Genomic DNA, 82,889 nt, shown 5'->3' with positions numbered 1-82,889 from the left:
ACCTGTAATGGGGTCAATACTTGTCCCACCGTTACTGCTACTCCTCCTACATATAAGGTTCCCATGGTTGGTAAGGTCTCAATTCTATAGTTGGCTATTGTGCCATCTGCATCTGTTGCTGTCAAAGCATTTATCGCCGTTTGACCTGCTGTTGAAGCTATCGGTGCATTGGTATCGTTGTTGGCTACTGGAGGATTGTTGGTAAAATTGATGGTAACAGTAGCAGGTGTAGGGTCAACTAGACCTGTATTATCAAAAAAAGCATAATCAAAAACCACTGTTCCAACACTTGGAAATGAAGGATCAAGCGTTAATAAAGTTGAATTATAACTTGCTATTACTTGCTCATCTATAACAGCAATACCATTGTAATACAATGTTCCATTTAAAGGCAACTCTTTAATAATGATAGAATTAGTTACCCCTAAACTTCCATCCTCAGGATCAGAGCCGCTTAAAGTTGGAATAGTAACTGTATTCGTACCAGTCGGATTCAAAAATGTTCCAGATGCTGTATTTGAACTTGGTAACTGATTTAAACCAAAATTTACTCCTGTAATATTTGAAGCTACAACCGTAATGGGCGTATCACCTGAAGGGGTTCCATCTCCACTAGCTGCTGTACCTTCACCAATAGTATAATAACCTGTTGGAAAAGCAATAACTGGGGCCGGGTTTCCGAGAACACCTGTATTTGTACTTATCCTTACTGTAAAGCTACCAGAATCTATATTGTTGAAAATGTATGTTCCATCCGAATTTACAGTAGCAATGGCAACTACATTACCTAAAGTATTCACCAAATAAGCGTATAACCCTCCAAAGTTCGAACCTGTTCCATTAATTAATGAATTATTTAAACCATTTGCATCGCTATACACATTACCTTGAATACTAATACAGTAAGGTAACCTGAAGTTTAATGTTCCAGATTGCTCTTCCAAACCCCAAAACCAAGTATTGATAGTACGTAAATTACCAAAGTCATCATTTGCATTTGAAGGCGTATCTGAGCCTTCTCCACCAGGAAGAACAGGTGGTACAAGTAAAGAGCTTCCATAAGTTCCATTCCAACCGTGGCCTGGAGAATCTTGTCCTAGAACACTGTTATCCACACCTGCTCCAGTAGTATTATTTGCATGGTTGGTTAAACTAGCATCGTCCCAATACATCCTGAGATTTGGAACTGAAACTGGAGAAACAGCCGAGAGTGTAAACCCGTTTCGGTTCATTTCAGCATCGTATAAAGGCAAATTTATTCTACCTCTTAACATGCTAATTTGAGAAGTTACTGTTGTATTTGGCGAAAGTACATTCCCAAGACCGTCTAAACCATCCCATGGCATGAGATGGCTACCTGCAGTAACACCAAATGCCTCCAATATCCTATCCGTTGTACCCTCTTGAAATCCTGCGGTACCATTAACATCTAATAAAAATTTTACATCACCATCGACGTTGGTAAAATATGGAATAAAATATGCACCAGCACAACCAGTTACGTTACCATTGAGCGTTGGAGCGGCAGCTAAACTAGCTGAAGGATATACTGAAGCGTCTGGTTCGTTCAAAAAGGTCCTGTAGCCTCCTGACAATACAGGAGCTGAAACGTTGGAATTAATTGATTTTCTACCAATTGCCCAGTCTGTTTGCAAAGGATCAACCCCATAGCTATTAAATGCAGGAATAAATGATAAAGGTTGAAAATCATTGAACTCAACTTTTACAACTGTTTCATCATTTGTATAGCTATACAAAGTCGGACTCACTGGGTCTGTAAAAGTTCCTGCAAAATTATCACCTGGCTTAGTAGCCCTAAAAGACCAATTCTCACAAAAAACTCTACCATTTACTATGGCAGAAGTAGAAGTTCCAACTGAAAAATCAAACCAAGGAGCTACAAATGTTGAAGTACTACTGGTTGCACCACCATCACTACTTCTATATATTTCAAAATAATAATCTCCATCCGCTGATGGATCAAAAGTAATAGGTGAATAAGCAGTTGGTCCAGCGACTGCATCTGCATAACTATTGATATTCACTGTAAATAAAGTTGCTGGGACGATTTCAGTACCAGCGGAATTCTTTATTTTATAATAGACGTCAGTTAAAACTGAAGCACTTCCAGCAGTTCTAAGATTTGCTCCAAAATAAAGGTTTTCTGTAGCATTATTTTCAATATGAAAATAAATTCTATTCCTTTGAAGAGCACCAAAACCTGATCCAAATCCACTGGATGGCTGAAAATACAAGGAAGCAATTTTTTGATCAGTAGGTGAAACCTGCTTAGTTCCCTCCCCGAAGCTATTAAAAGCAATACTGGTCAATAACAGGAAAACGAATGTTGAAAAATTTCCTTTTAATTTCTTAGAATTAAGGACATTTACAGTCATAATTAGGAATTTTGGCGGACTTTTCTGGGTCTCTATTTAACACTTATTAGGAATGAAACGAGAAAAAATCCAATCTTTTGATTGAAAAAAATTATCTATCGTATCCACTTTCAAAAAATGTGCCAAAAGAATTCATGTTTCCTATTTAAAAACAAACCTATCAGTAAGAAAGAATACAACTAATTAAAAATCATATTATTGCAAATTTTATTAACCTCAAAAAAACTTAAAAAAAATATTTCAAAAAACTACAATCCCCTTGAATAAAGGGACATTTTAAACCAAAAAAAAGCTTTCCTTCTTTAGAAGAAAAGCTCATATTATGTATAAAAAAACCATTGTTTTAGACCATAGACCTGAGTATTGAGATTATATTTTGGGCAACTCAATATTTACTTTAGCCTTCAAATCATTCAGTAAAGTATAAAGGCCAAAAAAGGTTCTATTGACATACAAGCCGTGTTGAGAGCCTCTTGCTGCATTGGCATTTTTTAGTTCTTTAACTGAGGCCACATATTCAAAATATCCATACACTTCTTGTACATAAGAATCGTCACCAAAGTCAAATGTGGAATGAGTAAATGGTCGCCCCAGAATCTCAATCATTTTGTAAAAAAGATCAAAGAAAAACTGCTGAAACTTCTCCGAATCCTCCTCCAAAATAAACTCTAATTCCTTAAATATTGCCATCATCTTTTCAGGCTTGTCCAAAATATTCGGATTTATCAAAGCAAAATAACTGCGATAAAAATCTTCTGGAATAACTTTGATGCAGCCAAAATCCAAGATTCCCAACTTGCCGTCTTGGGTAAACAAAAAATTACCCGGATGTGGATCAGCATGAACAGCCTTCAAGGTATGCATCTGAAAATGATAAAAATCCCACAAGGCTTGTCCAATCTGATTTCTTGTTTCTTGAGAAGGATTCGTTGCCAAAAACTCTTTCAAATGCAAACCATCCAACCAATCCATTGTGATGATTTTCTCAGAAGAATAATCGGGATAGTAGCTAGGAAAAAAAACATTTTCTAAATTCTCACAAAGCTTGGTAACCTCCATAGACCTCCGCAACTCTAGCTGATAATCAGCTTCTTCCAAAAGCTTAGTTTCAACTTCTACAAAATATCGGTCAATTTCTGCATCATTCAGATTGAGCAGTTGCACGGCCAATGGACGGGCCATCTTCAAATCTGAACTGACACTTGAAGCCACTCCAGGATATTGTACTTTTACAGCTAAGTTTTTTCCATTTTTTGTAGCCTTGTGTACCTGGCCAATACTCGCTGCGTTGGAGGCTTCCAAGTTAAAACTATCGAATATTTCAAACGGAGATTTGCCAATACTTCCCTTAAAAGTCTTGATTACCAGCGGCCCGGACAAGGGAGGAGCTGAATATTGTGACATGGCGAATTTATCGGAATATGCCTTAGGCAATATGCTTTTGTCCATACTCATCATTTGAGCCATTTTGAGGGCACTACCTTTCAAATTACTTAAAGCCTCATACACATCCTCAGCGTTTTCTAGATGCAATTGGTCTTTTGTAAGCGTAGGATCCATCAGTTTTTTGCCATAATGTTTGATATAGTTTCCACCAACTTTGGCAGTGGCTTTCACAAATTGAGTGGCTCTGGCTACTTTCGAAGTAGGAATACTTTCTTGGTTTTTCATGAATTTATTAAATAGACTGAAATTCAGTACTTTAATTACTGAAAATCAAATTTCATTTCTTGTTCTGATATAAAAATTTACCCAAATCCAACAGACTATCAAAAGGTGTGCGACCTAACCAATCCATCGTTGTATTCACAGATTTCTCAATCAGTGTGTCGGTTTTTTCAAACAATCTGCTGTCGTCATTTATCCAAAAATCTATGATGGCCAATATCAGCATCCAAACCAAGTCTGGATATTTTGAAGTCAAAAATGGAATGGTTCTTGGCTCTATTTCTCGAGTTTCTTGCCCAAAAACTACCAATTCGTTCATATAATCCAGAAAAACCTCTTTGGCCTGATGAAAATCAGCATTGGGTTTCATAGCAAAAGGCTTCTCCAATTTCTCACTGATTTTGAGCATATAACTTCTATTGTGCTTGGCATTTTCTATTAAAGTGAACAGAAAAGAAAGCAACTTCTCCCTCACAGAATATGATTCATACACCTCCTCTTTTCTGATATCTATGATGGTTTCTTCCACCAAATGCTTCCAAAATTCGGCATTAATTTGCTTGAAAGAGTTGTAGTTGTCGTAAAATTCCGACTCCTCTATTTTGAGTTTTTTCGTAAATTTAAAAATCGATTCTGGCTCATGTCCATGCTCAAGCACATAGGCCATATATTGTTCTTTTATCTTGTTTCTCATAGAATTATCCATAAATATTTGAAAGAAATGACGTTGTATTATTAATCGTTTTAAGTAAGTTTTTGGGATATTTCGAAATCGGTAAGCCCAATAAATCGGCATAATTCTCTCCCAACAAGTATCTGCTTTGAGCAACAAAATATCCATTAGCCAATTCACTGTTAGCCATTTTTTGGTAAGAAATGCCGAGCGATGCCGTAAGCTGTTTCCCAATTTCTGATGACCTAAATTGCCTTTTTGCTATGGCTTTATCGAATTTTATGGCCTTGTGTACATCAAACACCAACAATTCTTTTTCTATGCCCAAAAAACTACCTACCACAGCCCAATGGTGATAATAGGCTTTTTCGAAAACTGAATCTACTTCTACACCCAATTTTCTTAATCCTCTCAAAACTATCAATGAAAATGATAGATTGGTTCCGAGCATATCTTCTTGGTTGATGGGTATCCCCCATTTCATGTCCCATTTTCCAGATTTGAGTATCATAAATCGCCAAAAAGCATGCATTAAACGGACTTTTAGAAGCAAAATACTGATGGTTTTTTCTTCCCAAAAGCGTTGCGTCATTACGTTCTTTACGAACTTGCCCGTTTCTAACAGTCGGTTGTAGGTGTCGTGTTGAATCCTGCCCGAAAAACCCAATACTCTCGCTCCATCTTCACCCAAATAACAGTAAGGAAGCGAGTAACAGCCCAAAATAATTCCAATATTAGCTTGGTATTTCTTAAAAAAATCAGTTGCTCTTACAATTTCTTTGAAGTCATAAAAAGGTGGTAAACTTTTATTATTTTCAAAAAATGCTATGGTTTCGTCGTCTTGTTCAGAAAAATCATGCCTGTCGAAATCACTTAAAAAAGGCATTAGAATCGCACCTAATTTATGTGCATGTTTTTCAAAAAGCTTTTGCATGAGTTCATCCGCAAGTAAATCGCCTTTTTGTCTGTAAGCATCTAACCCCTCTTCCATTTTGAAGCACCTATGTTGTTTCCTTAAAAACACAAAAAACACTGGTTTTGTTTGCCCCCTCTCATAATATATTCCTGCAAAATGCTTGAACAGCTATCTCTTTTAGCAAAAAGCAATAGCAGTAGGTAAAAACCAACATGAATTATTATTTTTGTAAAAAAACCTCATTTTCTATGTCAGCCCAAACACGAATTGACGAACTTACTGACCTCCTCAACTATTACAATCACCGCTATTATCAAGACGCAATCTCTGAGGTTTCCGACCAAGAATTTGATTTTTTACTGAAAGAATTAGAATCTCTAGAGAATCAAAATCCTTCTTTAAAAAGGCCTGATTCTCCGAGCCACAGAGTTGGGGGAACCATTACAAAGTCATTCGACACAGTTGCACATAAATATCCGATGCTTTCATTGTCCAATACGTATAGTGAGGACGAACTAAGAGACTGGGACGACAGAATAAAAAAAGGCCTCAATGGTGCTGCATATGAATACATATGCGAAATAAAGTTTGACGGGATCTCGCTCTCTTTGACCTACGAAAACGGGATTTTGGTCAGAGGAGTTACGCGTGGCGACGGAACGCAAGGAGACGACATCACGACCAATATCAAGACCCTGCGAAGCCTTCCTTTGAAAATAAATCAAAAGAAATCCAATGCTTCTCAGATAGATTTATTTGGCAGAAACAACATTGGGCTTGATTTCGAGATTCGTGGAGAAGGTTTTATGCCTAACGAAGTATTTCAACGGATTAACTTAGAGCGTGAAGATATTGGCGAGGCACCGCTGGCCAACCCTAGAAATGCGGCTGCAGGTACTTTCAAAATGCAGGATTCTGCCGTGGTGGCCAGTAGAAACCTTGATTGCTACATTTATCAGTATTTATCTGAGAATGATGAATTCAAAACCCATGAAGAAAGTCTTGTAGCCCTTAAAACAGCCGGATTTAACGTTTCGGATAGCTATAAAAAAGTAAATGACATTGAAGGAGTGATTGCCTACATCAATGAATGGAGTGAAAAGAGACATAGTTTGAAATGTGCCACAGACGGCATAGTGATAAAAATAAATGATTACGCTCAGCGAGAAGACTTGGGCTTTACAGCGAAAAGTCCACGATGGGCGATTGCTTACAAGTACAAAGCTGAGTCAAAATCAACAGAATTATTGGATGTAACCTTCCAAGTTGGGCGTACCGGGGCCATTACGCCAGTGGCCGAACTCAAGCCGGTGGAACTTTCTATGACCACCGTCAGAAGAGCCACGCTGCACAATGCAGATGAAATAAAAAGATTGGGATTGTCTATCGGCGACCAAGTTTTTGTAGAAAAAGCGGGAGAAATCATTCCAAAAGTGACAGGTGTGGACACCACAAAACTTCGTGACGAAGCCACAAGAGAAAGTTCAAAAGTTGGTTTTCCGACCAATTGCCCGGCTTGTAACTCCGAGTTATATAGAAATGAAGGTGAAGCCGCCTATTATTGTCCAAACGAAATGGGATGTCCGCCACAAATAAAGGGAAGGATTGAGCATTTCATTCAGAGAAAAGCCATGAATATTGATTCGCTGGGCGAAGGCAAAATTGAGATTTTAATGGAACAAGGCCTAATTTCAGATGTTTCGGATCTCTATACATTGAGTTTTGATAGATTATTGGGAATAGAAAAAGTACATACCGACGAAACCACTGGAAAAGAGCGTAAAGTGAGTTTCAAAGAAAAAACCGTTCAGAACATCTTGGATGGTATAGAAAATTCTAAAAATCAGCCTTTTAGCAAAGTGCTTTTTGCATTGGGCATTCGGTTTGTGGGCGAAACCACCGCTCAAAAACTAGCGGCCTATTTCAAAACTCAAGAAGCCTTACAAGCCGCTAGTTTTGAAGAACTACGAAACGTGCCTGATGTGGGTGAAAAAGTGGCCCAAAGCCTCCAATTGTATTTTCAGGAAGAAAAAAACCTCAAAATCATAGAAAACCTCAAAAATGCGGGACTAAAATTTGAGGCCGAAAATATAGTATTGGAAAAAGAAAGTGAAGCACTGATGGGCAAAACATTCTTATATACGGGTACTTTTGAGTCGTTTTCAAGAGAGGAATTGGAGCAAAAAATTGACAGCAACGGCGGAAAACTGGTCAGTGGCGTATCAAAAAAACTTGATTTCTTAATAGTAGGTGAAGGAGCAGGACCATCAAAACTCAAAAAAGCAGAAGACCTCGGCGTAAAAATGATCAACGAAGAAGAATTCAAAGCAATGCTGTAATTGCGATTACAAAAAAATAAACACAAATGGTTCATTATATCAGCCAGCACTGTTTGAACACAATCAAAATTCTGTATTGAGACTTTTTATTCTAATTTGTAATTCTTAAAGAATTTTGAGTATGTGAGTTTGCTGGGTGTTGTTTTTTTTGCTTCGTTTTTTTTCAAAAAAAAATGAAGGCCCCGCTGGCAAGCGACACATAGTATATCAAAAAACATTTTCTAAAGTCCGAAATTATAAACCATTAATTGATTAGAACCAAAATATTTAAATGAAATACCTAAAACTCATCCTCAAAGCCCTCAAAGGCGATGAGAACATGGACTACACCAGTATATCCATCAACAAAGCCCTCTTACTTTTAGCCGTTCCGATGGTGGTGGAGATGTCCTTCGAATCCTTATTTGCACTGGTTGATGCATTTTTTGTGGCCAAATATGTAGGCACCAACGGCATGGCCACAGTAGGACTCACCGAATCGGTACTGACCATTATATATTCCTTGGCTTGGGGCATAAGTACAGCCGCCACGGCCATTATTGCCCGTAAAATAGGCGAAAAGAACCCGCAAGACGCCTCCAAATCATTGATGCAAATCATCAACATTTCGGCTGGAATTGGGGTAATTTTGGGTGCATTCGGTTATTTCTATTCGGGAGAAATATTAAAACTTATGGGTGGTTCTGACGAACTCATCAAAGAAGGAATAGGCTACACGCAGATTCAGTTTTTGAGTGCTCCTATCATAATGTTGTTGTTTTCCTTGGGTGGTGCATTACGGGGAGCTGGAAACGCCGCTTTGGCCATGAATGCCATGATTATCGCCAATTTGATCAACATGTTTCTGGATTTCATCTTTATCCCCATCATGGGCATGGGTGTTGAAGGAGCCGCGTTGGCGACCATCATCGGCCGTAGTGTGGGCGTGGCTATTCAGCTCTCAGCGTTTTTTGCCAACAATATCAACCTCAAACTTACATTCAAAAAATGGTTTGCCGATTGGCGTTTGATTTTCGAAATTCTGAAAATATCTGCTGGCAGTGCGGGACAATTCATTATACAATCGGCCAGTTGGGTGTTTCTGATAAGGATATTGTCAGATTTCGGCTCTGAAGTAGTGGCGGGTTATACCATTGCTATCCGAATTATTGTATTTACCATTCTTCCTTCATGGGGACTGGCCAATGCAGCAGCTACGCTGGTGGGGCAAAACTTGGGAGCCAAACAACCCGAAAGGGCAGCCAAGTCGGCATGGCGAGCGGCGTTTTTCAATATGGCTTTCTTAGGCATAGTGGCCATTCTGTTCTTTATTTTTGCCCGACCATTGGTGATGCTGTTTGACGAAAATCCTGTGGTAATGGAAACTGGCGTAGAATGTCTGCAAATACTGTGTGCGGGCTACATATTTTTTGGCTTTGGCATGGTGATGTCGCAAGCCATCAACGGATCGGGCGACACCAAAACCCCAACGGTGCTGAATATCATTGGTTTTTGGGTTTTGCAGATACCGATAGCCTACATTTTGGCCGTAAAATTGGAATGGAAACAAACGGGCGTATTCTGGGCAGTAGTAATCAGCGAATCCATCTTGGCCATTTTAGCCATTCTATATTTCAAAACGGGTAGGTGGAAGAAGAATACTATTGATTTTTGATAAGTAGGTTTATAAATTTTTTATTTGACCTATTCTGCTAAAGTTAAAAAAACGACATTGAATCTTGACTGATGCGGAAGACCATTAGACAAACATTGTAAATAATCACTTTTTTTTGGAAAATCAAAAAAACAAGCACGCACGCCAAAGTGCAACAGTTTCAAGATATAATACAAAACAATACAAAAAGTACTATTATTTTTGCGTCTATTTATGAGTTACCAGCAATGCTGTGCAGACCCTCTTCTTTAAGTAAATCTCTTTTGATGGGGAATAGTAATATTTCAAGTGAAATAATATGTAAGAAGGTTTTATAAAATTGACTATATAAAAACGATACTTATCCGAATCAAAAGGACTCTAAGAAAATGACATCAATTATTTTTTTAAGGGAAAATAAAACAAGCAGGTTAAACTTTGTAAAATATTTATAGTCTATTGAGAAATAAAACTAGACCAATGAATAATAAACTAATACTATCAGTAACTTCAACCACATTTTATTTAATAATTCTTTGGATTACATTCGTAAGTTGTAAAAAATCTTCTACAGAAACCCCAGCTGTCTCTACAGCAAAGGCTGACTTGACCAAATTGCCATTTGGAGGAACTGGTTCAACAAAAATCATTATAAGAAATCAAGGGGGTTCTGCTCCAGATTTTACCTCGTTGTGGCTTTGCGGTCTTCCTGCAAATGGAGCTGGTGCTAACAATGCAAGAGATTGGACAAATGCTGACGGCACTTGGGATTATACCAAAAAACCCCAAGTGGGTGGTAACGTAATTTGGAATGGTCAATTCAATTCAATAGTAGATGCCAATGGTAATAGAATTTTAACGGGTAATGGTTTACCTAATCACCCTACTGGTATTTTCCCAATAACTCCAGGTACAATTGCTTATAATTACGACCGTAACCCTAATATTATAACAGCACAACCTTTAAATGTAACTTATCCTTCGTTACCGAAAGAAGCAGCTTCGCCAACTTGTGTTGGTTTTGGGCCAGCCGGTTACTCACTTACTGGAAGTGCCATTTATCATGGAGCATCAACATTAGGTAATGATGCGGCTGCACATGAAATGTTAGACAAATATGGCGGACACACAGATGGGACACAAAGATATCATTATCACTTTCCTTCAAAAGATTTACAAGACCATATACACGTTAGAACTTCTGGCCATTCAGCCCTTATGGGTTATATGCTAGACGGATTTGGTATTTATGGCCCTTATGGCGAAAATGGCGAATTACTTTCTTCAAAAGATTTGGATGTATGCCATGGCCATAAACATCCAGTTATGTGGGACGGACAAATGATTAACCTATATCACTACCATTGGACGTATGATTTTCCTTACAATATTAGTGCTTACAAAGGAACACCAAGATAATCATGACTAAAACTAAAAAAACATGTTCAAACAAAAAATAAGTCTTTTACTTGCTTCATTAATTGTAGTTTGTTTTTCTTGTAATAAAGATAATGCAACTGAAACGCCTACTGCGGTAACCACATCGCCGAATATTCTTTTAATCATAGCAGATGATTTGGGCAAAGATGGTATAAAAGGATATAGCGAAGGAAGTATAAAGCCCAATACACCAAATATTGATGCTATACGAACCAAAGGGTTAATGTTTACTAATTTTTGGTCAAACCCAGTTTGCTCCCCAACAAGGTCTTGCATCATAACTGGAAAGTATGGCTATAGAACTGGGGTAAAAGGTGCTTCAGATGTATTATCACAATCCGAAACTACCTTACAGAAGTATATCAATAATAACTCAAGTAACAAATATGCCACAGCAATTGTTGGTAAATGGCATTTGGCAGGCTCAAATAATACATATAACCCAGAGTCTATGGGTATTGATTATTATACTGGAATTATAAGAGGAGCAGTTACAGATTATTATTCATGGCAGCAAACTGAAGATGGAGCCTCAACAACACAAAGCACATATGTTACAGAAGCTTTTACCACCAAAGCCATTGATTGGGTGGCACAACAAACTAAACCTTGGTTTTTATGGTTAGCATACAATGCACCGCATACTCCCTTTCATGTGCCACCCAGTAATATGCACAGCCAGGGAGCATTACCGGCATACAAAACAGGTATGAATGCAATACCCTATTATATGGCTGCAATAGAAGCAGTGGATTTTCAATTTGGAAGGTTACTAAGTAGTATGCCTTCTGATAAAAGAGATAATACAATTATTGTTTTCATTGGTGATAATGGCCCTGTTAATTCAGTTGCACAAAGCCCTTACTTAAGCTCAAAAGTAAAAAGTACTTTGTACCAAGGCGGTATTAATGTACCCATGTTTATTTCTGGCAAAGGCGTTACAAGAACTGGAACTGAAACAAGCTTAATTGATGCTACTGATTTGTATAGCACTATTGCGGAAGTTGCAGGAGTAAATGCAACACAAATAAATGATAGCAAAAGTTTTAAAGCATTATTTACTGGTAGTGCTACTATACGGGATTTCCAATATTCAGAATATAAAGATGGAACAGATGATTTATGGGCTATTAGTAACGGAAAGTATAAATTGATTGTAAGTTCAACAGGGGCAAAACAAATGTTTAACTTGTCAACTGATGCTTATGAAACAGTTAATTTACTAAATGGCACACTAACAACAGAACAAACTACAACTAAAACAGCATTAGAAACAGAGTTGAATAACATTAGAAGATAATTGGTTGATATTAACGCTTTATTAGAAATCGTATTTTTAATAAAGACCTGCCTTGCTAAATTTTAATAACAAAAAAGCACAGCAGGCAACATTTGGTATTATGCAAATTGGGCATGACCAGCAAACATCAACAAATTGCAAATCCAAGCTGTAGTTCGGGCTGGACGAATAAATCTCAACTTTAGTTCTTAAGTTCAACTTTATATTTTAAATCAGCAGCGGTTATCGGCAAACGGAATTCTAATTCTTAACCTGCATAAAGCCCTGCTCGTTGGCTGCCAATTTTATGAACGAAACACTTTACAACTTTAAAGTAACGGGCAGAAAAACTTTTATTAAGTTTCTTGTCTTGCTTCGCAAGGACTTTTTGGATAATCCAGAAAATTGGAAAAACAAAAATTGCCCGACTTTTTGGAAGGATTAATTGCATATTCAGAAGACTTACAAGGCTAATAAGATTATATGAAATTAAATGTAAATGCTAAATAAACAGCTTGGTCAATATTTGTCACTGAATATTCAGAATAGAAAAATTAAATCTGAGAAATCATCTTTGTTAATAATAAAGAAATGATTTGAATGAAAACACACAAAGCAGACTGAACCTAAATTACTAGTCAGCCTAGTATTAAATGGTCTGGAATCGATCTTGTGGAGAATCTAAAATATTCACTTACACAAAAGGTCACTTATTTTTATTTCAAAAAGAAATTTTAAATTAAAAGGAAAAGCCTCGCTAATTGATAATTATATTGGGTAATATTAACTTTGAACTGGAAGAATTCTCCACTTCCGTAAAACAAAAATCGATATCCAAAAGAAAACAAAACCTCATGAAATACTTCAAACTTTTTTCTGTACTAATAATTGGTTTTAGCATTCATGCCTGCACTTCATCCCATAAATCTACCTTGGCTTCAAAAAAATATTTAGTTAAACCAGCATTCAAAAAGTACTTTGACTCTTGTGGAGTAGACGGTTCTGTTGTGATTTATGACCAATCAAAGAAGGAATGGATAGTTTCTGATACAACGGAAATTCTTGTAGAATCTTTACCCGCCTCAACTTTTAAAATCATCAATCTCTTGATTGCATTAGAAACTAAAACAATTAAAGACGAGCATGAAATCGTGAAATGGGTGGGAAGCACAGACACCTCAAAATATGGTTACAGACCCGAAATTTATCACGATATGTCCGTCAAAGAGGCTTTTGAAGTATCCGCAGGATGGGTATTCGTAGAATTGGCCAAAAAAATCGGGAAAGAAAACTATAAAAAATACTTAACACTTTGCCAGTATGGTAACATTAATCTCTCGCAAGTAGATGCTGACTTTTGGAATTTTGGCGAATTTGCTATTTCACCAGTAAATCAAGTAGAATTCTTAGTAAAATTATATGGAGAACGTTTGCCATTTTCAAATCGCAATGTGGGAATTGTAAAAAATGTGATGATCAATGAGCAAACCGACCAATATAAACTAAGTGCTAAGACTGGTTGGACGAGGGATAAAAATATCAATACCGGTTGGTGGATTGGATATGTGGAAAACAAAAATGACGTTTACTTTTTTGCGACCAGACTACTTCAAAACAGAAAATTTAGTAGATCAGATTTTGGAACTTGCAGGAAAGAAATAACAAAGAAAATATTTAAAGAATTAAAAATAATCAATTGAAAGACCCTTAAATCATGAAACAAGGTCATTTTGTTTGAACTTTTGACTTCCTCAAAATAAGAAAGGTAATTCCATGAAACTTTTGTGGTAAATTTGAGGATTGATGCTATCAATTCCCCTCAATTCAGCATGCTTCAAAACATATTTTAAGTAAGCAGTATGTACAATTATCGTATCAATTTCATCAGCAGGAAAAAAATCAATGGAAAATAAAAAAGACCAGCCTAAAATACTTAAAAATAAATACATTCCAACTGCTGAATTTTATAGCCAAATAATTGACAGCCTGCAAGATTATTCGATTTTTACGATAGATAAAGATTTCATTATAAATAGTTGGAGTTCGGGATCAACAAAAATATTTGGTTACGAAACAGACGAAGTCATAGGTGAGCCATTTGACATTATTTTTACGGATGAAGATTTGAAAAGCGGAGTTCCAAAAAGAGAGATTGATACGGCATTGATAGAAGGCCGTGCAACAGACAACAGGTGGCACATTGCGAAAGACAAGGGTATTTTTTATGCTTACGGCTTGGTATTTCCTCTAATTGGTATAGACGGAGAATTGCTCGGGTTTGTAAAAATTTTGCGTGACCTTACAGACAGAAAACAATCTGAAGACGCTATAAAGAAGTACGTGAGGGAATTAGAAGACCTTAATACACACAAAGAAAGTGTTATGGCCATTCTTTCGCACGATTTGAGGAGCCCACTCTCTGCCATTATTGGTACAGCCAAATATTTGAAAGAAAATTTTCAGAAAATGAAGCCTGAGGCCGTTCAACACATGCTTGATTTGCTCTATAAATCTTCTGTAGACGAACTGGACATGCTCGATTATTTGGTGGAATGGGCGAGAATAAAATACGCTTCTGATGTATTTTCTCCAACAAAAATAAAACTCACCGAATACATAGAAAAAGTTTTTGAATCTTTAAGGGAAACCGCCAGTATAAACGCCATAAATCTTCACCACGAAATTGAGACAGATACCAAAGTATTTGCAGACGGTAAAATGTTGGTTTCTATTATTCAAAATATAGTTTCCAATGCCATAAAACACACTGAAAAAGGAGGAAAAATAACGATTTCTTCTAAAACCCAAGACGACAGAATTATTGTACAAATAAAAGATACTGGCATAGGAATGTCGGAGGAAATAATGGGCAAATTGTTTACACCGCAAATGAAAAGCCTTTCAGAAACCAGAAAAAAGAACAAGGGAGCTGGAATTGGTTTATTGTTGGTTAAGGGATTTTTAGAAAAAAATGGCGGCGAAATTTGGGTGGAAAGTATAGTAGGCGAAGGTTCCTCTTTTTATTTTACCCTTCCTCTTGAAGAACCCTTGTATAAAATAGGTAGTGCTGACGATATCATGTTTGATGAAAGTGCGTAATTCAGAAACGAGCACCTAGCATTTCAAACGCATTTTGAATCACCCTGATTTCTTTCAAAACTAATAAAAAAAGTGTTTTTAATAAAAAAAACCGCGTTTAACTGATTAATAATCAGTGACCTTATTGCTAGAATTATTAGAAATTTATCCTTTCTAAACTTTACTTAGATCTAGTAAATCTTTTATTTCCAAATTCAGCCAAATTTTTTACTTACCGAATAATAAAAATATTTAACGTTCACTTTTATTAGTTAAGACAATAGCATACTAGTTTCAAAACAAAATAAAAACGCACAAACTACTTACCAATAAGCACTTAAAAGATAAAATATCTCGAATAAACACGTTTCCAGTTACTTTATTAATCCAGAATCGTCTCATATCCGTAGTTTACCGTTAAATAAATTAGGTAGTTCTACGCTAAAAATATCAATTCTATGACGCTTATTTTGTAACACTAAAGAAACATAAAATGAATCTATTGTATCTAACAAACATTCTCGGTGAATTTAGCTTTTCGCTTTACCGAATTGATTTAATTTTCGTGTTACCCTTACTTCTGGTATTGGGCATCTACGAGTTATTTTCTTTGATAAGAACCAAGAAATACAATAAGTTCTAAAGGATATCAGAAATTTTACTTCATAATGGTTAGGGTTAAATGCAAATGTGCCGACTTCTTTGTCGGCATTTTTGTTTAAAAAAATTTTTGCTTTTCAAAATATTTTTTTTAGTTTTATTTTTTAATCCACAACTATGAAATCCATCAAAAAACTTTTAATAAGTGTTTATACACTAATCTGTTACAACAGTTTTGCACAAGGCCCTAGCTTCAGTTCAAATTTAAATATCAGCAATAGTTTTGTTTGTTTTGGTGGTCAGTTGACCGTAAGTGCAAGGGCATCCAATGCTGATTTTTATCAGTTTCAAAAGCGGAATGAAACCACCAATCTCTGGGAGAATATAATTGGAGCAAGTGGAACTCCTAATCTGGCCAATGGTAGCTTAAGCCATACTTTCTTTGGCATAAATGAAACAATTACTACGAGAGTTTTCATCTCAAAAAACAATGAAATTGTCTATAGCAATGACCTAACCATCACACCTCAAAGACCCACATTTAATTTTCAACCTATAGACATCACAGAATGTAACGGACTAAATGCAGTTTTTAGAGTTTCTGCCTTTGGAGTCAATACTATTACATATCAATGGCAAGAATATATTGGAGGTATTTATCAAAATACCACCAACACCACAGATTTTTCTGGTATGACGACTGCCAATCTGACGGTTAAAAATTTAGCCAACAACGAAAATGGACGAGTTTTTAGGTGTTTGGTCAAAGACCAAAACAACTGCGAGAATTATAGTTCTTCTGCCACATTGTATGTCAATCAACTGAGTTCTGTCATAAGTCCTACGCTTTCAACCACATTTTGCGAAGGAGACACTGCCCAATTTTTTGTTGCACTAAGGGTTGGAGCGGTAAGTAGTTATGAGTGGCAGTTAAAAAAGACCTTAGACCCCGGGTATTCCAATCTCATCGAATCCAATCATTTTAAAGGCGTAAACACAGAAAAACTTTATGTTAATGGCATAATTCCCACTGAATCCTCGTATAGACTGAATGTGAACTTTGTCAGCTTAGGCCAAAATGCTGATGGATCAAGAGGCACTAATACCTGTCTCAAAACTGCCACTAGAGCAAATTATATTATTAAGCCAAGACCAAACTCACCAGCTCAAATTGATGATATTTACCGTTGTGGAGAGGGGAAATTAACAACCACTGCAACAGGAACTGGCTCATTTTACTGGTACAGTGACACCACCAAAGCTCCTTTGATAAGTAATAGTCCAAATTTTGTAAGTCCAATTATTTCAGAATCGAAACCGTATTTTTATAGTCTAAAAAATATCAACCAATGTGAAAGCTATAGGAGAGCTTTTATAGCAGTTGTAAGGCCTTTACCCACACAAGAATACACAAAAACGTATAGTTTTTGCCCGAGTGAGCGTTTTTTTCCAATAAACTTCAACGCCAAAAACAACAATCCATTACAGTTAAATGTAATAAATCATTCGCCCGCACTTCCCAATTTCACTCCAATTCTAAATGGTTCATTTAGTGAAAGCTTTAATGTCTCACTTCCTATTAATCCACCTAGTGGAAATTACAAGTTTAAAGTATTCTCCAAAAATGAACATTGTTACTCAGACACAAATATTATTGATCTCGAGATAAAACAAGCAACTTCGATAAATGTATCACCCTCCAATTCAACAATTTGCGAAGGCTTAAATAATACTTTCAATTTTCAATACGCTGCAGAAGCTCCTGTCTACTTTCGATGGTTTAAAGAGGATATTATGATCCCAAATGAAACAAGATCAACGTTAACGCTCAATAATATAACGCTACAAAATCAAGGAAACTACTCAGTGGAAGTTTCTGGACAATGTGGAATAAAAACATCAGAAAAAGCCTTATTGACAGTTTTACCAAAAATTAGCATAACAGAACAGCCAAAAGAAACGATTGTTTGTGAAAATGGAAATACCAAAATAAAACTGGTGGCAACTGGAACTGGAGTCTTGAGCTATGAATGGACATTAAATGGAGCACTTATTGGTACAAATTCTTCAGAATTAATTTTAGCAAACGTCCCAATTTCCTATAATAACGCAAAAATAAAATGTAAAATTAACTCCGATTGTGGAATAGCCGCTTATAGCAATGAAATTCTTTTGTTGGTAGACGATTTGCCTTCTGCACCTACAATCCCAATTACGATAGGATTTTGTAAAAGTAATAAGCCCGGTGTTTTAAGTGCTGTCCCAACTCCAAAGCATAGCCTCCTTTGGTTTGATGAATCACAAAATCCATTCGTCTCCAATCTAATTGATATAGGGTCGATTTACACGAAAACATATTACGTAAGCCAGAAAGATAGCAACCTTTGTGAAGGTCCCAAAAGCAGCTTCCAAGTCGAAGTGAGTGAGCCATTCTCAATAAACTTAATTGCGGACAAGGCCGGGGTTTGTTCCAGTGGGCTTTTCAATCGCACAGGATTTATAAACACAGTTGTGTATGCTACAAATTCAGATTTGAGCTCATTTTTTTTCGATTTACAAAAAAACAGTTTACCCATCTCAAGCAACACTACCGGCGAATTCGAAATTAGTGCGGGAGGCCTTTATAAAGTGATTGGTAGAAGCAATTATTGTTCTGATACGTCAGAGATTGAAATCTTATCCATCCTTCCCGAACTTAATGTTCCACCCTCCGTCTTACCCACATTTGAAGTCTGCAAAAATTCTAATTTGACTATTGAAGCAACAGGAAGCTATTCTGGAGGAAACTTCCATTGGTATTCAAATGCCACAACACAATTTATTGATTTTTCTGGAGGTAGCCGATCTTTAACCAATTTAATTTCAGCCCAATCTCAATATGTAGCCTATGGAATTACCTTAAACGATATTTATTGCGAAAGCCCGAGAGTACTTTCCACAATTACTTTGAAACCAGACTTAATTATCGAAGCTGTAACGCAAAACACGAGTTGTTTGGGCATAAATGATGGAAAAATTAAATCCAGTATCAATAATGGGCAATCACCCTATACATTCACACTTAATAATATAAATAACACAACCGGTATTTTTGATAATCTAAGTATTGGAAGCTATCAAATAACGGCATCTGATGCAATGGGCTGCAAAGGGGAAAAAACAATAAGCATAGGCGTTTCAATTGGGCCTAGCATTGTCCAGCAGCCAATTAGCATTAGTAGATGCAAATCAAATATTGCGAATTTCACTATAATAGCCAACAACTATGATCAAATAATATGGGAGAAAAAATTGCCCAATGCGTCTACTTTTGAAGTAATTATAGGTGAAAATCAATCTAATCTTAGAATTGAAAACATAGGAAATAGCACCCATCCGCATTTATCCGTTTTTAGAGCAAAAATCATTAAAGGAGCATGTTTTATTTACTCCGCCGAAGCTACTTTGTATGTAAACGCTATTGGAGGCACTGGTCTACCCAAATCCGTTTGTGAAGCTGGCACTGCTAATATTGATTTAAATGATTACAACATTGTAGGCCCAAATAAGATCTACCAATGGCAATTCAGGCCTGGTACTACAGGTACATTTGTTGACCTAAATGGCAAAACGAACGAAAATTTAGAAATCCTAAATGCTTCTATATCAAACCTTGGTTACTACAGGTGCAAAATAACTTTTGACAATGGTGGAGGCAATACCTGTATTATAAACACCTCAACTTCTGGCATAAAATTAACCGTTGATGTTCCTCAAATACCGATTCTTACAGGTGAAAAAACGATTTGTAAAGGTCAAACTACTTCATTAACCGCTTCCAACTGCACAGGAATTTTAACATGGTCAGACGGGTCTACTGGCTTAAATGTCCATATATCACCTAGCACAACTACAACATATACAGCAATTTGCAAAATTGGGACATGCAATTCTTCATCAGAAAATTCGGTAAAAATAATTGTAGAAGAGGGTCCTTTAAATACCCCAAATATAGTATTAAGTAGAACCAAATATTGTGTGGGTGAAAAAATCAACATCACTGCTGAAAATTGTATTGGAATAGTCGTTTGGTCCAATGGATTACAAGGAAATAGTATTGAAATAAATGCGGTTTCAAGTTTCAATATCTCAGCATTTTGTAAAACTGAGATTTGCCAATCGCCAGAAAGTCCATCAATGGCCATAACTGTATACCCAGTTCTGACTGCTGGTTCAATAGTAAGCAATTCAACAAAAAACTGTTCTGGGCTCAACCCATTGACTATCAATAGCATATCAAATCCAAATGGAGGGAATATTCAATGGCAAAAATCTGAGAATTGCTCCTCCCAAAATCCTATTTGGGGAAATATTGATGGGGAAACTGGCTTAACTTATAATCCTCCAGCACTTCTAACAAGCACTTGTTTTCGGAGAATGGTGAGTGATTCTTGCCAAACTTTGTTCTCAAATATTACCACTTTTGAGATTGTTCCTGACCCAGTTTTGGAGATTCTTGCTGACAAAAACCAAGTGTGTTTCGGGCAAAAAGTGCTCTTTTCAAAAAACCTTGTTGGTGGAGAAGGAATTTGCGGAATTCAATGGCAAATCAACAAAGTTTCTTCCGCAGTTTCATCTGCATTTTGGACCAATATTACAGTCGCTGATATTTTGGAATTTGACAACAATAATACCGGCAACGACAGTACTTTTCATTTTCGAGCCAAGGTGGATTGTTCCAATAATTCCTGCAATTTGGCTACATCAAATGTGGTTTCAGTTACTTTTTATCCTGAACTGGTCTTAAATACAACATTTTCTGATTCCACAATTTGCTATGGAGGTCCTATAACGCTTTCAAGTTCTGGTTGCAAAGCCAATATTCTTTGGTCAACTGGGGAGACTTCCGCCCAGATTTCAGTTTCGCCAATTGTAAATACTACATTTTCTGTTTCTTGCGAAAATACATGTGATGAAATATCTAAAAGCATTAATATTGGTGTTGTTGAAGGAATTGAAAAACCAATAAACACAACTCCAGAAAGCTTTTTAAGTCCGCAAATTTTAAAATTTACGGCAGATGGTCAACATCTGAAATGGTATAATTCTGTAAATTCGCTTGTACCGCTAACCGAAGGACCTGAAATAACAATACCAGGAAATTATACCTATTGGGTTACACAAACTATTGGTTTTTGTGAGAGCCCAAGACTAGAAATTCAATCAAAATTATTTCCAGCTTTACAAATAACTTTACAACCAAGCAATATTATAAACTGCTTTGGAAATACTTCAAATATAGCCATTTACGCCTCAGGAAGCGGAAGATTAAGATACAAATGGCAAAGAAAAAGACCCAATGAAAACAGTTTTTCTGATATAACTTCTAATCAAAGTAGCTTAGAAAATTATGATTCTAAAGAACTTAAAATAAAAAGCATAGGTAATGTAGAAAGTCCATATTTAAGTAAATTTAGATGTATAATAAAGGATGACTTTTCGGAGAAACAAAGTGAGGAAATAGAAATTATTGTAAATAGGTTGGAAGGGAATTTACCTAATCAAAAACTGTGTCTGGGAAATAATTTGGATTTAAATCTCAACAATTCACATAAAATTTCTGGTTCTCCAATGCTTATTCAGTGGCAACAACGACAAGACACAGGTAATGAATGGGTGAACCTGAAAGATTCAGCAAATTATTCTGGAACAAACACATTGAATTTTTCGATAAATAATCTGACGCAAGAAAACCAAAAACAATATAGATGCTCGGTACTATTTAACTCAACATCAGGCTCTTGCTCTGAAACGACCGACTTAATGTCGTTAAGTGTGGGTTCTTTTCCACAAACTCCTGAAAACAAAGGATTTGAATTCTGCCAAAATGTTATCTCACCTAAACTCGAACTTTATGAACCCAACAATCTAGATATAACATGGTACTTGCCTGGTTCACAAATTGGGATGACCAAACAGCCCATTGTTAATACCAAAATTGCAGGCAATCAAATATATTATTATTCATTCACAAACTCTGAAGATTGTGAAAGCTCGAAAGCTATTGTGCAGATAATTATAAATCCAGAACCTCCAAAACCCATAAATATTACGCCAAATCAAGTAATTGAAGGGCAATTTCTGATATTTAACGCAGTTGGAGAAAACCTAAAATGGTACACTTCTAGAACAGGAAAATCTTTTACGAGCAACCAACCCACTTATCAAAAAATTGGTAGTTATGACCATTATGTGTCGCAAACAAGCCCTAATGGCTGCGAAAGTGATAGAACTTTTATCGAATCAAAGATTATTGCCGCCTTCGGAATCACCACACAACCTGTCAGCCAATCTAACTGTGAAGACAATAGCACAACTTTCTCTATTAAAATAAAAGGCTCTACGTCAGTTACTTATAGATGGCAATTACTAAAAAATGGTGTTTTTGAAGATATTTTAGGAGAAAACACTAGTAGTCTAAAAATTGAAGATGTTGGAAAAGCACCCTATTTAGACGGAACTATCTACAGGTGTTTGGTAAATAATTCGACTCAGGAAATTGTCTCCAATGAAGTGACATTAAAAGTAAACAAAATTGAAGGCAAATTGGCGGACATGGAAATTTGCGAAAATAACCTAATCAGTACTTCAGTCTACAAAGAAAATATCGTTGGTAATATTAGTCAAATTGAATGGCAAAAAAAGGAGGGGGACAGTTATAATACTATATTCATAAGTAAAAAGGTAGACGATAATTTTAGGGCCACCTCGGATATTTCAGGAACTTACAGACTTAGGGTTACTTTCCAAAATCAGGGCTCCAACACTTGTGTTCGCACGTCCAATGCTCTAAAAATGGTTGTCAATAATAAACCTGAGTCTCTTCAAAAGCTCAATTTTTCAGTTTGTCAATATACTTCAATGAAATCCATTTTAAAAGAATTTCCATCGAATTATGTCTTGAAAAATTTGGATTCGAGCCTTGTTGATAACAATTATTTTTATGAACCTACACCCTTAGTTTTTATTGGAAATTATACAAACGAAAAAGGCTGTGCAAGTGATTATCAAAAGATTAATTTTGATATTTTACCAGCACCAAAGTTAGTAATGGAAGATTCAACGATTAACTATTGTCAATTTTCTAATGAACTCAAATCACTCAAAATAAACGACTTGAATACCTTCTGGTATTTATCCGAAACTGAGGATGAAGCCACCGAGAATGCATTTCCAATAAATACTTCTGGTAATCAAACACATTTTAGGTGGTATGCATTAGAAGGCAATAATGGGTGTTTAAGTCGAAGGAATAAACTCAAAATTGATCTAAATCCTTGTTTTTATACCGAGAAAAAAGACACTTGCCACAATCAATCTGGTAAAACCTTGATACCCAACGAGTGGAATTATTTCTATGATATCAATGGAAAGATTTATGCTGCCATCCATCCAAATGGTCAAAATTTGGGAACTGCAAGAATAGATTTCAGAAATACGAAAGACACTTTATTGATAGACATAAACGAAACCCAGTTATATCCAAGATATTTCAACGTTCAAACCTCTAGAAAAAGCACTTCCGAATTCAAGCTTAGATTTTATATGACTTTGGAAGAAATTACAGCAATTACTGGAAAAGACCCAGAAGATGTTTCGGTTATAAATTATGCTGGACAGAACTTAGATTGCAACCTACTTAACAACTATATAGAAAACAATTATTGGCTAGAGACTAATGAAATGTGGCTAAAGGAAAACCAACAAAACATCTTTTTTGTAGAATTTTCAACTCAAAAAACGGGTGAATTTGGACTCTGGGAAACCTCCATTCCAAAGGGCTTTTTAAGTGGAGAAGTCAATTCAACCAATTTACCAGAGCTAAAGTTATCAGACAAAAGCACCGAAGGAAACTATATTATTTTGAAAAGTAAAGATGCTAAATCGTGGTTCGAATGGCTTCCGAATGTAACCCAATCAGAATTCGTTGATCTAAAACCATTTGTATTGGACAACTACTACCAATTATTATTTGACTATGGAAATGGAATAAAGACAGTTAGAAACACTGTAAAACTTACTTTAGCTGATGAGGATGTACCCTGTGCCATTCTAGAAAACCCTTCTGAAAATCGTGATTTTATTAAGTTCTATTTCCCGAATATCGACAAAACAACTATCCGATTAAGCACAGTCTTGGGTCAATCTTTAGATCTGGAAAAAACTTCAGAAGTGAGCGATTATTTAGAAATTTACCCCAAAACACAACTCTCCGCAGGTTTGTATAATTTGAGTGCCCAAAATAGTTCTGGTAAAAATTGCGTCTTAAAAGTCTGGTTAAAGTGATTGTCGGTTTCATTTTTTACTTTTTCGTTCTCTTTGCATCTAGATTCATCCAAATTCAGAGGTGTGAATTTTACAAATCATTTGAAAGATTTTGTAAAAGTTGCTATGTAAAAATACCTCACCTTTGACCCCACGCAAAGGCATCGAAATTTATTTTTCACCTAAACTTAGATGGTTTTACGAAGAAAAATGACCAAACATTAAAAAGGGGTGAATTCCGAAACACCTAATTTAGGAGAAAATTAATAAAAATACACAATGAAACTTTACATGTACGCTGCCATCGTAGGATTTACTTTATTTTCAAACTCATGTGCTTCTGTTGCGAAATTTCCAGTATCCAGCATTGTTCCGGCTGCAGAAATCACAGCCAAAAAAATGGTAGATAAAAACAAAAACTATGTTATTGAATTGGTAGCCAAAAATTTAGCAAATTCAGAAAGGCTTGACCCACCAAAAAGCAACTACAGTGTGTGGATTATAACCGATGACAATATCACCAAAAACATTGGACAGCTGAATAATTCTAACGGAAAAAAAACGACATTAAAAACCCTTACGGCATTTAATGTGAAAGAGATTTTCATAACTGCCGAAAATCAAGGGGATTTATCATATCCTATGGGTACCGAAATAAGCAGAACTACCTTTGGAGATTCTAAAATGAAAAAATTGACTAGCAATTAAGTTGAAAAAATAAATGGGCTTATGTCCTAGCCCATTTATTTTATTTCTTAGTATCACAAGTGTTGATGCCCAAAATAGGGTAAAGTGGACAAAAAGAAATCAGGCTAGTGAGTGCAAAAACTGCCGCTACAACTACCAAAACAATTCCTAAAGTGCCTGAAATAACCCCTGAAAAATACAAAGCCGCCAAGACTACTGCCAATACAATTCTGATGATACGATCCATTGAACCCATGTTTGCTTTCATGATATTAATTGTTTTAATTGAATTATGACATAAAGGTAAACTTTACAAATCCACAAAACAGTGACATTGGTCACCACTTACAATAATTCTATGGTGGTACTCAGCTGTTTAACTTTGGCTTCTTGCTCAAGTTTTTTCATTACTCTACTGATGACCTCCCTGGCTGTACCAAGTTCACTGGCTATTTGTCTGTGAGATATTTTAAGCGGATTCTTTTTAGTAAGTGCCACTTTCTCTTTGAGATAATCTAATAATCGTTTGTCCATTTTATCAAAAAGAAGTTGATTGATGGTCTCCAACAAATCAGAATATCTAAGATTGTATTGTTGAAAAAACAAATTGTTCAAGTCTGGAAATTCTCCGATCCATTGTGCAACTTTATCTACCGGAAGCAAAAGCAACTTACAGTTTTCATCGGTGATAGCATACACTTTACTGGGTTCATTTTTGAGACTTGCAGTAAATGACATTATACAACTTTCGTTTGGCTGAATATAATAAAGCAACAATTCTTTGTCCTCGTATTTCGTAAATACCTTTACCAAGCCTTCCAATACCAAGGGGATGACCTTTACGTATTGGCCTTCTCGCAAAATTTCGGTATCAGCCGGTATTTCTACCAAGGCAGAGTTATTTGTTATTTGCTCTTGTAAGGCTATACTTAAGTTTGGTAGTTTAATCATTGTTTATGACAAGGTTCCTTAGAAACATTAGAAAAAAATTAACTTGCTTGCTTATCAAAATACCTTTGGCAGAGAATTCAAAAAAGTTAGTTTTGATAAAACCATCTAAAATATTTTAAAATCAATGAATCTAAGTATAAAACTTGTCTTTATTTCATCAAAAACTTAACCAGCGATTACTTAAATAAACGCCAATTTAGGCAAATATTGAGGTTTCTCTTTTAAATAATTCTTTTCAACACCGAAATGAAAAGCACAAAATAACATAAAAAGTATCTATTTCTACCTTTTTTTCAATGGTGACCAGACAGAAGCTCTCGAATTTCATTAAACTGTGTTTAGTGGTACTGCCACCTATTTCATATTTGGAGATTCTCTTGATGGCGGGCTAAGTGCCGTAGATAGTTAGCTAATTATAAATACGTCCATGCCATCAGTGATAATAAATAGCAATGAGATTCCATAACCCAAGGTGTGTGCTTCAATCTCAAAAGGCAACTATTTCTATGTAATTGCCAATACCTCGTCAAGTGAAAAAGCTACTGAGATTTTCGGCAAATTATCTGTTGAAAGCATTGTAATCTTGGCAAGAAAGATACTTTTGAGGATTTTATATTTGGAAAGTTAACAGATAATTTCGGCATTAGTTGGATGGTAAGTTTTCGTCAATACTTGATTCAGTTAGAATTTGGTAATATTTAGCAAATTCAAATCCATTAAACATCAATTTTCTCTCAGTTCTTTTTAGGCGTTGAATTAAAGGGCAGAACATTTTTAAATTTTCTTAGCTTAAATTTATTTTTCAAATTCTAAATTGTAAACTAGTCATTATTCTGGCCTTTTAATTATTAGGTAAATGCATAAAAAAAGGAGCCTTAGCTCCTTTTCATTACCAAGTTCTCACGCGTAACAATTGCCCTGTTAAACTAAAGTCCAACCTGACTCTATTACTCAACTTGACTTCGTATTTATCGGCTGACTTTTCAGCCTTTACGATTGTCACGCCAGGATAGTTTTTTGAAATATAATCTAAAATAATTTGCGGAAGTGCTGCTATCGGGTCGTCAGAAACTTTGTTACCTCCTTTGCCACTTCCCGAAACCTCAATAAAAACCCCTGAAAGACTAAACTCCAACTTTGTCAAATCAGCAAGGGTAATCTCAAATTTTGTCAGATATTTTTCTGCCTTAGTAATTGATTTTCCTGGAAAATTTGTATTGATGTAGACGGTGATAGCAGTAGGCAAAGAACTCGCAGATATCTTGGTTCCATCGCCAGTAGCATTCGCTAAATCCGTAAACAGAGCATTACTATCATCAGGTGTTAAAAGAGAATCCTCACAAGAAGTAAGAGATAAAACAAATAAAGACAAAAAACACAGGGCAAAACTTCTGAATGTTTTCATAATTTTAAATTAATTTACGGTGATAATTGATTTTCATTCTTAAGTATGTTCTAAACTAAAAAATGTAACTACATATAATATTATTTTTTTGCAACCTTCGTTTATCTTCAGCCGTAAAAGAATTTAATACCTCATATTGAATGAAAAAAGCGTATCTATTTTTAATCATTACCTTGGTGGCTTGGATGTTTGCCTGTAATCCAAACCTAAATGACGATGACGTATCTCCCGACGATAGCAGCACTTCAAGCAATCCACAAAATACAAATAATCAAACCAGTACACAAAAAAATTCAACCACAACAACCAAAGACAATTGCAATCTAATAGCTTACAAAGACACTTTGTTTTTTTTAGAAAATCTAAAAGATGACCTCAAAATAAATCCGCTGGTGAAAAGAGACGGAGAATATGGAGCATTCCCTGAAGGACTAGAAATAAATGAATCCCATGGAGAAATTAACATCTCAAAAAGTGAATCTGGCCTTCGATATATTGTCTTTTTTATTCCCAAAAACTCTAAAGATACTTGCTTTACTCATTTAGCAATTTCTGGTGTAGACTATTTGAGTAAAATTTATCTCCTAGATAAAGGCGAGAAAATTGCAGCTCCGATTTATAACAATAATCCTTCTTTTGGAATACCAGGGGTGAACACTAGGACCTCTGAATTTGATGATGATGAAGATGATGACAATGGCAATGGCTCATTGGACGAGCCTCTTCCAGGCCAACAAGTCATAGCCCAAGGATTGGATATTTCGAAAATTGATGGGAAAATAATTCTTGACAACTCACTTAGAAAGGGCTTATTAGGCACTTCTCCAAAAAATGGCTCTACAAAAAAACTAAAACTCTTCTATAGACTAGATGATAAAAGTGGGAAAGCACTCAACAAAATCGAGCTGGAGTTCCATTATTTTGAAAAAGAGAGTGATGTACCTAAAAGCCTAAAAGACAAGATATTTGAAAACCAAAACTCCAATTTCAATCCGAATTTTGGACTAAAATATACCCGAATTTTTAGAATCTTTCGAAAGCCAAGACCACCTCAAATAGTAATTGTTGGACGGAATTATTGAGCTTTTTATGAAATTAAAATATCTGGTAATTTTAAGTATTTTCATTTTTGGAATCACAAGCTCTCAACCCTTTGACTTTAACATTGATAAGGAACTACAAAAAGGCCTTTACTTTTTTAATCTTGAAAATCCCACAAAATCAACAGATGACGAAGCCATAAAGCACTTTCTTAGAATTGCTAATCTGAAACCGAGAAATAAAGCTGAAGCCATCAAAATAGCAAAGGCCAATGAAAAACTTGGCGTCATAAATCAAACTTATTCTCAAAATCAGAAGGCATCGGCCTATTATAAGAAGAGTATCCAACTTAGTCAACAAAACAACTTGGCCGACACCTCGAGTTTTCCTTCGATGTTGTATCTCAGCGGCTTACATTATTACAACTCATCTTATGATTCATGTCTTTATTATCTTTCAGCAGCAGAAACCTTGTTGGATAAAAATCCTAAACTGCCTGAAGCAGAAAGACTCTTTAATACCAAAGGTGTTTTACTTTTTGAATCTGGAAATTTTCGGCAAAGTTTGGTTTACTTTAAAAAAGCGGAATCTTTATTGGGAACCGATTTATTATCCAACTTCAACAATCAAGCTTTGGCACTTCAATATTTAAACCAACCAGACAGTACATTCAAAATTCTACATAAACTAAAAGAAAAATTCCCTTATGAAAATGCGGTAAATATTAACCTGGCATCGGTATTAATAGAACTAAATCAACCTTTGAAAGCAATTGCTATAATAGGCAAGCCCACAAATGACTCGGAGTCTTACCTGAATACCTTAGGCAAAGCGTATTTTAAACTCAACATGCTTCAAAAATCAAAAGAGTATTTTATAAAATCTATTGAAATAAATAATACAAAAAAAGCTGATAAAGCTTATTCACATTACTATTTGGGCAAAATTGCGGCGAATGATAATTCACATTATGAAGCTTTGTTCCATTATCAAATGGCCATACAAAACATTGATTTATTTTTCAATCAAAAAAATATTTTCAAAAATCCAGTAAAAACCAGCAGTGGGTTTTATTCATTTTTTGTTTTGGAAATTCTAGCCCAAAAAGCTTTGAGTTTTGGTCAACTATACAAAAAAACTTCAAAAATATACTATTTAAGAGGTGCTATTAACGCTTTTGAATCCTTCAGAATATCTGCAAACAATATTTCCAAAACCTACAATCAAGAAGAAGCGAGATTAGACATCATTGATGAATTACATCCTAAATATCAGGCATATATCACATTACTATGGGACGCTTATACAAAAACAAACGAACTAAAATATGCTGAAAGGGCATTTGAAATAAGTGAAGAAAGTAAGGCCACTGTCTTATCGTTGGGAATTAACGAAAATGCTATAAAAAACAACAGCGACATTCCTGTAGATTTACTTAAAACTGAAAAGATTTTGCAAATTTCTTTGTCTGCTTTGAAAAAAAATCTAGAAAACATAACTGAAAAAAGTCAAGTGGAGAAAATCCGTAAAGCGATAAATGAAACCGAGATAAAATTGGGCAAACTCAATGAAAATCTCGAGCAATTTCCAGACTATAAATTGAAGAAGTTCCAACAAAATCAGCAAATAAAAATAGATGTATTGCGGAAACATTTAAAAAAAGATGATGTTATACTCAGTTATGCAGATTTAGAAAATAAAGCCATTGTTTTTTGCCTGACTAAAACAAAATTCAAGGCCATTGCTATAGAAAATAATGCTCATTTTGCACAGAAAATCAAAGATTTAAAAGCTCAAAATAGAGAAGAAAAAGATTTAAAAGCTGACAAAATTGTACATCAATATCTAATAAAACCTTTCGAAAATATATTAAAGTCGGATGAACATCTAATTTTTATAGGTGATGGTATTACCAATGGGATGCCTCTGGAATGCCTTAAAGACCAAAATGGGGAATATTTAATAGAAAGTCATCCTATATCTTATCTCTTTTCAGCAAAATTTATCCAACCTTCCAAAAAAGTTAGAACTTCAAATAACATACTGGCATTTGCTCCGTTTTCAAGCGATAAAAATAGTCGAGATTTTCTTCCTAATTCAAAAAATGAAATTGAAAACTTGCCTAATTCTAAGCTTCTTTTTGCAAAAGATGCCACTAAACAAGCTTTCATAGATAATGCCAAAGATTTCTCCATAATCCATTTGGCCACACATTCGGTGGCCGATCTCCAATTTCCTGAAAAATCGTATATTAAATTTCAGAATTCTAAAAATCATAAAGAAGATAACTGGCTCTATTTATTCGAATTTACTGCTGGAATGCTAAAAAACACAAAGTTAGTTTTCCTATCTGCTTGCGATTCCTATGGCAACACCAACCTCGATGGCGAGGGTATCAGAGGCCTTTCACGAGGACTCTATTTAGCAGGAAGTCAAAGCATTGTCTCCTCACTTTGGAAAGCGGAAGACTATTCAACAGCTTATCTCACCAAAAAATTCTATGAACATCTTGCAGACGGTGCGACTTTCCACACAGCATTACAAATGGCGAAATTGGATTTGATTGAAGACCCTACAATGGTGCAATTTAGGCATCCAAAATATTGGGCTCATTTGGTATATGTTGGATTTCAAAAAGATCATGAATACTGGATTTACGCTTATTTAAAGTATCCCCTTGGTGCCTTGGCAGTTCTATTAGTTATATTTTTGTTCAAAAAAAACTTTCTTTCCATGCCAAAATCTTGATTTTTGCAATGTAAATCCAATCAAAAGTCGATTTATATGGATTCGTTTCTTCCATTTTCTGAATCATTCCTTCAGCCTCTGCGTATTTGTTTAAGCCAATCAAACTTTGACATTTATAAAATTCAATTTCATTTTTATAAACATTGGTTTTGCTTCTAAGTTCCAATTTTTCAATTAATTCAAGCACTTTGTTATAATCTTTTTCATTAAAATAGGCCATGGCCGTCAAAAATTCGAGCTTTTCAGTAGGTTCATTGCTCGAATCATACAATTTTATCAAACCCTCATAATCTTTTGTTAAATATAGAAACTCTGCATGTTGTTTTTCTTCAGCATTTCCTCTCTGATTTGGTTCTATATATGCTATCGGCACGTTTTCAAGCAAATCTACCCCTTCTGTTAGGTTAATCCAAAAGGTACTAAAAGTCAACAACCCAAAAATGATTAAGGCTGCTATTTTTATAGTTGGAAAACTAAATTTCGATTCTTTACGGTTCTGATATTCCTTATTTGATTTCTCTACCTCGTTTTTTAAACCTTGAAATCTTAACAATTCCAAGGCAACTTTGTAATCATTAAAAGATAGTTTTAATGCTGGATTCTCCAGCAATTGTTGTTCAAACCCTAACCTTTTCTCAAAAGTCATTTTATCGTTCAAATAGTCATCAAAAATTTCAAATTCTTCCATTTTCTACTAAAATATTCTTAGTGCCTTATACAACGATTCCTTTAAATGAGGCTGTTGGTTCAGTTTTTCTGTCAATGATTTCATGCATTTTGCCTTTTTGTTTCTTAAAACTTGTTCGTTCTCAAAATCGGTAAAAGCGAGTATTTCTTTTAAGGATAATTCTTCATAATAAAACTTCTGAAGTATAACCTTGCAAACCGACCCTAATGTTGACAATACATTTGAAATTAAGCTTAAAGCTTCATTTTTACTCAATTGTTCCTGAATATCCGCCTCAAACTTTGGATTTGACTCCACCCAAATATTGGCTCTCATATATTCAGCCTTGTGTTTTTTCAATTTCCCCAACCAAATGTTCTTAGCGACAGCATACAAAAACGATTTCAGACTTGATTCACCTTTAAATTTATTATTTTGAATAATCTGTATTAGTGCGACAAATGTCTCTTGAATAACATCTTCTGCATCCTCTTTACTACCACTATTATTCAAAATCATACCTTCTAAAAAGCCAAAATATTCTTTATACAAATACTTCAAGCAAGTATTTAGCTCAGAATTTGACTTTAGTTTTGATAAAATTTCTTTCTCTTTTGAGGCTAAGTATAGCGTCATTTTACAACAATAATTGTTTGAAACCGAATTTAAACAAGATGCTTCTTACACAAATGAGTATGAGCTGATAAAAAAAATGTAACCCCTGAAAAATCTTTTTCTAAAATTAAGACTATTTTTTTGTTCATGAAAATTTGATAGTGAAAGTCCTCCAATCAAGAAAAGCGTCTTTAAAACAAAAAAATAGCAAGTAATGCCCGCCTTGAATTTTGAATAGCCCCAAAAATTCCTTAGAATTGAGGAATTTTACAGACATTAATCAATGAAAAAAATATTATTTGTATTTATCCTTACTGTAGGCTTTTCGAAAACAACTTTTGCACAAACCGAGGAAGCCCAAATAAAGAAAACAATTGAAACCTTCTTTGAAGGAATGTATAAAAGAGATACGATACTGTTAAAAAGCGTTTTACACAAAGATTGCTCCCTAAATTCTGTCAACATAAAACCCAATCAAGCTGCTTCTCAAAAATCAGAAAGTATGGTTGGATTTCTGAAATCAATTAGCTCAATCCCAGCAAATGTAGCTTTGGAAGAAAGGTTGTTGGGCCATAAAATCCAGATTGACGAAGCCCTGGCAATTGATTGGACGCCTTACGAATTTTACGTTAATCAAAAACTCTCTCACCAAGGCACTAATGTATTTACACTTACCAAAACTGAAAATACTTGGAAAATATTCGCCATTATTGATACCCGAAAAAGGTAAACTCCTATTAATACATTCGCAGATCAATTCTGCTGGTAATAAACAAACCCAAAAAACATGAATAAATTTTTTATTGTTGCTCTATTTAGTCTCTCTATCTTTGGATGTAAAAACGAGCCCAAAGAAAATTCTCAGCTAAAAACCTTATTTGAACAATATTATGAGGAACGACTTCAGTTTTTCCCGCTGGAAGCCACTTCTCAAGGTGACGATCGTTTCAATGACAAACTTCCTATAGATATTTCAGAGAGTTTTAGAAAAAATCTATTGGGTTTCTATACCCGTTACGTAAACGAACTGGACAAAATCGAAATCAAAAATCTATCAGAGGATGAACTTATTCAGTACAATACCTTGAGATTTAGTGTCAATGCCGAAATAGAAGGTTTGAGTTTCCCTACGCATTTAATCCCATTTAATCAATTCACTGGTTTGCCTCTTACTTTTGCTCAGTTGGGTAGTGGTGAAGCCTCTCAACCATTCAAAACCATCCAAGATTATGACAATTGGCTTAAACGTATTGATCAATTTGTAGTCTGGGCGGATACAGCTGTTGCGAATTTCGATAAAGGAATAGCAAGTGATTTTGTATTGCCAAATTCTTTAGTGATAAAAATGATTCCGCAAATGCATGATTTAGCAGCCCCAATGGCTCCTGAAAATTTGTTTTTTGGCCCAATAAAAAAACTACCTGCCAGCTTTTCAGCCGAACAAAAAGCATTATATACCCAAAAGTATACGGACGCAATTGAAAACAAAATCAGACCTACTTTCAAAAAACTTGAGGGCTATTTAAGCACTACTTATCTCAAAGCCTCTAGACCTTCGAGTGGAGTTGGAGCATACAAAATTGGTAAAAAATATTACGATTATCAGACATACTATTGGACTACCAGCTTAAAAACCCCAGACGAAATATTTCAAACTGGCCTATCTGAAGTCAGCCGAATACAAAAAGAAATGATCAAGGTCAAAGATCAAGTAGGGTTCAAAGGTGATTTACCTGAATTTTTTGAAAGCGTAAAATCTGACCCCAAGCTCATGCCCTATAAAAATGCTGATGAAGTTTTGGCAGCTTTTAAAGCTATTCAAACAAAAATAGAACCCAATCTAAAAAAAATGTTTAACAATACTCCGAAAACTGGGTTTGAAATCAGAAGAACGGAGGCATTTAGAGAAGCTTCTGCAAGTGCAGAATACATGCAAGGTTCGGCGGATGGCTCTAGGCCGGGTGTTTTTTATGTACCAATTCCTGACGCCACCAAATTCAATTTAACTTCAGGTATGGAATCTTTGTTCTTACATGAAGCTATCCCTGGACACCATTATCAGATTTCGCTACAACAAGAAAACCTTAATATTCCCAAATTTATGCGATTTGGCTGGTACGGAGCATACGGCGAAGGCTGGGCTTTGTATACCGAATCTCTTGGAAAAGAACTTGGCCTTTACACAGACCCTTACCAATACTTGGGCTCATTGGGCGATGAAATGCACCGAGCAATACGTTTAGTAGTAGATGTGGGTATACATATAAAAGGATGGAGCCGTGAGGAAGCTTTAAATTATATGCTTCAAAACGAAGCCATTTCAAAAGAAGGAGCTATTGCTGAAATAGAACGCTACATGGCCATTCCAGGGCAGGCTCTGTCTTATAAAATTGGAGCCCTGAAAATTAGGGAGTTGAGGACAAAATACAGTGCTGCTTTGGGAGAAAAATTCGTACTTTCTGATTTTCATGACCAAGTCCTTAAAAATGGTTGCTTGCCTTTGAGTGTGTTGGAAGAGACCTTAGATGCTTGGGCTAACAAGTTGAGCAAATGATCAGAAAAGCCAAAGAAACGGACTTAGAATTCGTTAAATTACTAGTAGAAGAACTCGAGGAACAGAAGTTTGAACTGGAAATTTTCAAAGAGATATATTTCAAAAACCTAGTTAATACTGAAGTCCATTATTTTGTGGCAGAAGTAAACAATGAAATAGTGGGCTTCATGAGTATTTTCGAATCTACGCCGCTTCATCATTGTCATAAACTGGCTGAAATTCAAGAATTAATCATCAGCGTAAAACACCGAGGGTTAAGCATTGGCAAAGAATTCATTGAATTAGCAACAAAATTAGGGCAAGAAAAAGACTGGTTACAAATAGAGCTTTCTAGCCACATGAAAAGGCTAAAAGCCCACAGTTTCTATATGAGAAATGGCTTCAATAGGAGACACTTTAAATTTGTAAAAATGTTAAAATAAGAAAGGTTTATGGCCTTTCTTATTTTTTAAGAATTTTTAAAGAATATACTTCTTGGTTGGTCTTTACCTTAAGCAAATATTGACCAGAAGGCCAGGCTTTTATATTCTCCGTAGACTTTGTTGTTTTTTTCAACAACTTGCCTGTATTATCCAAAATCTCCATCCAAATCAACTTTTCTCCCTCAGGTAGTATCAAATTAATATGGTCTTCTACAGGGTTAGGAGCCACTTTTACCAATTGATCTATTACGGGTTCGTTTGACAAAACTGTGGCAGAAATGGAATTAGAAGCCGCACTAAAACAACCATCAGCAGTAACGTTTTTCACCGTGTACACCCCGCCAAAATCTTTAATCAGAGTAGTATTGGTAGTTTGCCCTCCAACCGGATTATTATTTACAAAAAATTGATATAAAGAGCCTCCAGCGGCTACTACAGCAGTAGTATTCTCTGTCAAACGCGGAGTAGCAGGACTTATACAAAATATAACATCTGATGTAGCACCCGTAAATTTCGCATCGCCTAACTGAATGGCTCTTATAGTAACTTTACCTGGCGTTGAACCCAAAGTGATTGTTTTACCTACGATGGTGGCATCGCCAGAAACCACAGAATAAATAAGCGGCAATTTTGAAGTGGAAGCTGCCACAATTTCAAATGAAGCTTTTGGCAATTTGTCTGAAATAGAATTTATTGTAATGAATTGAGCTTCTTTTGTTGGCAATGTCCTTACGCCAGCTGCATAAGTAATTCCCCATTTCGCATCCGTAAATAATACTTTCGACAGCCCATCTGGAGATATTTTGTCAGCTTTTAGCTTTGCTCCCTTTATTATCGCAGTTTTTCCATCTAAGGCGTTAAAAAGCAATGTATTGTCGGCTTTGGTAAAGTTTGGATAACCAATGTCATTATTTTCTTCCACAATCTGAACATTGTTGGTTGACTTTCCAAAGTCAATGGCAACCACATAATACCCTTCACTATCAGATACATAATAATCGAAGGCATAGATTCCAGTATTAGTTTTGGCCAACGCTGGATTACCGATATTATCTCCTTCTTCTAGATTTGTAAACATCTTCTCAATAACCCCATCAGAAAAATCCTTTTTCACTGGATCCCAAACTCTAATTAAACCTACATCCCAGTACCTAAAACTATTAAAAGTGGTTTTAGCTTCATTGAAGGCGTCATAAATAATGAATTCTCCTGAATAATCCCACTCAAAAGAGTCTGCATAAAGCACCTCTCCAGTACTAACTCCTTGAGTATAAGTAGGATTATAAAGTTCAAATTTCCTGCTTTTGTTGTTTATCAAATCAAAAATATAAATAAAAACATCATTTTTGCTGGCCAAAGCTGCCAGTTGTTTCCCGTCTTTTGAAACAGCTACATTTCGCCAAGCAGGCTCACTCGAAAGCTTTTGTGGAGCTGAGTTTTTCGCTAAATCAACTCTATAAATATTAAAATCTTTCCCTACGAAATAAACAAAACTACCATCATCAGTTACACTCGGTTTACCCAAACATCCTAATCCATTTGATATTTTGGTAAAACTATTACCCGTTAAAGGACCTGAGTAAAGACTGTTATCCGTTGGATCGAAAGCAATCAATGACTCAGTCCCTGGATTTGTTGGAATAGTATTCTCTGTGGTTGTATTTCCTGTTCCTGTAGTATTAGTCGTACCAGAGCCATCGGTTATGCCTACAAAATCAAATGCAGTTCTTGCTGCTGCTGTTTCTGGCCCTTCTGTATAAATATCTTTGGCCGACTGAATTACGGCAACTCTCAAATCTGCAAACTTCGAAGTTCTGGTCAAGTAAGTGGTCATGGCCCGCCAATATACCTTTTCGGCCTTATCTTTATTCATGCCGGGAGCGGTGGCAAATTTATAAAAAGCATGATTAGGTATTCCGCTATTGACATGAACACCACCGTTATCCTCACTCGGTGTATCTTTTAAAAATTGATACTGTGACATAGTTTTAGGCTGATAGCCATTGTCATTTTTTCCTCCCTGATTCGGATTCTCCAACGACCTTAATGACCCAGACGGGAAAACATTTAATTTTACAACATCTTCGCCCAAAGTCCAGTCATCTCTGTCAATTAATGCTCCAAAAATATCAGCGAAAGATTCGTTTAATGCACCAGATTGATTTCTATATTCTAGCTTAGCAGTGTTCTCAATTACACCATGGGTCATTTCATGACCAGCCACATCCAATGCCCCAGCCAATGGTTTAAAACCATCTTTTCCATTACCATAACCCATAAATTGGCCATTCCAATAGGCATTATCCATACCCTTTCCATCTTCGTCTGTAATGTTTATAACAGAAATTATGTTTCCTTTAGACCCATTCAACGAATTCCTATTAAACTTTGACAAATAATAATCGTAACAAAGGGATGCATTGATATGGGCTGATACTGCTGTGGGGTTCCAACTGTTTTTGTTCGTAGATGTTATTTGCTTTAAATCCATTTCCTCCTGATCAATGGTTGAATTTTGAGCATCTATTGTCCAAATTACTCCCTTTGGTTGGTTAGGTAAAGAAGATTGTGGATTGTACATATTTTTGGAGGCATCTATCATAAAATAGTTCTGTCCAACCTGTACGGCACCAAAACTCTTTGTAAATCCATTCAGATCTTTGGCAGTGGCGGTCACCACTCCATCTAAAGTACAAGTGTGATTGTATTTGTTTATTACCACACCCGAGTGAGCATCTATAAAATAAACCCATCTCTCCAAAATATTTGGCCTTACAATGATGTGGTAAACCAAGTTACTCTTTTTGTTTTCGTTCAAAATCATTAACTCGGCTGTATCTTTATCGAGTTCTAGAAACTGATTAATTTTGCCACTTTTTTGAACAATTGTACTCTTCCCTAGATCTTTTAAACTCAACTCAATAGCAGAAGTTGCATTTATATTCGGAATAGTATTTAGCGTTGGGCTAGCAAAAATTTTACCCATCATAAATTCCGCCACACCTCCTCTATTGGTATGTACAACAGCCTCGCCCCCATATATCGGCACACCTTTGTAGGATTGGGTCAACTTTAAATGTCTAAGTCCTAATTCGTCGGTTTCGTCTGAAACTAAACTGAACTCATCTTCAGGACTACTGATTTTCAGGTCTTTCTTAACAGAATTCAAGAAACTGCGGCTCACATCAGCACTGCTCTTTTTGGCATTTCGTTGGTCTTTTGTATATACAGGATTATTGATATAAACTATTGCACCAGATTCTTCATCTTTCAAAATTCGCTTGGCTATTTGTTTAGGCGAAAAAGCAAATTTAGGACTCGTTGCAGTTTGCTTGTTCTTAGATGAGATAATTTCAAAATCGCCCTTTACATATTCTCCTGCTGGAGTTTTTCTCTTACTTTCAAAGCCTTTTTGAGCAAAGCCAAAAGCACAAAACAATAAAAGTAAAAAAGAAAGTAGATTTTTTTTCATTATTTTCAATATTTACTGAAACTATAATTTGCATTTTCAAACAAATTGATTTTCTTGTTGGATTAATAAACTTGACCCAATATAATATATTTATATAAAATATTTAAAAAATATAGTTTAAATACAACAAAAAGCACAATAAACCGATATTCTACTCCATAAAGTACAAATTTTATTATATTTGCATTATTGCATATTTATACAAAACATCATCAAATTACAATGTCCCTAGTGCATGATTTAGGTCTTGGAATCAATCAAAAAGCCTTAAAAATAAATCTTGATTCGAAAATTTATGGCACATTTGCCGAGATTGGAGCAGGACAAGATGTAGCCGCTGCTTTTTTCAAAGCAGGAGGTGCTTCGGGCACGGTGGCTAAATCCATGTCAGCTTACGACATGAAATTCTCAGATGCTATATACGGACCAGTGGCCGATGGCCGATATGTATGCGAAGAACGTGTAATTAGCATGCTGGATCATGAGTATAACCTTTTAATAGAAAGACTTGACGAGCAAAGAGGTGAAAGTACGCAGTTTTTTTCGTTTGCAAATACAGTGGTTACGCTCAATTATCACAAAAATAATCAACCGCATGGTTGGATGGGTTGTAGATTCCAGCTCACGCCCAATGGCGAGTTTCATGATGTCGTTTTGCACATTAGAATGCTGGACAACGACACCTTACTTCAGCAACAAGCATTGGGAATAATAGGTGTTAATCTGATTTATGGCTGCTTTTATTATCATCAGAAGCCAGAAATCTTACTAGAATCACTAAGAGACAACCTTACTAAGGGAAGGATACAGATAGATGCTATAAAGTTTGAAGGTCCAGCTTTTGAAAAAGTTGATGGTAGACTTATGAGTTTGCGATTAGTAAAAAATGGTTTTTGTGACTTGGCCCTATTTGGCCCAGATGGCAAAATCTTGCAACCTTCTGATGTTTTATACAAAAAGCACATATTGGTACTTAGAGGTCGTTTTAGGCCTGTGATTAATGTGCATTTGGACATGCTCGAAAACGGCGTGAAGCAATTTGTACAAGAACCGGACGTGGATGAAAGTAAGATGATTGTGGTATCAGAACTTACCCTTCATGCTTTGCAAGAAGGCCTTGACGATAGCATAGACGAGAAAGATTTCTTAGATAGAGTAGACATCTTGTGTTCTTTGGGACAGACAGTTATGATAACCAACTATGTGGAATACTATAAATTGGTGTCTTATTTATCTAAAATTACTAAGCTCAAAATCGGTTTAATTATTGGTTTCCCTAATTTAGAGTATATCTTCGATGAGGAAAATTATAAAGAATTACCTGGTGAAATATTAGAGTCTTTTGCAACGTTGTTTAGTAGAAAACTAAAATTATTCGTCTATCCTACTTTGAGAAATAATATCATCATGAACTGTATGAAGTTCAATCCACCGGCTCACTTAAATGACTTGTACAGGTTTCTAATAGCTAACAACAAAATCGAGGACATTTATCATTACAACAAATCTAATTTGAACATTCAAACAGATAACATGCTAGAATTGATTCAAAGAGGTGAAGAAGGATGGGAAGAACACGTACCTGCAGAGGTAGTTACTTTTATTAAAGATAGGTGCCTATTCGGTTTTCCTTGTGTAGTGATTCCAAAAAAGTAAACAACAATGCCAAAATATTTCTTTATACTTATTTTAATAAGCAAATTCGTTGTGGCTCAGCCAGCCAAAATTATATTGCCCAATCAAAAAAACTGGAATGTAACCAGAGAAGGCTCCGAACTGAATTTTAAACTAAGTATCAGTCCTGATTCTGTAGAAAAGACCTATCAGTTCAGTATTCAACAGGGAAAAATAGCGGGCATGAATTTAGATTCCTTGGGTAATTTTTCATGGAATCCTGCTTACCACTTGGTAGATAGAATTGAGTCTGAGCGAATATTTCAAATCGTGGTAGTTGCAATTAACAAAGAGGGTCTTCAAATGACCACCATCCTCGATTTAAAAGTACTCCACACCAATAGACCACCTGTGTTAAGTGATTTGGCTACTTTCTATGTACAATTCAATAGCCCAAATACCTATAAAATAAATACAGAAAAGGCTTATGATGAAGACAATGACCCAGTAGCGTTTGTGCCAATTCTGGAAACACTTCCTGAAGGTATGGCTATGTCAACGCAAGGAGAAATCACATGGAGGCCTTCCAATAACCAATTTAATTCACTCAAGGATAAGCCATTATACGTTGATTTTTACATCCAAGATCAGCCATCGAAAACACAAACAAAAGGTAAAATAAAAATTGAAGCCACTCAAATGGACTTACCTCCTCAGATAACGGTAATTCCTAAAAACGAGAATTTACTCATCAAAGAGAATGAAAATGTGAATCTTAGATTTTATCTATCCGACCCAAACGGCGATGATGATATCCAAGTTTTTGATTTCTTAACTAATCAAACGGGAATTCCGAAAACAAGCCTAATAAAAAACACGAACAATCAATATGAATTTGTTTGGATTCCAGGCTATGAGTTTGTTCAAGATCCAAAAGATACTTTAGGTTTTTATATAGATTTTTTCGTTTTGGACAAAACTAAAAAACGAGAGGTAAAGAGAATATTCTTCACCATAAAAAATACAATAAACGAAGCCGAATTGGACAAGAAAAACTATGGCTTATATTACGGGACTCTGTCTAGAGCTTGGGAATTGATAGAACAGTTAAAGGAAAAAGAAGAAGAATTAAAAAAGGCTTATAACCGTTCTAAGAAAGGCAAAAAGCAAAGATCTGTTTTAAATGCTTCCTTGGGAGCTACCACAGGGCTTTCTTCTATTTTATCTAAGAAAAACCCAGATACGCAAAGACTAATTTCGACTTTTGGTGGGACAACCGTGCTTACGATTGGCACTTTAGAGGCTACTGAAGTAATCGGCAAATCGATGAAAGACTTGATAGACCGACTTAATTATGTGATTGAAAAGAAAAACGAACTTCAAACCAAAGGGGATATTTTCTCGCGTGATTTTTCACTCAAATCTTCAAGAAGAAATCCAGATTTTATCAAAAAAGTGGATGATTTCATGGGAACTATGAATCTAAAAGGTCTGGTAGCATTGGAACTAAATGCCACTTGGGAAGCCAAGAACAAACCTACAGAAAAGAACGTTGAAAAAACTTTTAAAGATTTTGTAAGTTGGTAAGTTTCAAATAAAAAAATCTTCTTGCAGAGAAAAATAGACCATAAAATTCTGATTAAAAGCAATATCTGTGAGGTTTTTTTTCCCTGAAAAAAAATACCTATATAAGAAAACAACCACTTAAAAATATCTTCAAAATTTTAGCTAAAACTTCTTGGTTGGTACTTTATAAATACATATCTTCATTTCAAAGATTGAGAGTTCAATCAAAAACAAAACTATTTGTTTCACCTAAATAGAAATGTGAGTATGAAAATCGAAGTAAATGCAGTGCACTTTAGTGCCGACAATGGCCTTAAGGAGTTTATCCAAAAAAAACTTAACAAACTCGAAACATTTTATGACAAAATAATAAGTGGTGAGGTCTTCCTCAGATTGGATAAGGGAGAAAAACTAAACACCCACAAAAAACTTATAGAAATAAAATTGAATGTACCTGGAAGTTCGATATTCGTAAAAGAGTCGGGAGATACTTTTGAGGCCGCCACAGACTTAGCAATGGACACGCTAACTAGAAAAGTAAAACAATTTAAAGAGAAAACTAAAACGATAGGAAGGGATATGCCAGAGACGCTTGTCCCTGAGGAAATAGAAGAAGACTAACAAAACAAAAGCCCTGAAATTCAGGGCTTTTTTGTTTTAAACATATACTCCTTTAAATAATTTGGCTCAAATAATGTCAAGTCTTCAAAATCGCCAGATACGTATTTTTCATAACATATCTTCCCAGAAAAAATGGCTGATGGCAAAATGATTTCTCTCAAGAATTGAGCATTTTGATGCTTTATTACTTCTTCGCATTTGGTACTTCCTTCACCAAAAAACAGAACCTTCTTGTTATCTAAAATATCCTGAAAACTATTTGCATCAACAATAATAGCCTCTACCTCTGAGGTTCTTTTTCTCGAATCAGCATCAAATAACGCACAGTAGACTTCCATCCTTCTTGCATCAATTAATGGACACAATAAATCCCCACCAAACCCAAAAACTTGATGAGCCAATAAATCTAAAGTACCAAAAGACAAAAGAGGCTTATCTAAGGCAAAAGCCAAACCCTTGGCCGTAGAAACAGCAATTCTAAGTCCAGTATATGAACCCGGCCCTTTTGCTACAGCTATCGCATTTAATTCCTTTTTATCAACTTTAGCCGTCTTTAAAACATTATCAATGAGCGTAGTTAGCATTTCTGCCGAAGACCTCTCAATTCTAGACTCAGCAGAGGAAACAAGATTAAATCCATCAAACAAAGCCACCGAACATCCGGTTGTAGAAGCGTCTATTGAAAGTATCATTTACCGGCTAATAAAGATTTGTATTTTTGGGGATTACCGAAAAGCTTTAGAGCCTCCTGAATATCTTTGTCTTTTTCAAACGCCACGAACTTCATGGCTTTTTGGTAATAATACCTGCTCAAAATTTCTAATTCCAAAGCTTCTTTTATCTGCTCCCAGTTTTTCTTTACCATACCTTGTGTATTCAAATCCGCCACCTTCTTCAAGTCGTCCAAATTCGCTTTCATTTTTGAATAATCTCCACTTTCCTTTGAAGATTTAATCAGGGCATCTATACCTTTTTGATCTGCAGTCTCATAAACAAACTTTTGGTTTTTAAGCCAAGACTCAAATTCACCCATTGTTTTATTCTCTAAACTGAAGTTTTCTTTGGGTTTTTCGTTTTGGTTGTCAAAATAAAATTTGTTTGCAAAGTAGAAAATCATCTTATTTTTAACCAAAGTCTTGACATAATCTGACTGGTCTGCCGACTTGGTAGTAATATCAGGATCTATTCCTGCTCCATCTAATACCATACGTCCATTTTTAGTTTTAAAAGGTACTCGCAAAGAATCTGGCAACTTCCCAAATGAACCATCGGCTTGTCTATGACCGTAATCGATTGCCTGAATACACCTACCAGAAGGAATGTAATATTTAGATGTAGTAACTTTCATTTTGGTGTTGTAGCTCAAATCTTTGGTGATTTGGACCAAACCTTTTCCAAACGAACGCTGGCCAATGAGTACGGCTCTGTCATAATCTTGCAAGGTTCCCCCTACAATTTCGGAGGCCGAAGCACTACGCCCATTGATCAAAACCACTATCGGCATATCAGTATCTAATGGTTGTTCTTTAGTTTGATACTTGTAGTTCCATTCCTTTACTTTTCCTTTGGTCTCGACCACCAAAAGGTTCTTTGGAAGGTAAAAATTACAAATCTCCACTGCCATATTCAATAATCCGCCTGGATTTCCCCTAAGGTCAAGTACCAAGTTTTTCATGCCTTTGTCTTTGAGCTCCAAAGTGGCAGTTTTAATTTCTTTGGCTGCTGTTCTACTAAAATCGGTGAGTTGGATATACCCTACTTCGTCATTGATCATGCCATAATGTGGCACATTAGGTGTTTTTATTACATCTCTGCCCACGCTTATTTGCAAAGGCTTGCTCTGCCCTACTCTTTCCAAAGACAATTTTACAGAAGTACCTGTTTGGCCTTTCAGCAATCTTCCAAATTCAGCATCAGTTTTGTCAGTAACGTCAACATTGTTTATTTTAAGTACTTGATCCCCAATCTTTATTCCTGCCTTGTCTGCAGGTGAATCTTCATACAACATGGATACTACGTGTTTTCCCTCAAAGTATTCTATGGTAGCTCCTATGCCATTATAAGCCCCAACATTCATCGTGAAATAATCCTCTATTTCGTCTTCAGGATAAAACACCGTATAAGGGTCGAGCTCTTTCAACATGGCTTGAATACCCACCCTCATCGCCTTGGTTGGATTTATTTCGTCTACATAGAGAGCATTCAGCTCTTTGTACATAGTAGCAAAAACATCCAAATTTTTGGCTATCTCAAAAAGCCTGTCGTCAACTTTATAAGCTGAAAACCCGATGGTGACCATCAGTAAAAATCCCAAGAGGAAAAGTCTAAGTTTTTTATTAGTTTTCAGAAAAAAATTCTTCATTATTTTTTATTCAGTAATGTTATAAAACGCAAAAAATAAGGATATCGTTTATAGTTTAATAAAAAGCCAAAATCTTTACATTTGCACCAAAGTAAACATCAGCAATGACAATACCAAAATTATCATTTGTCCAAAACATTTTATTGTGCCTCAGTTTATCGGTCTGTGCAGTGACCATCATTCACTTTTCGAAAAGCATCTATATTTCACTCTTATTCATAGTCCTTTTTTCTTTGGTGTATGGCTTGTTGGAGCCTAAGAAAGGCTGGATTCTTGCATTTATTCAAATCGCCATAATTATTACAGGCTATTGGGTATTGCAATTAGCAGGTTATCAGGCTTTGAAGCCCGATGAAGCCGTTTTTGTGTCTCACGTAAGCTTTTTCCCCTCCTTGGCTGCAAGTTTTCTAACGAGTTTCCTTTTCAAGCCGAGCTAAGACATTCTTCATAGCTTTTTCTAGCACAAAAAACTCCAAAATATCATTGGCAACATAAATGAATGCGAGTGAAATTGACCCAGAAAAGTCTAATTTATTTAACCTATAGGCTTCTTTGGTTCGTCTTTTAATGGTATTTCTGTCGGTAGCGTTTTTAAATTTCCGCTTTGAAACCGATATCAGCACTTGAGGGAGTTGTTCTAGGGTTTCACCTTCTGCTTTGGCATATACCACCTTGTATGGATAAATCAAAAAAGAATGATTGACAGGAGATGTACGGTCAAACAGTGCCGAAATCACCTTTTTACTTTTTATTCGCTCCTTTTTACCAAAACTATGCTTTTTGTTCACTGAGGTATATATGAAAAAAGCCGCAATAAGCGGCTAATATCTTAATAAAATGTAAAACCTCAAATCTTATTTGTGAGATTTTTCATCCGAAACCGATAGTTTAGCTCTACCTCTAGCACGACGAGCTGTAATTACTCTTCTTCCGCCTGGAGTAGACATACGCTCACGAAATCCGTGTTTGTTGGTACGCTTTCTATTTGATGGTTGGAATGTACGTTTCATATCCTTTTTCTATTAATTTTGTTCCTCGATTCTGAATTGGACTGCAAAGGTATCAAATATTTTGTAATAAAAAAACTCAAGTTCTAATGATTCAATACTTTTTTTCATTTCTTCCCGAAAACAACCTTGTAAAAATCAGGATTTTGATACCGAAAGTAATTGAAAAAAGCTTGGAGTTTCATTTGCCCATGTGGAGACCGGGAAGATATCAATTGCAAAATTTCGCAAAAAACGTCTTAAATTTCAGTGCAAACACACAAAATGGCGAAAAACTCCATTGGCAAAAAACAAAAAAAAACGTTTGGAATGTTCACGAAACTCAAAACAAGGACATCGAAATTAGCTACCAATATTATGCAAAAGACCTCAATGCCGGCTCAAGCTTCGTAAACAAGCACATTGTTTATGTTAATCCAGTAAATTTGTGCATGTACTTACCCAAACGAATCAATGAGCGTTTTGAGGTGACCATAGAAAGGCAACATACTGATGATCAGTTTTCTTGTGGAATTCAGCCGTTGATAGAAAAAGGACATAATTTAAGACTATTTCCAAAGGATTTTCATCACTTCTTTGATTCTCCATTCATTCTTTCAAAAGATATTTTTCATGAGACCTTTTCAGTTGGCGATGTGGTCTTTCATATCTGGATTGAAGGCATTTTCCAGATTGACCAACAAAAGTTGATTGATGATTTATCAAAAATAGCGGAGACACAAATTCAAATTTTCGGTGAGTTTCCTGAGGAAGATTATCATTTTATGTTGATTGTGCCTGAAAACACCTATTACCATGGCGTAGAGCACAGAAATTCAACCATGATGGTTTTGGGTGAAAATGGAGTTTTGCCAAAAAGCTATTATAACGACCTGCTGGGCTTGGCATCTCATGAACTCTTTCATGCTTGGAATATCGCCAAGATTCGCCCCAAAGAACTTCTTCCGTACAATTATAACCAAGAAAACTATTTTGAAACTTGTTTTGTGGCCGAGGGATTTACAACTTATTATGGCGACAAAATACTATTTGAAAGTGGAGTTATAAGCTATGCCGAATATCTTCATGAACTCGAAACTACTTTCAGGAGGCACTTTGAAGAAGCCGATAATGCATCGCAATCACTACTAGAAAGCAGTTTTGACCTTTGGGTGGATGGTTACGAAAAAGGCACTCCCAACAAAAAAGTGAGCGTTTACAGCAAAGGAGCAATTGTAGCACTGATTTTGGATCTAAAAATAAGGCAAAAACATAAAGAGAAAAAGTCACTAGATGACGTAATGAGAAAAATCTGGAAAAAATTCGGAGACCAAAAAAGAGGCTACAAATATCAGGATATTCAGAATATATGCGAAAAAGTATTTGGAGAATCGCTTCAGGAGTACTTCAACCTATGCATAGAAAGTAACCTTTCCATATTTGACTTCACCAACCAGCATTTGATTTATTTGGGTCTAAAAATAGTCAGAGAAGAAAACACCTGCAGAATTTCTCCTTTGTAAGAGAATTGATATGTACAAATTAAACCAAAAAACTACCAATTTAAGGCCTTAGACAAAATGTTTTAGTTTAATTTGTTTCAAACACTTGCATATTAATAGATTATTTTTTAGTATCTTTGCAGCCGTATTTGTTTCAAATACTATATTTTAGATACATTATTGGTTTTTTATGAGTAAACTGCGTATTTTATACATCTCCTCCGAAATTGACCCTTTTTTAGAAATTTCAGAAATTGCTTCTTTGTTAAGGAAACTCCCACAGGAAATGCAGGAAAGAGGCATGGAGATAAGAATATTGATACCGCGATTTGGACTTATCAACGAAAGGAAGCACAGATTACATGAGGTCGTTAGACTATCAGGAATCAATATTAGCATTGGTGAAGAAGAAAAACCTTTGATTATCAAAGTTGCTTCTATTCCATCTGCTAAACTTCAGGTGTATTTCTTAGACAACGAAGATTATTTCCAAAGAAAAACTGTTTTTACTGACAAAACTGGAAATTTCTATGATGACAATGACGAGCGTGCAATTTTCTTCTGTAAGGGTGCGTTAGAAACTGTGAAGAAACTTGGATGGGCTCCTGACGTAGTACATTGCACAGACTGGATGACCGCGTTGATTCCGTTGTACTTAAAAACTACTTATAAAAACGACCCTATTTTTAAGAATACCAAAACCATTTTTACAGTTTATAACAACGTTTTCGAGCACAAATTCACAGACGATATGTTTCCAAAAGTAAAGATGATGGATATAAGCGACGAAAACTTGGCCAATCTAAGGTCACAAGATTTCCTCGGGTTCATAAAAATTGGATGTCAATATGCCGATGTAGTTGTTACGGCAAACCCATCTTTGAATGATTCAATAAAAAATGCGTTGAATGAAACGGCAGACAGACAAATTGATTCTTTTATTGATGATGAAAACTCCGCTGAAACATTCTTTAACCTTTACACGGAGCTGGCAGATTGATTATTTTATGAAAAAAATTCTTATTGACTTACAGAAAGTAAGCTTATTGCTTATCACTGTCCTATTTTTCTCTTGTGAAAACCCCTCAGAAATTGGTTTTGATTTTGATGGAAATGCAGATGCCATATCTGCTTACAGCGACACCTTAAGTTTAGATATTTCTACGATTTTAGCTGACTCCACAGTCAACGGAAAGTCCAATTATATTCTTGCTGGAATGGTTAACGACCCAGTGTTTGGCCTAATAAAAGCATCTGCATATTTTCAGCCATCATTGGTTACTTACGCCACTAGCTCCGGAACAACTGCCTTAGATACATTTAGTGTTAAAGCCAATCCTATTGCTGATTCATTGAGACTTAGGATCGTAAACTCAGGATTGATTTATGGCGACACAATTACAAGAAGTTTTTACAACATTTATAGGCTAAAAAGCCCTATGGATTATTCCAAAAACTATAATGGAGACGAAAGCATAGATTATGAAGGAGCATCTTTGGCAAGATTTGGAATTAATTCAAAATCATTCGTAAGTGATTCTAATACGAGCATTGCGGTGTTTATAGATTTGCCTAAAAGTATTGCTCAGGAAATATTAAATGCCGCTCCTACAACAGGATCAGATAATTCTAAATTCTCTTCAGCCATAAAAGGTTTTGCAATAGTACCTGAAGGCACCAACAAGGCCGTTTATTCTTTCATAACTGGCCCTTTGAGTGCAGCCACTAGTACTTTAATTGCCAACTGGCACTATCAAGGAGATACTACTAAATATAATTATGCCTTTGACCTGAACGGCCCGAGACATTCATATTTAAGTTTCGACAGATCAACTAGTGTGTTGTCGCAACTTTCGAAAGCCAAAAATGAATTGAGTGCAAAACTTACCAATAATACATCTTTCGTCCAGGGTGGCAGTGGAATTAGCACCAAAATCAATTTTAACAACTTAAAGAACTTAGGATCAAATATCAGAGTAAGTAAAGCAATTCTTGAATTTAGTTTAAAAGCCGAGTCTGTTAATCGATTGCATCCCAAGCTATTCAATTTTGTTCTGGCTGAAGTGGGCTCGAGAAATCAACAAACGCGTAATAGTTCAAACGCTTTGACCTACCTAACTCCAATTGGTAACGACTTGTCAGGTGTTGTGTATTCTTTGGTTGATTCCACCAACACTGTGAACTTGGATATTACGAATTACCTCCAAAAAATCACCAATAAAACAGTTAACTCAAATGGATTGATGATAATGCCTGCAGTAGTTACCACATCTGGTAACGGTCTATTGGCCAATGACAATCTCCGTCGAGCGGTGTTTACCAAACCAAAATTAAAAATATATTATACAAAATATTAAGAGCTCTTGTAGCTCTTTTTTTTTGCAAAAAATATGAATATTTTCATTGTTGATTTTACTTCTATTTATATTTTCTAATAATTCAATTTTCAGAAAAGCTAGATTCTAATTGTTAAATACGCTTCATTCCTGGGTCTTGGAAACTTTTTCTTCTCCTGCTACAACACGCCGAATTTCAATGAATTATAAAAAAAACCATATAATTACCCGTTAAGTAAGTAATTCCTCAATTTTAAATTTATTTAAAAAATCATTAGGCTTTTTCTTGAAAAATAATTAATATTTTTGCATTTAGGACGTAAAAACAATTGTAATATTTCAAGAATAATATATGTGTGGAATAGTAGCTTACATAGGACCAAGAGACGCAGCTTCTTTGATTTTAAAAGGACTAAAAAGATTAGAATACAGAGGTTATGACAGTTCGGGTATAGCCATCATCAATGAAAATGGCTTAGGGGTTTTTAAGAAAAAAGGAAAGGTTGTTGACCTTGAAAGCATACTGAATAAAGATTTAATATCTGCCCACGTGGGCATTGGACATACAAGGTGGGCTACACATGGAGAACCTAATGACGTAAATGCTCACCCACACAAATCCAACTCAGGTAGATTTGCCATCATCCACAATGGAATAATCGAAAATTATTCTTCCATAAAACAGATACTGACCAATAAGGGATACATATTCCATAGCCAAACCGACACAGAAGTTTTGGTAAATTTCATCGAAGAAATCCAAAAAACCAAGAAATGCGATTTACCAGAGGCTGTTAGAATTGCACTCAAAGAAGTTGTTGGAGCCTATGCCATTGTTGTTTTGGATGCTGAAAATCCTGACGAACTTGTAGCGGCTAGAAAAGGCAGTCCTTTAGTAATCGGAATAGGTAGAGATGAGTATTTCTTTGCCTCTGATGCTACACCAATTATAGAGTACACCAAAGAAGTTGTTTATCTTGACGATTTGGAAATTGCGGTTGTCAATAAAGATGGCTTAACTATCAAAAATCTTCAAAATGAAGAGCAAGATCCTTATGTTCAAACCGTTGAGCTAGAGCTAGAAGCCATTGAGAAAGGCGGTTATGACCACTTCATGCTTAAAGAAATTTTCGAACAGCCTAAATCCATCGCCGATTGTCTAAGAGGACGAGTAAATCCTGACGAAGCAATCATTCAACTAGGTGGTTTGAGAAATCACATTTCGAAATTAGCCAAAGCTAAACGTATCGTATTTGTGGCTTGCGGCACTTCTTGGCATGCGGGTTTGGTAGGAGAATATCTTTTTGAAGAGCTAGCTAGAATCAATGTGGAAGTTGAATATGCTTCAGAATTCAGATACAGAAATCCAATCATCAAGGAAGGCGACTTTGTAATTGCAATTTCTCAGTCTGGCGAAACAGCAGATACCTTAGCAGCTCTGGAATTAGCAAAATCTAAAGGTGCTATTATTTTAGGTGTTTGTAATGTAGTTGGGTCATCCATTTCAAGAATTACAGAAGCTGGAGTTTATACGCATGCTGGACCAGAAATAGGCGTGGCCAGTACAAAAGCATTTACAGCTCAAGTAACAGTGCTCACCATGATAGCCATTGCCACTGCTCAAGCCAAAGGGACCATTAATGACGAAACTTACAGAAGATTGTTGATAGAATTGTCGGCGATACCTTCGAAGGTGGAAGAGATTTTGAAAAGTGCGGAAGAGATAAAAGACATTTCCAAACTCTTCACTTTTGCTTCTAATTTTATTTTCCTTGGAAGAGGCTTGAATTTCCCAGTAGCACTAGAGGGAGCTTTGAAACTTAAAGAAATATCTTACATACATGCCGAGGGATACCCTGCAGCGGAAATGAAACACGGTCCGATTGCTTTGATAGATGAAGATATGCCTGTAGTATTTATAGCCACCAAGGATAGTTCTTATGAAAAAGTTGTATCCAACATTCAAGAAGTAAAAGCTAGAAAAGGTAGAGTAATTGCCATTGTATCAGAAGGTGACATAGAAGTCAAAAAGATGGTTGACTTTGCCATTGAAGTTCCCAATACAGATGAGATATTACAACCCTTGCTTACGGTAATTCCTCTTCAAATACTTTCTTACTACATTGCGGTGATGAGAGGTCGGAATGTGGATCAGCCAAGAAATCTGGCGAAATCAGTTACGGTAGAATAATACTCAAAAAGCTTTTTCAAAAGTCATAAACAGAAAATCGAACGGGTCCAGATAGGTCTCGTTCTTTTTTAATGTATAATGCAGGTGTGGCCCAGTAACTTTTCCTGTTGAGCCTACTTTACCAATGTTTTGCCCTTTGATTACCACTTGACCTTTTTTGACCGAAATCTTACTCAAGTGTCCATAAATAGATTCAAAACCATATTTGTGCTTGATTTTAATAAAATTTCCTAGGTCCTCTCTAAAGCCTGCGTCTATCACTTTACCGTTTCCACTTGCAATTACTTGCTCTCCACTAACACCTTGCAAGTCTATACCTCGGTGAAATTTCAAAACATGATGAACTGGATGTTTCCTGGTGCCATAAAACGAGTTTACCGAAATTTCTCTTGCCAATGGATTACCACCAGGTATGTTGTTAGCAAAGAAAAAATTGAATGGATCATTGTGAACATAGTTAACAATTTCGTTGAGGTCTATAATTGGACTGAGCTCAATCTCCCAATAATCTTCTAAAACCAAGGCACTGTCAGATTTTGCACTCAACTGAGCCTTAGCTAATTGAGAAAAAACCATTAAAAAAAACAAATATCTAAAAGTCATATTTTATTAAAAACAAACAAAATTACATTTTAAATGCTTAATTGCCACCAATTTTAACATCCTTAACACAAATGAAGGTATTTGACACCATTAATGAGACGGAAAATCATTTGAAAAGTTTCCAAAATAAATCCATCGGGTTTGTACCAACTATGGGTGCACTACACGAGGGACATATTGCTTTGATAAAAAAATCCGTCGCTAAAAACGACCTTACGGTTTGTAGTATTTTTGTAAATCCAACCCAATTTAACAACCCCGAAGATCTAAAAAAGTATCCTAGAACGCTAGATGAGGACTGCAAAATGCTAGAAGAAGCAGGCTGTGATGTAGTTTTTGCCCCAACCGCTGAAGAAATGTACCCCAATCTTCCTCAAATTAAACTCAACTTTGGCTACTTGGAGGAAATAATGGAAGGCAAATTCAGGCCTGGTCATTTTAATGGTGTAGGTATAGTGGTGGCCAAATTATTCAATATTGTAAAGCCAAACAAAACTTATTTTGGACAAAAAGACATTCAACAAGTGGCTGTTATTAACAGACTTGTCAAAGATTTAAGCTTTGATTTAGAGATGATTGTGTGCGATACCATCAGAGAAAACGATGGCTTGGCAATGTCTTCTAGAAACAGGCGGCTATCAAAAGGGGCACGAGATTTAGCACCTAAAATATACGAATCTTTAAAACTCGGAGAGAAACTTTTGCTGGCTGGAGAATCAACCGAAAGTGTGAAAAGTAAAGTTTCTGAATTCTATCTAAATTATCCAGAATTCGAACTTGAATACTACGAAATTACAGATTTTGAAAGTCTAGAAAGCATATCTGAACATAATCCAAAACGTAGAACTGCTATCATAATAGCTGCCCATTTGGGTGGTGTAAGGCTAATTGACAATCATGTTTTTTGAACCATTTTTATGGTTATTTGTTGATTTAATAAAGATATTTTAGATAATGAAATGGAATAATTTAACAGACATTCAACAACTCGAAACTATAAAAGAAGAGTCTGTGGCTCAGCCAGTAGCCATATTTAAGCACAGTACTCGTTGTTCAATTAGTGCTACTGCTTTAGATAGGTTTGAAAGAAATTGGGCGAAAAACCAAGACATCAAAGACCTAAAATTATATTATTTAGACTTGATATCTCACCGGGATATTTCTAACAAAATAGCCTCAGAGTTTGAAGTGGAACATGAATCTCCGCAAATACTCTTACTAAAAAATGGAGAAGTTATTTATAACGAATCGCATTTTGGTATCGACTTCAATGAGATATTATCAAAAGTTCAGTAAGCTATAACCAGCCAATATTCTGCTATTTTTTGAACAAAGACCTTGTGCTCGGCTTCATAGTCGGGCATTTTTATTCTTCCTATTAAGCCATCAGGTTTTTCCACTAAAGTCAAATTTTCTTTAAAATCTACCTTGCGTTTACCATAGAGTTTATACAAAGCTTCTTTGGCGGACCAAAGTATGGTGGCTTTATCAATATCCTCCGCCACCCAGTCCAATTCATCTTTTGAACATAATCTGGAGATGACTTTAAAAATTTGATGGCGAGGCTTTTCAATATCAATACCTACCGCTCCAGCTTTGGATAGCACCACTCCGATATAATCCAAAGTATGCGTTACTGAAATTTCGTAGTTTGAATTTCTCAAAAAAGGCTTTCCATGTTCATCTTTTTCTATACCATCGAAAGGAATCTTTTCTAATAAACACATCTGAGCAATGGCGTTTTTCCCTGCCAAGTATTCCTTTTTCTTAGTTTCATGACTGATACTTTCTAAAATCTCCTTGTCATTTTTATCAGGGTTTACAAGTTCTAACAATTCATCCAAGGTTTCGGTGAGATTCCAAACCATAAAGTGAATTTCCTCAGTTAATATTTTGTTGAAAAATAATGGCATCAAATATTTTTGGTGGAAAATTGCAATAAATATCACGAATTAGAAAGTTCTACCAAGAAAAAATGAATTTTAACATAGAAAAAATAGAAACCTTTACAGGTCATAAAGATTGTGTTTATACACTCTGTGAAGGCAATTCTTTGAATAGCTTTTTTTCGGCTGGTGGCGATGGAATGGTGGTGGAATGGGCAAAAGCAGACCTTGGAAAGCCAATAGCTAAAGTCGAAAACTCCATTTACGCCATGTTTAATTTACCAGATGAAAACAGACTTTGGATTGCGAACAATACCCAAGGCTTACATTTGATAGACACAAAGGAGAAAAAAGAGCTGCTTAATTTGCCTCTAGGAAAAGTTTCTATGTTTGATATTAAAAAAAATAACCATTTGTTAATAATCGCAGACAATATTGGCTTTTTACATATTCTAGACACAGAAAACAATAAATTCGTAAAGCACTTTGAAGGTTCTCAAAAAAGTGCACGTTCCATTGCTGTCAATTCAAAAAGAAACGAAATGGCTGTCGGCTTTTCAGACTGGAAAATAAGAATTTATGACCTAGAAAATTATAAGTTAAAATACACACTTGATGCACATCAAAACTCCGTTTTTAGTTTACAATACTTCAACGACGAAGAAATGCTTGTTTCAGGTGGCCGAGATGCACATTTGATGATTTGGGACTGTCAAAATGGTTATCAAAACGCTGAAATTATTCCAGCTCATTTGTTTGCAATTAATCACATTATCTACATAGAAGAACACAAAATACTGGCCACCAGCAGTATGGATAAATCTATCAAAATATGGGATTCAGAAAATCTAAAACTGAAAAAAGTAATAGACAAATCAAAAAATGCATCCCATGGCACCTCGGTAAATAAATTACTTTGGTTAGAAAAAGATCAAGTATTACTTTCTGCGAGCGACGACCGAACCATTTCAATGTGGAATTTATTTTAACTTACATTGTTTTTTTTGTTATTTTGTGGAAAATTAGAAAGCAAAATTTTTCAGAAAGGCCAACAGGAAAAAAAACAAAGCTATTGGAAAATAAATCTGAGTACATTTTGTTCTCTTAATAAGGGTCTCAGATTGTTTTTCCTAAATACAATACAAAAATGAAAATCACGTCATTAGAAATTAAGCAACACGAGTTCGAGAAATCTTTTAGAGGTTACGATATTGAAGAAGTAAACCATTTTTTATCGAACATCGCCCAAGAATGGGAACGCATGTTGAGCGAATCAAAGATGCTTAAAATGCAATTGGATATTTCTGAGAAAGAAGCTTCGAAACTGCGTGAAGTGGAGATGACACTGATAAAGACCCTCAGAACTGCTGAAGACACCAGCACAAGACTCACTGAAAATGCAGCCAACGAAGCTAACAAAAAAATAGCCGAAGCTGAACAAAGAGCTTCTCAAATCATAGCCGAAGCCGAAAATACAGCCAAACAGTTGGTAGCCGACGCTGATCAAAAAGTAAAAGATGTAAACACGGCAGCAAAAACTGAATTTGCTGACCTAGAATCAAACTTCCAAAGCCTTGAGGTTCAGAAAGTCCAACTTCTTGGACAATTAAAATCAATTGCTTCTAAAATTGACAGTATCGTAAATGGCCACAATGGTTCTTTTCAAGAAACACCTGTTTCGGTTGTTCCCAAAGAAATACCAGTGCTAGTAAAAGAGCCAAGTATAGAAATGGAAATTGAAGGTATTGAAGAAGAAACTATTGAAGAGGTAGCTGCTTCTGTTACAGAAATGGAAGAAGTAGAATCTCATGGAATCAGTTTCTCATCTGCAGTAAACGAAATAAACCTAGAGAGTAGTCAAGATGACAAAACAAACCTAGAAATTATTGAAGGCATTGGGCCAAAAATAAAAGAAGTACTCAACAACGCAAGAATAGTTACTTTTAGAGACTTAGCCACCACACCTATTTACAGAATAAAAGATATTTTAGATTCAGCAGGATCACAGTTTGCATCGCATGACCCAAGCACATGGGTGGAGCAAGCCTTGCTTGCTGAAAACGGCCAATGGGAACAATTGGAAGACCTCAAAGATTACCTTGTGGCGGGGAGGGTACCCAAGGAAGACATCATTGAAGATAAACCAAAGACTGAACCGAGTCCTGAATCTGGAAGTACCGAAGAAATGCTCGATAAAGTTAACAAAGTAAAAGCTGCTATCAGAAAAGCAATGGTAGAAAAAACTGAACCCAAAGAGCCGAAATCGGTTAACGATTTTATTGCAGAAAAAAAACAGAGTGGTTCGTTTTTCGACAATTTAAACTAAGCCAATATGGGCCAGATAGCTTTAGAGGGCATGGAGTTCTTTGCCTATCACGGGCATTTTGACGAAGAACAAAAAATAGGCAATAAATATAGCATAGACGTACTTATTGAAACCGATTTATCAAGACCTGCCAGTTCTGACAACTTAAAAGATACCATTGACTATGGAGATGTGTACCAAATGGTAAGAATGGTGATGTCGAAAAAACATCGTTTGTTGGAACACGTTGGTCACGAAATCATAGACGCCATAAGGTTTAAGTTTAATTCAATCAAAAAAGTTACTGTTGAAGTTTCAAAATTCAACCCGCCCATTGGTGGGGTTTGTCACAGAGCCAAAGTAAAACTTGAAGAAAGTTTTTGAAAAACATATCTTGAAAAAAAGCATATTTACATTACAATTCTGGCTTCTTTGCATAAGTTCTTTCCTGTTCTTTTCCAGTTTCAACATGCTCATACCTGAGCTTCCCGAATATCTTTCAAAAATGGGAGGAGGAGAATTCAAAGGACTCATCATATCATTATTTACGCTTACCGCAGGTCTTTCACGTCCTTTTAGTGGCAAACTTACAGACAAAGTTGGCAGAGTACCTGTTATGGCTTTTGGCTCAATGGTATGTTTTGTTTGTGGTTTTTTATACCCTTTAGCTACTACGGTTATTCCATTTTTCCTCCTTAGGTTCGTCCATGGATTTTCTACAGGTTTCAAACCCACTGGAACCGCTGCGTATATTGCAGATATTGTTCCTGCTGACAGACGCGGCGAATCTATGGGTATTCATGGTTTAATAGGTGGATTGGGTATGGCATTCGGGCCAGCTTTGGGCGGATGGATAGTTCAGCATTTCAACATCAATATATTATTTTATACCTCTTCGGCCCTTTCCTTATTATCTATCTTAATATTGCTCAACATGAAAGAAACTTTGAGTATGGAAAGAAAAGAAAAATTTGCAGCTGCCCATCTAAAAATAAATCGACACGAAATCATAGATAAATCTGTGATGCCCGTCGTTATCGTAATATTTTTCACCTCTTTTGCCTATGGCACTATCGTTACATTAGTACCGGATTTAAGTCAAAGTATTGGTCTAAAAAATAAAGGATACTATTTTTTGGTATACACACTTGCTTCAATTGCCATCCGGTTTTTAGCGGGTAAATGGTCTGACAAAAACGGCAGAGAACAAGTACTATTATTTGGCTGTTGGACATTGATATTCGCAGTTTTTATCATAGCGTTTGCACATAACATCCTTATTTTAACAGCTTCTGCTATACTTTTCGGAATAAGTATGGGTATCATCTCTCCAATTTCACAAGCATGGACGGTGGATTTATGCGAGGAAAAAAATAGAGGAAAAGCCATTGCTACCATGTATATTGCTTTAGAGGCAGGGATTGGATTTGGAGCTTTGCTGCCTACCTTCATTTATCAAAATCAAATCGAAAACCTGCCGATAACTTTTTTATTTTCCATGGCGGTAGTTTCAATAGCCTTAATCTATCTTATTATTTATAAAAGAAAGAAAAAAGCCATTCGATATATCTAATATTTTAGCAAATAGAACCTCGCTAAATTGGAATCCAACCTGCATCTTTTTATCTTTGTATCAGTAATATAAGCTATCGAATAATGGAAATAATAGACGGAAAATTAATATCTGCACAAGTAAAAGCCGAACTTCAAATTGAAGTGGATCAAATAAAGGCTAATGGAGGAAAAATACCTCACCTAGCGGCAGTTTTGATTGGTGATAATGGTGCCAGTGAAACCTACGTAGCTTCTAAAATAAAATCTTGCGAACAGATCGGCTTTAAATCTACACTTATCCGAAGAGATTCTACCAGCACCGAAACTGAAGTTTTAGAAATAATTGACCAGCTAAACAAGGACGAAGATATTGACGGTTTTATAGTTCAGCTGCCTCTCCCTGCCCACATTGATGTCGATAAAGTTATTGAAGCCATTGACCCTAAAAAAGACGTTGATGGGTTTCACCCAATCAATATTGGCCGAATGGCCAAAGGCTTGCCATCCTATATTTCTGCAACGCCTTATGGAGTATTGGAACTTATAAAAAGATATAAAATAGAAACTGCTGGCAAGCATTGTGTGGTGGTGGGCAGAAGCCAAATAGTGGGACTTCCGATGAGTATATTGATGCAAAGAAACACTTATCCAGGCAACTGCACTGTGACATTGGTTCACAGCCGCACACAGAACCTTAAAGAAATATGTCTCCAAGCGGATATTTTGGTGGCCGCATTGGGTAAACCCGAGTTTATAACGGCTGACATGGTCAAAGATGGTGCAGTGGTAATTGATGTGGGTCTTACCAGGGTGGTGGATGCATCTAAAAAAAGTGGATTTACTTTGAAAGGCGACGTGAAATTTGACGAAGTAGCCCCAAAAACAAGTCACATAACACCAGTACCCGGTGGAGTAGGTTTAATGACTGTGGCTGCCTTAATGTACAACACACTTTTGGCATCTAGAAAAGAAATTTATAAGTAATAAGTATTCTTTTTCATGTAGTTTGCTATTTTTCTTTCCTTTAATTCAATTCTTTATGTAACCTCAAAGGTTGCAGAAAACCTTCTATTTTACAAATAACCAATCAACTAGTAATTAGTCAAACAACAACAAAAACAACTGTCAAATTGTCAGAAATCGTTACATTGGAATAGGCTTTGATTGTTAGATAACTGTAATTTAAAAACAATACAGACAATGGTAACAGAAAAAGGTACAATTTCGATTAACACCGAGAACATTTTTCCGATAATTAAAAAATTCTTGTATTCCGACCACGAAATCTTCTTGAGAGAATTGGTTTCGAATGCAGTGGATGCAACACAAAAAATCAAAAAACTATCCTCTATAGGTCAATTTGACGGAGAATTGGGCGATTTGAAAATCAAAGTCTCTTTCGACAAAGAAGCCAAAACAATCACCATTTCTGACAAAGGACTGGGTATGACCGCCGACGAAATCAAAAAGTACATCAATCAGATAGCTTTTTCGGGAGCCAAAGAATTTGTAGAAAAATACAAAGACGAGTCAGACAAAACACAGATAATCGGACAATTTGGCTTAGGCTTTTACTCCGCCTTTATGGTAGCCAAAGAAGTGGAAATCATCACAAAATCTTACCAAGACGCTCCAGCGGCGAGGTGGTTTAGCGATGGTACTACCGAGTTTGAAATATCAGCAGCTGAAAAAACTGAAAGAGGTACGGATATTATTCTGCATATTGCCGAAGATTCAGAAGAGTTTTTGGAAGAAAGCAAACTGGAGCAAGTATTGGTAAAATACGGTAAGTTTTTACCTGTAGAAATAGAATTCAACGAGAAAGTAATCAACAACCCCTCTCCTATTTGGGTAAAGACGCCATCGGATCTGAAAGACGAAGATTACATCGCTTTCTACAAAGAGCTTTACCCTTACGCTGAAGATCCTTTGTTCTGGATTCACCTCAATGTAGATTATCCGTTTAACCTTACTGGTGTTTTGTACTTCCCGAAAGTGAAGCAGGACTTCCAGCTGAATAGAGAAAAAATACAATTGTATAGCCGCCAAGTATTTATCACGGACGACGTTAAAGACATCGTACCTGAGTTCTTGCAGTTGCTGCATGGCGTTATTGACTCACCAGATATTCCGTTGAACGTATCAAGGAGTTATTTACAAGCCGATGGCAACGTAAAACGCATCAACTCGCACATTACCAAGAAAGTAGCCGATAAATTATCAGATTTGTTTAGAGACGACCGCAAGGCCTTTGAAGAAAAATGGGAAAGTATTGGATTATTTGTAAAATACGGTATCATTTCAGACGACAAGTTTTTTGACAGAGCCAAAGATTTTATATTGCTTAAAAACACCGAAGGTGCGTGTTTTACAATAGAAGAATACAAAACCAAGCTGGAAGCTAACCAAAAAGACAAAGATGGCAAATTGGTAGGACTTTATGCCAACGACATCAGCAAGCAGGACGCTTTTATCAGCGGAGCCAAAAAGCGTGAATTTGATGTCCTGGTTTTTGATGATGTGTTGGATTCACACTTTATCAATGCCATGGAATCTAAAGTTGAAAACTTAACCTTCAAGCGTGTAGATGCCGACACCTTTGACAAGCTGATAGACAAAGGCCTGAAGCAAGAGGTGGTATTGGGTGAAGACGAGAAAAAGAAAGTAGAAGAAACTTTCAAGGAGTTTGTAGGTAACAACATTGTGCAGATAGAGGCCTTGCCAGTGGACGAAATTCCGGTATCCATCGTGGTGCCAGAGTTTATGCGTAGATATGCCGACATGTCGAAAGTAAACGGCCAAGGCGGTATGTTTGGAAATATGCCAATGATGTACAACTTGGTAGTAAATGGCAATCACCCCATCATCGGCAAAATAGCCAAAGAAGGAAACGAAAATGGTCTAGCCAAACAACTTTACGACTTAGCTCTACTTTCACAAGGAATGCTCAATGGAGCAGACTTAACGCAGTTTATTGAGCGTTCAGTGGAGAAATTGGGGTAATTTCAGCAAAAAAATAGTATATTAGAAGCCACTCAACTGAGTGGCTTTTTTGTTGTGAAGATGAAAAAAAAAATGCACCAAAAATACTTATCTGAATTTAATAAATTAAAATTTTGTCGTTATATTCCCTAAGGAGATTGTTTTGTAGCAAAGAAATATTTTGTTCATGCATATTCTTTCAGAACAAATAATAAGACCTCCAATAATTAAATAAAAGGAAACAAAAAAAGTGGAAATAATAACTCATCAAACCATTGTCACAAAAATCGCCGAAGTGATTTCAGACAATTTGGTAATCAACAATAATCAAGATGGACTGGAACTATTGGTAAACCTTTACTACCAAGATTTTGATGGAATCATTTTACATGAAAAGAATATCAAACCAACATTTTTTGACCTTAAAAGCGGAATGGCAGGTGAGGTTCTTCAAAAATTCTCCACATATGGCGTTTGTTTGTCAATAGTTGGAGATTTCTCAAAATATACCAGCAATAGTCTACATGATTTTATTTATGAAAGCAATAAAGGTAGGCTTATCAGCTTTGTAAGTTCTGTGTCGAACGCAATTTCCAAACTTACAGCTTGACAATTTATTTTCCCATTACTATCCTGGTGAATGTTAAACAATTGTTTCAATTAAAAGTATAAAACACCCCAAAAGAGGAGTTATTAGTCAATGAGCCACTTAAGTTAATATTTGTAAAGCCTTGAACTGATATGGTACTGAGGTTTACACTTCCAAAAGAGGCACTTAGCATAAAATGATTGGAGAAATCATACATTAATCTTATCGGAATGGCATAAATATTGGTTTTTATGCCAGGTAGGTCTCCAAATACACCTTGAATGCTTCCGCCCGTTACGGGAGCCATGTAAAATTTATCTACCAACTTCACGAACTTTCCATATTCCACAGCTGGGCCAAAATTCACTAAATTATTATCAGAATTTTGTATGTTCACGTTATCTAATGCAGCTCCGAATGCCCAGTAAGTATTGTCAGACTTTACTTTTCCAGTCAAAATGGTGGTAGTATAAGTCGAAGTCCTTTCTCCACTATTAAATGTAGCATTCAAATATAAATTAGCATTCACTATTTTACGACCAACCAAATCTTGGGCTGAGGTACTTAGCGTGAATAGAAGAAAAAGAGCTGTACAAAGGATAGGTGGATTCATATTGTTTATGTGTTTAAGGTATATAAAATGTGCAGCAAATAAATAGTTTTGTAACAATAAAAAAAGACATTTAACGACTTTCACATTACTTAAAATGCTAAAAATTGTTACACGTCAGCAAGATACACATAGAGTGAAATTTAATTAACCGCGAGAATCTCTATCTCAAACAACAATGGAGAATTGCCAGGTATGCCGTTGGTGCCTGAACTGCCATAGCCAAGGCTAGATGGGAAAATTATGGAGGCAGACTCTCCTACCCGCATTTTGGCGATGCCTTCATCAAAACCTTTGATAACTTGGCCTCCACCTAAAACAAAACTGAAAGAACCTGAGTCAAACTTCTTACCTGTCAATAACTTCCCGGTATAGTTGAGTGTGACCTTTTTGCCTTTGGTGAGCAATGTACCTGAAGCGTTTTCTTTGGTTCTGATATATCTCAACCCTGTGGTGGTTTTCTCGGTTATGACCAAACTTTTGTCTTTGATATAAGCTTCAATTTGTTCGTCTTCTGTACCTGGGAGCGTGTCTTTTTCACATGAAAAAATTAACACAGAAAAAAATAACAATACGAGAACATTAAAATATTTCATCAATAATAATTTAAGATTTTTATAAATATAAACTCACCCACCATATCAACAATGCTTGGAGTGGTAATCTACCCCAACGGATTATTGGAGATATTTTCTGGAATTTTTCCCCTGTGGCCATGTAAATATTAGCAGGAAAAACGAGAATCAAGAGCAATATTAATCCCCACGCCGAAGCCGCCTGCATTTTGGGCAACAGTAAATTATATCCAAATACGATTTCGGCTATTCCACTGATCCATACCGCCTCATTGTGAAACGGCAAATATGGAGGCATTATAGACAAGAAAAATTTAGGCTTGGCAAAATGCATAACTCCAGCCACTATAAATAAAACGCTACAAAGTACTTGATGCCATTCAAACATATCAACAGTTTAATTTAAAACCCACACCGTGTATATTTTCAATTTTTATTTTGGGGTCGTTGGAAAGCATTTTGCGGATTCTCGTCACGAATACATCCATGCTACGGCCCAAAAAGTAGTCATCTCTTCCCCAAATGGCCGTCAGAATATCCTCACGTTTGGTTATTTGGTTTTTACGCTCACACAAAAACTTCAGTACCTCTGCCTCTCTATGTGTAAGCTTCTGTACTTCCTCGCCCAATTTAAGTGTTTGCTGAGAAAAACAAAATTCATAGTCGCCACACGAAAAAACATCTGTAGTGGCCGTAGAATCCGAAACGGCATTTCTTTTAAGGAAAACCCTAATTCTCAATACCAACTCTTCTATGCTAAATGGTTTGGTAATATAATCGTCTCCACCGATTTTGAGTCCCGCTATCTTATCTTCTTGAAGCGTTTTAGCGGTCAAGAAAATGATCGGAATCTGAGAGTTTTGAGTTCTGATTTTTTCGGCCAAAGAAAAACCATCCAATTCGGGAAGGTTGACATCTAGCAGACAGAGATCAAACTTTTCTTTCTTGAAAAACTTCCAAGCCTCTTTTCCATCTGAAAAATGAACGATTTCGAATCCTTCTTCTTCCAAGTTGTCTTTGGTAACAAAACCCAAATTTGGATCGTCCTCCACATATAATATTTTAGCCATTTTTTTATTTAATCAGGTAGAGGAATGTAAATGTCAAAAACCGAGCCTTTGCCCACTTCACTTTCAACATTTATTTTCCATTTATGTAGGTTGATAATCTCTTTTACATAGTTTAATCCAAGGCCAAATCCCTTGACATTGTGTAAATTGCCTGTTGGAACCCTATAGAATTTATTAAAAATCTTAGGAAGATATTCTTTTGCTATGCCTATTCCTTCATCAGAAATGGAAATAACCAAAGCGTTACTTTCATTCCGAGTAGCTATCTTTATTTTGGGTTGTCTACCCGAGTACTTAATGGCATTGTCAATCAAATTCCTGATGACATTCATCAGGTGCATTCTGTCGGCATTGATGGTAGTTTTAGTGGCTTTCAAATCCAGCGTAAAATTATCCTCCAGCTCTGCTTTTACACTATCAGATGCTTCTCCAATAATCTCGTGCAATTCTTGAAGTTTTAGATCTAATTCTATTTGCCCTCTTCCAATTTTGGCAGTAGCCAAAACGGCCTCCACTTGGTTTTTCAGGCGATTGTTTTCTTGCTTTATGATTTGCACATATTTCTTAAAACGTTCGGGTTGTTCCAAAATCTTACTTTGGGCCAATACATCTGTAGCAATTTTGATGGTGGAAATAGGTGTTTGAAATTCATGGGTCATGTTATTGATAAAATCCCTCTGAACCTCACTTAGTCGTTTTTGTTTTAAAATAATAAACATTGCGTAGGCAAAAAACGCCATCACGACCATGGTGATTATGGAAGAAACAATCCAAAAATCTAACTTGCTAGTCAAATAACTCTTTTGACTGGGAAATTTCACCCCAAAATAATTAAGAAATTTATCTGTAGTTGGGAGCGTAATGGTATGATCTAATTCTTCAACTTCAAAGTCGCTATTTATGTGAGCTCCAAAAACAATTTTATCAGTTTCACAATCGTAAATTCCGTATTCAAAGTCCGTATTAATATTATTTTTTTTGAATTCTTCTTTGAGTAAATGCTCCAAAAGGCTTTGTTGAAGCGGCAAGCGAAGATTTACGACGTAATAATCTGATGAATATTGACTTACAGGATTATCAATTGAAGCCAATTTATAAGATTTTGAAATCTGATTGGCCACATTGCGAAGTGCAACCATGGTGGTTTGTCTAAACTGCTGATCTTTAAGATCGAATGCTTTTTTGACCCAATAAATCTGAATAGCAATGATTCCACTGATGGCAATCACTCCTAAAATAATCACAAGTCTGATAGTATTTCTACTCAATGTTTCTTTGTATTTTCTTTTTGGGAAAGGGCTGTATTCGTACAAAGATAATAAGTGTTTTTTAAGAAATTAAATGAATGCTTGAATATGTGGCTTAGCTTCTTTATTTTGCGGCTTTTATTCTCTATTTAACCTTTAACATATGCAAAAATTACAAACCCTTGATTACTTGGTTTTCTTTTTCTACTTTATTGTAGTGGCTGGATACGGATACTGGATTTATAATCGAAAGAAAACCAAAGAAACCTCCACAAAAGACTTCTTTTTGGCTGAAGGCTCGCTCACATGGTGGGCTATTGGAGCTTCTTTGATAGCTTCAAATATTTCTGCCGAGCAAATGATCGGCATGTCTGGCAATGGTTTTTCTATGGGCTTGGGTATTTCTACGTATGAATGGATGGCTGCTGCCACGCTTATCATTGTTGCGGTATTTTTCATGCCGATATATCTAAAAAACAACATTTCAACAATGCCTCAGTTTTTGAGTCAACGTTATAACAAAACGGTGAGCTTGATTATGGCTATTTTTTGGTTGTTGCTATATATCATGGTAAACCTCACTTCTATCTTGTATTTGGGTGCTTTAGCGGTTTCGGGTATTTCAGGACTAGACTTTTACACCTGTATGGTTTTCTTGGCTGTTTTTGCCATAGTTATCACCATTGGTGGTATGAAGGTTATCGGTTATACAGATGTAATTCAGGTATTTTTCTTAGTTATTGGTGGTTTAGCTGCAACCTATTTGGCCGTTACATTGGTATCAGAGAAATACGAATTGACCGGTTTGGTGAATGGCTTTAAGATGATGACCCAAAACCACGATGATCACTTTCACATGATATATCCAAAAGGTAATCCTAATTATATGTCACTACCGGGCTTAACGGTATTATTTGGTGGAATGTGGATAGTTAACCTTAACTATTGGGGTTGTAATCAATACATTACCCAAAGAGCCTTGGGTGCAGATTTGAACACGGCAAGAAACGGTCTATTGTTCGCAGCATTTTTGAAATTATTGATGCCAGTAATTGTAACTCTTCCAGGAATAGCGGCTTATGCACTCTATCAAAAAGGCTTGTTTCAGCAAGAAATGTTGGGAGTAGATGGCACTTTCAACCAAGACAGAGCCTATCCTGTTCTATTGAACTTATTGCCTGTCGGCTTAAAAGGCCTTTCATTTGCAGCACTTACCGCCGCAGTGGTTGCTTCTTTAGCAGGAAAAGCCAACAGTATCTCTACCATTTTTACTTTAGATGTATTTAAGCCATATTTTGCTAAAGATATGACCGAAAAGAAATTGGTTTTGGTAGGAAGATGGACCATTGTAGTGGCCATGATTTTGGCGATAGTTATTTCTCCATTTATGGGAATTGAGAAAAAAGGTGGCTTCCAGTTTATTCAGGAAATGACCGGACTTCTTTCTCCGGGTATATTTGCGGCATTTATTATGGGCTTTTTCTGGAAAAAAACCAATTCAGCTGGGGCTTTCTTTGCCATCGTGGGTGGTTTTGCCATAGCACTTTCAATGCATAATAATTGGCTACCAGGCACAGATTGGACTACGGTTCCTTTCTTAGATAGAATGGGCTGGGTGTTTGTAATTTGTGTAGTAGTTATGTTTGTACTTAGTTTGGTATTGCCTGACGAGAAAAAAGGTCTAGAGGTGGATTCATCCATGTTTAAAACTACCAAAGGATTTGCTGTGGGAGCCACGATTGTTATTGCTACTATTGTGTTCCTTTATTCTTATTTCTGGTAATTGGGGAATTGGTTATTAGTTGTTTAAGAAATGGAAACTGGTTATTGGTAACTGGAGTAGTTGGATTAGGCTTACTTTTACCTACTACCATTCAACTCGAATCATAAACTTCGGCCATTGAGCGGAGTCGAAATGAGCCGAAGTGTAATTCTTTAGAAAAAATCATACATTTGAAAACAAAAAAGGAGCTTTCGCTCCTTTTTTGTTTTATATTATTCAAAAATAATCACTTGTGAATCTTCATACCATTTTTCATAACTGGGCTCAAACTCCTTCTCAATTACATTTCGCTTGATTTTCATTGTTGGAGTCATTTTGTTATTTTCAACCGTCCATAATTCTTTTAAAACCACTATTTTCTTGACTTTTTCATAGGATTTTAAAGTAGGGTTTAGCGTGTTCAATTGTTCCTTAAAGTTTTCAACCAATTCGGCCCTAGATACCTTACGACCAATATCCGACAACACCACCAAGGCCAACGGCTGTGGAAGATTCTGCCCTACTACGCAAATCTGCTCAACGTTAGAATTCTCTGCAAAACCCATTTCTATTTGTGCAGGTGCCACGTACTCGCCTTTGGAAGTTTTATACATTTCCTTCACTCTGCCAGTTATTTTTAAATACCCATCATTATCTAATTCTCCCACATCCCCCGTGTGAATCCAGCCCTCTTTATCTAAAGTTTCAGCGGTCATTTGAGGCTCTTTGTAATAACCTAACATATTCCATTTTGACCTGGTCAAAATCTCGCCGGTGTCTTTGTCAATATTTACTTCCATGCCTGGATAAACTTTTCCAACTGAGCCTTCTACTTTTTTACCTAAAGGCATCATACATACCGCTCCAAGGTTTTCGGTCATTCCATAAGCTTCATGGATATCAATGCCCAATTTCCCAAACCATTGTATCAAACTAACTGGCATGGGAGCAGCTCCAGTATAACACATCCATGTTTCTGACAAACCTAAGCCTTTCTTAATCTTTTTCTTAATAAGCGAGCTAACAATTGGAATCCTTAAAAGTATATTAAGCTTTTTTTGTGGCAATTTTGACAGAATCCCCAACTGAAATTTGGTCCAAATACGTGGAACAGCCAGAAAATGAGTTGGATTGGCATTTTGAAGATTTTTAGAAAAAGTATCCAGATTTTCTGCAAAAAAAATCACTCCACCAGTCACAATTGCGAGAGATTCCACTATGTTTCGTTCAGCTATGTGGCAAAGAGGCAAATACGAAAAAAATCGAGTGCCAGTTCTTTCCGCAAAAACAAAATTTCGAGTCGCATAAAGACATTCAGAAACTGCAGCAAAATCTACCATAACACCCTTCGGGTTTCCAGTAGTTCCAGAGGTATAAATGATAGTGAAAAGTTCATTCCCATTTGGCAATGTATCTTGTGTATCTATGGGGTAATTCGCCATAATATCATCCCACTGTGCATGCTCATCATCAGCATTATAGTTTGGGAAAGAGATACATTGGAGATTTGAGGGAATACCAGCTTTCATATGTTGCCAATCGTCCAGTTTGCCAATAAACACCAGTTTGGCTTCGGAATGCACTAATATTTGATTGACTTGGGCAGCTGTTAATGTGGGATACATTGGAACTGAAACATGACCTGAATGCATAATTGCTAAGTCTGTAATAATCCATTCAGCACAATTCTTCGAAATCAAAGCAATGTTACTTTTAGGTGCCAATCCCAAGCTTTTGATATAGTTCGATAATTTCCGGATTTGCTCACCAGCTTTTTGCCAGGTAAAATCTAGAAAATCATCGCCGAATGGTTGTTTCAGAAAAACCTCATTTGGAGTATGTTTTTCCCAATGATAAAAATATTCGAGGATAGATTTTTCTCTAGTGACTTCCATAGGTTTTTAAGGGTTAATAATGTTATATCATTTGTAAAAATAATGATATTTAACAAAACTCAAAACTAATCCTCATAACTTTTATGAATCTCAAAGAAATCTCTAAGCGAGCTGGTATTTAACTTTGTAAAAATCCAAGAATTTAAGAATTGTTTCGACATGAATCCCAAGGCCCAAATTCAAAAACTGATTTTCTTCGATTTCTTTGCCGTCTTTCATAATTTTGGGTGAAAATCCCAAAGGAAGATGAATGGTTTTGGACTGAATTGCCCAAATTCTCCCTTCCCTATCAAATGTAGGCCCACCACTTTGCCCTCTCAAGCCTGGAGTACTGGTCTCAATCCATTTGTAATCATACTGACCATCAGGACTTTTTCCACTGAATACCTGCCTTGTCATAATGCCATCCATGGGGAAAATAGGAATAGGAAAAATAGACGGGTCAAAAGAAAAAGAATGGGTATTATCTAAAAAGCTAGCTTGCAAATCATAGAACGGATAGCCTAGCTTGCACAAACTTGTTCCAGGCTGTATGTTTTGTGGGTTTTGAAAAACAGGATATCGCTTAACAAAACCGGAATTAAAATTCTCTATTTTGCCAATAGCGAGATCGTTGTCATGCAACACTTGAAAGGTATTTACCCTATGAATATCAGCCCCAAACCACATAGAATGATTGGTAATCCACTTTGGATTAGGTACCAAATCAGAGGTTTGGGAACTGTTTCTATAATTAAAAATTTGACCTTGGTGTTCATGGAAAGATTGCAGCCCTTGTAAAACATGGGCTGCTGTAATTATCCACCCTTCCTCATTGATGACTACAAAACTACCCAATCCACTTTCAATTGTACCATCAAAGAACCGATTGGAAATAATCAATGGAAAAGTATATTGTGTTGCGATTTTGTAAGCTTCTGAAAACATACTATTAGATTTTTATTTTGTGGAATATACTTTTTCGCCTCCAATGTAGGTCGACAATACCCTTACACTTCTTATTTTGGATGCCTCAATTGCCATGATATCATCTTCCAATACTACAAAATCAGCCATTTTGCCCATTTCTATACTACCTCTTTCTTTCTCTTCAAAATTAGCATAGGCACTCCAAATCGTCATAGCTCTTAAAGCATTCTCTTTGCTCAGGGCATTTTCCATCTGAAAACCTCCAGCTGGCCAGTTGTTGTTATCCTGACGAGCAAATGCCGAATGGAAACCAAATAAAGGATTGACAAACTCCACTGGGAAATCACTACCGTTGGCTATTAATCCGTTTTGTTTTCTCAATTCCTCAAACGGGTAGGCATGCTTTACCCTGTCTTTGCCTAATCTGGCCTCGGCCCAGTACATATCTGAGGTAGCATGAGTAGCTTGAATAGATGGAATCACGGAATACTTACCAAACTTTGGCACATCGGCTGGATTCACCACCTGACAATGTTCAATCCTCCACCTTCTATCGTTTTTACCTTTTAGATATTTTCCGTACAAATCCAAAACTAGCCTATTGGCAGAATCACCAATGCAGTGTGTATTAACCTGATAACCAGACTTATAAATTTGAGAAAAATATTTATCCATTTCATTCTTGCTGGTCAACAAAAAACCCGAATTAGAACTTTGGTCGGCATAAGGCTTTAACAATACCGCACCTCTTGACCCCAATGCACCGTCGGCATAAACTTTGAAAGACCGTACATTCATCCTATCAGTTTTGATAATGCCCTTTTTTGTGAAATATTCGACATTACGAATGCCAACTGAAACCATGGCATAGTCTCTGATTTTCAGACTTCCTTCATTCTGCATTTTCATCATCAGCTCTATGTCGTCTTGACTGACGCCTGCATCAGAGACAGTTGTAAGACCATATTTTAGGCTTTCAGCTTGGGCAGCCAAAATCTGCTGTCTTTTCACTTTCTCGTCCTCTTTGGGCATAACTCTTTTTACCAAACCCATGGCATTATCAACTAATATACCAGTCAATTGTCCGTCAACAACTTCCACATCACCGCCAGATATTTTGCTGGAAGGTGATATTTTAGCCATTTGAATGACTTTGGAATTTACCAACATCGCGTGTCCATCGATTCTCGTTAACATCACAGGAACATTCGGGAAAATCTGGTCTAAATCATCTTTGTTTGGAAAAACTTTGACATCCCAATCGTTCTGGTCCCAACCACGGCCAACTAGCCAATCCTGATTAGGATTCGCTTTTCTAAATTCTTGAAGCCTCGTCAGGATTTCTTTGAAACTCTTGGCCCCTACCAAATCACACTGCGAGAGCATTTGACCCAAACCTAAAAAATGAGAATGTGGATCATAAAACCCTGGAAAAACAGGCTTGTTTTTTAAATCAAGCGTAGTTTTGGCGGAATATTTTTTATTCAAAGTGGCAAAATCTCCAACTTCAACGAAAAGACCATCTTTTACAACAAAAGCATTGGCTTTGCTAAATTTGGCATCTACAGTATAAACTTGGGCATGATAAACCATTAAATCAACCTGCTTTTTTTGGGCAAAAGCCAAATTGGTAAATAGTAAAATTGTTATTATCTTCTTCATTTCAAAATAATTTATTCTTCGTTTCCGAATCTTTGTGAACCCAAAGCCGAGCTAAAAAACAAGGCATTGAAAAATAGCTTATTGGTACCAAACCATATTCCTCTAAAATTGGGATTATCAGAAAACAAAATAATCTGTCCAGCACCTGAAGTTTCAGAAATTATGGCTGCTGAATTGGCTATTTTTGAAAGCGAACTCGGATGAACATAACCACAAATCCATGGATTCGATGTGTATTGGGCGACTGTTGAAACCGCATTTTTAGATTTTTCTAAAAAGGTATTGTTGTTTCTATAAACGTGAAGTGAATTAGATTCAAATCCAAAACCCAAAGGATGGGTAGTATCAATATTTACTTCAAAAATAGCCCCACCTGTAGATTTAGCACCCAAAGCATCTGTAAGCTTTTCAAAATTCATTCTTTTTGGGTCTTTTTCTGTCTCAACTGCTATAACTTTTGATTCCGATATCTCCTTTTTAATAGCCCATTCTGAAGCAGTTTTTAGTGTAATCAAATTCCCCCCTTGTTTTACCCAATCCTTAATTTTCTTTATAGAAGCATCATTAAGTGCATCGTATTGGCCGCTTACCATCACCAAATGCGAATAAGAGTTCAAATTCACCCGGGCAAATTGAGTCAGTTCCAATTTCGTTATTGGCATTTGCAACTTAGTTTCTAAAAGATGCCAAATCTCGCCCACTTCGTACTGACTTGTACCCAAGCCTGCCAAAACCATGGCTTTGGGTTTCAAAACCGTTTTGAAAGAATTACTGCCTAAATCTATACCTGCTGAGCTAAATCCTGTTGAAACAGGAAAAATTTCCACATTTGATGAGTTTTGAACTTGCTTTAATATTTCTGAAAGCTCCTGAGAACCTATCTTTTGATTTTGAACAGGAATCAGTAAACTTCCATGCGACCAGCTTTTTCCACCATTTGCGAAAGATTTCAAGGCCACTTTTACCAAAATATCTTTGTCCAAAAGCTTATATAAGGCTTTAGCAGCATTGTAATCTCTCCAGTCAATCAAATAAGCATAATCTGATCTTGTAAACTCATTTGTCTTAATTTCTAATGAAGCTTCAAGTATCGCAGCTCCCAATTCCGGCAAAACTTTCGTTTCAGCATGTTTTAGTCCGAAAGCCAAGGCAAGATTCCAAGTTGAAGTATCATAAAAAACACTGTCAGCAAAAGATTTTGGCCTGTCGAAAATAGATTTTACCAATAAAGACTGGGGTTGGTTCAGCGGAATGAATATCGCACTTCCTTTCTTAAAACTTTGATCTCCAACTTTCGTGTCGTTTTTAAGCTGAAAGGCTTTTATTTTGTGTTGCAGCAACAAATCCCAGAAAGCTTTATTTCTGTTCTGATCAAAATCGTCGCCAATAACATATCCTTTCGTTAGATTTTTAGAAGCATCTTTTTCAATGTTCTTGAAGAAGTCTGACTGATGTTTTAACAATATTTTTCTTTCGCCTACACCTGCATGAATGGTGGCAATGGCGTTTACCAATTGATTTCTAACAGCAAATTTATAAGTCAAAACACCGTTATCTGATTCCTGAGCGTGACCTCGGCTACTTCCTTGCTCAAATAACAAGCCCAAACCACCCTGCATATCAGGATAAGAACTACCGTAGCCTGGATAGAAATTATCAAATGATTCTTTGGTATAGTAAAATGAACCAATTTCGTTCATTGCATTTTCAAAATACTTGGCAAATTTGCCATTCAACATCTTGTAATTATCTTGTGTAACCAGTGGATTTTCAGCATTACTTTTTGTTGGCTCAAAGAAGTGTGTACTGTTCGTTCCCATTTCATGAAAATCCGTCACTACATTGGGCATCCATTGGTGATAATATTTTAAACGGTTGCGAGATTCTTTGTGAACTGCCAAATACCAGTCTCTGTTCAAGTCAAACCAATAATGATTAACCCTACCCGATGGCCAAACTTCGTTGTGTTCGCGGTCGTTAGGATCAGTCACATTGGGTTCGCCTTTGTGCATATTTACCCAATTATTGAATCTATCTCTTCCATCAGGATTCACGATGGGTTCCATCAAGAACACAGCATTATCATACACCTTAGCGGCTTCGTCTCCTTGAATCGCTGCCAAATAATAGGCAGTTAGCAAAGATGCTTCACCACCTGAAGCTTCGTTTCCATGAACATTATAACCCAGCCAAACGACTGATGGTTGATTTTCAAAATCAACACTTTTACCTTCAACTATATCCAAATGATTTTTACGAATCGTCTCTAGTTTCGCCAGATTTTCAGGTTTGGCAAAATGGACGATAATTTGCTCTCTATGCTCATTGGTTTCGCCAATGCTTACTACTTTTATTCTGTCTGAGGCTTTTTCTAAAACCCGCATGTATTCCACTATTTTATCATATCTGGTATGATGGCTCCCAATTGGATATCCCAAAAATTGCTGCGGAGAGGGTATTTGAGAATTTAGACTTTTTTTCGGTAAAAAATAGTCATTTTGAGAAAAAACCGAAATGCAGGAAAGCAGGGCAATAACTAAGAGTAATGTTTTTTTCATGAATAAAACGATGGTTAATGGTGTAATTAGACCCAAATTAAGCATATTTCTAATTACTAGCGTATTTTTTGACCAAAAAAGAAAGAGACCCAATAACATTAAGTCTCCTCAGTAGAAAATAGGGTCCAAAACCAATGTTACATCACACCCATTTTACCCATTTGATAATCTCGCATGGCTTGCATCAACTCCGTGGTGGTGTTCATCACAAACGGCCCTTGAGAAACCATTGGCTCGTTTATGGGGTCACCAGTTCCAAAAATTATCCGAGTTTCAGACTGTGCTTTTAAGTCAATATCCGTATTACTTGTGTCAAAAACCGCCAATTGGTGTCCAATTACCAATTTACCATTCACCAAAACCTCTCCGTCGATGACATAGAACAAAACGTTTTTTCCTTCTTCTATTTTCAAAGAAAGTTCACCGCCTTCTTTCATGTTAATGTTAAACATTTTCAGACCTGTGATAGATTGGGCAGCTCCAATTTTCCCTTCCAACGCACCTGAAATTATTGCAATATCCGTTTTGGTGTCTTCACTGATAACCTTAGGAATTTCGCTTTCTTGAAAACCTTGATAGTTTGGTTGGCTCATTTTCAATGCCGCGGGAAGATTCATCCAAAGCTGAAGAATTTCCATTTTGCCCCCATTTTCACGCTGATTTGCCGAAAGATTTTCGGAATGAACAATTCCTCTCGCTGCAGTCATCCATTGTACGCCACCACTTTTTATTACTGACCGATGGCCATGGCCATCTGCGTGTTCTATTTCTCCATCCAATATAAAAGTCAACGTCTCAAAACCCCTGTGGGGATGCGGTCCAAATGGCAATCCTTGGTTATGTGGAGCGAATTCATGCGGTCCGTGGTGATGCAACAATATAAATGGGCTAATTTGTTCTATGCCAACATCCGGAATGGGCTGATACATTTTGTGTTCACCAACTCTTTGAGCAGATGAACTTGTTATTTTTATGATCTCTTTTTTCATTTCCTTAAAAAGTCATCGGGACTTCCATTAAGAGTATTTCAGCATCAGTAATGGCTTTGACTTCAATAGTTTCAGTTTCCCAAATGCCCAAACCGTCTCTTCTGCCCAATGATTTACCTGCTATTTCTACAGACCCTTCCAAAATATATACATAAACGCCGTTTTGGGCATTCTTTAATTCGTAAGTCAACGTTTTTCCTGCTGACAAATCACTCAAAGTAAACCAAGACTGCTGGTTCATTTTTATACCTTCGTCTGATTTACCTAAAGGCGAAACCACAGTTTGGAATTTGTCTTTTCTACCCTCCATATCAAACACTTTTTGCTCATACCTAGGAGCTATATTTCTTTTTTCAGGAAATACCCAAATCTGTAAAAACTTTACAGGACTTTTAGCGTCTTCATTCTTCTCAGAGTGGGCCACGCCTGTTCCAGCAGACATAATTTGAACTTCGCCTTTACGAATTACCGTTTTATTGCCCATACTATCTTGGTGTTCCAAAGCACCTTCGAGCGGTATCGAAACTATCTCCATGTTATCATGTGGGTGTTTACCAAATCCCATTCCCCCTGAGACGTGGTCATCGTTCAGCACTCTCAACGCTCCAAAATGCTCCCATTGCGGATTATAATAATTGGCAAAACTAAATGTATGATAAGAATCTAACCAACCATGGTTGGCGTGTCCTCTGTCGTTGGCTGCTTTAAATATTGTTTTCATATAATTTACATTTGTATTTAATGTCATTACATAATTAAATGTTAATTAGTTCATAAAATTTTAAAATCATCAAATACTTTTCATATTTTTAAACAAAAAAACAAACTATTTATGAAATTCCTTCTGCCATTATTACTTATTGCTTCATTATCAGCATTTTCGCAAAGACAATTTCCAGAGATAGATTCATATGGTGGAGTTTTCCCTATTCCCGAAGCCGAACAATTGGTTGACCCAAACAAAAAATACAAGGCGGTTTTTGATATAACAGCTGCCGCCAAAAATCAAACAACAGAAATGAACCCTGGTTTTGAATCTGTTGCCAGATTTATAAATTTACATGGTTTGGCTGGTGTAAAAAAAGAAAATCTAGATATTGTAGTGGTTATTCATTTCCAGGCGACACCTACCATTTTGAGCGATGAATCTTTTATGACAGAATACAAGGAAAAAAATCCGAACACTGAAGTAATAAATAAACTTGGAGAAAATGGAGTTAAATTTTACGTTTGTGGTCAATCCCTTAGAATGCGTAAACTTGTTGATTATAAAAAAAATAGCAATATCAGAGTGGCCCATGGAGCACTTTTAGCATTGAGCCATTTTCAGAGTCTAGGATACTCCTTGATAACTTTACATTAATAATGCAACCTATTCAAAACAAAATACATCTTTAAACAAAAACACTATTTAACAATGAAGAAAGTAATTTTAAGCCTAATCGTAACCTTTACATTTTCTAACATTTTTGCAAACGGAGAATTTGAAAACAACGTCAGCAAAACCGAATTTAACCAAATTAACCAATTAGAAGCCTACGTGGAAGCCAATCCACAAACCACATTGAGCGAAATTAAAGTCAACAATCCAGAACTTATAAATGGTGTAGAACTTTTGGATGACACTGCTGCCAGTTCCCTTAGTGCTGTTAAAGATATGCCATTGGTAAGTGGATTTTGGTGGGGTTGCTGTTTAGGGGTTATTGGACTTGCAATTGTATATCTAGTGACTGACCACGATAAAGACCAAGTTAGAAAGGCATTGTTTGGTTGTTTAATAGCCACTGTGCTTTGGGGTGTAGGTGGTTTATGGAATCCTTTTAGTTGGTAAGAACCAAACCAAATAAATATTCAAACCTCTTGAAATTCAAGAGGTTTTTTTATTAATTTTAATCAAACATTTAACAATCAATGGAAAAGAAACTTAAAAGAACAACCGGAAAAGAGGCCATGTTTTTGGGTATTTGTGGTGGATTGGGCAAGTATTTCGAAATTGACCCTACCATTGTAAGGGTGCTTGTGGCATTAACTACATTTTTTAGCTTCGGATCGTTGGTTATTGTTTACCTCATTTTAGCTTTCATTGTTCCTAAAGAAGATTCCATCAATATTTAATAATTCAATTTCTAATTACAAATCAATACAACTGGAACTACCAATTGGCTGGCAACATTTTGCCAAATCTCGAGGCATTTGGAAAAGATTTCACTACTTTTGCAGCCAATTTCAAAAAAACAATTAGCATGTTAAGGACACATACTTGTGGAGAACTTCGAATTTCTAGTCTTGGTGAATCAGTTACTTTGTGTGGCTGGGTTCAGAAAGTAAGAGACAAAGGCGGCATGGTTTGGGTAGATTTAAGAGATCGCTATGGCATCACTCAATTAATATTTGAAGAAGGAAAAACTGAAGCTACTGTTCTAGAAAAAGTGCGTTCATTGGGTAGAGAATTTGTTATAAAAGCTGAGGGTAAAGTAATTGAGCGTTTATCAAAAAATGATAAAATAGATACAGGTGCAGTAGAAATTTTGGTGGAAAATATCGAAATATTGAATCCAGCCAAATTGCCTCCGTTCCTTATAGAAGACGAAACAGACGGTGGCGATGAACTTAGAATGAAGTATCGTTATCTTGACTTAAGAAGAAATACAGTTCGTCAAAACTTACTTTTGAGACATAAAGTAGCTCAACAAACAAGAATATATCTTGATGCTCAACAATTTATAGAAGTAGAAACTCCCGTTTTGATAAAATCTACTCCAGAAGGTGCTAGAGACTTTGTGGTGCCAAGCAGAATGAATCCAGGTGAGTTTTATGCTCTTCCTCAGTCACCTCAGACTTTCAAGCAACTATTAATGATTTCGGGATTTGACCGATACTATCAAATAGTAAAGTGCTTCAGAGACGAAGATTTAAGAGCAGACCGCCAGCCTGAGTTTACACAAATAGACTGCGAAATGTCATTTGTGGAGCAAGAGGATGTATTGAATATGTTTGAAGGATTAATAAAACATTTGTTCAAAACGGTTAAAGGAATTGATCTTCCTGAAGTTCCAAGAATGACCTATGCAGATGCGATGAAATTCTATGGATGTGATAAGCCAGACATCAGATTCGACATGAAATTTGTTGAATTAAACGAATTGGTTCAAAACAAAGGATTCCAAGTTTTTGATGATGCAGAACTCATAGTAGGCATAAATGCCTCTGGATGTGCAGAATATACAAGAAAACAAATAGACGAGCTAACCGAGTGGATGAAACGCCCACAGATTGGAGCCAAAGGATTGGTTTATATCAGATTTAATGCTGACGGAACCGTAAAATCTTCTGTGGATAAATTCTATTCTGAAGAAGACTTAAAAGCCATTGGAGAGAAATTCAATGCCAAAGCTGGTGATTTGATTCTAATCATTTCAGGGCAAGCAGACAAAGCAAGAAAACAACTTAACGAACTTCGCCTTGAAATGGGTAACAGATTGGGATTGAGAAATCCTGATGAGTACAAAGTACTTTGGGTGGTTGATTTCCCACTTTTGGAGTTTGGTGAAGACGAAAATCGTTGGTTTGCTATGCACCATCCATTCACAGCACCAAAACCTGAAGACGTCGCTTTGTTGGACACAGATTTGGGCAAAGTAAGAGCCAATGCTTATGACATGGTAATCAATGGAACAGAAGTTGGCGGTGGTTCGGTGAGGATTTTCCAAAAACCATTGCAACAAAGAATGTTCGAAATCCTTGGATTTTCTGACGAAGAGGCCAAAAAACAATTTGGTTTCTTGATGGAAGCCTTTGAATACGGTGCACCTCCTCATGCAGGTTTGGCATTCGGTTTTGACAGATTGGTTTCACTATTTGGTGGAGCGGAATCCATCAGAGACTTCATCGCTTTCCCGAAAAACAACAGTGGTAGAGATGTAATGATAGACTCACCATCAAGTATTTCAGACTTGCAATTGAAAGAATTAAGTATAAATGTGGCAACAAAATAATCCTCGCTTTTCAATATCCAAAAAGAGCTATTTCTAACGATTTAGCTCTTTTTTATTTCACGATTTTATTAAAAACAAAAGCAATTGCAAAACCAATGCCGATGCCTAAAACATCAGCCAAAATATCTAATAGATCAAAAGCTCTATGAAAACTTACAGGCAATAAGTACTGAACAAACTCAATAAAAACGGCAAAAAAAGTAAGACCGATGGCTACTTTACCATAATTTTTCAAAAACATAAACCAAGAAAAACCCAAGACTGCAAAAGCCACAAAATGAGCAGTTTTATCATCCCCTGAAACATCTGGAATATTTTCGGAAGGAATAAAGCACAAAATACCAATAATAACAGTTAAAAATATGGAAAAGTATGGTTTTAGATAGAACAAATCGTGCAATTTCTTTAAAAACATTTTCTAAAAATTAGGATGAACAAAAAACAATATTTGCGTTAACAACTTCCTTAAAACAAAAAAAGTACTGATTTACGCCAGTACTTTTCAAAATATTAAAAATAAACCTTATCTGGTTATCCAACTAAATTCGTATTCTAGTTCAGGAACCTTGGTTCTATCTGCAATTCTCTTCAATCTATTCGGCAAAGCCATCAAGTAATCTCTGGCTTTTTCAGCAGAATCATTCAACTCCGAAATCTTATCTATTTTCCAATCTACCAACAAATCTTCCAAAATCTTGATATAATCCATGGTAGTATAAACACCTAAACGTTGAGCAGAATCCGAGAAATGCGAAAAAACATCTCCCATTTTTTGACCTGTTTCTCTTAGAAAATGAGCAGGCATAACTATTTTCTTTTTCATCATGTACTCAAAAGCAATCATCATTTCCGAAGGATCTACTTCAAAGAAACGTTCAACAAAAGTTTTGTAAGCTTTGGCATGACGCATTTCGTCGGCCGCTATCACACCACATACTTTGGATAAGTGACTGTTGCCAAATTTCTTAGCCAAGGTAGCCGTTCTACGGTGCGAAACATTGGTGGCCAATTCTTGAAAAGAAGTATACACAAAGTTTTTATAAGGATCTGTGTCCGTTTCAATATCAAAACCATCTGCAATTAACCATTGCGTAGAGGTCTCCATTTCTTTCATATTTACTCTGCCAGACAAATACAAATATTTGTTTAACAAATCTCCATGTCTGTTTTCTTCGGCTGACCACCACCTCACCCACTTTGTCCAGCCAGATTGTTGTTGTTCTACTTGATTTACCCCTTCAACGGCCATCAACCAAGAAGAATAAGTCGGAAGTGCTTCTTCAGTAACGCAATCTCCCACCAAAACGGCCATATAGTCATAAGGAAGTTCTCTGCAAGATTCTTGAAGCTCCTTTATTTCTGTAGTAAAATTCTCTTTTGTAGAATCGGGCAAAAAATCCGTTGGCTGCCAGTTTGTTTCTATTGGATTAAGAAATTCTTCTATCAAGCTATCCAATTTCTCTCCAACAAACTTCATCACTTCAATTCTCGAAAGTGGTGATTTCATAAATTTAATTATTTAAATAATGGACAAAAGTAAATAAAAATAAACTGCCCCCAATCTCAAACTTCCAAAATCTTAGTCGAATTCAAAACTCATTTTACTTATTACAATAAAAAAATAGCTTTAAATTTGCACAAAAAAAGTTTTTGTGAAAAAGATTCTTGACTATATACTCGGCTCCATCTATATTCTCTATTTTGGTATCCTTTTGGTTATTTTTCATCCTATTCAATTCATAGCCTATGAATTATTTGGACAAAAAGCTCATCAAAAAACTGTAGAATGGCTGAATTTCTGGATAGTGTTTGGGTGGTATTTGACTGGCTCAAGTATTTCCTTTTCTCAAAAGGTCAAACTCCCGACAGACAAAACCATCATTTTTATTTCTAACCACCAAAGTATGTTTGACATTCCTGGCATCATTTGGTTTCTAAGAAAAAACACACCATTGTTTATCTCAAAAGTTGAACTCTCAAAAGGAATTCCGAGTATATCATACAACTTAAGGGTAGGAAAAGCCGCCTTAATAAACAGAGAGGACCCAAAACAAGCTATTGGAGAAATTATTCGATTTGCAAAATACATTTCAGAAAACAACTATTCGGGAGTAATTTTCCCGGAGGGAACAAGGTCTAGAACAGGCAAACTCAAACCGTTCGCAGTTGGAGGAGTAGCCACTCTTTTGAAAAAATGTCCAGGAGCAGACGTCGTTCCAATTGCAATCGTAAATACCGGAAAGTTTAACCCGAAAGGAATATTCCCACTCACAAGTTTTACGAAAATGTCGTGGACAACCTTGACACCAATACCTACCAAAGGAAAAACTGCTGAAGAAATTGTGGTCGAATCAGAAAAGCAAATCAGTGATTTTTTAAACAATTTATAGCATTATTGCCAATTATTTCGTTTTTTCACGTCAGAAAGCATTCGATTTTCGTATTATTGACGAATTTTGTGTGGTGAACAACAAACAAGACCAAAAGAATATTTTATGAATTACCAGATTTTCAGTGAGGGTGAGTTTAAGTATATAGACGAAGGTGAAGGTCAGCCATTACTCATTTTGCATGGACTTTTTGGTGCACTGAGCAATTTTGATGGTGTAATAGAAGGATTTAGAAAAAATTTTAGGATAATTATTCCTGTTATGCCCATCTACGAAATGCCTATGAGAGAGGCCAGCTTAGAAGGCTTACAGGCGTTTATTGAAAGATTTGTTGCCCTAAAAAACCTAAAAGACATTATCCTTCTCGGAAATTCATTGGGTGGCCATGTCGGACTTTTATACACGCTAGCACATCAAGACAATGTAAAAGCCCTTATCCTTACTGGCAGTTCGGGTCTTTTCGAGAATACCATGGGTGGATCTTTCCCAAAAAGAGGATCTTATGAATACATCAAAGAAAGAGTAGAATATACTTTTTATGACCCAAAGACAGCAACCAAGGAGCTGCTAGATGAAGTTTTTGAAATAACGTCGAGTATCCCTAAATGCATGAATATAGTTCAGATTGCTAAATCTGCACAAAGAACCAACATGGCGAGGGAAATACCCGCGATTAAAGTGCCAACATGCTTAATTTGGGGATTAAATGACACCATCACACCTCCACATGTTGGTCATGAATTTAACAGATTGATTCCGAATTCTGAATTGCATTTTATAGATAAATGTTGCCATGCACCTATGATGGAGCAGCCAGAGCCTTTTGTCAAAATGATGGGTGGTTTTTTAGAAAAAATAATGATGTCCGAAACCGTTCTCAAATAACATCTACCTTATGGTAGCCAAAGAATTAATAGATAGCAACATACCTGTTTTGAAACAAACAGACAATGTTGATCGAGCATTACAACTCATGAGCGAATGTAAAAACTCACATTTGCCATATCTCCATGATGAAATCTTTTCGGGTTTTTTCTCGGAGGATTTCCTACTCAACTATGACTATGACACTTTACTTGAAGAGATTAGACCTGAAATGGTCGAACTTAAAATCGATTCAAACTTACCGATATTAGAGCTCATTAAGGTATTTTCTCAAACAGCATTTGATCTTCTACCTGTGTTTGACACAGCCGGCATATTTCTTGGGGTTATAGAAAAAAAAGAAGCCAACGAAAGGTT

General features: G+C 36.1%; 67 protein-coding genes (1 of these 67 only partly in view). 38 read left to right on the top strand and 29 right to left on the bottom strand.

Annotated features, from left to right (window positions below; translation table 11 throughout):
* From EGI24_RS08080 to EGI24_RS08065, 4 genes are all read right to left on the bottom strand, one after another.
* The coding region (locus EGI24_RS08080; RefSeq protein ID WP_255047859.1) for a hypothetical protein at positions 1–2,396 on the bottom strand (2,396 nt) is incomplete at its 3' end.
* A gap of 369 nt (positions 2,397–2,765) precedes the next feature.
* Positions 2,766–4,067: an AarF/ABC1/UbiB kinase family protein gene (locus EGI24_RS08075; protein ID WP_255047858.1), complete on the bottom strand. Its 1,302-nt coding sequence runs from the start codon at positions 4,065–4,067 to the stop codon at positions 2,766–2,768.
* A gap of 52 nt (positions 4,068–4,119) precedes the next feature.
* Positions 4,120–4,758, bottom strand: a complete 639-nt coding sequence (locus EGI24_RS08070; protein ID WP_255047857.1) for a TetR family transcriptional regulator C-terminal domain-containing protein — start codon at positions 4,756–4,758, stop codon at positions 4,120–4,122.
* A gap of 4 nt (positions 4,759–4,762) precedes the next feature.
* Positions 4,763–5,728: an oxygenase MpaB family protein gene (locus EGI24_RS08065; protein ID WP_255047856.1), complete on the bottom strand. Its 966-nt coding sequence runs from the start codon at positions 5,726–5,728 to the stop codon at positions 4,763–4,765.
* Positions 5,729–5,901: 173 nt separating this feature from the next.
* Between EGI24_RS08065 and ligA the strand changes: the two genes are divergently transcribed.
* From ligA to EGI24_RS08025, 8 genes are all read left to right on the top strand, one after another.
* The gene (gene ligA / locus EGI24_RS08060) at positions 5,902–7,992 is read left to right on the top strand and encodes an NAD-dependent DNA ligase LigA (protein ID WP_255047855.1); all 2,091 of its coding nucleotides are present in this window, start codon (positions 5,902–5,904) and stop codon (positions 7,990–7,992) included.
* Between the two features lie 271 nt (positions 7,993–8,263).
* Positions 8,264–9,646, top strand: coding sequence for an MATE family efflux transporter (locus tag EGI24_RS08055; RefSeq protein ID WP_255047854.1), 1,383 nt, complete (start codon positions 8,264–8,266; stop codon positions 9,644–9,646).
* Between the two features lie 459 nt (positions 9,647–10,105).
* Positions 10,106–11,044 (top strand): YHYH protein, encoded by a 939-nt coding sequence (locus EGI24_RS08050; protein ID WP_255047853.1) that lies wholly within the window; start codon positions 10,106–10,108, stop codon positions 11,042–11,044.
* Between the two features lie 22 nt (positions 11,045–11,066).
* Positions 11,067–12,365 carry a sulfatase-like hydrolase/transferase gene (locus tag EGI24_RS08045; protein ID WP_255047852.1) on the top strand — a complete coding sequence of 433 codons (1,299 nt, stop codon included), beginning with the start codon at positions 11,067–11,069 and terminating at the stop codon, positions 12,363–12,365.
* A gap of 833 nt (positions 12,366–13,198) precedes the next feature.
* Positions 13,199–14,044, top strand: a complete 846-nt coding sequence (locus EGI24_RS08040; RefSeq protein ID WP_255047851.1) for a penicillin-binding transpeptidase domain-containing protein — start codon at positions 13,199–13,201, stop codon at positions 14,042–14,044.
* Between the two features lie 202 nt (positions 14,045–14,246).
* Complete coding sequence (locus EGI24_RS08035; RefSeq protein ID WP_255047850.1) at positions 14,247–15,443, top strand: PAS domain-containing sensor histidine kinase; 1,197 nt, start codon at positions 14,247–14,249, stop codon at positions 15,441–15,443.
* 756 nt (positions 15,444–16,199) lie between these two features.
* Positions 16,200–24,347 (top strand): hypothetical protein, encoded by an 8,148-nt coding sequence (locus EGI24_RS08030; RefSeq protein WP_255047849.1) that lies wholly within the window; start codon positions 16,200–16,202, stop codon positions 24,345–24,347.
* A gap of 258 nt (positions 24,348–24,605) precedes the next feature.
* Complete coding sequence (locus EGI24_RS08025; protein ID WP_255047848.1) at positions 24,606–25,034, top strand: hypothetical protein; 429 nt, start codon at positions 24,606–24,608, stop codon at positions 25,032–25,034.
* 40 nt (positions 25,035–25,074) lie between these two features.
* Here EGI24_RS08025 and EGI24_RS08020 read toward each other — a convergent pair whose 3' ends face one another.
* The 3 genes from EGI24_RS08020 to EGI24_RS08010 all read right to left on the bottom strand — a co-directional run bounded on the left by EGI24_RS08020 (position 25,075) and on the right by EGI24_RS08010 (position 27,369).
* Entirely contained in the window at positions 25,075–25,281 is a 207-nt protein-coding gene (locus EGI24_RS08020; protein ID WP_255047847.1) for a DUF2892 domain-containing protein, read from the bottom strand.
* A 77-nt stretch (positions 25,282–25,358) separates the two neighbouring features.
* A complete protein-coding gene (locus EGI24_RS08015) occupies positions 25,359–25,964 on the bottom strand; it encodes a Crp/Fnr family transcriptional regulator (protein ID WP_255047846.1) in 606 nt (201 codons plus the stop codon).
* A gap of 889 nt (positions 25,965–26,853) precedes the next feature.
* Positions 26,854–27,369, bottom strand: a complete 516-nt coding sequence (locus EGI24_RS08010; protein WP_255047845.1) for a PepSY-like domain-containing protein — start codon at positions 27,367–27,369, stop codon at positions 26,854–26,856.
* Between the two features lie 140 nt (positions 27,370–27,509).
* Between EGI24_RS08010 and EGI24_RS08005 the strand changes: the two genes are divergently transcribed.
* Positions 27,510–28,451: a hypothetical protein gene (locus tag EGI24_RS08005; RefSeq protein ID WP_255047844.1), complete on the top strand. Its 942-nt coding sequence runs from the start codon at positions 27,510–27,512 to the stop codon at positions 28,449–28,451.
* Entirely contained in the window at positions 28,435–31,158 is a 2,724-nt protein-coding gene (locus EGI24_RS08000; protein WP_255047843.1) for a CHAT domain-containing protein, read from the top strand. Before EGI24_RS08005 ends, EGI24_RS08000 begins: the two co-directional genes overlap by 17 nt.
* Here EGI24_RS08000 and EGI24_RS07995 read toward each other — a convergent pair.
* Positions 31,124–31,846: a hypothetical protein gene (locus tag EGI24_RS07995; protein WP_255047842.1), complete on the bottom strand. Its 723-nt coding sequence runs from the start codon at positions 31,844–31,846 to the stop codon at positions 31,124–31,126. The genes EGI24_RS08000 and EGI24_RS07995 overlap by 35 nt on opposite strands.
* 6 nt (positions 31,847–31,852) lie before the next feature.
* Entirely contained in the window at positions 31,853–32,461 is a 609-nt protein-coding gene (locus EGI24_RS07990) for an RNA polymerase sigma factor (protein ID WP_255047841.1), read from the bottom strand.
* Between the two features lie 262 nt (positions 32,462–32,723).
* Here EGI24_RS07990 and EGI24_RS07985 point away from each other — a divergent pair, with 262 nt between their 5' ends.
* Genes EGI24_RS07985 through EGI24_RS07975 form a run of 3 tightly spaced genes read left to right on the top strand, consistent with a single transcriptional unit; the run spans position 32,724 to position 35,416 of the window.
* Positions 32,724–33,170: a nuclear transport factor 2 family protein gene (locus EGI24_RS07985; protein WP_255047840.1), complete on the top strand. Its 447-nt coding sequence runs from the start codon at positions 32,724–32,726 to the stop codon at positions 33,168–33,170.
* Between the two features lie 57 nt (positions 33,171–33,227).
* Positions 33,228–34,994, top strand: coding sequence for a DUF885 family protein (locus EGI24_RS07980; RefSeq protein ID WP_255047839.1), 1,767 nt, complete (start codon positions 33,228–33,230; stop codon positions 34,992–34,994).
* Complete coding sequence (locus tag EGI24_RS07975; protein WP_255047838.1) at positions 34,991–35,416, top strand: GNAT family N-acetyltransferase; 426 nt, start codon at positions 34,991–34,993, stop codon at positions 35,414–35,416. Before EGI24_RS07980 ends, EGI24_RS07975 begins: the two co-directional genes overlap by 4 nt.
* Positions 35,417–35,435: 19 nt before the next feature.
* On the opposite strand, the gene EGI24_RS07970 is transcribed toward EGI24_RS07975, so the two are convergent.
* A complete protein-coding gene (locus EGI24_RS07970; protein ID WP_255047837.1) occupies positions 35,436–38,888 on the bottom strand; it encodes a M4 family metallopeptidase in 3,453 nt (1,150 codons plus the stop codon).
* 222 nt (positions 38,889–39,110) lie between these two features.
* On the opposite strand from EGI24_RS07970, the gene EGI24_RS07965 reads away from it, so the two are divergent.
* The 3 genes from EGI24_RS07965 to hpf all read left to right on the top strand — a co-directional run bounded on the left by EGI24_RS07965 (position 39,111) and on the right by hpf (position 42,689).
* The gene (locus tag EGI24_RS07965) at positions 39,111–40,544 is read left to right on the top strand and encodes a TonB-dependent receptor (protein WP_255047836.1); all 1,434 of its coding nucleotides are present in this window, start codon (positions 39,111–39,113) and stop codon (positions 40,542–40,544) included.
* Between the two features lie 6 nt (positions 40,545–40,550).
* Positions 40,551–42,089 carry a hypothetical protein gene (locus EGI24_RS07960; RefSeq protein WP_255047835.1) on the top strand — a complete coding sequence of 513 codons (1,539 nt, stop codon included), beginning with the start codon at positions 40,551–40,553 and terminating at the stop codon, positions 42,087–42,089.
* Positions 42,090–42,335: 246 nt separating this feature from the next.
* Complete coding sequence (gene hpf / locus EGI24_RS07955; RefSeq protein WP_255047834.1) at positions 42,336–42,689, top strand: ribosome hibernation-promoting factor, HPF/YfiA family; 354 nt, start codon at positions 42,336–42,338, stop codon at positions 42,687–42,689.
* A 20-nt stretch (positions 42,690–42,709) separates the two neighbouring features.
* Here hpf and tsaB read toward each other — a convergent pair whose 3' ends face one another.
* Positions 42,710–43,381 (bottom strand): tRNA (adenosine(37)-N6)-threonylcarbamoyltransferase complex dimerization subunit type 1 TsaB, encoded by a 672-nt coding sequence (tsaB, locus tag EGI24_RS07950; RefSeq protein WP_255047833.1) that lies wholly within the window; start codon positions 43,379–43,381, stop codon positions 42,710–42,712.
* Positions 43,378–45,051: a S41 family peptidase gene (locus EGI24_RS07945; RefSeq protein ID WP_255047832.1), complete on the bottom strand. Its 1,674-nt coding sequence runs from the start codon at positions 45,049–45,051 to the stop codon at positions 43,378–43,380. The genes tsaB and EGI24_RS07945 overlap by 4 nt, the downstream gene beginning before the upstream one ends.
* A gap of 143 nt (positions 45,052–45,194) precedes the next feature.
* On the opposite strand from EGI24_RS07945, the gene EGI24_RS07940 reads away from it, so the two are divergent.
* Entirely contained in the window at positions 45,195–45,488 is a 294-nt protein-coding gene (locus tag EGI24_RS07940) for a hypothetical protein (protein ID WP_255047831.1), read from the top strand.
* Here EGI24_RS07940 and rnpA read toward each other — a convergent pair.
* Both rnpA and rpmH read right to left on the bottom strand, forming a co-directional pair.
* A complete protein-coding gene (gene rnpA / locus EGI24_RS07935; RefSeq protein ID WP_255047830.1) occupies positions 45,459–45,839 on the bottom strand; it encodes a ribonuclease P protein component in 381 nt (126 codons plus the stop codon). The genes EGI24_RS07940 and rnpA overlap by 30 nt on opposite strands.
* 66 nt (positions 45,840–45,905) lie before the next feature.
* The gene (rpmH, locus tag EGI24_RS07930; protein ID WP_255038398.1) at positions 45,906–46,061 is read right to left on the bottom strand and encodes a 50S ribosomal protein L34; all 156 of its coding nucleotides are present in this window, start codon (positions 46,059–46,061) and stop codon (positions 45,906–45,908) included.
* A gap of 86 nt (positions 46,062–46,147) precedes the next feature.
* Here rpmH and EGI24_RS07925 point away from each other — a divergent pair, with 86 nt between their 5' ends.
* The 4 genes from EGI24_RS07925 to glmS all read left to right on the top strand — a co-directional run bounded on the left by EGI24_RS07925 (position 46,148) and on the right by glmS (position 52,066).
* The gene (locus EGI24_RS07925) at positions 46,148–47,560 is read left to right on the top strand and encodes a M61 family metallopeptidase (RefSeq protein ID WP_255047829.1); all 1,413 of its coding nucleotides are present in this window, start codon (positions 46,148–46,150) and stop codon (positions 47,558–47,560) included.
* A gap of 169 nt (positions 47,561–47,729) precedes the next feature.
* Positions 47,730–48,539 carry a glycogen/starch synthase gene (locus EGI24_RS07920; RefSeq protein ID WP_255047828.1) on the top strand — a complete coding sequence of 270 codons (810 nt, stop codon included), beginning with the start codon at positions 47,730–47,732 and terminating at the stop codon, positions 48,537–48,539.
* A 7-nt stretch (positions 48,540–48,546) separates the two neighbouring features.
* Positions 48,547–49,896, top strand: a complete 1,350-nt coding sequence (locus tag EGI24_RS07915) for a DUF4270 family protein (protein ID WP_255047827.1) — start codon at positions 48,547–48,549, stop codon at positions 49,894–49,896.
* A gap of 331 nt (positions 49,897–50,227) precedes the next feature.
* Positions 50,228–52,066 (top strand): glutamine--fructose-6-phosphate transaminase (isomerizing), encoded by a 1,839-nt coding sequence (gene glmS / locus EGI24_RS07910; protein ID WP_255047826.1) that lies wholly within the window; start codon positions 50,228–50,230, stop codon positions 52,064–52,066.
* 3 nt (positions 52,067–52,069) lie between these two features.
* Here the strand turns inward: glmS and EGI24_RS07905 are convergent, their stop codons facing one another.
* Positions 52,070–52,669, bottom strand: a complete 600-nt coding sequence (locus EGI24_RS07905) for a M23 family metallopeptidase (protein WP_255047825.1) — start codon at positions 52,667–52,669, stop codon at positions 52,070–52,072.
* A 71-nt stretch (positions 52,670–52,740) separates the two neighbouring features.
* Between EGI24_RS07905 and panC the strand changes: the two genes are divergently transcribed.
* Entirely contained in the window at positions 52,741–53,577 is an 837-nt protein-coding gene (gene panC, locus EGI24_RS07900; RefSeq protein WP_255047824.1) for a pantoate--beta-alanine ligase, read from the top strand.
* Positions 53,578–53,623: 46 nt separating this feature from the next.
* Positions 53,624–53,965 (top strand): bacillithiol system redox-active protein YtxJ, encoded by a 342-nt coding sequence (ytxJ, locus tag EGI24_RS07895; RefSeq protein WP_255047823.1) that lies wholly within the window; start codon positions 53,624–53,626, stop codon positions 53,963–53,965.
* On the opposite strand, the gene EGI24_RS07890 is transcribed toward ytxJ, so the two are convergent.
* Positions 53,959–54,582 (bottom strand): 4'-phosphopantetheinyl transferase superfamily protein, encoded by a 624-nt coding sequence (locus EGI24_RS07890; RefSeq protein ID WP_255047822.1) that lies wholly within the window; start codon positions 54,580–54,582, stop codon positions 53,959–53,961. The genes ytxJ and EGI24_RS07890 overlap by 7 nt on opposite strands.
* A 62-nt stretch (positions 54,583–54,644) precedes the next feature.
* On the opposite strand from EGI24_RS07890, the gene EGI24_RS07885 reads away from it, so the two are divergent.
* The 7 genes from EGI24_RS07885 (at position 54,645) to EGI24_RS07855 (ending at position 62,006) form a co-directional block, all read left to right on the top strand.
* Entirely contained in the window at positions 54,645–55,544 is a 900-nt protein-coding gene (locus tag EGI24_RS07885; RefSeq protein WP_255047821.1) for a WD40 repeat domain-containing protein, read from the top strand.
* A 158-nt stretch (positions 55,545–55,702) separates the two neighbouring features.
* The gene (locus EGI24_RS07880; RefSeq protein WP_255047820.1) at positions 55,703–56,881 is read left to right on the top strand and encodes a DivIVA domain-containing protein; all 1,179 of its coding nucleotides are present in this window, start codon (positions 55,703–55,705) and stop codon (positions 56,879–56,881) included.
* A gap of 6 nt (positions 56,882–56,887) precedes the next feature.
* On the top strand, positions 56,888–57,244 hold the full coding sequence (gene folB, locus EGI24_RS07875; protein WP_255047819.1) for a dihydroneopterin aldolase: 357 nt from the start codon (positions 56,888–56,890) through the stop codon (positions 57,242–57,244).
* Positions 57,228–58,433: an MFS transporter gene (locus EGI24_RS07870; protein ID WP_310586076.1), complete on the top strand. Its 1,206-nt coding sequence runs from the start codon at positions 57,228–57,230 to the stop codon at positions 58,431–58,433. Before folB ends, EGI24_RS07870 begins: the two co-directional genes overlap by 17 nt.
* An 83-nt stretch (positions 58,434–58,516) precedes the next feature.
* Positions 58,517–59,398, top strand: a complete 882-nt coding sequence (locus EGI24_RS07865) for a bifunctional 5,10-methylenetetrahydrofolate dehydrogenase/5,10-methenyltetrahydrofolate cyclohydrolase (protein WP_255047818.1) — start codon at positions 58,517–58,519, stop codon at positions 59,396–59,398.
* A gap of 216 nt (positions 59,399–59,614) precedes the next feature.
* Positions 59,615–61,417, top strand: coding sequence for a molecular chaperone HtpG (htpG, locus tag EGI24_RS07860; RefSeq protein ID WP_255047817.1), 1,803 nt, complete (start codon positions 59,615–59,617; stop codon positions 61,415–61,417).
* Between the two features lie 229 nt (positions 61,418–61,646).
* Positions 61,647–62,006: a DUF4180 domain-containing protein gene (locus EGI24_RS07855; protein WP_255047816.1), complete on the top strand. Its 360-nt coding sequence runs from the start codon at positions 61,647–61,649 to the stop codon at positions 62,004–62,006.
* 46 nt (positions 62,007–62,052) lie between these two features.
* On the opposite strand, the gene EGI24_RS07850 is transcribed toward EGI24_RS07855, so the two are convergent.
* The 5 genes from EGI24_RS07850 to EGI24_RS07830 all read right to left on the bottom strand — a co-directional run bounded on the left by EGI24_RS07850 (position 62,053) and on the right by EGI24_RS07830 (position 65,553).
* Positions 62,053–62,598 (bottom strand): hypothetical protein, encoded by a 546-nt coding sequence (locus EGI24_RS07850; RefSeq protein ID WP_255047815.1) that lies wholly within the window; start codon positions 62,596–62,598, stop codon positions 62,053–62,055.
* 140 nt (positions 62,599–62,738) lie between these two features.
* A complete protein-coding gene (locus EGI24_RS07845) occupies positions 62,739–63,191 on the bottom strand; it encodes an FKBP-type peptidyl-prolyl cis-trans isomerase (RefSeq protein ID WP_255047814.1) in 453 nt (150 codons plus the stop codon).
* A 19-nt stretch (positions 63,192–63,210) separates the two neighbouring features.
* Positions 63,211–63,558: a DoxX family protein gene (locus tag EGI24_RS07840; protein ID WP_255047813.1), complete on the bottom strand. Its 348-nt coding sequence runs from the start codon at positions 63,556–63,558 to the stop codon at positions 63,211–63,213.
* A 1-nt stretch (position 63,559) separates the two neighbouring features.
* A complete protein-coding gene (locus tag EGI24_RS07835; protein ID WP_255047812.1) occupies positions 63,560–64,240 on the bottom strand; it encodes a response regulator transcription factor in 681 nt (226 codons plus the stop codon).
* Positions 64,241–64,248: 8 nt separating this feature from the next.
* Entirely contained in the window at positions 64,249–65,553 is a 1,305-nt protein-coding gene (locus EGI24_RS07830) for a sensor histidine kinase KdpD (RefSeq protein WP_255047811.1), read from the bottom strand.
* A gap of 97 nt (positions 65,554–65,650) precedes the next feature.
* On the opposite strand from EGI24_RS07830, the gene EGI24_RS07825 reads away from it, so the two are divergent.
* Positions 65,651–67,270 carry a sodium:solute symporter family transporter gene (locus EGI24_RS07825; RefSeq protein ID WP_255047810.1) on the top strand — a complete coding sequence of 540 codons (1,620 nt, stop codon included), beginning with the start codon at positions 65,651–65,653 and terminating at the stop codon, positions 67,268–67,270.
* 212 nt (positions 67,271–67,482) lie between these two features.
* Here EGI24_RS07825 and EGI24_RS07820 read toward each other — a convergent pair whose 3' ends face one another.
* From EGI24_RS07820 to EGI24_RS07795, 6 genes are all read right to left on the bottom strand, one after another.
* On the bottom strand, positions 67,483–69,144 hold the full coding sequence (locus EGI24_RS07820; protein WP_255047809.1) for an AMP-binding protein: 1,662 nt from the start codon (positions 69,142–69,144) through the stop codon (positions 67,483–67,485).
* A 102-nt stretch (positions 69,145–69,246) separates the two neighbouring features.
* The gene (locus EGI24_RS07815) at positions 69,247–70,071 is read right to left on the bottom strand and encodes a serine protease (RefSeq protein WP_255047808.1); all 825 of its coding nucleotides are present in this window, start codon (positions 70,069–70,071) and stop codon (positions 69,247–69,249) included.
* Positions 70,072–70,083: 12 nt separating this feature from the next.
* Positions 70,084–71,715 (bottom strand): amidohydrolase, encoded by a 1,632-nt coding sequence (locus EGI24_RS07810; protein ID WP_255047807.1) that lies wholly within the window; start codon positions 71,713–71,715, stop codon positions 70,084–70,086.
* Positions 71,716–71,726: 11 nt separating this feature from the next.
* Complete coding sequence (locus EGI24_RS07805) at positions 71,727–74,273, bottom strand: M14 metallopeptidase family protein (protein WP_255047806.1); 2,547 nt, start codon at positions 74,271–74,273, stop codon at positions 71,727–71,729.
* Positions 74,274–74,410: 137 nt separating this feature from the next.
* The gene (locus EGI24_RS07800) at positions 74,411–75,262 is read right to left on the bottom strand and encodes a pirin family protein (RefSeq protein WP_255047805.1); all 852 of its coding nucleotides are present in this window, start codon (positions 75,260–75,262) and stop codon (positions 74,411–74,413) included.
* Between the two features lie 4 nt (positions 75,263–75,266).
* A complete protein-coding gene (locus EGI24_RS07795) occupies positions 75,267–75,983 on the bottom strand; it encodes a pirin family protein (RefSeq protein WP_255047804.1) in 717 nt (238 codons plus the stop codon).
* 111 nt (positions 75,984–76,094) lie between these two features.
* Between EGI24_RS07795 and EGI24_RS07790 the strand changes: the two genes are divergently transcribed.
* The 4 genes from EGI24_RS07790 (at position 76,095) to aspS (ending at position 79,257) form a co-directional block, all read left to right on the top strand.
* Positions 76,095–76,625 carry a DsrE family protein gene (locus EGI24_RS07790; RefSeq protein ID WP_255047803.1) on the top strand — a complete coding sequence of 177 codons (531 nt, stop codon included), beginning with the start codon at positions 76,095–76,097 and terminating at the stop codon, positions 76,623–76,625.
* 54 nt (positions 76,626–76,679) lie between these two features.
* Positions 76,680–77,093, top strand: a complete 414-nt coding sequence (locus tag EGI24_RS07785) for a hypothetical protein (protein WP_255047802.1) — start codon at positions 76,680–76,682, stop codon at positions 77,091–77,093.
* Positions 77,094–77,173: 80 nt separating this feature from the next.
* A complete protein-coding gene (locus tag EGI24_RS07780) occupies positions 77,174–77,377 on the top strand; it encodes a PspC domain-containing protein (RefSeq protein ID WP_255047801.1) in 204 nt (67 codons plus the stop codon).
* Positions 77,378–77,505: 128 nt separating this feature from the next.
* Positions 77,506–79,257: an aspartate--tRNA ligase gene (gene aspS, locus EGI24_RS07775; protein WP_255047800.1), complete on the top strand. Its 1,752-nt coding sequence runs from the start codon at positions 77,506–77,508 to the stop codon at positions 79,255–79,257.
* A 52-nt stretch (positions 79,258–79,309) separates the two neighbouring features.
* Here the strand turns inward: aspS and EGI24_RS07770 are convergent, their stop codons facing one another.
* Both EGI24_RS07770 and EGI24_RS07765 read right to left on the bottom strand, forming a co-directional pair.
* A complete protein-coding gene (locus tag EGI24_RS07770) occupies positions 79,310–79,672 on the bottom strand; it encodes a VanZ family protein (RefSeq protein ID WP_255047799.1) in 363 nt (120 codons plus the stop codon).
* A gap of 108 nt (positions 79,673–79,780) precedes the next feature.
* Positions 79,781–80,764, bottom strand: coding sequence for an acyl-ACP desaturase (locus EGI24_RS07765; RefSeq protein ID WP_255047798.1), 984 nt, complete (start codon positions 80,762–80,764; stop codon positions 79,781–79,783).
* A 145-nt stretch (positions 80,765–80,909) separates the two neighbouring features.
* Here EGI24_RS07765 and EGI24_RS07760 point away from each other — a divergent pair, with 145 nt between their 5' ends.
* From EGI24_RS07760 to EGI24_RS07750, 3 genes are all read left to right on the top strand, one after another.
* Entirely contained in the window at positions 80,910–81,647 is a 738-nt protein-coding gene (locus EGI24_RS07760; protein ID WP_255047797.1) for a 1-acyl-sn-glycerol-3-phosphate acyltransferase, read from the top strand.
* 105 nt (positions 81,648–81,752) lie between these two features.
* Positions 81,753–82,532 (top strand): alpha/beta fold hydrolase, encoded by a 780-nt coding sequence (locus tag EGI24_RS07755; RefSeq protein WP_255047796.1) that lies wholly within the window; start codon positions 81,753–81,755, stop codon positions 82,530–82,532.
* Positions 82,533–82,542: 10 nt separating this feature from the next.
* Positions 82,543–82,889, top strand: partial view of a hypothetical protein gene (locus EGI24_RS07750; RefSeq protein WP_255047795.1) — the 5' portion only. It continues 310 nt past the right edge of the window; 347 of the gene's 657 nt are visible here — the first part of the coding sequence; its start codon is at positions 82,543–82,545; the stop codon falls past the right edge of the window.

The sequence above is a fragment of the Lacihabitans sp. CS3-21 genome, from assembly GCF_024343675.1.
In the GTDB taxonomy this organism is placed as follows: domain Bacteria; phylum Bacteroidota; class Bacteroidia; order Cytophagales; family Spirosomataceae; genus Leadbetterella.
The sequence above is the reverse complement of the archived record's forward strand: the minus strand, read 5'-3'. Positions and strand labels throughout refer to the sequence as shown.

Coding starts and splice junctions, on each gene's coding strand:
- tsaB (WP_255047833.1), bottom strand. CDS start 43,381: ATGATACTTTCAATAGACGCTTCTACAACCGGATGTTCGGTGGCTTTG.
- EGI24_RS08050 (WP_255047853.1), top strand. CDS start 10,106: ATGAATAATAAACTAATACTATCAGTAACTTCAACCACATTTTATTTA.
- EGI24_RS08020 (WP_255047847.1), bottom strand. CDS start 25,281: ATGAAAGCAAACATGGGTTCAATGGATCGTATCATCAGAATTGTATTG.
- EGI24_RS07770 (WP_255047799.1), bottom strand. CDS start 79,672: ATGTTTTTAAAGAAATTGCACGATTTGTTCTATCTAAAACCATACTTT.
- EGI24_RS07825 (WP_255047810.1), top strand. CDS start 65,651: ATGCAAAAATTACAAACCCTTGATTACTTGGTTTTCTTTTTCTACTTT.
- EGI24_RS08015 (WP_255047846.1), bottom strand. CDS start 25,964: ATGATTAAACTACCAAACTTAAGTATAGCCTTACAAGAGCAAATAACA.
- EGI24_RS08055 (WP_255047854.1), top strand. CDS start 8,264: ATGAAATACCTAAAACTCATCCTCAAAGCCCTCAAAGGCGATGAGAAC.
- hpf (WP_255047834.1), top strand. CDS start 42,336: ATGAAAATCGAAGTAAATGCAGTGCACTTTAGTGCCGACAATGGCCTT.
- EGI24_RS07865 (WP_255047818.1), top strand. CDS start 58,517: ATGGAAATAATAGACGGAAAATTAATATCTGCACAAGTAAAAGCCGAA.
- EGI24_RS07835 (WP_255047812.1), bottom strand. CDS start 64,240: ATGGCTAAAATATTATATGTGGAGGACGATCCAAATTTGGGTTTTGTT.
- EGI24_RS08025 (WP_255047848.1), top strand. CDS start 24,606: ATGAAACTTTACATGTACGCTGCCATCGTAGGATTTACTTTATTTTCA.
- htpG (WP_255047817.1), top strand. CDS start 59,615: ATGGTAACAGAAAAAGGTACAATTTCGATTAACACCGAGAACATTTTT.
- EGI24_RS07820 (WP_255047809.1), bottom strand. CDS start 69,144: ATGGAAGTCACTAGAGAAAAATCTATCCTCGAATATTTTTATCATTGG.
- EGI24_RS07980 (WP_255047839.1), top strand. CDS start 33,228: ATGAATAAATTTTTTATTGTTGCTCTATTTAGTCTCTCTATCTTTGGA.
- EGI24_RS08005 (WP_255047844.1), top strand. CDS start 27,510: ATGAAAAAAGCGTATCTATTTTTAATCATTACCTTGGTGGCTTGGATG.
- EGI24_RS07995 (WP_255047842.1), bottom strand. CDS start 31,846: ATGGAAGAATTTGAAATTTTTGATGACTATTTGAACGATAAAATGACT.
- EGI24_RS07905 (WP_255047825.1), bottom strand. CDS start 52,669: ATGACTTTTAGATATTTGTTTTTTTTAATGGTTTTTTCTCAATTAGCT.
- EGI24_RS08030 (WP_255047849.1), top strand. CDS start 16,200: ATGAAATCCATCAAAAAACTTTTAATAAGTGTTTATACACTAATCTGT.
- EGI24_RS08010 (WP_255047845.1), bottom strand. CDS start 27,369: ATGAAAACATTCAGAAGTTTTGCCCTGTGTTTTTTGTCTTTATTTGTT.
- EGI24_RS07755 (WP_255047796.1), top strand. CDS start 81,753: ATGAATTACCAGATTTTCAGTGAGGGTGAGTTTAAGTATATAGACGAA.
- EGI24_RS07790 (WP_255047803.1), top strand. CDS start 76,095: ATGAAATTCCTTCTGCCATTATTACTTATTGCTTCATTATCAGCATTT.
- EGI24_RS07885 (WP_255047821.1), top strand. CDS start 54,645: ATGAATTTTAACATAGAAAAAATAGAAACCTTTACAGGTCATAAAGAT.
- EGI24_RS07815 (WP_255047808.1), bottom strand. CDS start 70,071: ATGTTTTCAGAAGCTTACAAAATCGCAACACAATATACTTTTCCATTG.
- EGI24_RS07915 (WP_255047827.1), top strand. CDS start 48,547: ATGAAAAAAATTCTTATTGACTTACAGAAAGTAAGCTTATTGCTTATC.
- EGI24_RS08065 (WP_255047856.1), bottom strand. CDS start 5,728: ATGGAAGAGGGGTTAGATGCTTACAGACAAAAAGGCGATTTACTTGCG.
- ytxJ (WP_255047823.1), top strand. CDS start 53,624: ATGAAATGGAATAATTTAACAGACATTCAACAACTCGAAACTATAAAA.
- EGI24_RS07975 (WP_255047838.1), top strand. CDS start 34,991: ATGATCAGAAAAGCCAAAGAAACGGACTTAGAATTCGTTAAATTACTA.
- EGI24_RS08040 (WP_255047851.1), top strand. CDS start 13,199: ATGAAATACTTCAAACTTTTTTCTGTACTAATAATTGGTTTTAGCATT.
- EGI24_RS07945 (WP_255047832.1), bottom strand. CDS start 45,051: ATGAAGAATTTTTTTCTGAAAACTAATAAAAAACTTAGACTTTTCCTC.
- folB (WP_255047819.1), top strand. CDS start 56,888: ATGGGCCAGATAGCTTTAGAGGGCATGGAGTTCTTTGCCTATCACGGG.
- EGI24_RS07960 (WP_255047835.1), top strand. CDS start 40,551: ATGCCAAAATATTTCTTTATACTTATTTTAATAAGCAAATTCGTTGTG.
- EGI24_RS08070 (WP_255047857.1), bottom strand. CDS start 4,758: ATGAGAAACAAGATAAAAGAACAATATATGGCCTATGTGCTTGAGCAT.
- EGI24_RS07805 (WP_255047806.1), bottom strand. CDS start 74,273: ATGAAAAAAACATTACTCTTAGTTATTGCCCTGCTTTCCTGCATTTCG.
- EGI24_RS07850 (WP_255047815.1), bottom strand. CDS start 62,598: ATGAATCCACCTATCCTTTGTACAGCTCTTTTTCTTCTATTCACGCTA.
- EGI24_RS07795 (WP_255047804.1), bottom strand. CDS start 75,983: ATGAAAACAATATTTAAAGCAGCCAACGACAGAGGACACGCCAACCAT.
- EGI24_RS08035 (WP_255047850.1), top strand. CDS start 14,247: ATGGAAAATAAAAAAGACCAGCCTAAAATACTTAAAAATAAATACATT.
- EGI24_RS07800 (WP_255047805.1), bottom strand. CDS start 75,262: ATGAAAAAAGAGATCATAAAAATAACAAGTTCATCTGCTCAAAGAGTT.
- panC (WP_255047824.1), top strand. CDS start 52,741: ATGAAGGTATTTGACACCATTAATGAGACGGAAAATCATTTGAAAAGT.
- EGI24_RS07840 (WP_255047813.1), bottom strand. CDS start 63,558: ATGTTTGAATGGCATCAAGTACTTTGTAGCGTTTTATTTATAGTGGCT.
- EGI24_RS08045 (WP_255047852.1), top strand. CDS start 11,067: ATGTTCAAACAAAAAATAAGTCTTTTACTTGCTTCATTAATTGTAGTT.
- EGI24_RS07920 (WP_255047828.1), top strand. CDS start 47,730: ATGAGTAAACTGCGTATTTTATACATCTCCTCCGAAATTGACCCTTTT.
- aspS (WP_255047800.1), top strand. CDS start 77,506: ATGTTAAGGACACATACTTGTGGAGAACTTCGAATTTCTAGTCTTGGT.
- EGI24_RS07810 (WP_255047807.1), bottom strand. CDS start 71,715: ATGAAGAAGATAATAACAATTTTACTATTTACCAATTTGGCTTTTGCC.
- EGI24_RS07845 (WP_255047814.1), bottom strand. CDS start 63,191: ATGAAATATTTTAATGTTCTCGTATTGTTATTTTTTTCTGTGTTAATT.
- EGI24_RS07990 (WP_255047841.1), bottom strand. CDS start 32,461: ATGACGCTATACTTAGCCTCAAAAGAGAAAGAAATTTTATCAAAACTA.
- ligA (WP_255047855.1), top strand. CDS start 5,902: ATGTCAGCCCAAACACGAATTGACGAACTTACTGACCTCCTCAACTAT.
- EGI24_RS07785 (WP_255047802.1), top strand. CDS start 76,680: ATGAAGAAAGTAATTTTAAGCCTAATCGTAACCTTTACATTTTCTAAC.
- EGI24_RS07925 (WP_255047829.1), top strand. CDS start 46,148: ATGATTCAATACTTTTTTTCATTTCTTCCCGAAAACAACCTTGTAAAA.
- EGI24_RS08075 (WP_255047858.1), bottom strand. CDS start 4,067: ATGAAAAACCAAGAAAGTATTCCTACTTCGAAAGTAGCCAGAGCCACT.
- EGI24_RS07970 (WP_255047837.1), bottom strand. CDS start 38,888: ATGAAAAAAAATCTACTTTCTTTTTTACTTTTATTGTTTTGTGCTTTT.
- EGI24_RS07880 (WP_255047820.1), top strand. CDS start 55,703: ATGAAAATCACGTCATTAGAAATTAAGCAACACGAGTTCGAGAAATCT.
- rpmH (WP_255038398.1), bottom strand. CDS start 46,061: ATGAAACGTACATTCCAACCATCAAATAGAAAGCGTACCAACAAACAC.
- EGI24_RS07985 (WP_255047840.1), top strand. CDS start 32,724: ATGAAAAAAATATTATTTGTATTTATCCTTACTGTAGGCTTTTCGAAA.
- EGI24_RS07780 (WP_255047801.1), top strand. CDS start 77,174: ATGGAAAAGAAACTTAAAAGAACAACCGGAAAAGAGGCCATGTTTTTG.
- EGI24_RS07890 (WP_255047822.1), bottom strand. CDS start 54,582: ATGCCATTATTTTTCAACAAAATATTAACTGAGGAAATTCACTTTATG.
- EGI24_RS07765 (WP_255047798.1), bottom strand. CDS start 80,764: ATGAAATCACCACTTTCGAGAATTGAAGTGATGAAGTTTGTTGGAGAG.
- glmS (WP_255047826.1), top strand. CDS start 50,228: ATGTGTGGAATAGTAGCTTACATAGGACCAAGAGACGCAGCTTCTTTG.
- EGI24_RS07965 (WP_255047836.1), top strand. CDS start 39,111: ATGTCCCTAGTGCATGATTTAGGTCTTGGAATCAATCAAAAAGCCTTA.